The 115,343-nt window shown below is 43.7% G+C and carries 99 protein-coding genes and 13 pseudogenes (2 of these 112 only partly in view); 69 read left to right on the forward strand and 43 right to left on the reverse strand.

The annotated features are described in order from the left end of the window. A pseudogene (locus tag J5O05_RS20590) lies at window positions 1-291 on the reverse strand (replication protein A) (it extends 917 nt beyond the left edge of the window). A gap of 733 nt (window positions 292-1,024) precedes the next feature. On the opposite strand from J5O05_RS20590, the pseudogene J5O05_RS20595 reads away from it, so the two are divergent. The 6 genes and pseudogenes from J5O05_RS20595 to J5O05_RS20620 all read left to right on the forward strand — a co-directional run bounded on the left by J5O05_RS20595 (window position 1,025) and on the right by J5O05_RS20620 (window position 9,263). Then, window positions 1,025-2,264 (forward strand): annotated as a pseudogene (locus J5O05_RS20595) (AAA family ATPase). 12 nt (window positions 2,265-2,276) lie between these two features. Then, complete coding sequence (locus J5O05_RS20600) at window positions 2,277-3,239, forward strand: transcriptional regulator (RefSeq protein ID WP_208844813.1); 963 nt, start codon at window positions 2,277-2,279, stop codon at window positions 3,237-3,239. A gap of 134 nt (window positions 3,240-3,373) precedes the next feature. After that, the gene (locus J5O05_RS20605; RefSeq protein ID WP_208844814.1) at window positions 3,374-6,499 is read left to right on the forward strand and encodes a DEAD/DEAH box helicase; all 3,126 of its coding nucleotides are present in this window, start codon (window positions 3,374-3,376) and stop codon (window positions 6,497-6,499) included. A 344-nt stretch (window positions 6,500-6,843) separates the two neighbouring features. Further along, window positions 6,844-7,050: a hypothetical protein gene (locus J5O05_RS20610; RefSeq protein ID WP_208844815.1), complete on the forward strand. Its 207-nt coding sequence runs from the start codon at window positions 6,844-6,846 to the stop codon at window positions 7,048-7,050. A 14-nt stretch (window positions 7,051-7,064) separates the two neighbouring features. Next, window positions 7,065-7,751, forward strand: coding sequence for a response regulator (locus tag J5O05_RS20615; RefSeq protein WP_208844816.1), 687 nt, complete (start codon window positions 7,065-7,067; stop codon window positions 7,749-7,751). Window positions 7,752-7,834: 83 nt separating this feature from the next. Further along, window positions 7,835-9,263 (forward strand): annotated as a pseudogene (locus tag J5O05_RS20620) (DNA recombination protein RmuC). A 99-nt stretch (window positions 9,264-9,362) separates the two neighbouring features. Here J5O05_RS20620 and J5O05_RS20625 read toward each other — a convergent pair. Next, on the reverse strand, window positions 9,363-10,037 hold the full coding sequence (locus tag J5O05_RS20625; protein ID WP_208844817.1) for an ArsR/SmtB family transcription factor: 675 nt from the start codon (window positions 10,035-10,037) through the stop codon (window positions 9,363-9,365). A 71-nt stretch (window positions 10,038-10,108) separates the two neighbouring features. Here J5O05_RS20625 and J5O05_RS20630 point away from each other — a divergent pair, with 71 nt between their 5' ends. The 5 genes from J5O05_RS20630 to J5O05_RS20650 all read left to right on the forward strand — a co-directional run bounded on the left by J5O05_RS20630 (window position 10,109) and on the right by J5O05_RS20650 (window position 14,645). Then, entirely contained in the window at window positions 10,109-10,465 is a 357-nt protein-coding gene (locus J5O05_RS20630; RefSeq protein WP_208844818.1) for an NIPSNAP family protein, read from the forward strand. Then, window positions 10,462-10,791 carry an antibiotic biosynthesis monooxygenase family protein gene (locus J5O05_RS20635; RefSeq protein WP_208844819.1) on the forward strand — a complete coding sequence of 110 codons (330 nt, stop codon included), beginning with the start codon at window positions 10,462-10,464 and terminating at the stop codon, window positions 10,789-10,791. Before J5O05_RS20630 ends, J5O05_RS20635 begins: the two co-directional genes overlap by 4 nt. Further along, on the forward strand, window positions 10,792-11,424 hold the full coding sequence (locus tag J5O05_RS20640) for a LysE family translocator (RefSeq protein ID WP_208844820.1): 633 nt from the start codon (window positions 10,792-10,794) through the stop codon (window positions 11,422-11,424). It begins immediately after the preceding gene. Window positions 11,425-11,697: 273 nt separating this feature from the next. Beyond that, window positions 11,698-12,648, forward strand: coding sequence for an MBL fold metallo-hydrolase (locus J5O05_RS20645; protein ID WP_244370117.1), 951 nt, complete (start codon window positions 11,698-11,700; stop codon window positions 12,646-12,648). A gap of 350 nt (window positions 12,649-12,998) precedes the next feature. Continuing rightward, window positions 12,999-14,645, forward strand: a complete 1,647-nt coding sequence (locus J5O05_RS20650) for an SUMF1/EgtB/PvdO family nonheme iron enzyme (protein WP_208844821.1) — start codon at window positions 12,999-13,001, stop codon at window positions 14,643-14,645. Between the two features lie 213 nt (window positions 14,646-14,858). Here J5O05_RS20650 and J5O05_RS20655 read toward each other — a convergent pair whose 3' ends face one another. Together J5O05_RS20655 and J5O05_RS20660 are read right to left on the reverse strand one after the other, a co-directional pair. Beyond that, window positions 14,859-16,637: a winged helix-turn-helix domain-containing protein gene (locus J5O05_RS20655; protein ID WP_208844822.1), complete on the reverse strand. Its 1,779-nt coding sequence runs from the start codon at window positions 16,635-16,637 to the stop codon at window positions 14,859-14,861. A gap of 82 nt (window positions 16,638-16,719) precedes the next feature. After that, a complete protein-coding gene (locus tag J5O05_RS20660) occupies window positions 16,720-17,286 on the reverse strand; it encodes a TetR/AcrR family transcriptional regulator (RefSeq protein WP_208844823.1) in 567 nt (188 codons plus the stop codon). Window positions 17,287-17,409: 123 nt separating this feature from the next. Between J5O05_RS20660 and J5O05_RS20665 the strand changes: the two genes are divergently transcribed. Next, on the forward strand, window positions 17,410-17,859 hold the full coding sequence (locus J5O05_RS20665; RefSeq protein WP_208844824.1) for an HPP family protein: 450 nt from the start codon (window positions 17,410-17,412) through the stop codon (window positions 17,857-17,859). 247 nt (window positions 17,860-18,106) lie between these two features. Then, window positions 18,107-18,397 (forward strand): hypothetical protein, encoded by a 291-nt coding sequence (locus J5O05_RS20670; RefSeq protein ID WP_208844825.1) that lies wholly within the window; start codon window positions 18,107-18,109, stop codon window positions 18,395-18,397. A 58-nt stretch (window positions 18,398-18,455) separates the two neighbouring features. Here the strand turns inward: J5O05_RS20670 and J5O05_RS20675 are convergent, their stop codons facing one another. Then, the gene (locus tag J5O05_RS20675; RefSeq protein WP_208844826.1) at window positions 18,456-19,370 is read right to left on the reverse strand and encodes an MBL fold metallo-hydrolase; all 915 of its coding nucleotides are present in this window, start codon (window positions 19,368-19,370) and stop codon (window positions 18,456-18,458) included. Between the two features lie 103 nt (window positions 19,371-19,473). Between J5O05_RS20675 and J5O05_RS20680 the strand changes: the two genes are divergently transcribed. The 3 genes from J5O05_RS20680 to J5O05_RS20690 all read left to right on the forward strand — a co-directional run bounded on the left by J5O05_RS20680 (window position 19,474) and on the right by J5O05_RS20690 (window position 22,665). Continuing rightward, a complete protein-coding gene (locus tag J5O05_RS20680) occupies window positions 19,474-20,382 on the forward strand; it encodes a LysR family transcriptional regulator (protein ID WP_244370118.1) in 909 nt (302 codons plus the stop codon). Between the two features lie 86 nt (window positions 20,383-20,468). Continuing rightward, window positions 20,469-21,431, forward strand: coding sequence for a GlxA family transcriptional regulator (locus tag J5O05_RS20685; RefSeq protein WP_208844827.1), 963 nt, complete (start codon window positions 20,469-20,471; stop codon window positions 21,429-21,431). Continuing rightward, entirely contained in the window at window positions 21,424-22,665 is a 1,242-nt protein-coding gene (locus tag J5O05_RS20690; RefSeq protein WP_208844828.1) for a S41 family peptidase, read from the forward strand. The genes J5O05_RS20685 and J5O05_RS20690 overlap by 8 nt, the downstream gene beginning before the upstream one ends. Here the strand turns inward: J5O05_RS20690 and J5O05_RS20695 are convergent. Next, window positions 22,649-23,560 carry a LysR family transcriptional regulator gene (locus J5O05_RS20695; RefSeq protein ID WP_208844829.1) on the reverse strand — a complete coding sequence of 304 codons (912 nt, stop codon included), beginning with the start codon at window positions 23,558-23,560 and terminating at the stop codon, window positions 22,649-22,651. The genes J5O05_RS20690 and J5O05_RS20695 overlap by 17 nt on opposite strands. Window positions 23,561-23,696: 136 nt before the next feature. On the opposite strand from J5O05_RS20695, the gene J5O05_RS20700 reads away from it, so the two are divergent. Then, window positions 23,697-24,404: an NAD(P)H-dependent oxidoreductase gene (locus J5O05_RS20700; RefSeq protein ID WP_377100781.1), complete on the forward strand. Its 708-nt coding sequence runs from the start codon at window positions 23,697-23,699 to the stop codon at window positions 24,402-24,404. A gap of 24 nt (window positions 24,405-24,428) precedes the next feature. On the opposite strand, the gene J5O05_RS20705 is transcribed toward J5O05_RS20700, so the two are convergent. Further along, window positions 24,429-25,892, reverse strand: a complete 1,464-nt coding sequence (locus J5O05_RS20705) for a cryptochrome/deoxyribodipyrimidine photo-lyase family protein (protein ID WP_208844830.1) — start codon at window positions 25,890-25,892, stop codon at window positions 24,429-24,431. A gap of 243 nt (window positions 25,893-26,135) precedes the next feature. Here J5O05_RS20705 and J5O05_RS20710 point away from each other — a divergent pair, with 243 nt between their 5' ends. Then, the gene (locus J5O05_RS20710; RefSeq protein ID WP_244370119.1) at window positions 26,136-26,297 is read left to right on the forward strand and encodes a hypothetical protein; all 162 of its coding nucleotides are present in this window, start codon (window positions 26,136-26,138) and stop codon (window positions 26,295-26,297) included. A 32-nt stretch (window positions 26,298-26,329) separates the two neighbouring features. Here J5O05_RS20710 and J5O05_RS20715 read toward each other — a convergent pair whose 3' ends face one another. The 8 genes and pseudogenes from J5O05_RS20715 to J5O05_RS20750 all read right to left on the reverse strand — a co-directional run bounded on the left by J5O05_RS20715 (window position 26,330) and on the right by J5O05_RS20750 (window position 33,281). Continuing rightward, a complete protein-coding gene (locus tag J5O05_RS20715; RefSeq protein ID WP_208844831.1) occupies window positions 26,330-26,755 on the reverse strand; it encodes a hypothetical protein in 426 nt (141 codons plus the stop codon). A 285-nt stretch (window positions 26,756-27,040) separates the two neighbouring features. Further along, entirely contained in the window at window positions 27,041-27,466 is a 426-nt protein-coding gene (locus J5O05_RS20720; RefSeq protein ID WP_208844832.1) for a hypothetical protein, read from the reverse strand. Window positions 27,467-27,648: 182 nt separating this feature from the next. Then, window positions 27,649-28,034, reverse strand: a pseudogene (locus J5O05_RS20725) (carboxymuconolactone decarboxylase family protein). Window positions 28,035-28,091: 57 nt separating this feature from the next. After that, the gene (locus tag J5O05_RS20730) at window positions 28,092-28,448 is read right to left on the reverse strand and encodes a MerR family transcriptional regulator (protein WP_208844833.1); all 357 of its coding nucleotides are present in this window, start codon (window positions 28,446-28,448) and stop codon (window positions 28,092-28,094) included. Between the two features lie 231 nt (window positions 28,449-28,679). Beyond that, a complete protein-coding gene (locus J5O05_RS20735) occupies window positions 28,680-29,174 on the reverse strand; it encodes a hypothetical protein (protein ID WP_208844834.1) in 495 nt (164 codons plus the stop codon). Window positions 29,175-29,253: 79 nt separating this feature from the next. Continuing rightward, the gene (locus J5O05_RS20740) at window positions 29,254-30,879 is read right to left on the reverse strand and encodes an ATP-binding protein (RefSeq protein WP_208844835.1); all 1,626 of its coding nucleotides are present in this window, start codon (window positions 30,877-30,879) and stop codon (window positions 29,254-29,256) included. Beyond that, a complete protein-coding gene (locus tag J5O05_RS20745; RefSeq protein WP_208844836.1) occupies window positions 30,863-31,291 on the reverse strand; it encodes a hypothetical protein in 429 nt (142 codons plus the stop codon). The genes J5O05_RS20740 and J5O05_RS20745 overlap by 17 nt, the downstream gene beginning before the upstream one ends. A 385-nt stretch (window positions 31,292-31,676) precedes the next feature. Next, a complete protein-coding gene (locus J5O05_RS20750) occupies window positions 31,677-33,281 on the reverse strand; it encodes an isocitrate lyase (RefSeq protein WP_208844837.1) in 1,605 nt (534 codons plus the stop codon). Between the two features lie 235 nt (window positions 33,282-33,516). Here J5O05_RS20750 and J5O05_RS20755 point away from each other — a divergent pair. From J5O05_RS20755 to J5O05_RS20815, 14 genes and pseudogenes are all read left to right on the forward strand, one after another. After that, window positions 33,517-35,689: pseudogene (locus tag J5O05_RS20755) on the forward strand (malate synthase G). A 758-nt stretch (window positions 35,690-36,447) separates the two neighbouring features. Continuing rightward, on the forward strand, window positions 36,448-37,602 hold the full coding sequence (pigA, locus tag J5O05_RS20760) for a prodigiosin MBC biosynthesis dehydrogenase PigA (protein WP_208844838.1): 1,155 nt from the start codon (window positions 36,448-36,450) through the stop codon (window positions 37,600-37,602). Window position 37,603: 1 nt separating this feature from the next. After that, the gene (gene pigB, locus J5O05_RS20765) at window positions 37,604-39,631 is read left to right on the forward strand and encodes a prodigiosin MAP biosynthesis oxidoreductase PigB (RefSeq protein ID WP_208844839.1); all 2,028 of its coding nucleotides are present in this window, start codon (window positions 37,604-37,606) and stop codon (window positions 39,629-39,631) included. Continuing rightward, entirely contained in the window at window positions 39,628-42,276 is a 2,649-nt protein-coding gene (gene pigC, locus J5O05_RS20770; RefSeq protein WP_208844840.1) for a prodigiosin ligase PigC, read from the forward strand. Before pigB ends, pigC begins: the two co-directional genes overlap by 4 nt. A 168-nt stretch (window positions 42,277-42,444) precedes the next feature. Continuing rightward, entirely contained in the window at window positions 42,445-45,039 is a 2,595-nt protein-coding gene (gene pigD / locus J5O05_RS20775) for a prodigiosin MAP biosynthesis protein PigD (RefSeq protein WP_208844841.1), read from the forward strand. After that, a pseudogene (gene pigE, locus J5O05_RS20780) lies at window positions 45,036-47,586 on the forward strand (prodigiosin MAP biosynthesis aminotransferase PigE). The gene pigD and the pseudogene pigE overlap by 4 nt, the downstream one beginning before the upstream one ends. 10 nt (window positions 47,587-47,596) lie before the next feature. Continuing rightward, window positions 47,597-48,634: an acetylserotonin O-methyltransferase gene (locus J5O05_RS20785; RefSeq protein WP_244370120.1), complete on the forward strand. Its 1,038-nt coding sequence runs from the start codon at window positions 47,597-47,599 to the stop codon at window positions 48,632-48,634. Beyond that, window positions 48,628-48,891, forward strand: a complete 264-nt coding sequence (locus J5O05_RS20790) for an acyl carrier protein (RefSeq protein WP_208844842.1) — start codon at window positions 48,628-48,630, stop codon at window positions 48,889-48,891. The genes J5O05_RS20785 and J5O05_RS20790 overlap by 7 nt, the downstream gene beginning before the upstream one ends. Continuing rightward, window positions 48,888-50,807 carry an aminotransferase class I/II-fold pyridoxal phosphate-dependent enzyme gene (locus J5O05_RS20795; RefSeq protein WP_208844843.1) on the forward strand — a complete coding sequence of 640 codons (1,920 nt, stop codon included), beginning with the start codon at window positions 48,888-48,890 and terminating at the stop codon, window positions 50,805-50,807. The genes J5O05_RS20790 and J5O05_RS20795 overlap by 4 nt, the downstream gene beginning before the upstream one ends. Before the next feature lie 18 nt (window positions 50,808-50,825). Continuing rightward, window positions 50,826-52,088, forward strand: coding sequence for an AMP-binding protein (locus J5O05_RS20800; RefSeq protein ID WP_244370121.1), 1,263 nt, complete (start codon window positions 50,826-50,828; stop codon window positions 52,086-52,088). Between the two features lies 1 nt (window position 52,089). Then, window positions 52,090-52,287 carry a hypothetical protein gene (locus tag J5O05_RS22190; RefSeq protein ID WP_244370122.1) on the forward strand — a complete coding sequence of 66 codons (198 nt, stop codon included), beginning with the start codon at window positions 52,090-52,092 and terminating at the stop codon, window positions 52,285-52,287. A gap of 84 nt (window positions 52,288-52,371) precedes the next feature. Further along, window positions 52,372-54,579: a prodigiosin MBC biosynthesis protein PigJ gene (gene pigJ / locus J5O05_RS20805; protein ID WP_208844844.1), complete on the forward strand. Its 2,208-nt coding sequence runs from the start codon at window positions 52,372-52,374 to the stop codon at window positions 54,577-54,579. Next, a complete protein-coding gene (locus tag J5O05_RS20810; RefSeq protein WP_208844845.1) occupies window positions 54,576-54,896 on the forward strand; it encodes a RedY in 321 nt (106 codons plus the stop codon). Before pigJ ends, J5O05_RS20810 begins: the two co-directional genes overlap by 4 nt. 20 nt (window positions 54,897-54,916) lie before the next feature. Continuing rightward, entirely contained in the window at window positions 54,917-55,924 is a 1,008-nt protein-coding gene (locus tag J5O05_RS20815) for a hypothetical protein (protein WP_208844846.1), read from the forward strand. A gap of 85 nt (window positions 55,925-56,009) precedes the next feature. On the opposite strand, the gene J5O05_RS20820 is transcribed toward J5O05_RS20815, so the two are convergent. The 4 genes from J5O05_RS20820 to J5O05_RS20835 form a co-directional block, all read right to left on the reverse strand. Next, on the reverse strand, window positions 56,010-56,738 hold the full coding sequence (locus J5O05_RS20820; RefSeq protein ID WP_208844847.1) for a YebC/PmpR family DNA-binding transcriptional regulator: 729 nt from the start codon (window positions 56,736-56,738) through the stop codon (window positions 56,010-56,012). Between the two features lie 133 nt (window positions 56,739-56,871). Then, window positions 56,872-57,462: an HAD family hydrolase gene (locus J5O05_RS20825; protein ID WP_244370123.1), complete on the reverse strand. Its 591-nt coding sequence runs from the start codon at window positions 57,460-57,462 to the stop codon at window positions 56,872-56,874. Window positions 57,463-57,668: 206 nt separating this feature from the next. Next, on the reverse strand, window positions 57,669-58,157 hold the full coding sequence (locus tag J5O05_RS20830; RefSeq protein ID WP_208844849.1) for a DUF6702 family protein: 489 nt from the start codon (window positions 58,155-58,157) through the stop codon (window positions 57,669-57,671). Beyond that, complete coding sequence (locus J5O05_RS20835; protein ID WP_208844850.1) at window positions 58,157-60,601, reverse strand: M1 family metallopeptidase; 2,445 nt, start codon at window positions 60,599-60,601, stop codon at window positions 58,157-58,159. The genes J5O05_RS20830 and J5O05_RS20835 overlap by 1 nt, the downstream gene beginning before the upstream one ends. Before the next feature lie 355 nt (window positions 60,602-60,956). Here J5O05_RS20835 and J5O05_RS20840 point away from each other — a divergent pair, with 355 nt between their 5' ends. From J5O05_RS20840 to J5O05_RS20860, 6 genes and pseudogenes are all read left to right on the forward strand, one after another. Next, a complete protein-coding gene (locus tag J5O05_RS20840; RefSeq protein ID WP_208844851.1) occupies window positions 60,957-61,196 on the forward strand; it encodes a hypothetical protein in 240 nt (79 codons plus the stop codon). 57 nt (window positions 61,197-61,253) lie between these two features. Further along, on the forward strand, window positions 61,254-61,805 hold the full coding sequence (locus J5O05_RS22195; protein WP_244370124.1) for a metallophosphoesterase family protein: 552 nt from the start codon (window positions 61,254-61,256) through the stop codon (window positions 61,803-61,805). After that, window positions 61,732-62,469 (forward strand): hypothetical protein, encoded by a 738-nt coding sequence (locus tag J5O05_RS22200; protein WP_244370125.1) that lies wholly within the window; start codon window positions 61,732-61,734, stop codon window positions 62,467-62,469. Before J5O05_RS22195 ends, J5O05_RS22200 begins: the two co-directional genes overlap by 74 nt. Continuing rightward, complete coding sequence (locus J5O05_RS20850) at window positions 62,466-64,019, forward strand: AAA family ATPase (RefSeq protein ID WP_208844852.1); 1,554 nt, start codon at window positions 62,466-62,468, stop codon at window positions 64,017-64,019. The genes J5O05_RS22200 and J5O05_RS20850 overlap by 4 nt, the downstream gene beginning before the upstream one ends. Window positions 64,020-65,628: 1,609 nt before the next feature. Further along, window positions 65,629-66,126: pseudogene (locus J5O05_RS22955) on the forward strand (SbcC/MukB-like Walker B domain-containing protein); the annotation flags it as partial. A gap of 16 nt (window positions 66,127-66,142) precedes the next feature. Continuing rightward, window positions 66,143-66,811, forward strand: a complete 669-nt coding sequence (locus J5O05_RS20860; protein ID WP_208844854.1) for a class I SAM-dependent methyltransferase — start codon at window positions 66,143-66,145, stop codon at window positions 66,809-66,811. Here J5O05_RS20860 and J5O05_RS20865 read toward each other — a convergent pair. Beyond that, complete coding sequence (locus J5O05_RS20865) at window positions 66,753-67,163, reverse strand: response regulator (protein WP_208844855.1); 411 nt, start codon at window positions 67,161-67,163, stop codon at window positions 66,753-66,755. The two genes, J5O05_RS20860 and J5O05_RS20865, sit on opposite strands and share 59 nt — an antisense overlap. Window positions 67,164-67,469: 306 nt before the next feature. On the opposite strand from J5O05_RS20865, the gene J5O05_RS20870 reads away from it, so the two are divergent. Next, window positions 67,470-68,078, forward strand: coding sequence for a MarC family protein (locus J5O05_RS20870; protein ID WP_208844856.1), 609 nt, complete (start codon window positions 67,470-67,472; stop codon window positions 68,076-68,078). Between the two features lie 75 nt (window positions 68,079-68,153). On the opposite strand, the gene J5O05_RS20875 is transcribed toward J5O05_RS20870, so the two are convergent. Further along, complete coding sequence (locus tag J5O05_RS20875; RefSeq protein ID WP_208844857.1) at window positions 68,154-68,672, reverse strand: DUF6942 family protein; 519 nt, start codon at window positions 68,670-68,672, stop codon at window positions 68,154-68,156. A gap of 56 nt (window positions 68,673-68,728) precedes the next feature. Between J5O05_RS20875 and J5O05_RS20880 the strand changes: the two genes are divergently transcribed. The 3 genes from J5O05_RS20880 to J5O05_RS20890 all read left to right on the forward strand — a co-directional run bounded on the left by J5O05_RS20880 (window position 68,729) and on the right by J5O05_RS20890 (window position 73,016). Further along, window positions 68,729-69,250: a lipocalin family protein gene (locus J5O05_RS20880; protein ID WP_208844858.1), complete on the forward strand. Its 522-nt coding sequence runs from the start codon at window positions 68,729-68,731 to the stop codon at window positions 69,248-69,250. 143 nt (window positions 69,251-69,393) lie between these two features. Beyond that, window positions 69,394-71,283, forward strand: coding sequence for an alkaline phosphatase PhoX (locus tag J5O05_RS20885; RefSeq protein ID WP_208844859.1), 1,890 nt, complete (start codon window positions 69,394-69,396; stop codon window positions 71,281-71,283). A gap of 131 nt (window positions 71,284-71,414) precedes the next feature. Further along, window positions 71,415-73,016, forward strand: a complete 1,602-nt coding sequence (locus J5O05_RS20890) for a hypothetical protein (protein WP_244370126.1) — start codon at window positions 71,415-71,417, stop codon at window positions 73,014-73,016. Window positions 73,017-73,539: 523 nt separating this feature from the next. Here J5O05_RS20890 and J5O05_RS20895 read toward each other — a convergent pair. From J5O05_RS20895 to J5O05_RS20905, 3 genes are read right to left on the reverse strand one after another with little or no spacing between them, the layout of a single operon-like run. Beyond that, a complete protein-coding gene (locus tag J5O05_RS20895) occupies window positions 73,540-73,860 on the reverse strand; it encodes a hypothetical protein (RefSeq protein ID WP_208844860.1) in 321 nt (106 codons plus the stop codon). Then, window positions 73,857-75,425, reverse strand: a complete 1,569-nt coding sequence (locus J5O05_RS20900) for a PepSY-associated TM helix domain-containing protein (protein ID WP_208844861.1) — start codon at window positions 75,423-75,425, stop codon at window positions 73,857-73,859. Before J5O05_RS20900 ends, J5O05_RS20895 begins: the two co-directional genes overlap by 4 nt. Next, a complete protein-coding gene (locus J5O05_RS20905) occupies window positions 75,422-75,721 on the reverse strand; it encodes a hypothetical protein (RefSeq protein ID WP_208844862.1) in 300 nt (99 codons plus the stop codon). The genes J5O05_RS20900 and J5O05_RS20905 overlap by 4 nt, the downstream gene beginning before the upstream one ends. 114 nt (window positions 75,722-75,835) lie before the next feature. On the opposite strand from J5O05_RS20905, the gene J5O05_RS20910 reads away from it, so the two are divergent. The 5 genes from J5O05_RS20910 (at window position 75,836) to J5O05_RS20930 (ending at window position 78,499) form a co-directional block, all read left to right on the forward strand. Continuing rightward, window positions 75,836-76,402 carry a uracil-DNA glycosylase family protein gene (locus J5O05_RS20910; RefSeq protein ID WP_208844863.1) on the forward strand — a complete coding sequence of 189 codons (567 nt, stop codon included), beginning with the start codon at window positions 75,836-75,838 and terminating at the stop codon, window positions 76,400-76,402. A 116-nt stretch (window positions 76,403-76,518) separates the two neighbouring features. Next, on the forward strand, window positions 76,519-76,869 hold the full coding sequence (locus J5O05_RS20915; protein WP_208844864.1) for a hypothetical protein: 351 nt from the start codon (window positions 76,519-76,521) through the stop codon (window positions 76,867-76,869). Window positions 76,870-77,113: 244 nt separating this feature from the next. Then, window positions 77,114-77,638 (forward strand): chalcone isomerase family protein, encoded by a 525-nt coding sequence (locus J5O05_RS20920; RefSeq protein ID WP_208844865.1) that lies wholly within the window; start codon window positions 77,114-77,116, stop codon window positions 77,636-77,638. Further along, on the forward strand, window positions 77,635-78,204 hold the full coding sequence (locus J5O05_RS20925) for a DUF3833 domain-containing protein (RefSeq protein WP_208844866.1): 570 nt from the start codon (window positions 77,635-77,637) through the stop codon (window positions 78,202-78,204). The genes J5O05_RS20920 and J5O05_RS20925 overlap by 4 nt, the downstream gene beginning before the upstream one ends. 49 nt (window positions 78,205-78,253) lie before the next feature. Continuing rightward, a complete protein-coding gene (locus J5O05_RS20930; protein WP_208844867.1) occupies window positions 78,254-78,499 on the forward strand; it encodes a Rho-binding antiterminator in 246 nt (81 codons plus the stop codon). A gap of 67 nt (window positions 78,500-78,566) precedes the next feature. On the opposite strand, the gene J5O05_RS20935 is transcribed toward J5O05_RS20930, so the two are convergent. Beyond that, entirely contained in the window at window positions 78,567-79,034 is a 468-nt protein-coding gene (locus J5O05_RS20935) for a GNAT family N-acetyltransferase (RefSeq protein WP_208844868.1), read from the reverse strand. Between the two features lie 194 nt (window positions 79,035-79,228). Next, window positions 79,229-79,351 (reverse strand): hypothetical protein, encoded by a 123-nt coding sequence (locus J5O05_RS22650; protein WP_280117704.1) that lies wholly within the window; start codon window positions 79,349-79,351, stop codon window positions 79,229-79,231. A 470-nt stretch (window positions 79,352-79,821) separates the two neighbouring features. On the opposite strand from J5O05_RS22650, the gene J5O05_RS20940 reads away from it, so the two are divergent. From J5O05_RS20940 to J5O05_RS20955, 4 genes and pseudogenes are all read left to right on the forward strand, one after another. Next, window positions 79,822-80,166 carry a PadR family transcriptional regulator gene (locus J5O05_RS20940; RefSeq protein WP_208844869.1) on the forward strand — a complete coding sequence of 115 codons (345 nt, stop codon included), beginning with the start codon at window positions 79,822-79,824 and terminating at the stop codon, window positions 80,164-80,166. Between the two features lie 96 nt (window positions 80,167-80,262). Further along, window positions 80,263-81,096 carry a hypothetical protein gene (locus J5O05_RS20945; protein ID WP_208844870.1) on the forward strand — a complete coding sequence of 278 codons (834 nt, stop codon included), beginning with the start codon at window positions 80,263-80,265 and terminating at the stop codon, window positions 81,094-81,096. Window positions 81,097-81,113: 17 nt separating this feature from the next. Next, a complete protein-coding gene (locus J5O05_RS20950; RefSeq protein ID WP_208844871.1) occupies window positions 81,114-81,470 on the forward strand; it encodes a GFA family protein in 357 nt (118 codons plus the stop codon). An 86-nt stretch (window positions 81,471-81,556) separates the two neighbouring features. After that, a pseudogene (locus J5O05_RS20955) lies at window positions 81,557-82,019 on the forward strand (DinB family protein). Window positions 82,020-82,093: 74 nt separating this feature from the next. On the opposite strand, the gene J5O05_RS20960 reads toward J5O05_RS20955, so the two are convergent. Beyond that, window positions 82,094-82,465, reverse strand: coding sequence for a glutaredoxin family protein (locus J5O05_RS20960; RefSeq protein ID WP_208844872.1), 372 nt, complete (start codon window positions 82,463-82,465; stop codon window positions 82,094-82,096). A gap of 377 nt (window positions 82,466-82,842) precedes the next feature. Between J5O05_RS20960 and J5O05_RS20965 the strand changes: the two genes are divergently transcribed. Beyond that, a complete protein-coding gene (locus tag J5O05_RS20965) occupies window positions 82,843-84,195 on the forward strand; it encodes a cytochrome ubiquinol oxidase subunit I (protein ID WP_208844873.1) in 1,353 nt (450 codons plus the stop codon). Further along, window positions 84,188-85,186: a cytochrome d ubiquinol oxidase subunit II gene (locus J5O05_RS20970; RefSeq protein ID WP_208844874.1), complete on the forward strand. Its 999-nt coding sequence runs from the start codon at window positions 84,188-84,190 to the stop codon at window positions 85,184-85,186. The genes J5O05_RS20965 and J5O05_RS20970 overlap by 8 nt, the downstream gene beginning before the upstream one ends. A gap of 78 nt (window positions 85,187-85,264) precedes the next feature. Here the strand turns inward: J5O05_RS20970 and J5O05_RS20975 are convergent, their stop codons facing one another. Further along, window positions 85,265-85,861 (reverse strand): hypothetical protein, encoded by a 597-nt coding sequence (locus J5O05_RS20975; RefSeq protein WP_208844875.1) that lies wholly within the window; start codon window positions 85,859-85,861, stop codon window positions 85,265-85,267. A gap of 221 nt (window positions 85,862-86,082) precedes the next feature. On the opposite strand from J5O05_RS20975, the gene J5O05_RS20980 reads away from it, so the two are divergent. The 12 genes and pseudogenes from J5O05_RS20980 to J5O05_RS21025 all read left to right on the forward strand — a co-directional run bounded on the left by J5O05_RS20980 (window position 86,083) and on the right by J5O05_RS21025 (window position 97,893). Beyond that, window positions 86,083-86,634, forward strand: a complete 552-nt coding sequence (locus J5O05_RS20980) for an isochorismatase family protein (protein ID WP_208844876.1) — start codon at window positions 86,083-86,085, stop codon at window positions 86,632-86,634. Continuing rightward, window positions 86,618-87,496, forward strand: a complete 879-nt coding sequence (locus J5O05_RS20985) for a GlxA family transcriptional regulator (protein ID WP_208844877.1) — start codon at window positions 86,618-86,620, stop codon at window positions 87,494-87,496. Before J5O05_RS20980 ends, J5O05_RS20985 begins: the two co-directional genes overlap by 17 nt. A gap of 250 nt (window positions 87,497-87,746) precedes the next feature. Beyond that, the gene (locus J5O05_RS20990; RefSeq protein WP_208844878.1) at window positions 87,747-88,292 is read left to right on the forward strand and encodes a hypothetical protein; all 546 of its coding nucleotides are present in this window, start codon (window positions 87,747-87,749) and stop codon (window positions 88,290-88,292) included. A 229-nt stretch (window positions 88,293-88,521) separates the two neighbouring features. Beyond that, window positions 88,522-91,111 (forward strand): annotated as a pseudogene (locus tag J5O05_RS20995) (TonB-dependent receptor). Between the two features lie 239 nt (window positions 91,112-91,350). Further along, the gene (locus J5O05_RS21000; RefSeq protein WP_208844879.1) at window positions 91,351-92,382 is read left to right on the forward strand and encodes a S41 family peptidase; all 1,032 of its coding nucleotides are present in this window, start codon (window positions 91,351-91,353) and stop codon (window positions 92,380-92,382) included. A 156-nt stretch (window positions 92,383-92,538) separates the two neighbouring features. Then, window positions 92,539-92,931, forward strand: a complete 393-nt coding sequence (locus tag J5O05_RS21005; protein WP_208844880.1) for a hypothetical protein — start codon at window positions 92,539-92,541, stop codon at window positions 92,929-92,931. 416 nt (window positions 92,932-93,347) lie between these two features. Beyond that, window positions 93,348-93,725, forward strand: coding sequence for an efflux RND transporter periplasmic adaptor subunit (locus J5O05_RS22205; RefSeq protein ID WP_244370127.1), 378 nt, complete (start codon window positions 93,348-93,350; stop codon window positions 93,723-93,725). Next, window positions 93,700-93,843, forward strand: coding sequence for a hypothetical protein (locus tag J5O05_RS22210; RefSeq protein ID WP_244370128.1), 144 nt, complete (start codon window positions 93,700-93,702; stop codon window positions 93,841-93,843). Before J5O05_RS22205 ends, J5O05_RS22210 begins: the two co-directional genes overlap by 26 nt. Before the next feature lies 1 nt (window position 93,844). Then, window positions 93,845-94,618, forward strand: coding sequence for an efflux RND transporter periplasmic adaptor subunit (locus J5O05_RS22215; RefSeq protein ID WP_244370129.1), 774 nt, complete (start codon window positions 93,845-93,847; stop codon window positions 94,616-94,618). A 14-nt stretch (window positions 94,619-94,632) separates the two neighbouring features. Then, the gene (locus tag J5O05_RS21015) at window positions 94,633-95,334 is read left to right on the forward strand and encodes an ABC transporter ATP-binding protein (protein WP_208844881.1); all 702 of its coding nucleotides are present in this window, start codon (window positions 94,633-94,635) and stop codon (window positions 95,332-95,334) included. 13 nt (window positions 95,335-95,347) lie between these two features. After that, window positions 95,348-96,679 carry an ABC transporter permease gene (locus J5O05_RS21020; protein ID WP_208844882.1) on the forward strand — a complete coding sequence of 444 codons (1,332 nt, stop codon included), beginning with the start codon at window positions 95,348-95,350 and terminating at the stop codon, window positions 96,677-96,679. Between the two features lie 8 nt (window positions 96,680-96,687). Beyond that, complete coding sequence (locus tag J5O05_RS21025) at window positions 96,688-97,893, forward strand: ABC transporter permease (protein ID WP_208844883.1); 1,206 nt, start codon at window positions 96,688-96,690, stop codon at window positions 97,891-97,893. Window positions 97,894-97,948: 55 nt separating this feature from the next. On the opposite strand, the gene J5O05_RS21030 is transcribed toward J5O05_RS21025, so the two are convergent. From J5O05_RS21030 to J5O05_RS21050, 5 genes are read right to left on the reverse strand one after another with little or no spacing between them, the layout of a single operon-like run. Further along, on the reverse strand, window positions 97,949-99,208 hold the full coding sequence (locus J5O05_RS21030) for a sensor histidine kinase (RefSeq protein WP_208844884.1): 1,260 nt from the start codon (window positions 99,206-99,208) through the stop codon (window positions 97,949-97,951). Next, entirely contained in the window at window positions 99,205-100,650 is a 1,446-nt protein-coding gene (locus J5O05_RS21035) for a sigma-54-dependent transcriptional regulator (protein WP_341874730.1), read from the reverse strand. Before J5O05_RS21035 ends, J5O05_RS21030 begins: the two co-directional genes overlap by 4 nt. 7 nt (window positions 100,651-100,657) lie before the next feature. Next, window positions 100,658-103,075: an ABC transporter permease gene (locus tag J5O05_RS21040; RefSeq protein ID WP_208844885.1), complete on the reverse strand. Its 2,418-nt coding sequence runs from the start codon at window positions 103,073-103,075 to the stop codon at window positions 100,658-100,660. Next, complete coding sequence (locus J5O05_RS21045) at window positions 103,072-103,779, reverse strand: ABC transporter ATP-binding protein (protein ID WP_208844886.1); 708 nt, start codon at window positions 103,777-103,779, stop codon at window positions 103,072-103,074. Before J5O05_RS21045 ends, J5O05_RS21040 begins: the two co-directional genes overlap by 4 nt. A 16-nt stretch (window positions 103,780-103,795) precedes the next feature. Further along, window positions 103,796-105,034 (reverse strand): HlyD family secretion protein, encoded by a 1,239-nt coding sequence (locus tag J5O05_RS21050; RefSeq protein WP_208844887.1) that lies wholly within the window; start codon window positions 105,032-105,034, stop codon window positions 103,796-103,798. Between the two features lie 271 nt (window positions 105,035-105,305). On the opposite strand from J5O05_RS21050, the gene J5O05_RS21055 reads away from it, so the two are divergent. Beyond that, complete coding sequence (locus tag J5O05_RS21055) at window positions 105,306-106,028, forward strand: alpha/beta hydrolase (RefSeq protein WP_208844888.1); 723 nt, start codon at window positions 105,306-105,308, stop codon at window positions 106,026-106,028. A gap of 64 nt (window positions 106,029-106,092) precedes the next feature. Here the strand turns inward: J5O05_RS21055 and J5O05_RS22220 are convergent, their stop codons facing one another. The 8 genes and pseudogenes from J5O05_RS22220 to J5O05_RS22230 all read right to left on the reverse strand — a co-directional run. After that, window positions 106,093-106,374 (reverse strand): primase C-terminal domain-containing protein, encoded by a 282-nt coding sequence (locus tag J5O05_RS22220; protein ID WP_341874743.1) that lies wholly within the window; start codon window positions 106,372-106,374, stop codon window positions 106,093-106,095. A gap of 12 nt (window positions 106,375-106,386) precedes the next feature. After that, a complete protein-coding gene (locus J5O05_RS22225; RefSeq protein WP_244370131.1) occupies window positions 106,387-106,851 on the reverse strand; it encodes a replication initiation protein in 465 nt (154 codons plus the stop codon). Window positions 106,852-107,223: 372 nt separating this feature from the next. Further along, a protein-coding gene (locus J5O05_RS21065) for an IS3 family transposase (protein WP_208844889.1) occupies window positions 107,224-108,371 on the reverse strand; the annotation gives its coding sequence in 2 pieces (ribosomal slippage) (window positions 107,224-108,134 and window positions 108,134-108,371; 1,149 coding nt in all). Window positions 108,372-108,462: 91 nt separating this feature from the next. After that, window positions 108,463-108,831, reverse strand: a complete 369-nt coding sequence (locus J5O05_RS21070; RefSeq protein WP_208844890.1) for a hypothetical protein — start codon at window positions 108,829-108,831, stop codon at window positions 108,463-108,465. A 288-nt stretch (window positions 108,832-109,119) separates the two neighbouring features. Further along, window positions 109,120-109,427, reverse strand: a pseudogene (locus tag J5O05_RS21075) (type II toxin-antitoxin system RelE family toxin). Then, a pseudogene (locus J5O05_RS21080) lies at window positions 109,417-109,659 on the reverse strand (type II toxin-antitoxin system RelB/DinJ family antitoxin). Before J5O05_RS21080 ends, J5O05_RS21075 begins: the two co-directional pseudogenes overlap by 11 nt. 90 nt (window positions 109,660-109,749) lie before the next feature. After that, window positions 109,750-110,016, reverse strand: coding sequence for a helix-turn-helix domain-containing protein (locus J5O05_RS21085; protein WP_208844891.1), 267 nt, complete (start codon window positions 110,014-110,016; stop codon window positions 109,750-109,752). Window positions 110,017-110,198: 182 nt separating this feature from the next. Then, window positions 110,199-110,327 (reverse strand): annotated as a pseudogene (locus J5O05_RS22230) (hypothetical protein); the annotation flags it as partial. Between J5O05_RS22230 and J5O05_RS21090 the strand changes: the two are divergent. The 3 genes and pseudogenes from J5O05_RS21090 to J5O05_RS21100 form a co-directional block, all read left to right on the forward strand. Beyond that, window positions 110,324-110,986 (forward strand): annotated as a pseudogene (locus J5O05_RS21090) (IS3 family transposase); the annotation flags it as partial. The pseudogenes J5O05_RS22230 and J5O05_RS21090 sit on opposite strands and share 4 nt — an antisense overlap. A gap of 440 nt (window positions 110,987-111,426) precedes the next feature. Further along, window positions 111,427-111,717: a hypothetical protein gene (locus J5O05_RS21095; RefSeq protein WP_208844892.1), complete on the forward strand. Its 291-nt coding sequence runs from the start codon at window positions 111,427-111,429 to the stop codon at window positions 111,715-111,717. After that, the gene (locus J5O05_RS21100; protein ID WP_208844893.1) at window positions 111,659-112,051 is read left to right on the forward strand and encodes a hypothetical protein; all 393 of its coding nucleotides are present in this window, start codon (window positions 111,659-111,661) and stop codon (window positions 112,049-112,051) included. Before J5O05_RS21095 ends, J5O05_RS21100 begins: the two co-directional genes overlap by 59 nt. 339 nt (window positions 112,052-112,390) lie before the next feature. On the opposite strand, the gene J5O05_RS21105 is transcribed toward J5O05_RS21100, so the two are convergent. Beyond that, entirely contained in the window at window positions 112,391-115,189 is a 2,799-nt protein-coding gene (locus tag J5O05_RS21105) for a serine/threonine-protein kinase (RefSeq protein ID WP_244370196.1), read from the reverse strand. After that, a protein-coding gene (locus J5O05_RS21110; RefSeq protein WP_208844895.1) for an ECF-type sigma factor crosses the window boundary here: on the reverse strand, window positions 115,182-115,343 show its 3' portion. 378 nt of this gene lie beyond the right edge of the window; the window shows 162 of its 540 coding nt (coding positions 379-540); the start codon falls outside the window, past its right edge; the stop codon is at window positions 115,182-115,184. The genes J5O05_RS21105 and J5O05_RS21110 overlap by 8 nt, the downstream gene beginning before the upstream one ends.

A 115,343-nucleotide genomic window follows, 5' to 3' on the forward strand; every position in this document is an offset into this window, starting at 1 on the left:
TCCATCTACCTTTTCAGATATACGTCTAGTGACGATGGTTTTCTTTGGTGCTTCTTCAAGTGGCAACTTTTTGTGACCTGAGCGGACAAATCTACCCCAAAGATCATAATGGTTAAAGGTATTCGAGTAAGCTCTAAGACTTTGTTTCGAATTTTCTAATGTCACTCTGACATCTTTGTTGTCAGTGAACAACGCCAGACTTTCATTATCAATAGCGCTTTCCACCCCGTGGATCTGCCCGCGAAGTGTATCAGGCAAATTTTCAACCGAGATGTTAACCTTACGGCTCATTGTTCCACTTCCTTAAAATATTTGACAGCTAATAACACCACAATCAGCGACAAAAGTTAATGTCTTAAGTTAGTAAAAAACTGATCCGAGCTAAACATATTTTCGAGATCACATTTTTACTAAGTGCAGCTGTTTTCGAGATCAATATTTTACTAAGTAATACGAGTAAGATCTAATTTTTACTAACTTAATGCGCTTATTGAAGTGCATTGCCACCTTTGAATCCCTCAAAATAAGGGGTTTACAAGCCCAGCTGTGGATAACTACGTGTTGAGCTGGTATGGATCGGATCTATACTTAGTGCAGATCCGATCTATATCTACTCTACGTTATCAATTTCAATGGTTCTGTGGATTAAACTTCTGTTTTAGTTAGTAAAATTTGGATCTCAACTTCCTATTTTGTGAGTAATTCTGTGTGTAAATTGTGCACATCTAGTCTCGCATAAATAGGGCTTAGTAATATTCCGATCTGTTTGTATGTAAAGATCTGATCTTTACTTGGTAATTTTACGATCCAACAATTATATACTAAATTCAATAAAAACAATAAGATAAATGCTATTTTCCGTTCTCTAGCCTTTAGTACCTTATATATTAACCATTCTTAAACTAACTTATTATTCTTAAAGTAAGGAAACAATCAAAACTTTTTGTAATGTCCATTAATTTATAGTTTTACAACAAAAGAGATGGACAATATAATAATAGACACTACATCGAGGATATTGTGTATGTCTATCAATAATAAAGCGCTGGCAACGTATCGCCTGTTAAAAGCCACGGCGGAAGTCGCCGAAAAGTCACTTGAAGGAAGAATTCAACATTATCGAGTCTCACTTAAAAACAGAAGATAAAGAGCTTAGAACATACACACAGAAAGCAGCTGCAGACCTACTGGGTTGTAACAACCGAACGTTAAAACGCAGACACGATCAAGGTGACTTTGATGCAATAGACATTAAGAAAGGTGCTAATGGTCATTATGCTTATACGTTAAGTAATATTTTCGAAATGGCTGAAGTTTTGGGTATAAAGCCAGATCACAGGCAACCTTCGGATAAATTGCAAGTGATTGTGATCAACTCTTTGAAAGGTGGCTGTGGTAAAACAACGAGTCTAGTAAATATTGCAGCAGCGCTGGCGACGACAAACATCAAACGTTATCGCATTGGCATTATTGACCTCGATCCTCAAGGTTCTTCGTCTAGTTTTTTCCCAAGCAGTGAGCCTGATCCGATCACCGTTGGCGATCTTATGCGTGATTGCATAGAACTTGATGACGGTGAAACATGGGAATCAGTAGTGAGTCAATCGTTTAGACCTACCCATATTCCAAACATTCGCGTATTACCCTCAGGAATGGATGACTTTTACTTTGAGCATGAAACCGCGACTTTGTTAAAGGAAAGCTCAGGTTATGCTCAAACTCGTCACTACCATAAGCTACTAGAGAAAGTTATTGAACCTATTGAACATGAGTTTGATCTGATCTTAATAGACACTGCTCCGTCATTAAACTTCATGTTTTACAATGCTTTAATGGCTTCAACGGCGATGCTTATTCCCGTTCATCCTGAAGCCGTTGATTTCGATGCAAACAATAAGTATTTAAAGCGATTAGGCGAGATCTACCATACCGTTGCTGCACTCGGCCATCAGGGTTGGGATTTCATGCAATTCGTGGTGACCAATTATGTCAAAGGAAATCACTCTCAACGCGACATAGTAAAGGACGTGAGAAGCGCCTTTGGTCGTCAAGTCATGAGTTATCCGATTAATCATAGCGCTGCAATTACAGCAAGCTCGTCGTCGTTTAACACTATTTTTGACCAAAAAACGTCTGACAGTTTAGCGAGTCGCGAATCATTGATAAAATCACAAGAAAACATTAAAGACGTCGTCGATGAATTAGAAATGTTGATCCGTGCAAACTGGGGTTCAACACAATCTCAACTAGATGAAACGGCGTAAAGGAAGTAGCACGTGGTTAAAAAAAGAAAAAATGACACTAGTATCGATCCTTTTGCGTCTCCTGTTGAAGCGGGTTCGTTAGACGCGTTATTAGAAAAAGTGAATGTTGGCGATGTTATCACGATGCCCTCACCGAGTGACTCAAGCCGTGTCATTCGTTTAAAGTGTGTTGTTATCCCGCATGATCTAATCGAAGCATCAACGACGGTTTATGGCAAAAATAGACGTGTTCAAGCACTTTTGAACGAAAAAGCGGTCTCAGATATTCTTCCTGCAATCAAAGCGGATGGACGTAACTTACACCCAGCTCTTTGTTGGATTAAAGAAGATCAGTGCCTTGTACTTGCAGGGACTCGTCGAAGAAAAGCCTGCCTCATGGCAGGTGCTGATTATGTTGTATTACAGTCGACGGATTTTACTGAAGCGGATGCCGAAGCCTTGGCAGTCTCATCAGATCAATATATCGCACCTAGTTTGTGGGAATTGGGCCAAGCTTATTGCGCTACGCGAGATGCATTAATCGAACAAGGTAAAAAGGGTTCATACCGCGAAATAGCAGCGATTGAAGGTGTATCTCATACTGCTGTCGCTGATTCAATTAAAGCGTATGAAGCCATTCCACAACAAGTATTGGAACTGTATCCAACGGCAAACCACTTAGGTCGAGAAGCTGCTAAAAAGCTCATTGCGGCAATCCAAGAAGACAAAGAAATGTTTGACTTGCTCGTTAATGAAGTAAAAAGCCAATCTTTCTTTAATGAAGACTTGTCTGATGACAAGAAAGCTGTGCTTATTACCAAATATTTGACGACGTTTGATGAAAAAGCAACACGTACAGAGATGTTAGTGAGTAGTGATTTTGTTAAATTACAGCGCAACTTAAAAAGTGGCGATGTTACAATCAAGATAGATAATCGGGTAATGACCGACAAACGCTTGGAACAATTGCAACGTTTGTTAGCTGGTTACAATTAATTTAAGGGGAACTCGTAATGAGTCCTTTTCATGTCCAACCAGTATGAAAAGCCCAGAAAATGCGATAATTTCCCTTTAGCTCAACTCAACAAAGTCATATACTGGCTGGATATTTCATTCGTTACCTCGGGTCAATGTCATCTCAGCTGTCTAAAGAGCAATTATTCGCGTTATTTGCTGAAATTAAGGAAGAACAGGCACAGCAGTTTCCGCTTTCTGAGCGGTTTTTAAAGCAGTTTTTTAATGCTGCACTGCTGACAAAAGCTAAAGAATATCTGAATGACGGTCAGATTAGCTTTCTAGAACATTCTAGTTCGTTTTCAACAATAGACGCCCAAATATTAGGGAACCATGGCAACACGTTCACTCAGCACATTCGTATTCGAATGGTGAAAGGTGAGCCTTCCGTGGAAGCGCAGTGTACTTGCTCTCGAAATTCAAAATGTCGCCACATCGCGGCAGTGTTACTAAAGCTGAAGATAGACAACTCGGGTGGTTTTGGGGAAGAGTTTCTAGTCAACGATTGGTTGAATGAACTCGAAACCATTAGCCTAAACAACACGATCATCGAAGATCAAGTCCTCCTCTTTATTCTTGAAGCTAAGGGCAAAGAGCTTGTTTTACAACCCAAAATGAGTCCTTATCGTCCGGATGGACATTATCCGCTAGGTAGAGCTCTGACTGAGCAACAGCTAAACAGTCAAGTCGTACCCAAAGGATTGCTTGAATCTGATTTCCGTTTGCTCAGTTGGGTTCGTTCACAAAATACACCAGGTAATCTTATTATCAGTGGTGAATGGGGTGTGCATGCCCTCATGCAAATGGCGAGAACAAAACGACTTTTCTTTTCAAGCTCGCGAAATCCCGTCACCGTGAGTCAGGCGAAAAAACTCGATTTAAACTGGCAAGCCTCGAAATCAGATTGGCAACTGGCTTTTACATTAGGTTCTGAACATGCGTGGCAATTGGTGCAAACTGAACCACCTATGTATTTGGACACTCAATTGTCCCAAATAGGCTATGTACAAACCGCGCTGTCTGGAAAACAGCTTGCCCACATGATGAATATGCCGGCGATACCTGACGCGCGCTTAGAGCAAGTTGTCTCGCGATTTCAAAGTATTTTAGGACCGCAAATCGTGCCTGCCCCTAAACATTTGAAAAAGTCTTCTTCGATTGTAAAAGCCACTGATCCTCTCGCTCCAACTTTGATGTTGGACGTAAGCGACGATGAACAGCTTGTGATGACGCTGTCTGTTGCAAAGGCAAAGCAAGTTTTGAAAGACGATTTACAGGCAAAACTCAGCAAATCGGCCGCGCAACTTAAGAGTTTTGGTTTAGTTTTAAGCGACCCCGAAAAGTGGTTGTTTACGCTACCGTTGACAGGGTATACCGCAAGCCATTGGTTTGAGTACGAAGTTAAGCCTCAACTCATCCAACTAGGCTGGAGCATTTTAGGCTCAGGGCCTGAATACAAAGTAAATACCCCTAAAGTTACGCTTGAGCTAAAACGAGACAGTCATCACCATATTCTCGGTAAGGTGAGGTTCGACGGCCAGCTTATTTCTTTACATTGGGATAAGAGTGCTGAGTTGGAAGCGAATCAGTTCGCAAATAAATTCCACTACGTATCACTTGGCGACAAGATCTACGCCATCGCAATGGAAGCGTACAGTGCGTTGCTCGAGCTACAGGACCGATTTAGCTATTACGCCTCAAGTTCTCAGTTCAAGTTCCCGTTATCTTTTGCTCGTTCGCTGATGAATTATTCGGCGGTGAATCCAGATTGCAAAGACAAAGCGCTGCAACGTTATTTAGAGGAATTGAACACACCTCAAAGTGCAGAGCAAGTCGTGCAGAATCTTGGCGAACAAACCTTTAAATTACGTGACTATCAGCAGCAAGGCTTGCATTGGTTAAGTTTCCTCAACCGTCATAAGTTAGGCGGTATTCTTGCCGATGACATGGGCCTTGGTAAAACACTGCAAGTTATCGCGTACTTTATTTCGCAGCACAATATTCTGACAACGAAACCGAGTTTAATCGTGTGCCCAACGAGCTTAGTTGGCAACTGGCAGAGTGAATTTGCGCGTTTCGCTCCTCATCTACCGCTGTTGACCATTCACGGTTCTCAGCGTGAAAAGTATTTCCCTGAACTGGCAAAAGCTCGTTTTATTTTAACAACTTACCCGTTGCTAAAGCGTGACTTAACCCATTATAAAGGGCTGGATTTCGATTCTATTGTACTAGATGAAGCGCAATACATTAAAAATGAGTCAGCGCAAATTTCAAAATGCGTAAAACAGCTGTCCGCGGGTTTTAAACTGTGTTTGAGCGGCACGCCGGTTGAAAACAACTTGCTCGAGCTTAAGTCACTGCTTGATTTTGTTATGCCAGATGTTCTTGGTACCAAACAACAATTCAAACAGTATTTCCAGCTGCCTATTGAACGCGACAACGACCGTGAGCGTGCATCCGAGCTGAAGCAATTGTTAGCACCGTTTATTTTGCGTCGAACGAAAGCTGACGTGGTAAAAGAATTACCAAGTAAGACTGAGTTGGTTAAAGAATTGGAGTTCTCGACAGCGCAATCGGCACTGTACCAAGCTGTGCTGTCGAATCTTGAACTTAAATTGTTGGATCTATTCAGAGAGCAAGGGGTTGAACGCAGTAAACTGGCATTCCTAGACGCCCTGTTGAAATTGCGTCAAATCTGTTGCCACCCAAGTCTTGTCGATGCGAACTCGACTGCCTTGAGTGCGAAATTTGAGTGGCTGGGTCATCACCTACCTATCATGTTGGCTGAAGGCCGTAAGGTTATTATTTTCAGCCAGTTTACGAGTGTTTTGGATCTAATTGCAGCGCAATGCACTAAACAAGGGATCCGCTTTGCTATGCTGACGGGTCAAACCCGTCATCGAGACAAGGTGATCAGTGAATTCACTCAAGGTCACAGTGATGTATTCTTGATAAGCTTAAAAGCTGGCGGTACGGGGTTGAATTTAACTCAAGCAGATACAGTCATTCATTTTGACCCTTGGTGGAATCCAGCGGTCGAAGCGCAAGCTACAGACAGAGCTTATCGAATTGGGCAAGACAAACCCGTGTTTGTCTATAAGCTTATTATGAACAACTCGATAGAACAAAAAGTGTATCAAATGCAAAAGGATAAGCAGGCTTTGGTCGATGCATTGTTCGAGGATAAAAGCATTAGTTTGAGTAAATTCGACGAAAAACAAATGCTTGAGTTATTAAAGTAAGCTGTGAACACAGAGGCGCATTTCGCCTTTTAGTGGCAAGTGGTGCACTTGAATTGATAGTTAAACTGACTGATTTCTGTACGTAATCGAAATAAGTTACAAATTTCTAAAAATAGTTGGAACTTTTCGAACAAAGCCGAAGTCTATAATTATGCTTGTTGAGCAATTGTCAGTAAGCATATGTTGATTTCCCCCTTTTTGATTACGTATTTGTAATGAAGCCGACCAATGTGTCGGCTTTTTATTTGGCTCTTTGTGAATGTTTTTTCAACAAATAAATCCTTTCCATATTTGATCCATATTTATGAATTTAAATTACATCATTGAAATGGAGGAGCGCCATCATGTTACAAATCGAAGCACAAAGGAAAACTACGGAACTGACGTTTATTGAGACAGAATCGTACTTAGATAAACTATTAGTTGAAGAAGTGGCGAATAGTGACGATCTCAAAAGTATCTTAGGTATGTTATTATTTGATGATACGTTATCGTCTCAATTAAAGCGTCAAGTTGAGCGCCAATTAAAACAACTGAAAGGTTGTAATTAAGGTTTAGAAACATCATGAGTCACGTCTTAATTGTGGAAGACGATTTTGATATCGCTGCGCAAGTTAAGTTATTTTTTGAAGCAAGCGGATTTAAAACTACCCATATAGCTGATGGTGCGTTGGTGATTGAGAGTGTTAAGACTCACTCACCGGATGTAGTGCTCCTCGACATCATGTTACCTAATAAAAATGGGGTAGACTGTTTACGCGAAATCCGCACATTCTCGCATGTGCCTGTCGTGATGTTAACTGCCAAAGCAGAAGAGGCAGATCGATTAAAAGGGCTGGAAGTGGGCGCAGATGACTATGTCTGTAAGCCATTTAGTGCCGCTGAGCTTGTCATGCGAGTTAAAGCGATTTTGCGTCGTTGTATGCCTGTTGCGGCTGAATCGACGTCCGTAAATCAAATTGAAGTAGACGAACACGCGTTGACTGTGAATTTATTCGGTAAATCGCTTGGTTTAACAAAAGTTGAATTTGAAGTCTTTGCTTTGCTCTACAAGGCACCGAACAGGGTGTTTTCTCGTCAGCAAATATTGGATTACATTCAGCCGGATAACTTTGATATTTCTGATCGCGTTATCGATAGCCATATCAAAAATATCCGTAAAAAAATCAAGCAACTCGATTGCTGTCCAAAACTTGTCGAGTCGGTCTATGGAGCGGGATACCGTTATAACGCCCAACAGCTGACAGACTAATTCAAAGACACGGGCAATCTCTAGGTCATTTCTCTGAGCTGATGTATTATTCTTAAAAAAGAACAATACATTGGCTGCATTCCATGGAATTTATCACTCTGAATTGGTTATCCATTCTTCTCGGTTCCGGTGTGGGTTTACTCGCCACCTTGCCTTTGTATTTTTCTGTCCGCTCTAATGCAATTTTACTTGGTAAAGAGTTAAAGGTTAGTAAGGATGCACTTACTGAATCTGACGCATTGAATAAAGCACTCTCAGAGCAACTTGGTCAAAGCAAAGAACTTGCCCAGCATTTCAAAACCAAAGCAGAACAACTCGAACAACAAAATCACCAATTGAATGCATATTGGCGCCAATCACAAACAGAAACCAAAGAATCTCAAGCGCTTGCCCAAGAATTAGAGATAGAACTGCACGGCATCCGCAATACCCTCGAAATGAAAGAACAATCTTTCAAAGAACAGCTCGCACAACTTGAAGCGGCGAAAGAGCACTTGAAAAAAGAATTCAGCATACTTGCGAATCAAATCTTTGAAGAGAAATCCGCCAAGTTTACAAACATGAGCCAGCAAAGCATTGAGCAATTATTAAAGCCCGTACAAGGTGAGCTAAAAGGATTTCGCGATAAAATGGAGGCTATCCATAGCGAAGACCTCAAACAACGTGCAGCGCTCAAACAAGAACTGTTGCATTTACAAGCAAACAGTCAAGCAATTACCGAGCAAGCTCATCGACTTACAACAGCACTACAAGGTCAAAAGAAAACCCAAGGAAATTGGGGGGAATTGATGTTGGAAAATGTGTTAGACAGCGCGGGATTACGACTTGGTCAGGATTATGAGCGTGAAGTTCATTTCAATACGGTAGAAGGTAAATATCGTCCAGATGTGATTGTTCACTTACCGCAAGAGCGTCATTTAGTCATTGATGCGAAAACCTCATTTAACGCTTATACACGTTACGTGAATGCAGAAACCGAGGTAGAAGCAAAGCAGGCATTACAGGAACACGTGAATGCGGTTGCGGCTCGGATAAACGAGTTAGCGGATAAAATGTATCAAAGTTTACCCGGGTTAAATTCTCCAGAAGTCGTTATTTTGTTTATGCCTATCGAGTCTGCATTTGTTGAAGCCTTGAAATGCGAACCTACGCTTTACCAGCAAGCGTTAGAGCGCAATATCTTAGTGGCGACCCCCACTACCCTACTCACCAGTTTGAACATTGTTAAACAGCTTTGGCGATTTGAGGCACAAAGCCATTATGCACGTGAGTCTCGCTCAGCGTGCCGAACGTTTTTACAGTAAATTAAATAGTTTCCTGAACAGTATGGAAGGGGTTGGAAAACAGTTGGATAAAGCCAAAGAGAGCTATGAACGCGCATTTTCTCAGCTTTATATGGGGAAAGGTAATCTCATCAAACAGGCTTCCGAATTTAAAGAATTAGGCGTTTCTGTCACCAAAGAGCTACCCGCAGAGAGTCTGGAGAGAGCAAAACTAGAACTCGAGCCATAACTCGGTATTAAGGTCAACGTAATAGACCTCGTTTTGATGATTGGCCGCTTTACACTGATTTTGTGTGACTAAACCTAAACGACCCTTTAGTGAGTCAATTTAGATTCCATACTTGTTTGTAAAGGCTTTAAGGCCCTCTGGCGTGAACTGGATCACTCTAGAGTCCAAATCTTGATTTGCCCACTTGCGATTTAGCACATCATTTAATACCCATTCGCCGAGGCTGCCCGCTAAATGGCTTCGTCTTTCACTCCAATCTAAACACGCCTTGCAAATTGGCCGACGGCTAATTTTAAAGACACTAAAATCAACGCCAATCTTGCTAAAAAACGCCTGTCCTGAAGTTGTTAATGCAAGTTCGGTATTGTTTTCAATGAGCCAGCCGTTGTCTAGCAAAGCATCAAATAGTTTGACGCCTAACTCCCCTGCGAGATGGTCGTAACAAATTCGGGCTTTTCTCAACCTTTCATTTTTAGGGCCTGTGGAAATTCGCGAGGGCGATACCAAAGCGCTGAGATTCAGCATTTGCTCAATAAGTTCAGCGACCTCTGCACTCTTTAACTGAAAATATTTATGACGACCCTGCTTTCGAACGATTAACAGTTCACCTTCAACCAGTTTCATTAGGTGGCTGCTCGCTGTTTGAGGCGTGATGTCTGCTTCAAGGGATAGCTCTGTTGCGGTTAACGCTTTACCACTCATGAGGGCGGTAAGCATTTTTGAGCGGGCTGTATCGCCAAGCAAGTTTCCGATGTAGGCAATGTTTGGTTCCATATATCCCCTCATAGTTCGGTGGCCATCGAAGCATCACACTTGATTGGCACGTAGACTGCCAAAAAACCGAAATGGAGACAACCCGTTTGAAAATAACCTGCTTTATTGAATACCAAATCGACCCGTTCAAATTAGATTGTTTTGAACAATACGCCGATAACTGGAGCAAAATTATTCCCCAATGTGGAGGCGAGTTACTTGGGTATTTTTTACCTCACGAAGGCACTAATAACAAAGCATTCGGCTTAATCAGCTTCGATTCTTTAGCAAATTATGAAAGTTACAGACGCCGATTACATGTGTCTGAACAAGGTCAATGCAATTTTAACTTTGCTCAAACTGAAAGGTTTATTGTGTCTGAAAGGCGCACGTTTTTGCGACCTGTTTTGTCAACGTACCTACAAAGCCCTAAAGGAGAAAACATATGATAGCGGTAATCTTTGAAGTTACGCTCAACGCTGAGGGAAAGACACGCTATTTTGAAATGGCTCAGGCACTTAAAGGAGCGCTCAGTCAGGTTGACGGATTTATTTCTGTAGAACGCTTTCAAAGCCTCTCGGACGCAGATTCGTTTTTGTCTCTATCATTTTGGCAAACCGAAGCGGCTATTTTGCAGTGGAAAGCGCATTTTGAGCACCAACTCGCTCAAGAAAAAGGGAAAAGTGAGCTTTTCAGCAATTACAGGATACGTGTAAGCAATGTTCTTCGTGATTATGGCTATGGCTGTAACGTCACTAATAAAGAAGGAAGTTAAATGAATATCGATCAATACATAACTTACGCAGTGGTTATTGCCGTTCTTTTTCTATCACCTGGGCCATCCGTGTTACTTGCAGTACATAATGGCATGAACCATAGCAAGAAAGTGACCGGATTAGGCGTGCTCGGTAACGTTGCTGCATTTCAACTTTTGTTGATCATAAGTGCGACTGGTTTAGGAACCGTTATGTTGGCACTGAGTGAACTACTCATACTTATTAAAGTGATAGGCGCCACTTATCTATGTTATTTAGGCATAAAGTTATACCGCGCGCCCGTTACTCAGACTAATGCAGATAGCATGCAGTCCTCATTGCATCATCAACCATGGCCGATTTTCAAACAGGCATTTTGGGTTACATTGTTAAATCCAAAAGCATTAATTTTTGTATCAGCGCTTTTGCCTCAATTTATTAGCCCAACTTTAGCGTTAATACCGCAAGTGGTTACGCTATGTGTTGTCAGTGCAGTTATCCATTTTATGATCTATTTTGGCTATGCTGCACTTGCCAGTCAGCTCAAGCAACTCGTAGAGAATGACGAAAAACGTCAACGATTCAATAAAATGAGCGGTTTCACGTTTCTAATATTTGGTGTGGCGATGTTGGGATCTGTTTACATGACTTAGGTGACTGTGATATCGCGTTTAAATACATAGGCGTAGGAGTGGCAGCATAGTTCAAGGTCTCGAATATTGCTGCTGCAACGTTTATTAATCATGGTCTATGAGCACAAAACGGGATTTGAAGCCTTGGCTCTAACACATATCTATTCATGCTTGCTTACACTTTCTCTGCTTTGTTAACTTGAGTTTATTTTGAGCAAAGTGGTAGTTTTGCAGGGACCAAAAAGCTTTTGATACATCCGACTAATAACGACAATAAAAAGGTAGGACTTACGTATGTTAAAACTTTTTCAGTGTATGAGTTTTTTTGTATTTTTGAGCAGTACATTCGTATCGGCGAGCACTTCCCCCACACCACTTAAGTTCTCTGCGACTAAAGTGAGTGACAACGTATACAGTATCGTCGCCCCTTCTTATGGTCGTCCAACAGCGGAAAACCAAGGTTGGAACTCCAATAGCCATTTTATCGTTACAGACAATGGCGTGCTTGTGATTGACACAGGATCGTCTGAGCCAATTGGTCAGGCAATCAAAAGTGCAATTCAAGATGTGACCGATAGACCGATCCGATGGGTAGTGAACTCTCATAGTCATGCGGATCATTGGCTTGGCAATGGTGCATTTAAATCGCCAGATGTGGAGTTTATTTCAACTTCACTCGCGTCACAGACAATGGCACTGGATGGGCCGATTGATGTAAAAGCATTTAAAAAAATGACGAAAGGCGCAACCGGGGAAAGTACGTTGGTATACCCAACATCTATGATTGATAAAACGCATAAACGACAGTTCGGTAATGTGGACGTTGAATTCTACCTTGCTCAAAATGGACATTCGCCAGGCGATATTTATCTGTGGCTGCCGAAACAACGCATTGCATTCAGTGGTGATTTACTGAGCAAAAATTACTTGCCAATTATGACGCCTCGCGGCGACGTGCCGAATCTTATTACTACGTTAAAAGAAATCGAACAGTTAGCACCAGTATCGCTACTTGCAGGGCATGGCGAACGAGTACCGAAACGTGCACTTTCCCGAGACATTGCTTTTTTGACAGCGGCTTGGAAAGGGGTAAAAAATGGTCTTTCGCAGGCTGAAAGTGTAGAAAGCATCGTTAAACGTTTGCAATCCAGTCTTGGGCCTAAGTATCGAGCTGAATATCAAGACTTTGATTCTAGCATTCAATACCTTGTTGAGATGATGGTTGAAAAACAACACCGCGCTTAATTTACTCCTGTTAGATAAGTCGATGCTCTAAAAGTAGGAGCATCGCATTATCGAAATTTGAACATAAAGGCGTATACGCGTCGCCCAGTTGCTAAGTTTGTCTTGGCGTGATCCATGCGTTAATTCATCGTTTTACTCTTCCCTTTCCTACGGGGCTGCCCGACGAGGGAAAGAACCAATTCTTTTTTTATTTATAATAATCAATCGCTTGAATTATAAGTTAACTTTACTCATCCCTTGTTTTTCTATCATTTTTCTATTCAGGAGAAAAAATAACTCTTTCCTAAGACGTTATGCATCTCGTTCGTCACACTCGCTTCGACTAATAAAACTACGTTAAGGAACGCGAGATGACATACTCTCAATTAGCATTGGTAACGGGCGCATGCCTACTGAGTTCAACGCTCTACGCTGGTGAATCAATTCGTCCTATAGAACCCATCATGGTAACTATTCCTGCGGGTTCCTTTGAGATGGGCACGTTAAAAAGACAAAGTGCGCAACCTGTGCATCCTGTTTCTCTCAATTCATTTAGCTTGGGGAAATATGAGGTGACGGTGAAAGAATTTGCACGATTTGTAGAAGCGACGAACTACCCAATGCCTACACAATGTCGGCACGAGCTGGATGGATGGTTCAAACCCGCAACGAAAGGTAACTGGCAACAGAATGCACTGACTACAAGTGAATTTCAGCCTGTCGTGTGTATCGGCTGGCGCGCAGCAAAAGCTTATGTCGATTGGTTGGCAAAAGAAACGGGTAAACCCTATCGTTTGCCTACCGAAGCCGAATGGGAATATGCAGCTAGGGCTGGAACTTCAACCGACTATTTTTTTGGTGATGATGAGTCACGTACCACTGTATGTGAATACGCGAATACGGCCGATTTGTATGGTGAAAGTCGCTTACAGCGTGATGTGAATACGAGTTATAAAAATTGGGATACTGGCATGGCAAACTGCTCTGACGGTTCGGCGTATGCAAGCATTGTAGGAATGTATAAACCGAATCCTTTTGGCGTGCATGATATTGTCAGTAACGTATTGGAATTCATGGCCGATTGTTACGCAGAGAATTATGACAATGCGTCGCCGACGGGGGCTGCATATCAACAAGCGAACTGTGAAGAGCGCTCAACGCGCGGAGGAAGTTGGCATTGGAATAACTGGCCGCACAGTTTTCGTACCAGTATTCCAGACGACTTCGCTGGCGGTGTGGACGGGTTTCGTGTCGCGATGGATGGACAAAGCGGCACAAAGAATAAAGAGACTCAACTGTTTGAAGCTTCGCTACATGAGGCGCAGATACGTGAAAAACTCAATCGAGTCGATCGCTTTAACTTCGCTGAGCCTGTCGTAAATCTCACTCTTACTGAAAGCAATGGACTTGTTTCGCTCGCATGGGACAAGCACCCAGACCCTCTTGTGACGGAGTATCGGGTTTACCGCAATAAAGTACGAGAAGGTATGTTTCGTTTAATTGCGGCCAATATCAACGAACCTATGTTTAAAGAACCGACTCCAGCACACCAAGTGGAATATACGGTGGTGGCAATTAAAGGGCAGACACAAAGCCCTTACAGTGAAGCGGTGTTGTCTCCTCTTGGTTTTACGCAAGTACCTGGGAAAATAGAAGCTGAACACGTGAAATCTTTAACTGGAGCCAGTATTGCAATGAGCACCGATGGTCGAGGCGATTTCAATTTATCAGGTCGCAACGGTATCGAAGCGAGTGCCGAATTTAGCTATCAATTGAATGTCAGTAAAGCAGGCTACTATCAGCTGAGTTATCGCGTTGCAGCGCCAAAAGATGTTGAAGGTTTCTCGGTCTATTTGGATGACAAACCGATTGCGAAAGCCACCATTAAAAACACGGGAGGTTACCATCAATGGCAAACTCAGACTGGTGAGAAAGTGTACCTTCCAGAGGGGAAGTTGATGCTTACTCTTAAATCAAAATCAACAAATTGGAAACTCAATTGGTTTCAATTAATGTAGTTAGCGACAACTAAAACGGATGTTTAAGGCAAGTACATACTTGCCTTACGTCGTGTTAACCAGCCCTTGTGAATGGTTGTCCATCCGTTATTTACTGGTTCAGGTTGCTGGACACGCTTTATTTTTAAACCTGTAAAATCCTAGATGTGGGCCTTGTAGGTTGCGATATTTGCACTTTGCTAGGGTAGAACCCGTTTTGTAAAACCATCCCTATCAAATCATATTTAATGCGTTGAGCTTAAGTTTGTTTTGCTCAGACCAGTTTGGTGTTGCATGTTCACTAATGTAGTTCGTATAGAAGTCGTAGTTCGTTTGAAGTTCTGGCGCACTACATAGGAGCAAAGCGATGTCTAGGCTCAGGCTCACCTGCCCTGTTCTTCGAGCTTGCTCAAATGCTTTGGTCGCAAGGGTCGAAAACTCATGAACATTGGATTTCGAAAAAGCCAGACGCGCGCGTAGCAAGTTGTTTTCAGCGTTGTCGTTGGCAAGAGACGCGACGAGTTGCTCCGCCTTATCGAAACGCGTTGATTCTAGGTAATAGTCCATCAATTGTTTTCGGCTGGATTGTGCTACCCAGTGATCGGGTGTTAGCTCGGTAAGTTCGAGCACGCGCAGTAGATGAGGCTCTTTTTGTGCAGCTGTTTTCGCATAAATCGCGTAATGGAAAGGTATTTTTGCATATTGATATTGCGGTAGCGCGTAAGTGTCCATTTGCGCCTTAGCTTGTTGCAAGTAGAAGTAGGCGTCTTCATCTTGATGGTGCTTATGGGCCATCACAGACAGATAGGTCAATGCATGGAGTTCGCGTTCAATATCTTTTGATGTCTGCGCGAAACGGGCTGATTTGAGCAGACTGTCTTTGAGCGCAGAATAATCCTGTTTTTTGTGAAGCAACCACGATTGGGCTGCATAAGCATCTGCAAGACGTTTGTAGTCGTTGTGCTTCTTAAACAAATCTATGGCACGAGTAAGTTTATACTCACTCAGCTCATAAAGTCCTTTTTCAGTTAAAATGGTGCTTTGAAGTAACAGCGCATTGGCATTTTGTTGAGGCTCATTGAGGGCAAGTGCAAGACGCTCTAGTTTGTCAGCAAGCGTCATGGCAATGTCGAGTTGCTTCGTGTTGACGTAAGCCGACACCAGTTGATTTAAGACCACTAAATCATGTTCATGTTGCTGGTGGAGGAGTAACAGTTTTGCGACTCGGATATCAGCACTCATGGGGCTGTTAACCAGTTCGATTATCTCCGTTTTAGTGAGATGCGCCTCGAGTTGTGCGTTTAATTGTTCAATGGAACGACCAAGTAGTTGACCATTCCATGTCGATGCGCCGCCGGTGAGCGTAAAATCGAGTAAGTATTGAGAATCACTTGTTGTTATATCTCCCACTAAAATAAGAGGATGCTCTGTTTTTAACTTCTTGTAGTTAAGTGCTTCCGCACCTTGGAATTGAGACGCCGAGAGCGATTCGATAGGCTGTGTTGAAATGGTCGCTGGACGCCAAGCTACAGAGGTGTTGTCATTGCCATCAAGCGCAAATGGAATGGTTGATATACTTGGAAATGTCGATTGCTCGTTTGACGTCAGCCTGATAAAAAGCCCGACGATCAGCAAGAAAGTGAACGCAGAGGCAACCCACAAAGACGTCCTTGGTGTTTTTTTAGCAACATGAACGGTTGTGGGAATTACCTCCTGCTGCCCTATTTCAAAGGCAAGTTGCCATTGATAACCGCGTTTAGCAAAGGTCTTAATGGCGTCGTTACCGAATAGTGCGCGCAGATGACTGATATTCTGAAATATGGCCTGCTCAGACACAATTTTGTTTTGCCAGACCAGTTCAAGTAACAGCTCTTTACTCACAACCATGGCGGAGTGTTCTAACAATACTTTGAGCACCTGTGCTTCGTTATGGCGGATGGCGACAGATGTTTTACCTTGCATCAGCACAAGCGATTGACTGTCAAATACAAAGTCATTGAAGTAATAAAGCATAGCGGTGATTATTATTGTTCTTGCTAATGAGGTGTTTATACCACGTCCCCATGACAATACCAATCACAGCTATACGGAGGCGTTACGCTTGATTTTGAACATTGCAAAGACGCGTAAGCATTGCTGCACTTCTCTGGCACAGAAGTTCGCCCTGATGGGTCATCTGAGCGGTAACGATAGCCCCCTCCATCATCACAAAAATAGCTTCAAGCAAAGGTTCATTTTGTTCGGGCAAGTGCCGTGCTATTTCATCACGTACGGCTTCCTTATGTGCACGGCAGTACGCCGTAATGAGTTCATCGACTTCGCTAAATTCTGCGGAGGTATTTATAAAAAAGCACCCTCGAAATGGGCCTAATGTGTCATCTTCGCTGTTAAACCACGTTGCTAAGCCTTTGAATAGCCGCTCAATAAGCTGTTGACTTGTTTGCGTATTGTCTAGCGTTTGTGACAACCATGTCATAAAACGTTCGTGGCGTACCTCAAGGGCTGCCATCAACAGTGCATTCTTGCTTTCAAAGTGGCTATATAAGGTTTTTTTGGCAATGCCAGACATTGCCAAAATCTCGTTTACACCAACAGCATGAATACCTTTGTGGTAAAACAAGCCGAGCGCCGTATCAATTAAAAGTTGTCTCTTTGAACTCATTCGCTTTCCTTTTCTGTCTTTACAACCTTCTCGATTAATCACGTAAACATTGACAGATGTAGACCGATTTGTCTACTCTAGCTCCGGTAGACAAATCGGTCTACTTTAAAAAACGAGGGAATAATGAAAAACGTAATGCTTTCACTTTTTGCAGGCTTCGGTGCGTTCGTTGCCATTGCTTTTCTGTCTATTTTTGATGCGTCTTTTCAAGACGTGGTGTTACTTATGGCGCCGTTTGGGGCGACAACGGTGTTAGTGTTTGGTGTGCCTCAAAGTCCGCTGGCACAACCTAAAAATGTCATTATTGGCCATCTTATTACGGCATTTATCGGTGTTTTGTTCGTGCAGTTTTTTACGGTGACGCCCGTTTCGATGGCGTTAGCGACAGGACTTGCCGTAAGTGCAATGTTGATTACCAAAACTACGCATCCGCCAGCGGGGGCAAATCCGTTATTAATCATGTTGTCTGGGCAAAGTTGGATGTTTTTACTGACACCGGTGTTAACTGGCGCGATTGCCATTGTATTAATCGGGCGATTAATGATGAATATCCAACGCAAATGGGCAGACTAAAGGCTTTACTTTAGCCGTATTCAGCGTGATTTAGATTATTTACTCAAATGCAAAAATAATACCTTTGTATATTATTACTCCTATGGATAATAAAAAAGAATGTATTATTTTTTGCATTCAGGTGTTGTCTCAGCAAAATTCTTAAATTAGTATCGGTTCAAGAGACGAATAACAAGAGGTTATTCTCCGGTCTCAAACGCTCAGAGAAGAGCGACTCTCACGATTTGATTGAAAAGGATGTACCGCAATGAACGAAGGCATTATTGGATTATTTGTGTTACTGGGAATTGGTATCATTGTCTCGACTGTTGCGCATGCGTTCATTAGAAAATTTCCTGTCGCAACGATTGCATCCAGCGTTGTCGGATCCGTTATTTTCCAATTTAGTTCATACTCGAGCTTGAACTATCTCGACCCATTTTTTATTTTTGCTGCGATTGTTAACTTCACTCTAATGACGTTGATCTCACTCTCTGTGGGCGTTCCGTTCTTATATCGTCGTAGAAATCGAGATGACAATCGTCTACTTGCAGATTAGTGATCTTAAAATAAGGTGAGAGAAACGCGGGTGTCGTTCCTCTCTATCTTGTCGTTGGTTATTTCGCGGTTTCGTCAGGATGCCACGGAAATGGTACCATAAATTCATCCGCTAAGATTCGCCACACATTCATTGGCAACCACTCTTTGTAGCCCACCCAGTTTTCATACTTAGGTAGTTTCAAGGTGCTTGGAATGAGCATTGGGTTTGTGCCTTCCTTTAGCGCTTGGTAAAACGCTTGGCGTAGGTCGCGCAAATAATCAAGTTGTGCTTGAACGTCGTCGCGGTTACCCGCTGCGAGGTAGTTTTTATATTCGTTGTGTGAAAACACCGCTTTAGTGAAATTGAGCGCTAACACATCGTGCAAGCTGCGCTCCCACTCTCTCAAATTAAAGTCAGGTACAACGGAGAAAATCACTCGATTTGGCGTAACGATATCGGCCAAGTAAACCAATTTTTGTTTAGGGAGAAAAAACACCGTCATCCCTAACCCGTGGTTCATGCCGAAGTAATGCAACTCGATATCCAGTTCATCAACCTCAAAGTGCGCCAATTTACCTTGCCACGTCATGGAAGGCATTACCATGTCGGGATATGGATTTGCCGTCATCCAACGAGCAGCTTCTGCATGAGCAATCGTTTGAGCTCCATTGTCTAAAAACACTTGGCCGCCACTTGCGTGATCCCAATGATTGTGGCTTTGAAAGGCATATTTAATTGGCTTATCCGTTAATGAACGAATTGTCGCAAGCATGCCTTTTGCGTGCGTTGAATTCATGGTCTCAAACACAACGACTTGTTTCGCGGTAATGGCGAACATGGCAATGTAGCCACCATCAGTACTGTACGAATAAATGTTTTCAGCGATTTCTTGATATGGTTTTGTCTCAGTGGCCAAGGTCGGCAAACTAAGAGACAACACGCTGGCAACAAACAATAAGGCTGTTTGTGCAAAGTGTAAAAAACGAGTCATGGCGTTCTCCATTGTTTGGTTAAAGTCAGTTGAGTCTTAGCTCAATGGAGTCAGTTTATTTATTGCTGTATTTGTAATGAATGCCTAAAATTGCAAAACCTAAATGTCATTTATGCAATTAGCTATGTTAAGTTCAGAAGCCCTATTTGTCCGAGTGGTTGAAGTGGGCAGCCTTAAAAAAGCAGCGGAAGAATTGAATATTGAGCCGTCTACGGTGAGTCGTAAGATTGCTAAATTAGAAGCGCGACTGAACACCAAACTGTTTCATCGTTCGACCGTTAGAACCATTCCCACAGAATCTGGATTGGCGTATTACGAAGGACTGAGGCATCTTTTAAATGCACAAGAAACTCTAGAAGCCGAGCTCTTTTGTAATCAAACTCAAATTGGCGGTTTGTTACGTATCGCAACTACCGTTGATTTAGGTGACTATTTCATCGCACCTATCCTGACCAAAATGCTCAAACAACATCCTCAATTGCGAGTTGAAATGCTGACGGGGTCTAATTTAGCCGATTTACCCAAATACAACATTGACGTCGCAATCCGAATCGGTAAACCAGCAAATTCAGATCTTTATGCTAAGCATTTAGGAACGATCCCTAGGGTGTTGGTGAGCAGTCCAGCCTACCTCGCGAATACCGGAGTGCCTAAAGACATTGACGATTTAAAGCACCATCAGTTTGTTTTTTACTCCAAAGAACAAACAAAAATGCCTATCCAGTTTGAGTCCGGTTATACGTTTGAATTTTCACTTGCGCAAGGTAACGTGATGGCTAACAGCCTGCGGTCTATTCAACAATTCGTGTTGGCGGATTTAGGCATTAATTGGGGACCTCGTTGGCTTTATGAAGATGCGATAGCCTCAGGCGAACTTGTCGAAGTGTTACCTCAATGTCCGGTTAAAGGTTTTGAGATCAATGCTCTTTACACCATGAGTCAATACTTACCTCGAAAGGTAAGGTGGTTTCTTGAGGCGCTTGAATCTGAACTCGCTCTCGTGAAGTCTTAGCTGAGTCAATAAATGTCTGTTTTTGTCGTGAAAATGAATTAAACGACACCGTGAGCTTTGTTATTGTTATGTCAGGAGGACATAACATGACTCAAAAACTGACTTTTTTTATTGCCGATGGATTTCAAGCACTCGATTTATTTGGCCCGCTTGATGCCTTTATGGAAACCAACACACTGGTTCAGAATGCGTATCAAACTCAGCTTTTGAGTCTGCATCCTGGGTTGATTGCGACTGCGTATGGACAACAGGTTCATGCCGAAGCTGGATTAAATGATAACGTGCGCTGTGACACCCTCATATTATGCGGTGGCATGGGTATGCGAACGTTAAAGTTAACGGTGCAGCAAGCGACACAGCTGCGAGCTATCGCTGATAATGCGAGTCGCGTGATTAGTATTTGCACCGGTTCGTTTTTACTCCCACAAATCTACCCTGAAAAATCGTTAACGATTACGACGCATTGGCGCCATTGTCAGCAACTCGCTGAGCAATTTCCGCAGTGTCATGTGAAACTCGACCCGCTATTTATTAACGATGGCACGGTGTGGTCGTCTGCAGGGGTCTTGTCTGGGGTGGATCTGGCGCTTGCGTTGATTGGTGAGGATTTTGGTAAAGCGATGGCGGCCAAAGTGGCGAAAGAACTCGTTGTGTATTTGCAGCGTAGTGGTCAACAAACACAATATTCCGATCTGTTAGCAATACAAACGGGTGAAAGCCAGCGTTTATCAACACTGATTGAATGGCTGCCATCGCAACTGCATCACTCGACAACCGTTGCACAAATGGCAGAAAAAGCCTGTTTAAGTGAACGCCAACTTACCCGTTTGTTCAAGTCGCACCTCGGCAGTAGCCCGAGCCAATATGTTCGAAAGCTTCGTTTAGAGCGTGCAAGAGATCTACTTTCTCAATCTCAAGCAAGTCTTACAAACGTCGCGACGAAAGTGGGTTTTAACAACTACGACAGTTTCAGACGTGCTTTTTCCCAATACTTCGGTGTTTCACCGTCTGTATTTGTTCAACACCAAGGGAGAGAAGAACATGCATAAGTGGTATTTACTCAGTTTAATGTTGTTTAGCCTTAGCAAGGCATATAGCTTATCTGGTACACAACTGGATAACTGGCGAGAAGACATTCACTATTTACAAGAGCAAGTGAAAACGCATCACTTAAATGCTTTTCATAGCCAGCCAGAGTCCGATTTTGATAACCAAGTTAACGCGATTCTTGCGCATTTACCTAAGCTCTCTGAAGCGGAAGTGGAATCGCAATTGATGAAACTTATGGCGAGCATCAAAGATGGCCATTCAAATTATTACCCGATGTCTGGTCCACATCAGCATTTTCCATTTCAGTTTTTATACATTGATGAAGCACTGCGAATTGTTGGGGCAACACCGAAGTATGAGGCCTTGATTGGTAGCGAAGTAGTGGCTATCGATGGGGTGACTATTCCGCAGGTCTTTGAGCAGTTGCAGCCTTATTTGTACGGTGTTGACAATCGTTACAGTGCACAAGACCGATTTGCGTTTCAAGTAACATTAGCAAAAGTACTGTTTGCTGTTGGTATAACCAAATCTCCATCATCAGCGACGTTCACCTTCAATGTGAGTGGAAAGCCCCAATCTCAAGCCGTTGATGTTGTTGAAATGAGTAAGTTTGCCAGCATACAGACGGCACTGCCAAAACAACAGGAATGGGCAAAAGAGAATGATATCGGCATGCCCGGTATTCAAATGCGCTATTTTGACGCGACGAAAACAGCCTATTTTGATTTTGACACTTACCCCACTTTTGACGAGGTCATTGATTCGTGTACTTCCTTGATTAAACAACTGACAAAACGACAAACACAGCACCTTATTATCGATCTTCGTGACAATGGCGGTGGTAGTTTTTACACCGGACTTGCATTTTCTTCGTGTTTATCTCATCTCGATACGGTGAATTGGCAACGAGGTGTCGTTGTTTTAATCAATGGTGGGACGTTTTCTGCGGCCATGAGCAATGCTGCGCAATATCATCAAATTTTAAATGCGACGTTGATCGGTTCGCCAACGGGTGGCGATCCTAATCACTACGGAGAACTTTTGATGTTCACTTTGCCTCGTTCTGAACGTCGTTTTAGTGTATCTGAGCGGTATTATGCTTTTGTTGAAACACCAACAGACGCGCTGTATCCCGCTATTACAGTTACGCCGAGTTGGCAAGACATACTCAACAACACGGATGTAGTATTGAATAAAGCGTTTGACTATTTAAGTGTTAAACCAAAGCACTGAGTTCAGATTCCCAATATGGCGTATCACCAAACCAAGTACTGAGAAAGTCGATGAAAACGCGTAATTTGGGCGGCACAAGGCGAGAGCTTGGGTAAACCGCCCAGATTGCAACATCAATATCCAAAGGATATTCGTCAAGTACTTGTACAAGCTCGCCGCGTTGGAGGTGCTTATAAATATTCCACGTAGAGCTAATGGCCAGCCCCAATCCTTCAAGGCTTGCATCTCGCATCGATTCACCATTGTCGGTGCGAATTTTGGTGTTGGTTTTTATCGCAATTTTCCCTTCCGCGGTTTTAAAGGTCCAAATATCTCTGTCTCTGAAGTTAACGCACTGATGGTGTTTCACATCGTTGGGGTGCATTGGTATCCCGAATTGTTCTAAGTAACTTGGGGATGCGCACACGATACGCCTATCGTTCGCTAATTTTCGCGCAATGAGGTTGGAGTCTTTCAGCGGCGCACTGCGAATAGCCACATCAAATCCCCCTTCCACTAAATCGACCATAGCATCCGAAAAGCTCATGTCTATTTGGATATCTGGGTATTTTTTTAAAAACGACCCAATGGCTGGAACTAAATGTTGTCGCCCAAATGAAGCAGAAGCGGTCATGCGTAGAATTCCTTTGGGATTTGTATTGCCCGAGCCAACCGCAGCTCTTGCCGCTTCAACCGCCGAGAGCACACTTTCAGCATGAGGCAGAAAAATACGACCTTCTTCAGTTAGGGAGATTTGCCGAGTAGTACGATAGATCAGCTTGACCCCCAACGACTTTTCCAGCTTATTGAGATGCGTGCTTGCCACCGCTGCGGACAACCCCAATTCTTGACCAGCTTGGCTAATGTTTAACGTATTCGCAACGCGAATAAAGAGTTGTAAGTGTTCAATGTTCATTTTCAATAAAATCTAAAAAGTGTTTATCGATTAATCGGTATTATCAACAAATAGTTTATTTCATAGAATGCAACTCCACAAGCTAAGGTACCTTGCGTAAAGCAGGTGTTGTTGAAGAAATAACTATTGAGGATCAATGATGGGATCAACTATCGATAACCAAGCGATGCATCAGGCATTGCAAACCGCATTTGAATTTCGTCATGCGACCAAAGTGTTTGACGACACGAAAAAGGTAGCAGATGCCGATTTTAATCGTATTTTAGAAGCCGCTCGATTATCACCGAGTTCATTCGGTATGGAACCATGGAATCTCTTGGTCGTTCAGTCACCTGAAAAACGTGAATTATTTCGAGAGTTTAGTTGGGGTGCGAATGGTGCATTTAATGGCTCTAAGGGTCAATTAGGCACGGCGAGTCACTTTGTGATCTTTTTGGCGCATACCGATGTTAACATGCGACACAACAGTGAATATTTACAAAATCACATGAAAAACGTAAAGCAGTTGCCAAGTGAGGTCATTGACTTTATGAATACGGCGTATCAAAAATTCCAAGAACATGATTTTGGTATTGAAGGCCGTCGCCAGATTACGGATTGGTCTGCTAAGCAAGCTTATATCGCGTTGGGTAACATGATGACGTCAGCGGCGCTACTGGGCATTGATTCTTGCCCTATTGAAGGGTTTGAATTAGACAAAGCAACCGACGTATTAAAGACGCATTTTGGTATCGATACTGAGCGTTATGTACCGTGTGTAATGGCGGCATTTGGTTACCGTCTCGAAGACCCATCACGTGATAAAACGCGTCGTACTTTAGAACAAATGGTGACGTGGTTTTAAACTCACCGGCGGCGTCAGGCCTGCCTATGCGGATGGCCTGACATGCCTTGCTAAAATACGGGTATTTTCTTGTCTCACTTCGACACGTTTTTGATATGACCAAAGACGTTCTCTTGCTGCGGCCGACGCTTTATTCACATCGATAATAGGATGCAGATAACGAGAATCCTCACTCACGCCATACATGATCGCTTCCATTTGCGTGAGCTGACTAGGATCATGAGCTAGTGTGGCTGGCAGTTCTGCAAATTCGGGTAACCATTTTTTGATGAATACACCATCGGGATCATGTTCTTGGGCTTGTTTGATCGGATTGTAAATGCGGATTGTGTTCATCCCTGTGACACCCGCTTGCATTTGAAACTGGGGATAATGGATCCCTGGTTCAAAATCTAAAAACAGTCGAGCTAGGTGAGTAACACCGAGTCGCCAATCAATGTTCAAATGATGGGTTAGTACACTCACTAGCATCGCACGCATTCTAAAATTTAAATACCCAGTGTGTATCAAGCAGCGCATGCAGGCATCCACTAGAGGTATACCCGTTTTTCCTGACTTCCAAGCTTCCAAATCGTCGTTGATTTCTGGAAAGGTGCGGTAGGGGAATTGTGCGTAACCTTGATTAACTGGTCGAAACTCCATATCGCATTCCGATTCAAATTTTTGTATGAAATGACAATGCCAATGCAGCCGTGACACAAGGGCGACTAAGCTGCGACGAAATCCTTTATCTTGCCAGTGTGTTAGTACGGTTTGATAGGTTTCACGTAGTGACAGGTTTCCCCACGCTAGATAAGGAGAGAGGCGTGAGCAGGCTGCCCGACTCGCGTGGGGTTTTGAAATGTTGTACGCGTAGCTTTTTCCGCGTCCGAGAAAAAAGTCATTCAACGTCGCCCAGCCAAGTGTCGGACCGCCCGTCTGCATACCTCTATGTTTGTTTACCCACGTGTCTATGGGGTTTATCACAAAGCAATCCAAACAGTCAGTATTTAACCACATAGCTTGCTCAAAATTGGGCGTATCGAGTGGAGAACGCATAAAATCAATCCATTTTTTATCCCAGTCCACTCGGGACGATAAACCTCGGATCACAGCTCCGCTTTGGTATTCAAGCCAAGGAATATTCAACTGGGTGAGCTGCTGGTGGATGTCTTTGTCGCGTTGAAAGGTATTGTGTAATCCAATTTCTTGATGAGAGTACACGCACGAGATTGAGAAATGTTGTGCCAAGGTATCAAAGATACGCTGTGCATCAGCGTTCAGAACATAAATGCGAGTCTGATAAGGGGCTAACTGTGAGTTTAGGTCTTGCAAGGATTGCCAAACAAAACGCCAATGCCGTTCATCGTAATGAGGATCTGCAAGTAAAAACGGCTCAAAGAGGTATAGTAATAATACCGGCTTACCCCGGTTGATAGCCTCTTTTAAAGGCTTGTGATCTGTTATACGAAGGTCTCGTTTAAACCAAACCACGCTGATGTCTATCAATGATTACCCCAAATTGACTGTTTGACTCAAGCTGGGTTGTACGTAGTAACTTGATGGAGCGATTTATTTGTTTCGAATAAAAAGAAAGTAGCGCTTGTTTTCATGGCAACCAACCCAATATCCACAACATTCTTGTGATGGAAACATGATAAGCGCATGGACGTTAACGAACTCGTTTTTTTTGCGATGTTTTTGCTAATCCCACTTATTTTTGGCCGACGACTTATTCGCTGGGCCAAAAAAATGCCTAAAGGTGCTTATTTATTAATCGCACTCTTGCCGCTCATCACATTATTTCCAATCCCACCTCCAGCGTTTAAAAATGTGGAAAAGGCGAAACAGGAACAACGTAAACCCAAAAAGCAAAATGATGATCCCTTCTTAAAGAACATCAAAAAGCATTAAGTTCAGAGGAGTGGGAGGAAAAACATCCATTACTACAGTGATAGACTTACCCACTGCAGCTTGAGACCAATGCAGTGAAGAAGTCCTATAACTAAGCAAATGGTTGAGCTCCAAATCCAAAATTCGACGGAGCGACCCATGGGGGACAGGATAAAGAAAAACCCAGCTATACCTCTTGTTGTGTAGACCAAGCAGATAGCGATTAGAACTAAACGGGTAAAAGGGAGTTTTTGGATGATGCCTGCGCCAGAAAAGGCGTATAACGCCCAAACACTGAGTACGAGAGCCACCCCACACGTTATCCATGTAGGCTTAGGACTACCTTGCTCAGCGAGTCTTGCCATTTGTTCGCCAGCGCCAAAAAAGCGATACCAAGGCGCGCCAAAGTAAATACATCCTAAATGCATCACCGCTGCGATGGCACTGAGAAAACCCGCAATCGTAAGATAGATGTTCATGCTTTTTGACGTCCTTGTTATGCCATTTTTTGTGAATAGATCCGAAAGTGGAAAAGGTCAACTTAAACGGTCAGATCCAATAGTTTGGCGGTAACCGATTCTATCAGACGTTTTGTGCAAGATGGACTATGAACCGCCTCATCATGCAAGGCGCAAAATCAGCCCCCTAGCCGCTTGCTTCCCTATTACTAAACATTGTTATAAAAAGTACCTAAAACCCACTATTGGGAAGAATTACGTGGGCAAAATTCGATCGAAGCAAATTAGCCCACAGTATTACTGTCTCTAGGAGCATTTGACCGAGTCATCGCGTTTTTTTAAATTTGAATCAAAAAATTGTATAAGTTGCTTCATTCCTTCCCAGTCAACTTCGCTTAAATGACGTTGCATTAAACTTACCGCTTTTGCTTTGTAATCGGATGCTTTTAAGTTGTCTCCCGAATTTTCGTAGACTAACCCCAGTCGAGCATAGGTAAAAGCCAGATTATCAGGTCCAATCTTATCGAGCAGCGCTAAAGATTGGTCTGACTCCAGCAACCGAGCAAGCGTTTGAAGCGCGGATTTTGCGGCCTCTGGCGAATCACACATATAATGCTTTTGAGCAACATCAATTTCATTGAGCACAAACTCAGGAGTGAGTTGATTGGCTAAGGAAGATGTTGAAATTGTTGATAATATTAACGCGGAAAATAAAGTGTTAATGTATTTCATCTCGAGTCCTTGTTACTAATTTCCAATACAAAGCGACAGTGCCACACTGTTGACTTATTAACAATACGTTACCAGTTCGCCAGAGTGGGTACAAGCAATACTATCTTTCGCATCAGGCCCTAACATGTCACCGTCGCCGTATATGACTGTCGTGGCCTGAGGTTACTTTGTATGAATTAACCTTATTGCTTTAACTTTCTTTGTTCCAGCACATCTTTAAACGCAAACATGCCATTGAGCGTCATGCGGGAAACCCGGCGTAAACGGACATCTGAAGAAGGATTTCTTTGATTTCATCTTCTGTGCATCCAACATTAAGTGCTGCATTTAAATGAACCTTTAGTTGTGGTGTACAGTGACCGAGTGCGGTTAACGCGGCGACAGTCGCTATCTCTCTCGATTTTAAATCCAAACCCGAACGGGCATAGATATCGCCAAAGGGATACTCAATAGTGTACTTGGCTAAATCAGGGCAAATATCCTGCAAGCTTTCAATGACGTTTTTACCCGCCTCGCCATCAATTTGCTCAAGCAGTTTAAGTCCGATATTGAAACGTGAATTTTCCATGAGAATGCTCCTACTTGTAAAATTAGGAGCAGCATAAAAGTTAGAGTTCACTCTAAGTCAACGAACTTTATTGGCTTTATACAGATTGATTTTCTCTTCAAGCGCGGCAAGATGCATTTTTTGTTGAGAGATATGTTGTTTTAGGTGTTTTTGGTGGTGTTCAAGTAGTCTTTGGCGCTCAAGTGCCGTTTGTGGCCCAGTTTCTCTCAGCGTAGCGTATGCTAAAATGTCGTCCAGCGGCATGGCTGTTTCTTTCAAGCGTTTAATAAATGCGACCCATTGTACGTCTTTAGAAGAGTAAACGCGGTGACCAATGCTATTTCTTTGGATATTTTTAAGCAATCCGATTTTTTCATAATATCGGAGTGTGTAAGAGGATAAGCCAACTAAACTCGCAAATTCCTTCATATTCATTTTGGTGTCGCCTATTAAAATCTATCGCAATATGATGAGTAATCGTGATTGATAGTGCCACCTTTTGTAGCTTTCCTTCCAGAATAAAAATGACGAATGCCGCAGAGTTCGTTTGCTTTTAGATTTCATTACGCTCTTCAAATAAAGCTTGAAACGTGTCAACGCTCTTTAGGATGGTCTGCTGAAAACAAAAAAGCGCCTTAACGGCGCTCATAAATTTCTTTTTCTTTATCAGGCTCTTAGGCACTGTGCGTACTGACTGTTGCGCAAATTATTGGTGAACAAATGAATGAACAAGCCATGTTGACCAATGCTTTGCCAAATGTAGTCGTCACCTGATGGGCAAAGCGATTGCTGAATATAACGCTTTTGATCTTCAGCCGATAAGGCAAGCTCATTTGGAATTTGGACGTAAACGCCAATTTCGCTGTCGCCAAATTTTACGCGGCTGAGTTGCCAGCTTCCCATCATAAATTGTTTAGAAAAGTGGCGTTCAATTACTTGCTTTGTGTTTGCAGATAATGTGTTAACGCTTACTTGTGTTTCTTTATCCATCATGCGGTAGCCAAAAATGCAGGCTAAGGTGATAAAGAAAATCATCAGCCAAACATGGGTAGAAGGTCGCTTCCTTGCGACTGCTTTACTCTGCTTTCGGCCCGTTTTTTTATTCGCTCGAGAGTCTACAATTCTAAGCCATTCTTCATGCTTTATAGTGCGATTTTCCATAAAATTGCTCCTGTTCTCTATATTTAGAATTTAAGCAAAGCAATGTGGATGAAAAATGGATGAATTGGGGAGATTCCCGCTAATTTGCCTTATATTCGTATGGTAGGAGGAGTTTGACACATAAACCTCCATACTTGCCTTGCTTCAAGTCGATTTTTCCTTGCATAACTTGAGCCAAACTTTGGCAAATTGAGAGTCCAAGACCCGAACCGCCTGACGCACGGCTGCGTGACGTGTCCACTCGATACAATCGTTCAAACAACTTTGACAGTTGATCATTGGTTACGCCTGGTGATGAATCATCGATTTGAATAAAGACATATTGTGGATTTAATCGAACTTTAAAGCGCACAAGACCTGGAGAATCAGTGTACAAACACGCATTTTTGGTCAGGTTGTTGATGATCCTATCCAACTTGGGTTTGTCAACGTACATGCTGATGTCTCGAGCCACCGCAATATCACAGACAAAACGTAAATTGTGTTTGCTTATCATGCGCTGCATGTCGTAGCTGTAACTGGTCATTAACTGGTGCACATTGTATTTCTCATTGTATACCGTCAATGCATTGTTTTCGGCTTGTGATAATTGATACACATCCGAAATAAGGTGATTCAATTGACTGATTTTGTCGTTGATTTTTTCATAAGCAACGGTTTTATCATCAATCAAGTTATGTTCCATTGCTTCTATATGCAGCTTCAATACGCTGAGCGGTGTGCGCAGTTCATGAGAGATATCAGCAAGAAGTTGGTCTTTCTGCCTGATGTTTGCTTCATACAATTGCGCTCTAAGTTCTGCAGAGCGGCGTTTATGAACATACAAATAGATAAACGTACATACAAAAATAAAAGTAAGGCCAAATGCCAACAACCATCTTTGTTGCTGCAACTTCGCATTTTCAAGTTGAGAGATGGTTAGCTTGCGGTCTCTATCAAGCTCAACAACTTGTTGTTGCTTTGACAGCATGTCCAAAGAGGATTTGTGATTCTGCGACTGTGTTTTCAGCTTTTCTTCGAATGTTTGATACTGCGTATCCAAAAGGGTTTTGTATGTAAGCGTGGCGGCTTCAAACCTGCCCTCGAGTTCAGCAATTTGGGCATTCACTTTCATTAACATGTATTGGTGATGCGGAGATTTTGTTTCTTTCACCAAATGTTCATAAGGCTTTAAGTAGCCCTTTGCCGCATCAACATTGTTCGCTTCAAGTTCACTTTCGATGACCGCGAGATAGCCGTGAGATTGTTGAATTCGAGACTGGGTTAACAGAGCGAACTCAAGCGAGTGGAGCGCCGCATCTCTGCGCTCCGTGTTTAAATTTAGCTTTTTGTATACGTCGGCTAACGCATAATATGCACGAGAAACTAACTCATTGGCTTGGATTTGTTTGAGTTCTTCGATTGCTTTCGTCAGCTCGATTAACCCTTCACTCGGTTCACCTTGTCTCGCAACCATCACGGCAAGTTTGAGTGTCGTGAATCCCACGTTGGTTAAATTGCCAGAGCGTCGGTCATACTCTAAAGCCCTCGTTAAATACGCTTTCGCTTGTTCAAAATCACCCATGCGTTCGTTAATCGCGGCAATATTGAATTCAAGAGAACCTTTTAAAGCCCAGTTTGTGCTGTTTTGGAGATAGGTTTTTGCCTGCTCGTAATACCCCATCGACGTAGATAAATTGGTCGAGTTCTCACTGAGTACGCCCAAATTGATGTACGTTTTTGCTATGAGTCTCGTCGTCTCTAAGCGTTTTTGCGATTTCTAGGGCTTCTTTATATGCGTCTAAGGCAACTAAGTTTTTCGAAATATTTCGCGCACTGATGCCTTTTTCTGTCGCGATTTCAAAAGCAAGTTCAAGTGGAATATTGGGGCGATGAGAGAGAGAGTCGAGAATATCGAGGGCATCTTGATAGCGTGATTGTAGACGGTAGATTTTCGCAATGGTCGTATCGACGTCTATTTTTGACGCGTAAGTGACGACAGGTTCCTGTTTCAAAGCGTCAAGTGCTTGAGTAAGGTGACCCTGATTAATTTGCTCTTGTATCGATTCCGGTATTGCTTTAGATTGCGCGCAAAATACTAATGCAGAACTCAATAAGAAAGCGCGTATTGATTTCATTCGATTTTTTATCCCCATTGACCTACTTTTACTCTACTTTCTAAATGTGTTCAAAATATGGAGAGAAATTGTAAACCCCCTTTACAGTTGGTCTTTTATACTCTGCTGTTATGTAGACAATGATTCAATGTGATACTGAGATAGTCAGCGCGTTATGTCAGTACGTAAAAAATCGTTCTGAACTCAACCTATTCAACTAATACCGTTACAACCTTGTTTTTATAACAGACTGATAAATATAAGAAATATAAATTCTTGGCGTTCATTCAAACTCGGTGATGCTATGGTTGGTAAAAAGTTGATCTTACGTGTTATGGGTAAAATAAAAGTACTGAAAGTACCTTTGAAAGGGAACTGATTATAACATCCTAGGAGAACACTCCCCTTAGAATTGGTTCATGGTGTTGGCTTCACCGCCTGCTTTAAGCGCATTTTCGCCAGAGAAGTATTCCTTATGCGTGTCACCTATATTTGAACCTGCTAGGTCTTGGTGTTTAACGGATGCTTGTTCGCGACGGATTTCTTGACGCTGAACATCTCGTACGTACGCTAACATCCCTAAGTCACCAAAGTAGCCTTCCGACAGAATATCTGTGCTCAGAGCCGCTGTGTGATACGTTGGTAATGTAATAAGGTGATGGAAAATACCCGCTTCACGAGCGCCATCACGTTGGAACTGTTGTACTAACTCGTCTGCTGCAGCGGCCAACTCTGTTCCATCCATCTCTTTTGCCATTAGAGCTTTGGCATCGGTTGCAGGATTTGGATACGCGCTTAAATCTTTACCTGCCGCTTTCCAGTCAGAATAAACTTGCTCGCGGAATTTCAGTGTCCAGTTAAAGCTTGGAGAATTGTTGTAGACCAATTTAGCGTTTGGCACTTGCTCGCGCACTCGATTCACAAGTTCTGCAATTTGTTTCACGTTTGGCTTTTCAGTTTCAATCCATAACAGATCTGCGCCAGCCTGTAAGCTTGTAACGCAATCTAGTACTACGCGGTCTTTTTCTGTACCTTCTCGGAATTGATATAGCCCATTGTCTAAACGCACAGGTTTGCACAGTTCGCCGTTCAATTTAATGGCCATATCGCCTTCTTCTAAATCAGCAATATTCGTGATTGGTGTCGTGTCTAAAAACGCGGTGTATTGACTTGCTAAATCACCTGGGCGACGTGATACCGGTACTTTCTGAGTCAGGCTTGCCCCTAGAGAATCAGTACGCGCAACAATTACACCGTCTTCTACGCCAAGCTCCAAGAACGCGTAGCGTACGGCGTTAATTTTCGCCAAGAAGTCTTCGTGTGGCACTGTAACTTTACCCGCTTGGTGTCCACACTGTTTTGCATCAGACACTTGGTTTTCAATTTGGATAGCACATGCGCCGGCTTCAATCATCTTCTTCGCGAGTAAATAGGTTGCTTCCTCATTCCCAAAACCTGCGTCGATGTCTGCAATAATTGGTACAACATGCGTTTCGAAGTTGTCGATTTTAGCAAGTACTGCATCAACATCACCACCGGTTGCACGCGCCAAATCAAGCTCTTTGTAAAGATGGTCTAGCTCTCGAGCGTCAGCCTGTTTCAAGAAGGTATAAATCTCTTCGATGAGCGCTGGAACAGAGGTTTTCTCGTGCATACTTTGATCCGGAAGTGGTCCAAATTCTGAACGAAGCGCAGCGACCATCCAACCACTTAAATATACGTAAGCGCGCTTAGTTGTTTTTCTGTGACGCTTTACGGCCATCAACATTTGTTGTGCAACGAAACCATGCCAGCAACCAAGCGACTGAGTGTACTGAGCCGAATCTAAGTCATAGGCTGCCATATCTTCGCGCATGATTTTCGCTGTATATTTTGCGATGTCTAAACCCGTTTTAAAGCGGTTTTGTAAATTCATGCGGTTTGCAAATTCTGGGTCGATAGATTTCCACGTGTTGCCTTGACGTTCACAAAGCGTAGCAAACGTATCTAGTTGTGTTTGGTAGCGAGTCATAATCGGTATCCTTTGAACGGGTAAACAGTAATTTCAAACTTAAACCTTGCGCTAACTGGGTAGAGTGAGAGGTCCCGTAGCGCTTAATTACAACCTAGGCCTGTTTTAATGATTTTTTAAATTTATAGTTGTTATTCTGGCTATATCTTTTGTGAATGGCGAAGGTGATTTGTTTTTGGGCATTTTCGGGTATGGTTTTTAATAACCCGTTCAAAATTACGTGAAGGAATTGCTCATGACTAACATGGTGCAACATGCAGGACTCTCAATCCACCCTGCGCTTTATCAGTTTATTAACCAAGAAGCTTTGCCTGGCTCGGGCATTGCTGTTGATGTATTTTGGTCTAAGTTCGCATCGCTTATCACCTCACTTTCGCCGACTAATCGAGTCTCTGTTAGCTAAACGAGACGACTTACAGAACAAAATTGATGAATTTCATCGTGCAAATTCGAGTTATAGCACGGATGAATATCGGACATTTTTAGAGTCTATCGGTTATTTGGTGAGCGAACCTGCCCCTTTTGCGATTCAAACTGAGCACGTCGAACCTGAAATTGCGCTCACTGCAGCACCCCAGCTGGTTGTGCCGGTGAGTAACGCTCGATTCGCCTTAAATGCAGCAAACGCGCGTTGGGGCAGCTTGTATGACGCGCTATATGGCACGGATGTACTCAGTGAAGACGATGGTGCTGAGCGTACGCAAAGTTATAACCCTGTGCGTGGTTTTAAGGTAATGGCTTACGCTAGGCAATTTCTAGACAAAGTCTTGCCGCTGGTCAGTGGATCACACATCGAAAGTACGAATTATGCGCTCATTAATGAAGAGTTGGTCGTGACGTTGCGTGACTCAACGCAAGTGAAACTAGCGAATCCAGCGCAGTTCATCGGCTATCAAGGCCAAATTAACGCACCAACGTGTTTGTTGTTTAAACACAATGGACTGCATATAGAAATACAGTTTGATCCGTTTCACCCTGTCGGAGCAGCAGACAAAGCGGGTATTAAAGACGTTGTTTTAGAAGCCGCAGCAACCACGATAATGGATTGTGAAGACTCCGTTGCTGCTGTGGATGCCGAAGACAAAGTTGGTGTCTACCGTAACTGGCTCGGCTTAATGAAAGGCACGTTAAGTGAAACGTTTGTCAAACAAGGTGCAGCACAAACGCGGACGTTGGCTGCGGACAGGCAATACTATGGTAAATCGCAAGAGCGGATCACGCTAAAAGGTCGCAGTATGATGTTCGTGCGTAACGTCGGACATTTGATGAGTAATGATGCCATTTTAGATGAACAGGGCGAGCCGATATTTGAAGGGATCATGGACGCGATGATCACTTCGTTGTGTGCGCTGCATGATTTACAAGGGAATAGTCCATTTAAGAACTCGAGTGCGGCGAGTATAAACATCGTAAAACCTAAAATGCATGGCCCTGAAGAGGTTGCATACACAAATCAAATCTTTGCAGCGGTTGAAGATGCGCTTTCGCTTCCTCGTTTTACCCTCAAAATGGGAATAATGGATGAAGAGCGTCGCACATCTGCAAATTTAAAAGCCTGTATTTTTGAAGCTAAGCATCGTGTTGTGTTTATCAATACTGGTTTTTTGGATAGAACGGGTGATGAAATTCACACATCGATGTTAGCCGGACCTGTATTGCCTAAGGGCAAGATCAAAGGTGAACCTTGGATCACGGCATATGAAGATAGAAATGTGGACATCGGTTTATCGTGTGGATTCCAGCATAAGGCTCAGATAGGTAAAGGAATGTGGCCTATTCCAGATAAAATGGCGATGATGATGGAGCAAAAAATAGGGCATCCTCAATCCGGTGCAAATACGGCTTGGGTTCCCTCTCCAACTGCAGCGACACTGCATGCATTGCATTACCATCAGGTTGACGTATTTGACGTGCAGAACCAGCTAAAAACACGCCAAGAAGCTTCTTTAGCTACTTTGTTGACTCCGCCGTTGATGCATTCTGTTTCATTAAGTAAAGAAGATATTCAAGCCGAGTTAGACAACAACGCTCAAGGTATTTTGGGCTACGTGGTTCGTTGGATAGACCAAGGCGTTGGCTGTTCTAAAGTACCGGATATTAATCACGTGGGCTTAATGGAAGACAGAGCGACACTGCGTATATCAAGCCAGCACATTGCAAATTGGTTGTTTCATGGTATTTGCACCAGAGCTCAAGTGGAATCAACGTTTGCAAAAATGGCAGGGGTCGTCGATGGGCAAAATGAACACGATGCTGCCTATCAGCCGATGGCAAAAACAGAAGAAGGCCTACTTACTAACTTAGCCTACCAAGCGGCGCTGGCGCTTGTCTTCGAAGGTACGCAGCAACCGAATGGTTATACTGAACCGCTGTTACATGCGTTCCGTAAACGGTATAAAGCACACTAAAACCTCTAACATTAAACAAGGCCTCGGAAGAGGCTTTTTTATTCCTTATTAGCGGGAATGAGTGTAAATCGTCCCTGCTGTTGCTTGCTTTTATTTACAATATGTCCTGTTCTGCGTCTTTTGTTTGACTGACAATTTCCTATAAGCCCAATCTTAAACAAACGCTATCGTTCGGCACATAAAGCCTAGTACTGCCCCTCTGTATGTAAAATATGCGTAAAATTTATTCAAGTTAAAAATCGGTCATGCAAGTACAGCAGTGAGCAATTATTGGCTAAGTCTGCAAGTTGTCATTTTTTTGTTAACGAGGCTATTGCGATTTTGGTAAAAACAATATTGGCCAATAATTTATTTTTTTCCCTAAATTACAAACAACTAGAAAATCACAGAGTTGCATAAAACGAAATAATGGGTTTTGGAGGTAGTGATAAAGTATTGGGTTTTTATGTTGTTGCGAAGGTTATAAAGTCAGAAAATGCCGATTTTTAACGTCTTTACTCTGTGTTTTCAATCACTTTAATAATTTCGTTTAACATTATCAAATGACGATTTCGTGACGAATGCTTTTAATAAATATTATAAAATACAGAAGGTTGTCTTGATACAGGACAAATGTGAAACAAATATGGATAAATCAAATATTACAAAATAAAAACAATTAAAAAACACAGTTAACATTATTGACACAAGTGCAGCGGAATCCTCATAATACGTCCTCATTGAAAGGATTGATTTATTAATTTCAAAAGTGGACTGCTATGGATTTTGCTATTACTAGCTATCAACAATCGCTCTACGATTCAGCCTTGCGCTTTTCACAAGAAGTCTTGGATAAAGGTGCTGCAACAAGGCTGTCAAAACATGCCTTTGACAAACAACTTTGGCAAAAAGCTGCTGAGTTTGGATTCGCGGGACTTCCTATTGACGAAATGTATTGTGGTTCTGGGTTGAACGTACAAAACACCATGTTAATGGTTGAAGCGCTCGGTAAGGGCAGTCGAGATCTCGGTTTGGCGTTTTCTATGTGCGCGCACCTGTTCGCGTGTGTTATGCCATTGGCTCGATTCGGCTCTACGTATTTAAAACAAACGTACCTTGAGGCATTAAGCACTGGCGGCATGATAGCGGCCAATGCGGCAACAGAGCCAACGGCTGGTTCTGATATCTATGCGATGGCTGCTACCGCAAAGAAAGTGGATGGTGGTTACCTCTTAAATGGTCAAAAGACATTTATCACAAATGCCCCTGTCGCTGACGTCTTTATTGTCTACGCCAAAACTGCACCTGAATTTGGCTTTATGGGGGTGTCTTGCTTTTTGGTTGAGAAAAGTGCGGCAGGTCTAAGTGTGGGGGCGAATCATCCTAAAGATTGTTTAAGTACCTGTCCTTGGAGTGATGTGTTTTTTGATGATGTGTTTGTGCCGGAGACTCACCTCATTGGTAGCGAAGGTGCGGGCGGCGCGATATTTCATGACTCAATGATTTGGGAAAAAGGCTGCTTGTTTGCGTTGTTTGCAGGTGCGCTTGAGCGAATTGTCGAAAGTACCATCGAATACGCGAAAGAGCGTAAACAATTCAAAAAACGCATAGGTCATTTTCAATCAGTGTCCAATCGCATCATCGACATGAAACTCCGTCTTGAGCAGTGCAAATTGATGCTTTATCGCGCAGGTTGGAAGTATGACCAAGGTTTAGACGCGGAAATGGACATTGCAATGAGCAAAATGTTGATTTCTGACTACGCCGTACAATCGGCGCTCGATGCCATACAAACCTTTGGCGGCAGTGCGATGGACAGAGAAATGGGCATTATCCGCCAACTACTTGATGTACTGCCGAGTAGAACTTTTTCAGGAACTAATGATATTCAGCGCGAAATTATCGCGCGTAAGCTTGGGCTAAGGAGTGCATAGCATGGTTATTCAACGTATTTTTGCGGTTCTATATATGTTAGCTGGGATTGGCAAAGCGTTTCCTGCGCTTGAAAATGTTCCGGAGATACTCGCGCGTGCGGCAAAAGCAAATGAAGGAACTTGGTATTATGCACCAAGTCTATGGTTTGCTGAGCATGGCATGTTTATGTCTACACTTGTCGGCATCTGTTTGTTCGGTTCTGGTTTAGCGCTTTGGCTTAATCCTCGTTGGGTAAAGCGAGTGATATATGCGCAGTTAGCGATGATGGTGGTCTTTATGACAATCCTGCACCGTGCCGAACCGAAAGTTCTATTTTTAGATAGTATTTTTATCCTTGCATCGCTTTATTTCTTGCGTATACAGCACCAGCGTTTGCCAAAGCTTAAGGCGCTTCTGAGCAAAAAATTCTCAGAGCCAAAAAGCTTGAAACGACCAGAGTCAAATGTGTTTGATAGCCAGTACGATGTTGTCATTGTGGGTGGTGGTGTATCGGGGTTGACCGCGGCGAGTGAATTTGAAGACGCGAGAGTGTTAGTGCTTGAAAAGAGTCCAACATTTGGGGGCAATGCGCGCTTTCACTTGCATGATAACTTAAAGTACCCAACCGCAGGGGTTTGTTTTCAGGAACCACAACCTGGCTCGCAAATGGCTGCATTGTTGAAAAAGCTTGGATTAGCCGATGCATACAAGAACAGTGCTGCAGCCACGTTAGTGTTTTTTGACACGAAGTTGTTATTAAGTTCAATCCTTGAGGTCACTGTTGGCTTCTTAAAATTTCCGAGTTATCTGATTAAACCTTCGGTGTGGGCTTTGACGGGGCAATTGTTGAAAAACGCCTTGATTGGTAAGCCTTATGTGGTTTCACCGAAGCAATTGGGCGACCCTATCTTTGCTGACCTTTATCAATTCTTAGACAATTTTCATCCGAGTAAACCGCTTTATCCAGCTGTACCATTTGTTGAGAACGACGCATGGTCTCAAACCGATATGGCTGTCATGGACAAAATGTCTTTGTATACCTACTTGTTTGATGAAGCAAATCGACCAGAACTACCAGATCACCTAGTGCCACCTAAAAAATTGGGCAAATTGGTTGAAAATGCCGTTGAGACAACGCTTCGTGTTGAGTGCTTAGATATCCACCAAGTGTCCGCGTATGTTGGCTTGCATTTTTTGGTTGGTTATCTGCGAGGCAATTTAGTCACCTTAGCTGGCGGTAATGGCAACATTAGTAGTGCATTGAACAATTATTTGAGCACGAAGAAAAATGTCACGCTGGCGAATGAGGCGAAGGTGACTGCGCTTGAGAACATCAATGAGGGTGTGCAGATTGCGTTTGAACGAGGAGAACAGGCGTTCACTATTGTGGCCAAACAACTTATTTGGGCTGCACCGAAGCCTGCGTTTACCGCGCTTTTCGACGATATTCCAAAAGCACAACTGGACGCAATTCAAGCAATCCGACACGAAGATTATTATCTCGCTAACGCATTACTGACCAAACCAGTAATGACCTCTTCATTCGGTGGTTACATGATTGAGCCGGCACCGAAAAATTCACCTTTCTCGTGGTGCCGAGCTGGTACGTGTTTAGTGGCGAACTGGATGGATGACACCACGAAAAGCAATGTCGGGGTATTAACAATGCTCAAGCCGACGACTCGAGATGAGCGCCAAGGACAGACAGCGAAAGAGGATTTCTTTGGTCTACAACAACAAAGTTACTTTGAGATTGCTCGAGTGCTTGAGAACCAAGGTATTAATCCGAACATCGTTGAAGACATTCAAATTTGGTATTGGCCACAAGGTACCGTTACATCCGTGATGGGTCAGCAAGCGCAGCAACTATTTGAAACGGCAAGTCAGTCAATCGGTCACATTCATTTTGCCAACCAAGACAGTATTGGCGTTGGTAACATCGAAAGTGCTATTGCGGCTGCACATATTGCGGTTAAGCGTGTTCGTGACGCGGTTCAACCTCACCTATCTAATCAAGACAAGCGCGACACTTCGGAGGTAGTTTTATGAGTTCTTCATACGTCGTAGAAATTACGGGTAATAACACGCTAGAAAGGACGAGTCTCGGTGGTAAAGCACACTCGCTAAATCACTTAGTACAGGCTGGTTTACCAGTACCGCCAGCGTTTTGTGTGACTGCACACGCCTATGAACAGTTTATCGGTGACGCAGTGCCAAGCGAAGTGATGAATAGCGGTGATCTTGAGCAAATTCGCAGCGCGATTCTTGAGGCTAATTTACCGGATGCTATTCGTGATGCAATTGTCTCAGCGTATGAGCATTTGGGGTCAAGTAGCGATGTTGCCGTGCGCTCGTCAGCTCTGGATGAAGATGGTCAAAGTCAGTCTTTTGCGGGTCAATATGAAACGTACCTACACATCAATGGGCAAGAAGCGGTATTGAATAAAGTGCAAGCGTGTTGGGCTTCGCTTTGGGCTGAACGCGTCGCGGGTTATCGCAACGCAGATGCCTCACAAACGGCCATTGCCGTTGTACTGCAAACGATGGTGGCAGCTGATTGTGCAGGCGTTTTGTTTACACGCGATCCAATCTCAAACCGCGAAGATCGATTGGTTATTGATGGTTGTTGGGGATTAGGAGAAGGCGTCGTCTCTGGGCAGGTTTCTACGGATACCTTCACGTTAGACAAAGTGAGCGGAGAATGTGTTGAAAAACAATTGCGTCACAAATCTCATTATTGTGTACGCCAAGAAAATGGTCACATTGCACTGGTTGAAACACCAACAGAGAAGCGCGACAGTGCCTGTTTGACGGCGCACCATTTAGAGCAATTGTGGACACTTGCAAAGCAAGCTGAAACGCTTTATGGCTGTGCATTGGACATCGAGTGGGCAGTAAAAGACGACAAAGTTTGGTTGCTGCAAGCGCGTCCTGTAACGACCACCAATCAAGCGTCGGGTGTTGTCTATGCAAACCCATGGGAAGCGTCTCAGTCAATCAAAGATGGTGCGTTCTTCTCTCGTATGGACACGGGGGAAATCGTTACAGGATTGATGACGCCGCTTGGTCTGTCATTTTGTGAGTTTTACCAAAAACACATTCATGGCCCAGCGGTCAAAACGATGGGGTTAGCTGATATTGGTGATTGGTCTATTTACATGGGCTACATCCAAGGTCAGGTTTATCTCAATATTTCTGGTTCTGCGATGTTGCTACGTCAATGTCCTCCAACACGCGATCAGATGAAATTCACCACGCGTTACGCAACGTCAGATATCGACTTTACGAATTACAAAAACCCGTATGGCGAAGGTGTCGATGGATGGGCATACACGAAAAGTGCATGGCATTGGTTAAAACAACAAGTCCACAACATGCGTACAGCAGGGAAAACCGTTGAAAACATGATTTCGCTTCGCGAAAGAGAAACCAAACGCTTCCTTGCTATGGACTTAGCGAGTCTTTCTTTGGCGGAATTGAATACGGAATTAAAACGTATTGATGGCTACTTCTTGGAAAGTTGTGCTGCGTACATGCCGTTCTTTTTACAATCGTTTGCCCTTTATGACGCACTTGCTGAAACCTGTCAGCATTATTTGCCAAACGAAGGTAATGGATTACAGAACCGCATTAAAGCATCGATGAACAACCTTCGTACCATTGAAGTGACGCGCGGTATCCTCGACTTAGTGGATGTTGTTGCGCCAAACGCAGAACTACGTTCGCTGTTCATGGCCACAGAAGCGGATGAGTTAGTAAAAATTCTACCCGAACACCCATTAGGTAAGGTGTTCTGGAACAATGAATTTGAAGCCTTTTTAGCTGAGTTTGGCTCGCGTGGTCGCCAAGAGTTTGAATTGAGCTTGCCTCGTTGGCGCGATGACCCAACTTATTTGCTTCAAGTAATGAAAATGTATTTAGAGCATCCGGTTGATTTAGAAGCTAAATTGGCACAAACCGAAGCACTTCGACAAGCCGACAGCGATGCTCTACTAAATGCAATGCCTTGGCTTGGACGCTTCAAACTTAAAAACATCATTAAGTTATACGGTGTGATGGCTGAACGACGTGAGGCGACGCGTCCAACGTTTATCACCGAAACATGGTTCTATCGCAAAATCATTCTTGAAGTCCTTGGTCGTCTAGAGAATCAAGGGATCGTGTCAAAAGATGATTTGCCGTACATCGACTTTAACCAATTCCGTGCATACGTTGCCGGCGAAATTGCGCCGCAAGAGGCATTTTCTCAAAAATTGCTGGACGCGAATCGCCACGCTCACTTATTGAATGTACATGCTGAAGAACCTCCAATGTGCATCATCGGTGGCTATACACCAAAGGTCAAAGCTTCAGTGGCCGAGGGCCAAAATTCATTTAATGGACTTGCCGCAAGTCCTGGAAAAATTGTAGCTAAGGCCCGTGTCATTACAGATTTACAAACGCAAGCCAAAGAGCTGAAACCAGGCGAAATTCTCGTGGCGAAATACACAGATGCGAGTTGGACACCACTTTTTGCCTTGGCGGCGGGTGTTATCACAGACATTGGTTCGACACTTTCTCATAGCTGTATTGTCGCGAGGGAATTCGGTATTCCCGCGGTGGTCAATTTACACCATGCAACAACGGCGATTGAAAGCGGCGATACCTTAATCCTCGACGGTGATGAGGGCGTGGTCATTATTCAACGCGAGTAACTTACATCTTGAGTCCTGTGGGGGTGTAAACCCCCTTTACAAGATAGCCAATTTCAACAAGCAACAAACGGATGGCGGGCATAGGTATGCCAAGCCACTGTAGGCTTTGTCGTGCCTAAAAAGCCGTCAACGCCGACGAAACCTAGATGGCAGCATAAGGAATTCATCATGACAACCATGATAGGAAAAACAACGTCAGCATCACACCTCTATGAGCAAGTGTGGCATGCCAACGAAGCCACAACGACGAATTCAAAGAAAGACACCATTACGGTGGGCGTAGTTGTTGTAACGAAAGATCCTGCATTTTTTCAAACGGGTCTGGGTGTGTTGAATGACATTCGAGATTATGTGTTCAAACGTGTTCAAATTTCAGCTGAGATCCCATTAAAGCTTTCAGCACTTGCACAGAGCGAGCTGTATTCTGAAGCAAAAGAAAAAGCGATCCATTTTCTTCGCAACCAAAAGAAAACCATCAATATTGAAGTGATCCAATGTGCCAGTTTAGCGGAAGCGACGGGTCGCATCATTCATGCTAACGCGTTAGCCGAGCACCCTGAATTTCAAGTAGGCATGGTGTTTTATGATCAAACATCATTGGGGTATACCGACGATAAAATTGATCAAATAGACCGCGACCTTGATGCGTTTTACCGCGCAATGCACAAAGTAGGTATACCAGCGTTCTATTCTACCTTCTCAACTGTCACATTTATCCGTGACCTACGCACACCAATTCGCTACTTACCACAGCAATATCGTGAAATTGTGCGTTCAGAAGACCCTGGTACCTTCCAAACGGAGCTGCTGTGTTTGTGGATGGATTTCTTTGAAATGAATTACACGAACCGTCGAGTGAAACCTACAGGTTGTGCCGAGCCTCACAATACATTAGGCGAAGAGCTTATTAAGTTTTTTGGTCGTACGGCACCGGGTAATTGGCTTGTGTCCTATTTCACGGGATCCGTTGTGTCAAACTTGATAGGTCACTTAGACCGACATGCTTCAACACAAGGCGGCCTTGTACTGCGTGGTCAGAATGAACATGCAATTGCATGTGGTGCAATTGCGAACTGGCAGCTCTACCGTAAACCGTTTTTAGCCGTGGTGACATCGGGTATGTTGGACGAGTTTAAGGGGACATTAATCAACTTAAAAGAAACGGCTGCACAAGGGATTATCGTTGCTGCAGAGAACCGATTAAGCCAGTGGTACAGTTTCCAAGGCACGATCACGGCAACAGAAGATACCCGCCAAGTATTTGAAGCACGTGGGATCCCTTACGTATACATGGATGAAGTTGAAAACATGACCGCGGATTTGGCGCGTGCATTTGAATTGTTCCATCAAGGCAAAGGGCCGGTTGTAATCCTAGCTACTCAAAACGTGCTTGAGTCCTCATTGCCACTGGATAAAGCCATTGAAGAATTCATCCCTGAAGTGATTGAAAATGAGCAAGTTGCTCTTCAATCTGATGCGCTCAAGCAGGCAATTGATTTGGTCAACAACGGACCCGAGAAATTGGTGTGGCAGTTAGGTCCAGTGACGGAAGATGAATATGCGCTAGTTCATGAAATTGCTGAACAAGCGGGTATCGCGTTAGTTGACACCTTAGCGCACCCAGGTTCTGTACCGAAATATTACCAAGGAAAGCGCAATCCGCATTTCTTGGGAACGTTGGCGATTTACGGCTATACGCCAAAGGTCTATCACTTCTTCCATACCAACGACAAACTCAATGAGCTGTCTGAGCAAAGCTTATTTATGATTAAAAGTCGTGTGGCACAAGTGGCGACGCCATTCTCTGATGCGCGTTTAGAACGTAAAGTTCACGTGGTTCAAGTAACGCATAACGAACGCCATTTGTCGCCTTATGCAGACGTTCAAGTAAATATGAATTGCTTGGCGTTTTTGCAGGCTATCAAAGATAACTTAAACGTCTCTGACGAGTTGAAAGCAAAACGCGTTGCGAACATTCACAGCTACGTGGATTCACAATCGGATGTGATCAGTAAGCTCCCTACCCTTCCGATGTCGCCTAACTACTTCTTTAGTCAACTGAACGGCGTCGTAGAGTCGCTCATTGAACAAGAAGGTTTCGATTACACGGGGGTATATGATGTGGGTCGCTGCGGTATTTCAGCCGTTCGTAACGTTGCGAAAACACGTCGAGGTTTCTCGGGCTGGTACGGGCGTGCACTGATGGGCGATGCTCTACTTGCATCTACCTACCTCGCGTTCACGAGTAACACGAACGTAATCGCGTTTATCGGCGATGGCGCAAAAGGTATTGTGCCTGACATTTTACCTAGCTTTATCGACAACATTTTAAGCCACCCTGAACTTTTGGATAAAAGCATCACGGTATTTTACTTCTGTAATGGTGGCTTGTCGGTGATCAACACTTACCAAGAACGCATTTTGTTTAACCGTACTTCTCGCCAAATGCGTTTGGTGAATATTGACCAACCTGAGTATTCACTCGATGTTGGTGATTTCACGGTTCAAAACAAAACGCTGACTCGATTCGATGAAACGTCTATTCGTGAAGCGCTCACCTCAAAACGCCGACTGAATTTATTCTCTGTTGTGCTTGGCCACAACAACGAAGGCGATGGCATGTCATTGGCGACAGCGAAGGGCTGGCAACGCGATCCTGGCGATTTGGCTGAGCTAGAAGCCCGTCGTGCACAGGCTCAATTATCAGAGACTCAACACAGCCCGACATTTGAAGATAGTACCCAACAAGGAGTGTCACTATGAAGTTTGGATTTATTGCACACCCGACGTCCGTAGGGCTGAAACGCTACGTAAAAATGCTTGATTTGTTGCAGCGTCATACTAATGAGCAACACAACGGATATAAGCGCGACGAGTGGTCAAAGTCGAATCTTGTTTCATTCATGAATTTTGCCAAAATCACCTCAGCCAGTGGAGCTACGTGTGAAGGCTTGGTGAAATACATGCCATTGACAGCAGAAGAGATGCTGGCAGATCCTCGGGCAATAGCGAATCGAGTCCTCGCTGGGATAGAAGAATTGCATTCGGATGGCGCTGAACTCGTGGGCCTTGGTGGATTTACGTCTATCGTTGGTCGTCGTGGTGAGGCCACGGCTGCCAAAGCCCCTGTACCGGTAACTTCAGGGAATTCACTGACCACGTATGCAGGTTATAAAGCGATGATGCAAATCACCTCATGGCTTGATGTGAACCCTGAGATGCAGACCATAGGGGTTGTTGGCTACCCTGGCTCAATTTGTTTGGCATTGAGTCGCTTGCTTCTTGCAGAAGGGTTTAACCTCGCATTACTTCACCGGGCATCACACACGGATAAAGCGGAACTGCTATCACATTTACCTGAAAAATATCACCATCGCGTGACGCTCACTGGTAACCCTGAAGACCTTTACTCTGAGTGCAAATTGTTTGTCGGCGCGACTTCGGCAGGTGGCATTATAGATGTAGAAGCACTTCAGCCCGGCTCTATTTTTATCGATGTAGCATTGCCTCGCGATGTGAATGTGAATGAACGTCCTGCACGTGACGATTTTCTAATTATCGATGGTGGCTGTGTGACTGCAACAGATGCGGTGAAACTGGGTGGTGAATCGTTAAATGTCACTATTAAGCAACAGCTCAATGGTTGTATGGCCGAAACTATCGTGCTTGCGCTCGAAGGTCGTGCAGAAACTTTCTCGCTTGGCCGTTATTTGCCTCCAGAGCAAGTACTTGAAATTGGTGAACTTGCCGAGAAACACGGTTTTTACGCCTACCCATTGGCATCGTTTGGTGAAAAAATTGATGCCCAGCACGTGACGAATTTAAAGCGTTACTACCATCAAGATATTTATGGGCAATCGAATAGCGAGACAAAAACGCTCGAATTCATCGATGCGGTGATCCACGCCTCACCTTCTCGCGAAGATACACTAGACCGTCACCACCAATTCGTGAACCCGATGTTGGTTGAATTTTTAAAGCAGCAGCGTTGCGATCACGTTTTCAATCAAGCCCATGGCACTTCGCTAAGTACGGTCAATGGTGAAACGTACATGGATATGGTTGCAGGGTATGGCTGTTTGAACTTAGGTCATAATCCGACAGCAGTGACGAAGGCTGTAAGTGATTACTTGCAATCACAGAGTACTCAACTTTATTCAATACATCTCTATCCCAGAACAAACGGCAAAACTCGCGGAAGTATTGTGCCACGTAGCACCAGGTAACATGGGGAAAGTCTTTTTCAGTAACTCAGGGACTGAAGCAGTCGAAGCGGCAATCAAACTGGCAAAAGCCGCAACGGGTAAAGCAGGGATTGCTTATCTGAAAAACAGCTACCATGGAAAAACATTAGGTGCATTGTCCCTTACCGGACGAGAAAAACATCGTAAGTTTTTCCAGCCGTTATTAAGTGACATGGTCGAAGTACCATTTGCTGATTTAGACGCGCTGCGTGTTGCGTTGTCACGTGAGGATGTCGGTGCCTTTATTCTTGAGCCTATCCAAGGTGAAGGCGGCGTACATGTGCCACCGGAAGGTTACTTACAAGCCGTACAAGCGTTGTGTAAGGAAACGGGCACATTATTGATGGTCGATGAAATTCAAACGGGGCTTGGCCGCACGGGTAAGCTGTTCGCCTGTGAGTGGGAAGGTATTGAACCAGATGTGATCATGCTTTCTAAGTCACTCTCCGGCGGCATAATTCCTATTGGTGCCACATTATGTAAAAACAACGTTTGGCAAGCGGCTTACGGCACATCTGACCGCTTTTTACTTCATACATCAACCTTTGGCGGCGGTAATATTGCCTCTGTTGCTGCCCTTGCGGCGATTCGTGAAATTATTGCCACAGACTTACCAAAACGCTCTGAAGAGCTTGGTGGGTATTTCAAAGCACAATTGCAAGCGGTTGCGGATAAGTACCCGTTTGTTTCTGAAGTTCGTGGTCGCGGTCTCATGTTGGGAATTCAATTTGAGCAAACGTTCGATGGTGCTGTTGCAGCCTCTGCTCGAGAGTTCGCTACCCGCTTACCGGGTGATTGGCACACCACATGGAAATTCTTGCCAGATCCTGTTCGCGAACATTTACAAGCGGCCATGACGCGCATGGAACAATCATTAGGTGAAATGTTCTGTCTGAAATTTGTGACCAAGTTCTGTATTGATCATCAAATTTTAACGTTCGTTACCGCGAACAGTTCAACGGTTATCCGTATTCAACCCCCACTGATTATCTCAAAGGACGAAATCGATCGCTTCGTCAGTGCTTTTGCCACTGTTTGTGAAGAAATGTCCACATTTTTAGACTAAGGAAGTTTTTATGACACTCAACAAACAAGACGTAGTAAACCACATGATGGGCTTTTTTCAGGCAAAAGCCGTCACTTCTGCGCTTTCATTAAAAGTATTTGACCACTTTAAAAAAGGTGGCCTAAACGCGCAGCAAGTTGCAGCGAAAATTGCAAGCCCAGTGCGTTCCACCGAACAATTGCTTATCGCATTGCATGCGATGGGGTATTTGCAAAAGGACGGCGATATGTACGTATTGCCAGAAGAACATCACGCGTTTTTGTTAAGCGACCAGCCGTTATGGTTGGGTTGGCTGGGACGCCATATTGATACATTCCTTTACCCGCTTTGGGAGCAATTACCAGAAGCAGTAAAAACCGACTCTAATCAACGTGAAGCGGTCTTTGGTGACAATCGCAGTTGGTTTGACATTTTGTATCAAAACCCAGATGACGTTGCTGACTTCCAAGAGTTTCTTGGCAAATTCGCTCAGCCTTTCATTGAAGGGTTTGTTAATCAGTACGATTTCTCTCAGCATCGCGCCTTTCTCGACATTGGCAGTGGTATCGGTTCGCTACCAATCGCCGTTGCGAATGCTTTCCCTGACGTAAAACTCGCGATTTGTGAATTGCCACAGGCGTCGGCGTTCCTACGCGATAAATTGGGTTCACAAGGCTACGGCGAGCGTATCGATGTAGTCGAAGGCGATGTGATCAAAGGCTATTTACCGATTGGCGATTTTGATCTCATCCATTTGGGTTGGATGTTGCACGATTATGCGCCGGATACGCAAGTGACCATTTTACGCAATATCTATAATGCGATGCCGGAGGGCGGCCGTTTTATCGCGTCAGAAACCCCGTTGAATGATGACAAATCTGGTCCTGAATTCACCGCACTGCTTTCATTGAACATGTTGGTATCGACGGATGGTGGTATTGAAAGTAGCACTTCTGAATACCTTGAACGATTCAAACAGGCTGGATTTAGCAACGCACGTATTTTGGAAATCCCGAGCCTCGTATGCTCATTGTGGGCGAAAAAACAGCGTAAGGAAGCACTATGTTGAAAGAAAAATTAACGGACTTTATCGCCACGCAGTTTCTTGATGGTGAACGCGACGGGCTTGAATTAGATACGCCTTTGTTTGAACTAAACATTGTTGATTCAGCGGCTATTTTCGATCTTGTCGATTTTCTTAAAGCTCAGACCAATTTAAACATTGGCATGCAGGATATTCACCCTGGGAATTTCGCAACAATTGCTGCAATGGTCTCGCTATGTGATTCCCTACAACACAACCAGACACAAGGAGCGACGGCATGAGTGAACAAGCACAATCGCACCACGCTATTACAAACGTGACCATCAAGACTTTTGCAACGTTAACGGAATACGCCCCCGAGCAATTGGATACAACCAGTCACTTAGAAAATGATTTTGGTATCGATTCAATCGCGCTTGCTGAAGTCATGGCGGCACTAACCAAGGAATTTGCGTTAGAAACGCCTCTGACAACGCAAGGTGTAGAAACAATTTCAGATGTCATTGGTAAGCTAAGTGCATTGGGTGTCCAGATCGCGGCACAAAATGCAAAAGAAACGTCGTTTGTTGACGTTGATTGGCTTAAGTCGCAAGTTTACGAGGTTGTTTCTGAATTTAGCGGATATGCTACGTCGGATTTGAATGATCATGCTGAAATTGAAAGTGATCTTGGTATTGATTCAATTACTATCGTGTCTGCTCAAGGCGAGTTATTGAAGCGTTTGAATTTACCAGAATCAACGACGCTTGCTACGGCGAAAACCTTGGCTGAGCTTCACGCTACACTCGATGCGTTGGTGAAATCACACCATGGTGACGCTTGGCAATTTGAAGGCGGCGCTCACGCGAATAATGCACAAGCGACAACCGAGGAATCAAACGAAGAAAAAGTACACACTATCGAAGTGGGCGATGGTGACACGCGCACGATGCGAGATTTTGTTGGTCTCCAACATCCTGATTTGTTCCACAAAGCACGTGAATTCAAGACGTTCTATGAGCGTAAGAAAGAACAACAATTGTTCTGGTACGGCATGCCACTTGAAACACCGTGTAAGAATCGTGCGGTGATCTTTGACGAAACAACGGGTCAAAGCCGTGAGTTTTTGATGTTCGGTTCTAACAGCTATTTAGGTTTATCAAACCATCCTGAAGTCATTGCGGCTATCCAAGACGCGGCGGGAAGTTTTGGTGCGACCAATACCGGTTGTCGCATTATTGCTGGCAGTAACGTTTTGCACTTAGAGCTTGAGCGCAAATTGGCGAAACTTAAAGGTCGTGAAGGCTGTATCGTTTACCCTTCAGGTTATTCTGCAAACCTTGGCTGTATTTCCGCGCTAACGGGGAAAAACGACATCGTGTTTACGGATGCTATCAACCACATGAGTATTCAAGATGGCATTAAACTCTCTGGTGCTCAGCGTAAAATCTACAACCATTCACTGACCAGTTTAGAGAAATCGCTCGCGAAATACGCCGATCATCCGGGTGGTAAACTCATCGTCACAGATGGTGTGTTTAGTATGCATGGTGATGTGGTTGATCTTCCTCGTCTAATGAAGCTTGCGGAGCGTTATGGTGCACGGGTTTTGGTTGATGATGCACACTCGACAGGGGTATTGGGGAAAACGGGGTCGGGTACGACTGAGCACTTCAATATGAAAGGTCAGGTCGACATCGAACTGGGCACAATGAGTAAAGCGTTGTCAGGACTTGGCGGATTTGTGTGTGCTGACGGTGATGTCGTCGACTTCTTACGTTTCTATTCAAATTCGTATGTGTTTGCTGCAACAATCCCTGCGCACGTGGCGGCGGGTGTAATTGCATCTATTGACATTATGCTAAGAGAACCTGAGCGCTTAACGCAGCTTTGGGACAACATTTATTATTTCCGTACGATGTTGCTGCAAGCAGGTTTCGACCTTGAAAACTCTGACTCGGCGATTGTTCCTATTGTGGTTGGTGATGATGCGAAGACGTTGGCCTTCGGCCGCGCGGTTCGTGCACGAGGTATGTATTGTCAGACGGTTGTTTTCCCGGGAGTCAGTGTGGGTGATGCACGCTTACGTATCAGTATTACCAGCGAACACACGAAACAAGACTTGGATGAAGCCTACGCGATTCTAGTCGAAGCGGCACTTGAGGTTGGTGTACCAATCAGCTTTGGAAGTGCAAACAGCCATCAGTTAAAAGCTTAACCACAGGAGGCCGAGAGTATGTTTATACAGCGCCTCCTTCAATTTGCAGCGCAGTCGCCAACGGCGACTGCACTCATTTGTGGCGATAGACACTATTCTTATGAACAACTCGCAATGCGCGCTGTTCAAATTCACCGCGCTATCTCAGCGCTAAACCTTGCAGAGTCTCAAGCCGTATTAATTGATTTACCAAAGTCGTTCGATGCGGTTGCGGCAATTTATGCCTCTTGGATGTCAGGTCTTTACTACGTACCACTTGACTACAGTCAGCCTGATGAGCGTAAAACGAAAATTCGAATCGCAGCAAAACCAAGCTTGGTCATTGACGATGTATGGCTGACGTTAAATTGTAGTCAAGAACTCAACTTAGATGAGCAATTTGACCTAAGCGGGTTAGTCGAGTCTAAGCTGGCTTGTGTGCTGTACACGTCAGGTTCTACTGGCACCCCAAAAGGCGTGCAAATAACCCATGCAATGCTGTCATTTTTTGTCGATTGGGCGGTGCAAGACACGCACTTAAGTGCCAGTGATGTGTTGTCGAACCATGCAAGCTTCGCGTTTGACTTAAGTACCTTCGACTTATTTGCCGCCGTGTCTGTCGGGGCAAGTGTCTGGGTTATTCAAGAGCACGAGCAAAAAGACCCCAGTCTTCTCATTGAAGGTATTGCACGCCATCAAGTCTCCGTTTGGTATAGCGTGCCCTCAATGTTGGTCATGCTGGAAAAATCAGGACAATTTAATGTCGATTCATCAAAGACCTTACGTGAAGTTATTTTTGCAGGAGAACCATATCCTGTGGGACTTTTGCAACGTTTGATCCCTTGCCTTACTGAAACCTGTCGTTTGAGCAATTGGTATGGACCGACAGAAACGAACGTGTGCACAGCGTACGAAGTACCTAAAGCGCAACTAGAGACTTTCGCCCATTTACCCATTGGGATGCCTCTACCTGGTCTTAAAGGCTATATCGAGGATGAATATGGTGAGCGCTACCCTGTGTCCACTGAACTGCGTGTTCAAGGTGAACTATTAATTGAAGGACCTTGCGTTACGCCTGGATACCGCAATATCACCTTACCGCGTGTATCGAAACTGCACAAAGAACATGTTCACCCTACTGGAGATTTAGTTGAGCAGACGGAAGAAGGTTTGGTTTATCGTGGTCGAATAGACCAAATGGTTAAAATCAACGGCTATCGCGTTGAACTCGGCGAAATCGAAGCTGCTCTTCATCGTCATGCGGACATTTTACATGCGGCGGTTTACGTTGAGACTCGGTGAAATGCAGCAGAAATTAGTGGCGGTGATAGAACAAGCACCCGACACCGCTAAGTTATCCTTGCTGAGCTTAAAACGCTTTCTATCCGAACATTTACCGCCGTACATGCTTATTCATAAAGTGATTGTGACGTCACAACTCCCTTTGAACGCCAATGGTAAAGTCGAACGTAAGCGCCTTTCGGAGGTTGAGCCTGCATGACAGAACATCATGATTTGCCCTTAGCGGTTATTGCCGTAGGTACGGCGTTTTCGTTTGATTACGGATTAGATGGATTGCCGTTTGATGCTAACTTACCAGCACCACAAGACTACCCATTTAAAGCGGCAGGAGAAACAATTAAAGGGGACTCCTCACTTTGCCGTGAACTTCGATTACAAAAAGTTTTCTATCCCTCCTTTGTTCCGTAAAGCGGTAAGTCGAGAGACAAGACTTGCGCTTTTGGCGGCGGACAATGCGTTGAAAGGTCTTGCTTTAGGTGAATCGTTGCGCGATTTTACGGATCAATATTGTGCAATTCATCTTGGAAGTGATGCGGCGTATCGAAATGCGACCAAAATTACGGCGATTAAACGTTACGCGGAGCAATTACGAGAACAACAGTTGTCAGATGAGGCTATCAAATCACGAATTGATGACTTTAAATTGGAGTTAGCCTCGCAATTTGGTGCGTCATCCCATGATCGTGTTGGTGAAATGGCGTCAAGCATTCCCTCTCGGATTGCGCACTTTGCAAAAACGCGAGGTAAGTGTCAGACCATTGATGCTGCGGACTTAGGAGGCCTTCGATTAGTTGAAATTGCAAAGGATGCGTTGCGACACAGCGATTCAAAAGTTGCTGTACTTACGTCAGTTCAATGTTTCCATCAACCCGCGCAAATCGACCTTTTACACAGCATTGGTGTAAAAACACGATATTGGTTAGAAGGTGCGGTGACGTTGGTGGTATGTACGCTTGAAACCGCTAAACAGAATGATTTTAAAATCATCGCTGAACTCGGCGACGTCACATCCCAAAAAACGTCACACGCACTAGCCCAACAAGCCTACTTTAGTGGCGCAAATCAGGTCTTTTGTTCTCTGCTCAGTATGTTTAGCGAACGTAAAGCAGCGGTGATGGGGCAAAGCGCGCGTGGTATAACGTGGCAGGCTAACGCAGAATCAACGGCCGATGCGATGTCGTATCATCAGCCTGTTTATGTCACTGACGCAGTACCAATTACGGCCCAAGGTTATCAGCAAGCTGACTTTTGGGACACGTTGGCAAACGGTCGTGACACCTTAAAACCACATAGTAAAGCGCAACTGGACCGAACGGCATTTTTCCGTAGTAGTCCACAAAAACTGAGTACCTACATTGAAAATACAATGGGATTTGCGTCTCATGAAGCGATGCAAACAGTACTTGAAAAGCCCATGATGCCAGCGAAACGTCAGCGTTTAGATGTGACTCAGTTGCATTTACTCAATGCGGTGGACCATTTAGCGCTGCCGTCATTAGACACAAAGAAAGTCGCCATTATCGTTGCGACTAATTTATCTTTACAAAGTGACCGACTTCTCGGTGCTAACGCGTTATGGCCGTCATTGCCGAATGTGTCTGTGCAACTGCCGAAATCAAACTTGGCGGACATTGCTCGTTGGAGCTGGCATGGTGCATGCGGAGTCGGCAGTGCTGAGTTACTAGCGGAGAAATTAGGTGTCGAGGCAGATTGTTATGCCGTAGAAGCCGCTTGTGCAAGTTCAATGGCTGCATTTCACAACGCCATTCGCGCGTTGCAATCTGGTCGCTATGATGTCGTGATCACAGGTGGCATTGAGTGCGCTACGCTTGAACGCGATTTAGTGCTTTGTGGCGCTCAAATGATGCTGTCTGCTACACGGATTCGGCCATTCGCTTTGCATGCAGATGGTTTTACCCCTGGGGATGGAGGCGGACTCTTTATTTTTTCTAAAGAGCCAATGTTAAACGAACCAACGTGTCAGGTTATGGCTATTTCAGGATCTTGCGACAGTCGTTCAATGACCGCCCCAGACCCTGAAGGCCAAGCGTTAGCGATGCAAAAAACCATCACACAACGCAATGATATTACGCCAGATGCCATTCAGTACATTGAAACTCATGGCACCGGCACTGATCTCGGCGACAAAGCTGAAGCGATATCTATTGCGCAACACTACCATCGAACGGAGCAGGAGCCTCTAGTCCTTGGTTCAGCAAAATACAATTTTGGCCATTGTTTTGCGGGTGCGGCATCCATTAGCTTAGCAAAAGTTTGGGCTGCGTTTGCGGCCAAGCAGTTACCACCGACGCCAATTCTTGGCGAACTAAATACGGGGCTTGCGCTTGAAGCGATCCCCGCGACCGTACTTCAGCAGAGTGAGCGGTGGCCAATCCATTCAGCAACTCAATCTCGACATGCTGCGATTAATGCTTTCGGTACTGGCGGTATCAACTATCACCTCATTTTGACTTATAAGGAACATTCATGAAAACCATCGTACATAAAATACGCCTAAAAGATGTGTCACAACGACTTGCTTTTCGGGACTGGGTTGAAACGACCGATTATCGGGCATGTGAGTCGTTAGACTCAGTTGTGGCGTTCGATGTCGTTGAAGTATCTGATTCAGCCGATGCACCGTTTCATTTTATTGAAATCATCCGCTTAAGTAGTGTTGAGGCGTTCAATGTAGACATGCAAACACCTTTGTTTCAAAGCCTTGTAAGTCGTTTCTCGGAAATGGCAGACGTAGTTGAAGAAATTGAAGGTGAACGAATTGGATTGGGCTACACCAATTTAAAGTAAATGAGCGTAAGGACACGTTGATGGATGGATTTTACGACGCGCTAGAGCGCGCAATCGAAACGGCAAGGCTTGCTCCTTCTTCACATAACTGCCAGCCATGGCGGGTAGATTACAGTTTACTGTCCCAAGAAGTCAGTATCGGTTTTGATAATCATCGAGTGTTACGCGGACTAGAAAGTTTAGAGCGTGAGATGTTTATCAGTGCCGGCGTATTTACCCATTTTCTCACGGCGTTGTTGGCATACCAAGGCTATCAATTGAATTGGCAATGGCAAAGCGAGTATGGAGATCATCGTGTGTTAGCGACCAGTGGCGTTACTCAATTGAATAGCGGCTCTGATGCAGAAGAATATCAAGCTCTTAGTCAGCGCATCCGTGAACGCCATACCATTCGCAGTCGGTTTAAGACAACAGCAGTTGATATTCATTCGTTGGAAACGATAGTTCAGCACGCGTCTTGCCATTTTTATTCCGCTGACCATGTGGGGACCACCTTAGGTAATTTAACTAAGCAATACGCTGCATTGGATTTTACTAATAAGTCGGCATGGGAAGAAACGTACAATTACATTCGCTTCGATGAGGATGAATTTGCTGAAGATGGATTTTACTTACGTAATCTATTTGGTCCAGTTAGTAAGCCGTTTCGTCTGTTGTTTCGGTATGGGTTTCATCCAACAATGATGCCAATTAACAAGCGTTTAGGGCTTGCAAAAAAAATGGCGGCAGGACTTGGAGAACTGGTTGAAAGTGGACCTTATTACCTGGCGTTAAGTCCAAAAGAAAACTCTCAAGAAGCCCTATTTGAGTGCGGTTATGAATTAGGCGCACTTTGGTTGTATATGCAAAGGCAAGGGATTGGGCTTCATCCAATCAGTGTTTTGGTACAACATGAAACAGCGCGAAAAGCTTTAGCGCAGAGTCTTCAATGCCCTCCTCCAGTTTTCTTTGCTCGACTTGGGCACATTGAACAAAGCGGATTGGACGCACCAAGGCGTAGTGTTGAAAGCATTTTGAACTGTGTTTAGGGTAAAGGTGTAAAGGGGCTTTACAGTCTTTTCATGACAACAAAAAAGGAGCTACTTAGCTCCTTTTTTATCGAGTAGTTATCGCTTAGTCACGGATAACAACCGCGTTATGGTAAACGTTTTGAACGTCATCACAATCTTCAAGCATCGCGATGAACTTATCAAAGTTTGCAATTACTTCTGGATCTGAAATCTCAACACTGGTCTGTGGTAGGAACGTGATTTCATCTACATCAAAGTTCACGCCTTCAAACGCTTCAGTTAACGCAGTCTTTGTTTTGAAGTATTCAGTGTGCGGTGCAAAAACAGAAACTTTACCGTCTTCCACTTCGACATCTGTTACATCAACATCGGCCATCATTAAGGCTTCAAGTACAGCTTCATCGTCATCACCTTCGAAACCTAGAATCGCTAGGTGATCAAACATGTGCGCAACACAGCCTGGGCTGCCGATTTTTGAATCGGTTTTCGTGAATGGCAAACGAACATCTTTAATGGTACGGTTAGGATTGTCCGTAAGACAGTCAACAATAACCATACAGTTACCTGGTCCATATCCTTCGTAACGTGCTGGAGAGTAATCTTCACCTGCACCGCCCGCTGCTTTTTCAATCGCTTTTTCGATTACGTGCGCAGGAACTTGGTCTTTTTTCGCTTTATCAATTAAGCGACGAAGAGAAAGGTTAGTTTCTGGGTCTGGGCCGCCGTTTTTCGCCACAACGTAAATTTCTTTTCCGTATTTTGAGTTTACTTTGGTTTTCACCGCTGCCGTTTTTGCCATGGCATTTTTGCGGACTTCAAATGCTCTGCCCATCTTAAATCTCTATATGCAATTTAGTTTAATTTGACGAGATTTTAACAAGACAAACGGATTTGGGCTATACCCAAAATCAAAGGAAAGGCGACTAATTCAATATTTAGAGGCCGAGTGCCTACCCTAGTGCTTGTTATCCGCCGCAAACAATCTCAATCAGCGTTGAGAAATCTTGTATTACGCAGGTAGCTTGCTGATGATAATGAGGAAGCCCGTTTGGTGCATACAAGCAACTCGCCATACCTGCATTGTGCGTCGCGAGCAAATCATATAGGTAGTCCCCAACATATAGACATTGTTGCGGCTGCAATCCCCAGTCGTTGGCGATAAGAAGGAGGGCTTCTGGATCAGGTTTTGCCGTCGCGTCTTCACGACTCAGAATTATGTCAATCGGCAATTTGCCACTTTGTACTTTGATGTGACTTGCTTGTCTACAATTGCGCGTTACGATAGCGAGCGGCAAGTTGTGCGATTTGAAATGATGTAAGGTGTCCAAAACGCCGTCGATGACTTTGGCTTCTTGCGCGTCTTGAAGTTCAAAAGCGATGATGGCATCAATCGCAAATTGCTGAGTTTCAATACAGGTCATGGCATCAATATAGGCCAAAATATCTTGTTCTGGTGGACAGTTAATCGCTGCACGCATTGCTTGAAAATCGAGGGATGACGACATCAATGTGCCATCGAGATCAAAAATAACGCCTTGATAGACCGTGGATTTCAACAGATGTACTCTCTTCAGTAGCCAAGTGTGTGGATACATACTCGTGTAAGTATTACTGGGATCAAACCAGTGCGTATTTAAATAGTTTAGCGAGAAAATAGCCAGTGTAACACCGCATCGAGGCATAAATTGCGGGGCATGAAAAAACGCGTATCACTTTGATTTTCGTTGCTTTGTAAATACGCGTTGGTTGGGGGAAAAACGGTTTATTTTATAACGACTTCAAGCCAATCATCTTGTCCATCAAAATGCATGCTTCGCACGCTTCCTAATCCTTCTATATTCACTAGATTCATCTGCTCTGCCCAAATATCACGTAGCACATTATTACGCATACGAATGGACGTGACATTGGCCACTAAAGGCGTTTCTTGATACACCCATAAAAATTTACCATCAACCTCAAAGCCGACGTTTTCCAGTTTGAGCGATTTGTGGTTAATTTCTAACTGAATGCGATCAAATGCGTAATCTGCGAAAGAAGCCTGATCGGCTTTGTTTTGCAAAATGTCCGCGTGTTTGCCAATTAGCTCGCCGACAGCGTGTTCGGTATCGTGCAAATAATAGCGGTGCATAAGCTCAATATGACCACTGTTTTTGTTAAACAATACGGTTGTAACAGCAGCTTTTAGTTGATGTGCACTGGCATTAAATGCCGTGCACATCAAAACCGCTAAACTAATGAGGAGTCTCATTAATTATTTTTCTCCAGCGATTTTTTTTGGTTGTCATCTTCTACTGGCTTTAGCTCAGTGGTGATGTTGTGCATCGTATCGCGTTTCAATCGTTCATCCCCTTTCTTGTGCTTATAGCTTTCAAGACGAGATTCAATAATTCGACGTGGGTAGTGATTATTTTCTACATCCACATCCGCCGTTTCCCAGCGAGGGTCGACGGTAATAGATTGCAGTTCACGGTCTTTATCCGTCACAATCAGTTTACTCACCTTATGAGGTGAACGTCGCCAAATTTCCGCCGGTAGCACTCGCTCTTCTTTCGTACCGTCTTGGTATGTAAGCTCAAGCAAAATCGGCATGACTAAACCACCCAAATTGCTGAACTCAAGTACATAGTAGTTCTTTTGTTCAGTAATCGCACGGTCTAGCGCTTTTCTCTCCCAACCTTCTAAGTTGCTTAAGAATTCTTGGTAGTCGTTACGCTCTTTATTTGTAACGGTAAATTGGTCATGTTCGTCGTAGAAATCTTTTACGTCTTGATTGCGCTCAATCCACAGCTTTTTGCCTTCCTCTTGATTACGTTTTACGAATAAAGGCATTGGCTTATCCTGTTCGATGCTTCTCATACGACCATAATCAACATCTGGATTGTGTGTATCAAGAGACAAACGATAGACACGGTCAATCGAGATATCAACGTGGTCAGTGGTGTAGAACCAGCCTCGCCAGAACCAGTCTAAGTCGACGCCAGAGGCTTCTTCCATCGTTCTAAAGAAATCAGCAGGCGTAGGACGCTTATACTTCCAACGTGTTGCGTATTCTTTAAACGCAAAATCAAACAGCTCACGACCTAAGATCACTTCACGGAGAATATTAAGTGCGGCCGCAGGTTTGGTATACGCATTGGGGCCAAGGTGCAGTACACTGTCAGACTGGGTCATAATCGGTACTTGGCTTTCCGATTTCATGTAAGAAACAACATCTCTTGGTTCAACACCCCAAGGAATATTTGGATCCCATTCACGTCCCGCTATACCATCTAAAAAGCTGTTTAGGCCTTCGTCCATCCAAGTCCATTGACGTTCATCGGAGTTAACGACCATCGGGAAATAAATGTGCCCTACTTCGTGAATAACCACACCGAGCAAGAAACGCTTTTCAGCAAGCGAATAGGTGCGAGATCCATCGTCCTGTAATTCTGTGCGAGGGCCGTTAAACGTGATCATTGGGTATTCCATGCCACCGACCGGCCCGTTGACTGACTGAGCTACAGGGTAAGGGTAATCAAATGAAAAGCGAGAATACACTTCCATCGTGTGTACGACAGCTTCTGTTGAATACTTTTTCCAAAGGTCTCCACCTTCTTTAGGGTAAAAACTCATCGCCATAACCAATGGCTGGTCTTTTCCACCTTGATGGTACCCTTTAGCATCCCACATGAATTTACGTGACGAAGCCCAAGCAAAATCGCGTACATTGTCGGCCTTGAAATGCCATGTCTTGGTGTCGCTTGTGCCCTCTTTCTCGTTTTCAAGGGCTTCTTCTTCAGTCACAATAAATACAGGTCGTTTCGCGTTTTCTGCGTCCTTTAGGCGCTTCTGCTGCGTTTTAGACAGTACTTTGTTGGCGTTCGTCAATTCCCCCGTAGCGGACACAATGTGATCAGCAGGAACGGTGATATCGACGTTGTAGTTACCAAACTCCAACGTAAATTCGCCTCGTCCTAGAAACGCTTTGTTTGTCCAAGCTTCATAGTCTGTGTAGGCGGCTAAACGAGGAAACCACTGCGCCAATAGGAAAATGTCATTACCATCTTTTTCAAAATGTTCATAGCCAGAACGAGCGCCAACCGCATCTTCTTCGACGATGTTAAACGCAAAGTCCATCGTGAACTCCGTGCTTTTACCCGGTTTAAGAGGTTCATTAAGATCAACGCGCATTAAGGTATCGACAATGGTAATACGCAGGGGGTTGCCTTTATTGTCTTTAACATTTGCTATTTCGTAACCCAGCTCGTTATCCGACATAAATTGTAAACGACGCAGATTATTAAAGCTTATCTGCGCAGGTTTTGCGTCGGGCATCGGCTTTAGTGCGTTATCAAACGTTGCACTTCGTTCAGCAAGTGAATCCGATTTGAAAATGTTTTGGTCCAATTGCAGCCAAAGGTATTTCAAGGTGTGTGGTGAATTATTCTTATAATCAATTTTTTGCGAACCACTTAGACGTTTCGCTTTCTCATCGAGTGCAACATCAATGTCGTAGTCAACGTGTTGTTGCCAGTATTGTTCTCCAGGTTCACCTGCTGCACTGCGGTACACGTTCGGTGTCGGCAAAATTTCGTCCAACTGACGGAATTTGTCAACGAAGTCCCCTTTGGTTTGTTCAACCGCTGTGGCGGATACCGTACTGCTAAATGCAATAGGTAAACACAGCGAAAGCGCTGAAATAAATTTATTCATATCTTTAGTACTACCCATGACTAAAATGACAGTTGTATGAAGGTGGGAGCGTCGCAAAATGTAAGCGGTGTAGCAACCAATACACGACCAAGTGACAACAGTAAGGGATAATTGAGAGTCCTAAAATCGCATCAATAATCGACCTTGTAACAACCACTATCACAATACTTCTATGGTCAATATTTCGTCAGGTTATAGTCCCTATTTTAAAAATAAATCCATTTAAAGGACATTTACTGTTGTAATTCGAACTATTTTGTCTTTAAAATCTCGCACTTTTTTATTTCCGGGCAAAACTGGCGTTGGTTTTGCTGTGTAATTGATACCCCGTTTAGCAAGAAATGTGGTGAGCAGTATGGATTTCTACATACTAAAAAAGAAAGAAGAGATCATTGCTATCCCTGCGGATGAGCAAAATTGTAAGCAGTACTTAGACGAAGGCTATTTTTATATTGATAAAATAGCAGCGTGTAACGAGCAATCGGCGTTAAAGTCTTTGCAAGGCAGACAAACGAAGGTGTTGAAAACACCAGCAATGCTATTGCTACTGGCGATTCCATTGATCATTTTGGTTTGGATGCAACTGATCCGTTAACCTAAAACAATAATCGGTGTACACTGAGCGTTCTGTTATTTCAAGGAAACGCTCTGAATGAAGGTGTTGCACACGTCAGATTGGCATTTAGGACAACAGTTTTACGACCACAGTCGATTAGAAGAACAGCAAGCGTTTTTAGCTTGGTTAGTTGAAACGCTTGAGGGTGAGCAAATTGATTTGCTCCTAGTGAGTGGTGATGTATTTCATACGGCGACGCCCTCCGCGCAAGCCGAACAGATGCTATATGATTTCATAAAATCAGTAAAAGCGACCTGCCCACAAACACATTTAATTTTTATCGCTGGAAACCACGACTCCCCTGCCCGTATTGAAACGGCAAAACCGTTATTAGAGCGTTTTGATTCGCATGTCATCGGTCGCTTCGACCGAAAAGATCCTTCTCGTGTCGTTGTGTCATTAAAAATCCACTCGGAAAATGTGTTTGTTGTTGCGATGCCATTCCTTCGACCCAGCGACATTAATGCCTCTCAAGATGAACTCTCACGTTACGAAAATGCAGTTCGAATGGCCTATGAACAAGCTTGTGCAACCATCGAGTGTAATGGTTCTCTATACACTTATCTGTATGGGCCATCTTCATGCTAAAGGCGGCGATATTAGCCAAGATTCAGAGCGTAATTTATGTATTGGAGGGTTTGATTCGGTCAGCGCTTCAATTTTTCCTTCTGATGCAAATTACGTTGCTTTAGGGCACCTCCATAAAGCGCAAATGGTCGCTGGCAGCGAAGCTATACGTTATTGTGGCACGCCAATGCCTATGTCTTTTGCGGAAAAAAATTACAAGCATCAAGCGCTTGTGCTGACGTTTTCAAACAGTCAGTTGGAAAGTGTAAAGCCCCTTTACATTCCAAGATACAAAGAATTGATTCAAGTGCCAGCGAAAGGCGCATTGATGATCGATGCGCTTTGCGAAGAATTAAAAGCACTGCAGATTGACGCTGCTTCACCAACCCCTTTTCTACGTTTACGTATGGACGCCAAAGAGACAGATAGTCAATTTCGCGCGAAAATTGATGAAGCAATGAAACATTTAGACGTCCACTTCTGCGGAATTGAACGTGTTTCAACGAGTGAACAAAGCCCTGTGGAAAGCGCCATGTTCGATATTGAACAGGCTAAAGAAGTGACGGTAAGGCAACTTTTGGAGTTTGCTTATCACAGCCAAATCGATAGCGAAGCGGAGATTCCAGAACAGTTGGGAAGCTTACTCGAACAATTGGTCATGGAATTAGACGAGAACGAACAATGAAGTTAACCAGCATTAAAATTCAAAATCTTGCTTCAATAAATGAAGCGTTTATTGATTTTACCGTATCCCCATTGGCTGAAACCGGTTTATTTGCGATTACCGGAGATACAGGGGCTGGTAAAAGCACTCTGCTGGACGCAATTTGTGTCGCGCTCTATGGCAAAACAGCACGTCTTCGAAATGACCAGAAGAATAAGGTGGATTTTAATGGCGATGACATCAAGTTAAATGATCCACGGCATTTGCTGCGTCGAGGCACTACACAAGGTCAAGCCGAGGCTTGTTTTATTGGCAATGACGGCAAACTGTATAGAGCTGTGTGGGAAGTGAAGCGGGCAAGAGGTAAAGTTGATGGACGGTTGCAACCTGCGACACATCAACTTTTTGATGGCGATGATGAGCTACTTGCTGAAAAGAGTCTGGCTCCAGAGTATATTGAGCGTGCGCTTGGTCTGAGTTTTGAACAGTTCACCCGAGCCGTTTTACTTGCACAACATGAATTTTCTGCTTTTTTGAAGGCATCTGCCGATGAGCGGGCACAGCTGCTTGAACGGCTAACAGGGAGTGATAAGTTTAGCCGTATTGGACAGCGTATTTACGAGGTCTATCAACAAAAGAAGCAGGCACTTGAAACTCAGCAAGCAAGACTTGGGGATATACACATTCTACCTGATGAGCAAGTTGAACAGCTTAAGGTAGAGCAAGCCACTCATCAACAACAACTCAATGAGCTTCGTCGCCAAAGTGAGCAAGTGAATCTCGATGTATTGTGGTATGAGCAATTCGAGCGGTTAAATAATAAACTTGCTGAGTACAAGCAAACCATCACAGAAAAAGAGCGTGTTTGGACAGAAAATAGTGCGCTATTTGATAGAGCCAAACAAAGTCTTGCAGCGCAAGAAATAGCAGACAACCGAGCGACCTATAAAAAATTGCTTATGACGCAAGCGGACTTGAAGACGCAGCTCGACGTACTTTCGGCGCAAAACTGGCAGCCTCAGGTCGAATTCCAGCAGGCCGAGGTTGATAAAGCAATAGCCGCACACGAAGCCGCTAAAGGGCAATTGGATTGGGCTAAACCGGTCGCAAGGGAAGCCGCATCGTTAGATGCTCGAAGTACACTACTCAGCGCGCAGCTGAATGAACTCGAAAAACAATTAAACGAACTTTCACAGCAGCAAAGCACTTTGTTGGCGCAACAAGGCGAGGTCGAAAAGCAGCTTCAGCAGAAGTTTGAGCAATCACAGGCTACGTTAGCCGAGTTGGATAATCGAGTCGAGTTGAGTTCGTTAACACCCATGTGGTCTTCAATCGCTCAGGATTTATCAGCACTGGACGAAATACGTAGTCAGGCTACACCACTTACTCACAAATTCGCCCAGATTTCGTTGGAACGGCAACGCATTGATGAAACGCAAGTGTCGATTAAACAACAAACGGATACTTTCTACGTTCAGAAAGAAGCACTGGCTAAACAGTTAGATACGTTGTCGCTAGAGCTTAAGAATCAAGACACGCAGCTGGGGACAATCTCGTTTATCCAGTCTTGACCGGTTGAGTGAAAAGGCGCTGCAATTTGAAGCCTTGTCGACGCATCAATTACAGCAGCAAAGTGAAGAGCGGCAGTTAGGTTTGCAGCTCAGTACTATAGAGCAGCAACTGGCGGATACGGCGTCTCAGGTCAATTTGTCCAATCAACGTGCTGTGATGTCACGAGAAAATCTGCAACAAGTGCAATTCAGAAGTAGCGAACACGTAAGCCATTTGCGTTCGCAGCTTAGACCGGGTCAAGAATGTATGGTGTGTGGTTCTACGCATCACCCATACGGTGTCGAGAATATCGACGACCACTGGCTAAACTTACTTCAAGACTTCCAACTCCAAGTTAAGAAGGCTGAGGGCGCGTTGGAGCAAAGTCAGCAACGTTACCAAGAACAGCTTGCTAAAAAAGAGCAAACAGTCACGAGATTGCAATTACTGTCTCAACAAATCAACCAAACCAAAGATCAACGTGCCGCCTTAGAAATCGAACTGACGCAAAGTGCAGCGGAGCTTGCGTTGGTTTGGCCTCTAAGCTGGACGCAAATTGATGACGAAAAACAGGCATTAACTCGCTTACTGTCACGACATCACGAGCTATTAAATCGTCAGCAAGCGCTTTCTGATGAACTGAAGCGGGTAACGCAATTGCATCAAGAAAAACATGACGCGCTTCAGCAAATAATCAATCAAACGACGGGACTTGCAGCTGAACAAAAAAGTATAGAAGAACAACAGTCTTTACTCGCTGTAAAGTCAGAAAATTTACTTCAAAAGCTCAATGTACATGCCCCAATTCTTACTAAATTTGGCAGTCTTGAGCACTCGCCTTGTGACGTGCTCAAGGCTGGAGATCGAGCTATCAACGATCTCGCGGCATTGCAGCAAACGTACGCAACATTGCAGCATGATCAAATGCTGCTCAAGCAGCAGCAAAAAACCTTGCAGGAATCCGTGGAGCAGAACAAGGCTACATGTCAGCGTTTAGAAGTCGAATGCCAAGCAATAATCAAAGAAAAAGACGCGGTAATTACGGCTCGAAACCAATTAATTGCAGCCACGACTAGCACGCAGGAATGGCTTGAATCTTATGAAAAAAAATGGCTTTTAGCGCAAGAGCATGGGCAATCAGCCACTAATGAATTGCAGAAACGGATAAAACAACGCGACGAACACGTCATGACGTTGAAACACCTTGATGTATCGCTTGCAAAAAATACAGAAGAGTTAGAAGCAAATCGTGTTCGTTTTACGACTTGGCTCGAAGGATTTGTCTTGCAATATCGCATTGACGAAGCTGCGCTGGATGCGTTGTTGGCTATGCCAAAGGAGCAACGAGAGGCGCTTCTTGAGCAGTCAGAGCATTTGAAAGATGTGCTTTCACAAACCAAAGCCAGTGTTATCGAGCTTTCTAAGCAGATTGAAGAGCACATGCTTACGCAACCAGAACCAAGTAAAGCAATGCTTCTTGAACTCAAACCCACGCTTTTAGAAAGACTGGATGTCGTGCAAAGTAAACTGGTTGAGCTATCCACACAGTTAGCGACTCAAGCCCAAAATGTTGCGCTGTTGGCAGATAATAAAGAAAAACTGAATGTGTATCTGCAAGAGCATGAACATTGGCAGCTACTGAACCGATTACTAGGCGACGCAACGGGCAAGAAGCTGAGAAATCTCGCCCAAGTACAGTCGCTTAAATTGCTATTAATGTATGCAAATCAACATTTAGTTAGCCTTTCAAAGCGTTATCGGATCACCTCAATTGGCCAAACGTTGGACATTGCGATTATTGATAAAGACATGGCTGACGAACAACGCTCAATCAGTACGCTTTCGGGCGGTGAATCTTTCTTAGTGTCGCTGGCTTTGGCGTTAGGATTGGCATCATTGTCGTCGAATCAAGTATCTATTGGTTCATTATTCATTGATGAAGGGTTTGGTACGTTGGACCCTGAAACCTTGAGTGTCGCATTAGACGCCCTTGACGCGCTGCAAGCACAAGGTCGTAAAGTGGGGGTTATTTCCCACGTAAGTCAAATGAGCGAGCGCATTGGTACACAAATAAAAGTCACAAAAGGCGCTGGAGGCCAGTCTCGCGTTGAAGTAGTACAACCGTAATTGAAAGGAGTTAATTATGCCGACGTTTAAAGGCGATGAAGCGACTAACTACGATAGCCGAATTCAACGGCTGATACCAGGCTATGAACTGCTGCATGATTTAACTTTGGCTCAGTTGCATACACTTTTCCCTGAAAGTGCACGCATTCTGGTTGTAGGCGCAGGAACGGGGTTCGAAGTTGTAAGGCTTGCCATGCATAACCCGAAGTGGCAACTGGTCGCTCAGGATGTCTCTGAGGATATGTTAGAGATAGCAAAATCTCGTTGTCTGGAAGCTGGAATTCAGGACCGGGTTTCTTTCCTCGCCGAACCTTTGGCGCATGGCAAAAAGGAGTATGACGCGGTTGTGTGCTTATTGGTGTTACATTTCTTGCCAGACGACGGAGAAAAATCACACTTGCTAAGAGCGATACAGAGTCATTTGCAAGTTGGGAAACCAATTTTTCTTGCGGATTTGATGAAGCCACACACGCCTTTTGAACGAGAAGCACAACTCTTCGCATGCGAAAACTTAGGACTAACAAGCATTGGCGTTGAGCGAATGCGACATAATTTGACTCATGAGTTTTTTCCGCTCGATAGAATGCGGTTGGCCGACTTATTGGATGAGTGTGGATTTGACAGTGCTAAGCCTTACTTTCAAGCACTTGGCTTTGTTGCTGTGACGAGTTTTGCTTTGCCATAATGTATTTAAGTTGTTTTTCTAACGTCGTTAGGCAAAATGGTTTTACAATAAAGCCATCAATGCGCTCTTTAATAAGCTCATGAATTTTCTCTTTATTGTCTTCGCATGTAACGATCATAACGGGAATTGACTTGAGCTTGTTGTCGTTGTGCATGGTCGAAACCAAGTCTTTACCGCTCATTTTTGGCATGTGCAAATCGGAAATCACAAGGTCAAAATGACGTGATTGCAGCAGCTCTAACGCTTGTTTGCCATCAGTAGCCTCAACAATATCTGAATACTCGAGTTTCCTGAGCATGTTGATTAGCACATGACGCATGAGTGGCATGTCATCAACAACTAAAATCCTCATATCGTTCTCAACCCTCTTTCCCTTCTCGTTTAAAGTTAGTGCAAGGACTAAGAATTGTCAGTGTTTTAGGCATTTATTTGTGTGAAATTGAGGATCTATCAGAGAATATCTTGCCTAATACCACGACACTGAATTCGGCGAACAAGCTGGTAAATTAAGGTCTGGGTCAGCATAGTACCGTTATCGTTGCGCCTTTTTACTTTAAAAGCAGCCAGATAAATGTCGTTTTTGGTTTTAAGTAAGCAATACGAATATTTGTCACGGCATCGAAGTAAGTCTATCGTGGAGTGAATATTAGGAGGTCGAATGATTGATTTTGTCGCAGTTTTTATATTCTTTTTTGCAGTAATAGACCCTGTCGGAACCGTGCCCGTGTTTTTAGCCGTGACCAATGGTTTTGATGCGAAAGCAAAGCGAAAAATAGCGTTGCAAGCAGCTTTTGTCGCCGCTTTGGTACTGGTGTTTTTCGTCGCGGTCGGTGAGATAATCTTAACCGCATTGAACATTCCATTGTTAGCTTTTCAGATTGCAGGTGGCATCGTTTTGTTTGTTTTTGCTATGTCGATGATTTTTGGCGAAAGTAAGCCAGATGAAGAACTGCGGTTGATTGGCAAAGAAAGTGAAACAGCGATTTTCCCGCTTGCAGTACCTTCACTGGCAAGCCCCGGCGCTATGTTAGCCGCCGTTTTATTGACTGAAAATCACCGTTACAATCTGTGGGAACAAGCCCAAACCACGTTGGTGATGTTGAGCGTCGTCATTATAGCGATGATACTGATGTTGGCAGCGAGTTGGATCCATCGATTCATTGGTAACGGCGGAGCGAGTGTGATCAGCCGTGTAATGGGATTGATTTTGGCGTCAGTTGCGGTATCAAATGTTTTAGCTGGTATCAAAGAATATTTCGCACTCTAAACGCAGCATCCTACCAAATAAGCGATGTTAGTTTTAACACATCGCTTTTTAACCTCTCCACCACGTTCATTCTGATTAATATAGCGTTCTTATCAACTCACAAAGTCGTTCAATTTTAATGTTGCTCAATTGACGGTAGTCGAAAAACGGGCAGACGATGACGCGGTGTTCCGTGTCAATGGCGAATTCGTCATCAAGCCATATTAACGTAAGCGAAACTAATTGTTGCTCGAGCAACTTTTTAGCATAGGCGCGCCCTGCAATAAGGTGAATTGTCGGTTCTTCATTGAGAACAGGAGGGCTGAATAAATAAGCTTCTTTGCCTGTTGCTTGCAGCAGGTGCTGATCTCGATATGATTGCCATGGTTTAAGTTGATGTTGTGTGTAGGCTGGATGATTTAACGCGTTGAGGAGCTTAGCAAACACGTTAAATTGCTTGCGCCAACCATTTCCCGCTTCTTGGCCAATCCACTGTATTTCCCCTGGTTCTAAAGCCCGATGGATGCCGAAATCAATATACCCTGCTATTTTAGGTTTGTGCTCGACGTAAACAGCGATTTTTGGATGTTCTATACCAAATCCAATTCGATCCATTGTTTTTGTATGTTCGTAAATATGCGAATGACTAATAGTAACAAGGACCAGCAAAGATGAAAAATAGGATGATGGCGTTAAGCTTAACTTTGTTGACTGCATGTACGTCTATACCCGAAGGCATTGAACCTATCAGTGGCTTTGAGTTAAACCGCTATATGGGGAAATGGTATGAAATTGCGCGAATAGATAACGAATTCGAAGTAGGTTTGGACAACGTCACGGCAGAATATTCGTTAAGACAAGATGGTTCAGTCGAAGTCATCAACCGAGGTTTAGATGTTGACAATGAACAGTTGAAACAGGCCTTCGGCGTAGCGAAGTTTGTGGGTGATCCCAATCTAGCGCATTTAAAAGTATCCTTTTTTGGCCCCTTCTACGCCAGCTATATCGTGTTTGGACTAGACAAGGCAGATTATCAATACGCTTATGTTAGTGGTTATAACAAAGACTATCTGTGGCTATTGTCGCGAACCCCAACTCTAAATAAAAGCCAAATTGATCATTTTAAAAAGCAAGCAGAGCGCTTTGGCTTTGATGTGTCTAAACTGGTTTTTCCTTCTCACACAAAATTGTAAAGGGGGTTTACAGTCATAAATATGCCCCTAAATTGACTTTTATTTAAACTAAAACCTTAATTTCGTTGTAAGTTTTCTGTCATTAAAGATAGCCAGACTATTCCGCGCTTTAGAATAATTACATTACCTAATTGGAGACTCTCATGAAGCGTGTAGCACTATCTTTATTGGCATCGGCAATTGCCTTGTCACTTTCTGGCTGTAACGGCGACGACGGCGCACAAGGTCTACAAGGACCACAAGGCGAGCAAGGCGTTGCTGGTCAAAATGGTGTTGATGGCACCAATGGTTCGAACGGAACGAATGGCTCAAATGGAACGAATGGGTCAGACGGTACAGATGGTAAAGATGGTGCAAATGGAGCAGGTTTAGTTCGTATCGCTACAGTTCCTGCTGGCGCGGAAGTAACGGGATTATTTCTGACCGAAGGTGGTGATTTATTCTTCAACGTACAACATCCTTCAGATACAAATGCGGCAACAGAAAATTATAATAATCGCACCTATAATACAGGCACTGTTGGTGTGCTAACTGGTGTTAATTTCAATGAACTGCCACGCAACATCATTAATTCACCTGTTCCTTCGTCTGATACGGAAAAACAAATTGTGATGAGTGCAGTTGGCCAATATCAAATTCTTGGTCAAACAGGTGATACGTTCGCCTCTCTTGGAGCAAAAGGTCTAGCAGGTGGTTTAGGTGTTCATTACGGTATTAACACCAAAACAGAAATTATTAAAAACGACAACCCAGACTTCAATGGATTCATTTCAACAGGAGCAAATTCGGGCTTTTTATATACTAACTGGGAATCGTATCCAGGTGGTATGAGCCGTTTAAAAATGAGCAAAAATGAGTTCGGTAAATGGTCTATTGAAGAAGCAATGATGGTGAACTTTGATTTGGTTCACGGAACTGCTGCGAACTGTTTTGGTTCAGTGTCACCTTGGGGTACTCCTTTAACGTCTGAAGAGTGGATCGTTGATTCAGCGGTTGATACAACGACAAACCCAAATTGGAACAACCCAGACGACCACGCGACAGATACGATTGAAGCGCTAACAGCGCCAGCCTTCCCTAACCCATATCGTTATGGTTATATCGCGGAAGTGCAAAATCCAACAACAGACACACCTGACGTGGTTAAGCATTTCACAATTGGTCGCTATGAACATGAAAACTCAATCGTTATGCCAGACCGTCGCACGGTATATTCATCACAAGATGACACAGGTGGTGTGCTCTTTAAGTTTATTGCAGACCAACCAGAAGACCTAAGTTCAGGTACTTTATATGCTGCAAAACTGACTCAAGATGCAGGTTTAACTGACCCTGCTGTCACTGGTTTTGATATTCAATGGGTTGAACTGGCGTCAGGCGCTAATGCAACAATTGAATCGTGGATTGCACAATATGATGACATCAATACTTCAGATTATGTTGATGGTAAAACAAGCTATATCTCAATGGCGGATGTGCAAGCTTGGGTCGATGGTAAAGCGACTTATCCAACAGAAGCTGAAGGCGGCAGCCCTATCACGGCTGGTAAGCCGATGGATAACCGTGTTGCTTTCCTTGAATCTCGTCAGGCAGCTCGATTAAAAGGTGCAACGGCAGAATGGCGCAAGCTAGAAGGCCTTTCTATCAACCAAGACCGTGTAATCGAAGCTGTAACAGGCCAAGACCGCGTACCAGGTGAAATCGTTGAAAAAGCATATATGTACATCGGCATTTCAGACATTGATAACACAATGATCGATGGTCAAGGCGATATGCAGCTTTCTGCTCGAGTGAAAGACTGTGGCGGTGTATACCGTGCGCACATTGACAATAATTATAACTTAACGCGCATCGAGCCTGTTGTGATGGGTGGAACTTACCGTTCTAGCTTAAGTGGTGCAGAACGTTGTGACGTAAATCAACTCTCTCAACCTGATAATGTCATCGTAATGAAAGATGGACGCATTATCATTGGTGAAGATGGTTTCCAAGGTAACAACACACTTTGGTTGTACGATCCAAAAGCAAAATAAGCTTGTTTTAGGAATGCGGTACGGATGTGCCGCATTTTTTTAGCCAAAAAATGGAGTCATAAAAGTGCAATCCCTACGTCTTATTCCTCTCGCACTGTTCGCTATTTTGACTGGTTGTACCGAGCCTGTTGTTGAGTCTCGCCTCTGCCCAGTCTTTAAATCTAGATGAGCATTCCCCTCAATTTACTGCAAAAGCTTATATTGAACATAATGAGGTTTATAATGCGGAATCTGTTATTCCGCCGCAGTGTTACACCAAAACAGAGGGTGTCCATAATCCTTGTTATGCTTGCCACCAAACGTATTCGAAAGATACCGAGCGTCCAAATCAAATGCGAGATGGTGATCTTCAAGGCACTTACGAATTTTCTGATTTAGGTATAAAAAACCACTGGCGGAATCTTTTTATTGATCGCACAGAGTTGATTTCCTCCATAACAGATCAAGATATTACTAACTGGGTTAATACCGACAATTACACGCCATTCATCCAAAAACTAAAATCAAATTCAGATTGGCACGGTGAAATTACTCCTATTGAGAATTTGGCCTACCCTACTCTTGCCTTCAATACGGACGGTTTTGCTAAAGATGGCTCAGGCTGGGTTGCGTTTAACTACAAGCCATTTCCAAGTACCTTTTGGCCAACGAATGGTTCAACAGGGGATGTGATGATCCGCCTGCCGATGGATTTTCAAACACGTGGTGGCGTGTACAAAAAAGAAGTGTATCTGGCCAACCTAAGCTTGGTTGAGCTGACTTTGAAAGGTTTACCACGTATTTCCACCCCTGAAATTGATGAAAATGAAGTGGGCGTAGATTTAAATCAAGATGGTTCATTAACGCGTGTTACTGAGATTTTGGCGACTGACCATTACGTCGGCGATACGAAAGCGGCATTAGCTTACCAATTGTATCCGGAAGGGACAGAGTTTTTGCATACCGTGCGTTATATTGGTGTGGATGAGCACGGTAATATCTTCAATGCACCTCGCATGAAAGAAGTGCGCTACATGAAAAAACACGCCTTTAAATCTAAACAGCACCTTGCCTCTTCGTATTACCGAGAAGCAAAAGAAAAAGCCTTTGAGAATTTACCTCAAACACTGTACCTCGGAGACAAAGGGATAAACAACACCTTTGGCTGGACCATTAATGGTTACATCGAAGATGAAAAAGGTGAGTTAAGACAACAACATGAACAAGAACTTGCCTTTTGTAACGGATGTCACAAAACCATAGGTTCTACGTATGACCAAACATTCTCTTTTGCACGGAAAGTGACGGGCAAAAAAGGATGGGGATACATCAATCTGAAATCGATGAGCGATGTGCCTAATAAAGGACAAACACAAGGTGAGTTTTTAACCTATATGCAGCGAGTTGGTGGTGGCGATGAGTTTCGTCAAAACCAAGAAATGTTAGCTCGATGGTTTAAGCCAGATGGAAAGCTGGACGCAGATAAAGTAAGGCGTAGTCAGTCGCTTTACGAGTTGATCACGCCCTCTCCTGCTCGCGCACAATCGCTCAATAAGGCTTATTTGACTATCGTTAAAGAACAAAGCTATTTATTCGGACGTGATGCAACACTTGTGAAAGCGCACAATGTTTTGACAGAAGTGGATGAAACTCAACAACCTTTAGAACCTGAACATCGCTATGTTTGGGATTTGCAGTTAGATTGGAACGCAGATCAAAATATTACTAACTCAAATGTAAAAATGAGCAAGTAATAACTCAGATCATGATTTTACTAACTGAGCGTTTTTGACTAGTTAGTAAAATCATGTTTTCACGTTAAATCAGTCGATTAAAACCAAAGATCCTATTTTTACCAACTGACACCTAACTTTCTCCCGCTTCACAATGCTGCGTTAAGATCACTTTTTTGAATTAGGATAAGTTGTCGAAAATTGGCTGCAACTTACTTAAATACTGCTGAATTGGGTACATATCGTGTCCTATTCGCCACTGAAAAGGAAAATAACGTAAGGAATTCCCTGCTGTTTCTCGGATCAGTAATTTACTAACTTAATCGTCTTGTTGAGCCTAGTTTGGTGCTAGAGATCAGATTTTTACTAACAAATGAGACATAGAATTCAGCTCAGTCAGTAAAGATCAGTTTTTTACTACGTATAATTTGGTTTTGTGGTTTCTAAAGGTCAGTAAGTGAGCTTTTCGGTAAGGATTACGAGAGTTACTTAGTAAAATTATGATCTGGGCACGTTCTCGGGTAAATCGTGCCCAGCTGCAGACCTAAATAGAAGTAATCAAATAGAGTAATGGTATAGATAAGACGATACTAAAATAACGCAGGGGAGCCTTTTTTGAGTACTGCACACTAACAACAGTCACGAGCAGAAGCGGAACACTCCATCCAATGAAACTGAGCGCACCGTAAGCAGCCTCGTGGTAGACAAAAAGTGAAGCACTTAGTAAAAAAGTGATCCATGCACCGAACAACACTATTCGTTCTCGCGCACTTGAGAATCCCGAGCCAAACACTGACTTGGCAATGGCTGGCTTAGTCAAAGCAAAGAGAGCACAGCTCACGCTGAGCATGAACACTTCTGTCATCGCTGAATTACCTTTGGTTGTGGTGAAAACGCGGCAGAATGCTTTCTGTGCAATTTAGCCGCAACGAATCCAAACGCCAAAGCAACACTTAGAAAAACAAGATCAAACGCCCATGCTAGGGTATTACCTTCGATAAATGCTGTGTAAGTCGGGTATTTTATGGCAATAGCACTGCATATTGGCAGAGCAGCCCAGGCAAAAACGTTTAGCTTCGCAAAATAAGCCCATTGCTGCTTGTCTCTGCGTATTGCAGAAACTAGTAAACTCAGGCCCAAAATGGTGAAGAAGATGGCGATTTCTACATTCGCGCGTTGCGCAATCTGCGCGCTTAAAAGGCGGTTAGCATAGAAAAATCCTGCGGTTGCCAAAGGTAGGCCCATGATCATAGTTAGGTTTAGCGTATCCACTAGTTGAACGCCAAAATGCGGCTTTTTATGTTTAGCTTTGATACGAAGCGACCACATCAATGCGCCAGTCACCAGCATTGCGAGTCCAAGCATACCACCCAAGAAGTACAACCACCGTAGTGGCAAGTTAGCGAGCCGTCCTGTATGCAACGCGGTCATGCTGTCGTAAAAGGTTTCGCTTGTGCTTAATGATTCATTGCCCCTCGCGATAATCTGACCGTTGTGTGCATCTAGCAAAAGTGTAGGGCGCTCGTCTTGCACGGTATTTTGTGTATTGGCATAGACTTTCACCGTGGCATGTTGGTCAAATGGGTGATCAACTATCACTCTCGCAATTCGAACATTCAGCCAGTTAGTATAAACCTGATCTAACCATACTTGAGGTGGTGCAATTGGTACTATGTTTCCTGTGCTTTTTGTTGAAACCCGTGTTGGGTTCTGTGCTTCAAAGAATGCTTTCATATTCCCATCGAACTGTGTGAGTGCAGGGTAGGGGAACAACATAAAAATAAGGGTTATTAAGCCTGTATAGGTGATCATTAAATGGAACGGTAGGGCGATGACTGAACTGAGGTTATGGCTATCAAGCCAAGTTCTCAGCCCTTTGCCATTTCGAAAGGTAAATAAGTCTTTGAAAATACGCTTATGGATGATAATGCCGGATATTAGGGCTATTAGCATGAATAAGCTTGCAAAGCACACAATCCAACGTGCAGTAATTGGACTCATGTAATGTAAATCGAAATGTAGGCGATAGAAGAAACTACCTCCCTTCGTCTCAATAAACTCAATTTCCTTATTCGCATCGTTTGCAGAATAATAGTGGCTAGTGAACGGAGTGCGCTTCCCTTGTTGTGGTGCATCTCTATACGCGACCTCAAAATAGGGTTTTCTGTCAGTCGCAGGGGTAATATACCAGCTACTTGCGTTTGGTGCCTTTTGCTTAAGGACTTCAATTCCATGTTCTATTTGAGCTTCTTGGCTTAATAAAATGGAATGTGGAACGTTTTTTAGTGCATTAGGTTGAGACCAAAGAGTGATTTCTTCTTTGAAAAAGCTTAACGTGCCTGCAAAAAAGACCGTGATAAGCAGCCAAATAGTTAATAAGCCGACCCAAGTGTGTAGCCAGCCCATGGTTCTAAAAAATGACTCTTTCATAGCCAGCCTTTAATGAGTGAGAGGAAAGTAATTTGTACTCCCCCTAAGACGAGAAACAACACGGCTGCTTTTTTAATGGATGATATAGCAAATGCTGCAATGAAAAAAATGGCATAGATAGCGATACTGATGGTTGTTGACACAAGAACGGCATCTACTTGCGATAACGGGAACACAATAGTCAAAGCGCTAATTGTAATCGCTGTAAGGACATAACCACCAAGAATTGCCAAAATAAATCGTGTAACCACCTGAATTGAATAATGGTATTGTTTTAACACGGAGAAATACCGCATCGTATGCTTATTCCTTTTACGATTGGTTATTAACTAAAATAGCATTATCTCTTAAATACAATCTAAATAGTAGTAATTATCAATTGTATTTGTTTGAGTTAGGGAGAGGAAAATTTGGACTTGTTACTTAAACAAATTCGCGGATGCCAAATATGTGAAGGAAAATTTGAAGGGATTGTTTCTCCGATTATCCAAGCTTCTGTTGACAGTAAAATATTGATCATTGGTCAAGCGCCCGGGGCTAAGACTCTTGAATCTGGACGGCCTTTTAACGATGTGAGTGGCGAACGTTTACGAGCTTGGCTGGGGATAGAACCAAGTCAGTTTTATGATTCGCGCATGTTCGCCATTATGCCTATGGCGTTTTGTTATCCGGGGAAAGGACGAAGTGGCGATTTACCGCCCCCTAAAATTTGCGCTCAGACTTGGCACAAACGACTAATTCAACAAATGCCAAATGTGGAACTCACCATCTTCTTAGGGCAATACGCGGTTCACGAATACCTCAATCCCGCTTGGAACGTGACAGAAGCTGTTGAGCACTTTTCGACGTTATTACCTAACCAGATAGCCTTGCCACATCCAAGTCCACGAAATCGCTTTTGGTTAACTTCAAACCCATGGTTTGAGAAAGAAGTCGTACCTATTTTACAAAATATAATAAAAAAATTAACCCAATAACAAATTGCTAACTTTTTAACCGCTCCGACTTGTATTTATACAATAACTGCTACATACTTTCGTCTTAATAATCCCTTAACGACATGATGTCTCTGAAAAATTATCAAGGAAAAGATATGTTTTATAAAAGTCTCGGTGTCATTGCCGTACTCGCTTCGTTAGCCTCAGTACCACTAAGCACGCAACTCGGTGCAAATTCTATCATCGCTTTCTATTTGGTCTTGTGCGCAATGCTTATTGCTTCACTAGCAAGCGCGACATCCGGTAAAAATTTCTTTTTCCCTTCGTTTATTTTAGCCTGCATTAATATCCTAGTATTAAACGATGGTACTAAAATTCAACATGTTGCGAGTGGCAGTGATTGGCTTTATGTATTGAGTATGTATGGCATTTTTGTAGTAGTTTCGGTATTGAGTTTTTTGTTTTCTAAACGTGAAAGTAACCCAAATATTTCGGTTACACGCTAGTTTCTGTAAACCCCCTTTACAGTTTTAAAAGTTAGTTCATTAATCATCACGGCTTAAGTTTATGGCAAACACGCTGTGATAATCCTAAAGTCAGATAAAATCGATAGATTTTGTCTGACAAGCTCGCGATGCCATCTTTTATCTCAATCCTAACCTGACACTAAACTAATCCAATTCAGCCTGACAGACGTATACCTTGTTTGTATTTTGCTCATGTAATTTTGACACGACAAAGGAAGGCGCAATGCATAGGTTTATCTCGCTGTTTATATTTTTTAGTATCTGTGTGGTGCATTCTGCTAAGGCTCATAGTACTGGTTATGAGTCGTTTAAACCCGTTGCGGGCGAAACAACGTATCGATATCTATTTTGGGATGTCTATTCAGCCCAATTATTCACGCCAACGGGTCAATACAATCCTGAAGATCCTTTAGCTCTCCTATTAACATACAAAATGACGTTAAAAGGAAAAGACATAGCCGAAAGGTCCATTAAGGAAATGAGACTTCAAGGGCTAAAAGATAAATCAAAGCAGGTAGCGTGGGGTAATACGCTGAAAACAATATTTCCAGATGTGGGAGATGGAGATGTTTTACTAGGCCAAAAAAATGCCGATGGCAGTACGAGCTTCTACTACAACAACAATCAAATTGGTTTCATTGATGATGCGGATTTTACATCTTGGTTCTTCAATATCTGGTTAGGCCAGAAAACATCAGAACCCGCATTACGTGCAGAATTACTAGGCTTGGAGGGGAATAAAAAGTGAGACAGTGGCTAATTATAGGCTTGGTTTTGTTGTTGAATGGCTGTGGTATATCGATACAGGGGAGCCAATATGAGCAGCAATCGCCGAAGTTTAACTTGATGGAATTTTTTAATGGAGAGATGAAAGGATGGGGTATTGTTCAGGATAGAAGCGGTAACGTGATTCAGCAGTTTACCTTAGACCTCTCAGGTGAAATGTCGGATGACAGTACGTTAATGCTGTCTGAAACATTCCGTTATCAGCTCGGGCAAGGCGTACAGAGAAGACAATGGGTAATCACCAAGCAATTGGATAATTCGTTTCAGGGAAATGCTGATGACATCATTGGGAACGCAAATGGTAAGGTATTCGGCTCGGCAGCAACTTGGCAATATGAAATGAATTTGCCTGTCGCAGGGTCTACTTATCACGTTACATTTGACGACTGGATGTGGCAATTTGATGATGGCGCTGTGATCAATCGCTCCTACATTAAAAAGTTTGGGCTTGTGTTTGCTGAAGTCACTCTCTTCTTTCAGAAAAACAATGATTGTACCAAAGCGAAGGGAGCGGGGGAGTCCTGCTAGGCTTGAATAGGTTGTGTGCTGAACATATTTACATATTGTGGAGAAAATCATGCTGAGTTGTGAACAACATGACTATTTAGAAGTTGCTTGTGTTTATCACTTCGAATTAGAGGTGACAACAACGGATGGCCATTCGTATTTAGGGCTTGCCAAAGATGTTCGTTACGAGAATAAAACTCAGTGCCTTGTGCTTGAATCCGGCTCTGTACAAAACGCAGTGTCGATTGCACAAATTACGTCATTGGTAGCACTAACAGATAATCCGTATTTTCAAAGAGTTGATGCAGGGTTTTAACGATGTCGTTTTCTTTGCGGTGACCTTGAGTCCTGTTGGTCAAGGTCGAATATACACAGAGAGAATGTTAGTTGTTATTGAGTTTGAGTTCCATAAACACGCTCAGTGGATTGTCACGATATAAACCAAAACACGGGCAACGGTCGAAACCTAAACTTTCATAGAGCGCGATTGATTCTGTTTGTTGGATACCGGTTTCTAATCTAATTAATGGGATTTGTGCTTCGCCAGCATAATGAAGCAGCGTTTGCATTATACGTCGTGAAAGGCCTTTTCCTCGATAATTTGGTTTGACGTACAGGCGTTTTATTTCGCCGTATAATGTGCTCTTTTCAAACTTCTTAACAATAGCACCACACGCAACGATACCATCTTCATTTGCAAGCCCGATTGCTTTCACATTGGGTTGTTTTAATTCTTCCAGTGATAGAGATTGGTCACTCGCGATAGGGTAGAGAGAATTCATTAGGCGGTCTATTTCCAAGTACAGAGCTTGTACTTTGGGATCTTCAGGCTGCAATGCGATTAGCTGCATAGTCTGTCCTAATACAACGAATGGAGATCATTGTTTTTATTTTTCGTGGCAGAAACTATACAGCGCAAATGGCGGAATACAAAATTTTTCGACGGAAAGAGCGAAGCGATTTGTAACGCTTGTCTTTGGTGATGGAACAATTATTAGGGGGTAAGTCCAGGCTTTTCAACCAGAGTCGAACGAAAAGCGTTAACTTACATACCCGTGGCATGCGATAGAGGAGTAAATACCGTTAAAACAAACAGTGCAACGGTGAGCAGTGTTACCCATACAAGATTTGCTTGAGACTTTGTGTCAGTGTCATTCAAAAAACGCATATTCAATACTCCTAAAGATTCTGCTCTACAAACTAATCCTTTTTGGCAGTATCGCTATTCCAGTTGCGATTTTAGTATTAGTAGTTATATATCAAGTTAGTAAAAAGTGCTAGATAAAAAACAAAAAATATACAAAAAGTATGAATTTCAAACTTTGGCCTACGTATTTTATTGAATGTTTAGTGCTCTAATTACACAGCTTATCTTCACTATATGAGTCAATAGTGGGTTAGGCGATAGCGCAAAACGTTGTTGTGCTGCACCAGCTCTTCTATTTCTTCCTTAAAGTAAATTAAATTAATACAAATACATACGCTAAGTTTCGATAGCGCTCTATGAATTGATGACTAAAAAATAATCTTTTTCACTTGCGAAATTAGCGAGTGATCTATACTGTGTATCACACACTGTGTGAGAAATAGTATTTGTCGCACAGTAAATTAAATTAATAACAGAAGATGGAACGCGCTATGAGTGAGAAACGCGTCGATAAAATGCGAGGAGAGCTAAGACGAGGAGTTTTGGTTTTAGCTGTTCTCGCTTCATTAAGGACTCCGCATTATGGTTATTCATTACGAAAACAGCTTAGTGAAGCGGGGTTGGATATCGATGAGGGTACGCTATATCCGCTTGTTCGACGCCTAGCTGACCAAGGATTGCTTGAGAGCGAATGGCAGCAAGCAGAAGGGCGAGAGAGGCGTTATTACACGCTGTCGAAAGCAGGTATAGAGCAGTTAGCGCAGCTTTCACATGAATGGCAATTGATGAATGATGCGCTTGGGACAATATTGGAGAACGATCATGGAATTAGTTGAACGCTATGTTGAAGCGGTAAAACAGTATTTACCAGATGAAAAAAAGACGAAATTTCGCGAGAAATTAGAGCCACGTTATTAGATGAAGTTGATGCTATGGGGCCGACCTGTTCTACTGCGCAGGTTAATCAATTGCTTGCTTCATGGGGGACTCCTCGTAAGGTGGCAACTCAATTTGCTCCACCCGTGCCTTTAGTTGCACAAGAACTTATGCCTATTTACTGGGTCATTTTAAAATCGGCGTTGAGTGTGTTTTTTGCAATTCACGCGGTGGTTACGGGGTTGTCGTTACTCTCAGCAGAAGGCGTGGGGGTTATTTCATTTGTGTTGAAACTGGGACTAGGTTTTGTTGATACAGCCCTTTGGATATTTGCTGTTGTGACGTTGGTGTTTTTCGCTATTTCAAATGACTCCCCCTTGAAAGCAACGCTATCGCAAATGGAGTGGAGCGTGGATAAGCTTCCGGTACAAAATGCCAAGTGGCAGCATATCAAAGGCGGTGACATCGCCACCGATTTGGCCACCGCGATTTTTTTAATTGCACTGGTGCAACCTTCACTGTGGATGAGTCAAAAGATGATGGAATCGATGCACATCGCTTTCTTGCCAGTAGTACAAGAGTGGTTCATGCCCGCCACAATGTTATTCGCTGTGTCTATTGTGTTTTCACTGTGGCAAGCGCTTACGCCGTTTTGGTCGAAGTCTAAATTGATAGCAAACATCGCGATTAATCTTGCTTATGTTGCGATGTTCACTGGATTGGCGTGGTTACCAGAAGTGTTTAGTGTGACAGGAGAATCGTTGCCGTTTTATCTCTCAGATGAAATCGTGAATCGCAACGCGAAGATTGTCAGCATGGTCTTTATTGCACTGAATGGCTTTTTAATCATACGGGATTTAAGACGTATTCGTAGTCTCAAAGTTGGATAACAAAGGTAAGGTTTGGTATGAATGGAAGTTGTCATTGTGGCAATGTCACTTTGGTGCTCAAACAGAAAATCGAACTGGTAACACGCTGCAACTGTTCAGTGTGTTACCGATACGGCGCTATTTGGGCCTATTTTTCACCGAAGGATGTTTTCATCGATTCGAAAGTGGAGACGCGTACCTATTGCTATGGAGACAAACACATTGATTTTCATCATTGTGTCGTTTGCGGTTGCCTTACCCATTACACCCCTACAGCGATTGGTAATGTGGACAGGATGGCGGTCAATTTAACCATGTTTGCACCGGAGGTGATGGAACAAGTGCATGTACGGTATTTCGATGGCGCTAAGTCTTGGACTTTTTATGAAAAGTAGTCGGTCTGAAGCTGACTCGTTTATTACAAGGAGTGATAAAGTTGCTGGTAAACGCATTTAAATACAAGCAATGGGCAAATCAGGAAATGGTGAACTTTGGACTGAAGCAAATTGATAAGCTGTCTCCAAACGATGCCACTTTTTTTATACGGATCTTAAATCACACCGCGGTTGTCGACAGTTTGTTTATAAGCCGCATTAAAGGCGTGTCTGAATATTTTTCTGCTGACAACACCCTTGAAACGCCTCCCTTAACTGAGTCTCAGTCAGTTTATGTCTGAAAACGATGCATGGTTGGTAGACTATTGCACCTCTGCAACGTATCAAGAATTAGCTCGTGAGATTGTTTTTCAGTTCACTGACGGTGAGGTAGGACGTTTAACCGTAGAAGAGATTTTACTGCATTTACTTACCCACGGCAGTAATCATCGCGGTATGGCTTCGCGCGTTTTGCTCGAAAATGGTCTTGAAAGACCTAAAGACACGTTCACGCGTTTTTTGCATCAAGTTGAACCGAATCGACGAATGAACATTGGGACTGGGTGTTAATCAAATTTTTTGCAAACGTAGCGCTTCGTAAAAATGTAAATACGCGCTTAATGTGATCATTAAGCGCCCGACCGTTAAGCTGCGTTACTCGCTACTTCTTTTTCTAAAAACGCAATAATGTCATTAGACTCATATAACCAAGTTACTTTGTCACCTTGAACAATTCGTAGACAAGGTACTTTTACCTTTCCACCTTGTTCAAGCAGCTCTTGACGGTGAATACCGTCGACTTTGGCATCTCGTAGCTCGATGTTTAAGCTGTTGCGTTTCATGGTTCTTCGTACCTTTACGCAAAAAGGGCAGGCATGGAATTGATATAGGCTTAAGCTTGCCGCTTTTTCGTCAATTTGAGCTTGTAATTTTGGATCGCGCTTCACGCCTTTCGGTGTTGTGACAAAGTCGATAAGTAAAATAATACGGCCTAAAAACCAGCGGATAAACTTCATAATTCCCCCTAAAAAATTGCCGGCATCATACCCAATTGTGTCACTTTTAGAAAGTGAATAACCGAATCGACTAGATAAAGTGGGCAAGTTAATAGGTTTGTTTTTCGGGTAAAGTGCGTGCTTTCCCAAGCCAATTTTCTATAAAAACCAGTCACTAAATTTTGAACAAATAAAGATTGATCTAAATCAAAGAACCAAATATATTTAACTTTCAGAAATTACTGAAAGTTCGCAACGGCTCTGGTATGCCTTTATTGAGTCAATAAAATCAAATGGCTTGACCGTTCGAATCCTTCAAACACTGAAGTAGAAAGAATTGCTGCGGAGAAGCATGCCGTGGCGCTATTTGATAGAAAACAGACCTTGGTAGGTGCGTTATGCTTGATACCTTATTGCTATCGCGGATGCAGTTTGCAGCCAACATCAGCTTCCATATTCTCTTTCCCACAATATCTATTGCCCTCGGGTGGTTTTTAGTTTTTTTTAAATTACGATTTGATAAAACGGGTCATCCTGTTTGGCTAAGAGCTTACCGTTTTTGGGTTAAAATATTTGCTCTTACGTTCGCGCTTGGTGTGGTTAGTGGGATCACGATGTCTTTTCAGTTTGGTACAAATTGGCCCGGATTTATGGAGCGAGTCGGTAACATCGCTGGCCCCTTGCTCGGCTACGAGGTACTAACCGCCTTTTTCATGGAAGCCACCTTTTTGGGGATCATGCTATTTGGTATGAATAAAGTGCCCAATCGAATCCACACCTTAGCATGCTTGATTGTGGCCATCGGTACTACTATTTCCGCCTTTTGGATATTAAGTTTAAACAGTTGGATGCAAACACCAGCAGGATTTGAGCTTCGTGACGGTGTGGCCTATCCAACAGATTGGTTCGCTATTATTTTTAACCCTTCTTTCCCTTATCGATTCTTCCATATGTTGCTTGCAAGTGGCTTGACGGCATCGTTTCTCATTGCTGGCGTGAGTGCGTATCGATTGCTGCAAGGAGATCAAAAGGCAGCACCCAAACTTACATTAAAAGTAGCTTTAACGGTTGCAGCAGTTTTAGCGCCAACACAAGCATTTGTGGGGGATTTACATGGTTTAAATACCCTTGAACATCAACCACAAAAAGTGGCAGCAATGGAAGGGATTTGGCATACCGAAAAAGGCGCACCGTTGTTGCTGTTTGCAGTGCCCAACGAAAAAACGAAACAGAATGACTTCGAAATTGGCATTCCCAATGGTGCAAGTTTAATCCTTACGCATCACTTAGATGGAGAGCTAAAAGGGCTAAATGAATTTGAAGGCGCACACCCACCAGTTAAACCGGTATTCTTTGGTTTTCGGATCATGGTGGGTATGGGTGTGTTAATGTTGTTGGTTGCGGTTTGGTTTAGATTGACAATGGCACGCCGTAAACAACTCGCGTCTTGGCAATTAAAAACGTTAGTAGCGATGAGTTTTTCAGGCTGGTTGGCAACGCTTGCAGGTTGGTACGTAACGGAAATTGGCCGCCAACCCTTTCTTGTTAGTGGCGTTCTGCGTGTTGAAGAAGCGGTTACTCATCTTCCTCGTGAAAACGTGGCCATCACCTTTTCATTGTACTTGATACTTTATGTTGTGCTGTTGACGGTGTATGTCCGTACTTTGTTCTTCACTGCGAAGAAATCAGTGCGTGTCGATGAGTTTGAAAGTCCAGAATCACAAGTTATCGCTGGAGGTCGCTATGCTTAATGCAGAACAACTTGCTTTACTGTTTGGCGCACTGACTGCGCTTGCTGTGCTCGTCTACGCCATTTTAGACGGCTACGATTTGGGTGTTGGAATGTTGTTGCCGCGTAATCAACAACAAAAAGCAGATACGATGATTGCTTCTATCGGTCCATTTTGGGACGCTAATGAAACATGGCTGGTGCTTGCGGTGGGCTTGGTTTTAATCGCTTTTCCTAAAGCGCACAGTGAAATCCTGCAAGCGCTCTATTTACCAGCGTCTTTTATGTTGATAGGGCTGATTCTGCGCGGTGTTGCGTTTGACTTTCGTGCAAAAGCTAAAAGCAAACGCAAAGATCTTTGGGATAGCGTTTTCAAAGCAGGTTCCTACATTACCAGCTTTTTCCAAGGCTACATGCTTGGTAGCTATGTAATGGGTTTTGAACATTCTGCTGCAGCGATAGGCTTCTGCACGCTCAGCGGGATCGGGGTTGTGGCTGCTTATCAATTTATTGGCGCTGCATGGCTTATTATGAAAACCGAAGGTGAACTGCAACAAGATGCTATCCAATGGTGCCAAAGAACACTCCGAATCTGTGCTATCGGGGTAGCTTTGGTATCTGTCGTGAATCCTATAATTCACCCACAGGTGATGGCGCTTTGGTTTGAATTGCCTATGGCCCTTGTATTGTTGCCTTTGCCCATTATCTGCTTTGGACTGATGTTCTTGCTTGGTGTGACCTTGCCAAAATTAGCGCTAAAACCAGAAAAAGGAGTTTGGTTACCCTTTGCAATCGCAGCGATGGTCTTTTGTTTGTGCTTCTTCGGGTTAGCTTACAGTTTCTACCCGTACATTGTGCCGGGAAAACTTACGTTAATTGATACGTTAGCTGCGCCTGAATCGTTGAATTTCTTAATGTTTGGCGTGTTGTTTGTCGTGCCAACTATCATCTTATACACAGCGTATAGCTATCGAGTATTTTGGGGGAAAGTGACTCCACTAAGTTACTATTAAACAAATATCGTGAAGGCGAGGACATCGTTTCTCGCCTTATCTCTCAGCGAATTTCGTCACCTATTAAGGTGGCGTACGTTATTGCGCTTCATCCGATTGTTCAGTTACCCATTCCATTACCCCATTGAACGACGTGCAGTCGGTAATGCTATCTTTAGCATTGGCAACATAAACTTGTTGGGCACTCGATACCGAGTACGTGAGGTATTCAGAACACATTGCGCTTTGGCCGTTTCCGACGACAACTTTCGTACCTTGTTTTAATGTGCACCGGCTCATTTTATCGAGAGGCGACCATTGATAACAAATCTCAAACTGAGAACGATACTCTGAAATGAGACCTGCTGGCCTGTTAAACGCCCACCATTGTCCAAACTGGCTCCCTGGATTTGTGCTATTCCAAGCTCGGAAAACAACGACATCTTGCTTTGCCTCGTACACTTTGCCTTGGCAGAGTTTGCCGTTATTGGGGTCGCCAAGTGACGATTGCAACAACGCAGAGTCTTCAGTTTCAATAAAACTCGACTGGAGTGGTTGAGGAGGTGTGGTTGAGCCTAGACATGCCTGTATTTCGGGTGATTTAGAGTTCGCGAGCAGCGGTTGGTTGTTATGTTGAGCGCATCCAAACATACCAGACAGCAGCGTCGCACAAACGAGTTTATTGTAAATGTTCATCGTTATCCTTGTTGAACGTTTGATGTTAATTATTTGTATCTTGTTAAGTGAGTGTAGAGGGATCTTTGTGCCAATACAACGGATCTCAAAAAGAGTTTATTTGAAGTCTGAAAAAGTCCTATCTGTGTCGTAAGTGAGGCTCGTCAAAATTGTGTGGTCGGATAAAGTAGAGGTCAGTTCAAACAAAGTTGAATAACTTTCTACACCATTAAGGAATTAGCATGACCACAGCTTTAATTATCATCGACACACAAGATTCTTTCTTTCATACGCCCTATTGGGAGACAAGTCACTTCGAATCATTTAAGCAAAATATGAGTGATTTGGTGAATTACTTTCAGGCGAACAACTTACCAATTGTGAAAGTGTTACATGTTGACGATGTTGACCAAAATAGTCCTTTTTGTTTATTGAACGGTTTTGTGAAGCCGATGGATTTTTTACCGAGCAAGTATGATAGAGTCGTACACAAGACAGTACACAATGCATTCACTGATACGGGATTATTACGTTGGTTGACTCGCAATGGTATTCGTAAGTTAGTGATAAGTGGTATTCGAACTGAGCAATGTTGTGAAACAACGACACGCGTTGCTAGTGATCTAGGCTTTGCGGTGGAATTTGTGTTGGATGCCACGCTCACGTTTGCAATGACAAGTCCGTTTACTTCGAAAGTACATTCAGTCGAGGAAATTCAAGCTCACACCGCACTCGTACTGAATAAGCGTTTTGCAACGATAACTTCTGCTCAAGATTATGGAATTTCAGAATAACGTTATAAAAAATATCTATTTTGTGATCTCTAAGGCCGTCCTCCCGCTTGATCTGGGCGGTCCATTGCAAGTGTTTTTAGAAGCCCAGCGCGCTGTGACTCCTATTGCTTTGCACTACGTAAGTCCGACGAGTGAACAAGTATTGGGGGGCGGGTTGACCTTAGCCAACTTGAGTCCTTTACCTCAAACGTTGCTTTGCCATGATGTGGTTGTGTTGCCTGGGAGTTATGGCTCGTTTGACTATTGCTTAAGTGAAGAAGGCGAAGTAGTCGCCGATTGGCTTAAGCACACTGTGCGTCAGCAACTCGTGTTCACCATTTGCAGTGGTGCATTTATGGCCGCGAAGGCAGGTTTATTGGCCAATAAAAAGTGTACAACTCACCATGAGTTAACTGAGCGATTGAAATTGGCTTATCCAGAGCTAAACGTGTTAGAAACATGTCTTTTCGTCGAAGATGGCAATATGTTGACGAGTGCAGGTATTAGTTCGGGGATTGATGCAGCATTGCATTTTGTTGCCAAACAATTTGGCGACGAGCTGTCAATGAAAGTGGCACGTGAGATGTTAGTGTACTTTCGCAGAGACGGACGAGATAGCCAACAGAGTGTTTGGTTGAATGGACGAAATCATTTACATCGTGCCGTACATAGAGCACAAGATTTGATCTGCGCTCGCTTGCATCAAGACATTCGTGTCGCGTCTATTGCCTCTGACGTGGGGATCTCCGAGCGGCAACTCAGTCGCTTATTTAAACAAGCAATCGGTATTGGTGTTCAGCAATACATCAATTCACTTAAAATCGTTAGAGCTAAACAGCTCCTACAGACCCGCCATATTGATATCGAGTCTCGTCGCTACTGAATGTGGTTTCTCGAGTAGCCGTCATTTCCGCCGTATTTGGCAGCAATTTGAAACTAGTTCACCTAGAACGTTTAAATTAAGAAATTAATTTTTAAATAAATGTTTACATTTTGTCTGGGGTCGGTGAATAATCTTTGAGTCTTTTAGTTTAAAAGGCTCTTTTATAAGGAAATTTAAATGAATAAACAAATAAAAATAATTAGTTCTCTGACACTTGCACTATTGTCTTTCACTAGTGCAGCTGATCCATTTGGCGGTTCCCGTTGAATGTAAAAATGTTGTAACTTCAATTCCTATTTACAGTGGATTTGCAAGTTGTGAAGTTCGGAACAATGACAAATCGACTACAATACAAGCATACTATCCTGACACAACGAATAGTTTTGTGATTCTCACGCAAGAATTGACTCTGGGTGGTGAAACAAAAGTTTTTAGTTGTAATGCAAGACTTGACCAGACAGGAACTAGAGAATCTTCTCACACAGTTTGTAAATATAAACCTGTAGCTGGCATTTCAGTTTCACCGCGTCCGGATGATTTTCATATAGTTAGTTCAGCAAGGGATTATGATGGTTCTATTGCAAACTACACGTGGAAAGTAAATGGTAGTTTTAAATCTAACGTCGCGAGTTTTACACTACCGCAGATACAATCTATTTATAGAAATGGTAAATGGTATTCACAATATTTTATCGAATTGGAAGTAACGGATAACGATGGTTACAAAGATTCACATAGCATTTCAATTACTGAACTCAATGATGAATGCAGAACTGCTGCATGCAGAAATAGATGATTGACATAAATTAATGTTCTTAATAGCGCCAGAGCTGAGACGTAAAGAGGGTTCTGGCGTTTTCTGAAATTAAACAGTTATCTATATGCAGCAATAATTTACCACACCTTACAGATGTAGGTTGAAATACTCAGAAAATCACAGAGTTGTATTTTTCTTGTTTCAGTGTTAACAATGTTTTGGCTTGAGTTTACATTAAGCGATGTTTGGTTAACGAAAAGGAACAATAATGACTAAAAAATACTCTCAACTAACAGCTCTTAGTCTTGCAATCGCGGCAGTTTGTGCGACGTCTGCGCCGGCATTTGCAGCTGATGAAGGTGCGGATAAAGTAGAAAAAATTGAAGTAACAGGTTCACGTATCAAACGCACGGATATGGAAGGGCCATCACCAATCCAGACTATCGGTAAAGAAGAAATCTCTTCGTTTGGTTATGATAACCTGCAACAACTTTTAGAGAAAATGCCAGTTGCAGGTAACGGTACATTCTCAACTCGTGGTAACAACCAAGATTCTACAGCTAATGGCGGCGCTGCCGTTAGTTTACGTGGTCTTGGCCCAGATGCGACATTGGTGTTGATTAATGGTCGTCGCGTAGCTATCAGTGCGTTCGCGGAAAGCATTACGAATTCATTTGTCGACATTAACAGTATTCCAGTGTCTGCTATTGAACGAATCGATATTCTAAAAGATGGCGCGTCTGCTATTTATGGTTCTGATGCTGTTGCGGGTGTAGTTAACGTTATCCTGAAAAAGGACTTTGATGGTCTCGAGCTTAACTTAGGGTTTGGTGGTACTGACGGTCCAAGTTATGAAGAAAAAACAGCGAGCTTATTGTGGGGTAGCAGCACGAATGACAGCAATGTGACGATCATTCTTGACTACTTTAACAACTCATCGTTTTCTGCGGATGAAGCTGGGCGTATGGGAACGGCAAATCAGTCACCATACGGTGGTGAAGATTTCCGTTCTAGCCGTGGTTTTCCTGGATACTTCATCGTAGATGGTGAAAAAACAATTGACCCAAGCTGCCCTGCAGATAGAGCAACACCAGACGGATATTGCGCTTTCGATTACGGTCCTTTTGGGTACATTATCCCAGCCGCTGAGCGTGTTGGTGCAATTGTTCAAGCAGAGCAAAACTTTGGTAATGATATCACCGGTTTCATCGAGTTTGCTGTACAGCACAATACATCACAAGCAGGCGGAGCGCCTACGCCTCTAGATGAAGATGCAGGTCTCACAGTGCCAGCTTCGCACCCAAATAACCCGTTTGGCATGGACATTGATATTGGCCGTTATCGTACAGTAGATGCAGGTCCTCGCCGTTGGGATATTAGTTCTGACACCATGCGCATCGTTGCGGGTTTCCGTGGTACGTTAAATGACTGGGATTGGGAACTTGCAGCGCAAAAAGGCCGCAGCAAATCTGAGCAAACGGGCTTCTAAAGGCCAGGGCTGGGTACGTGTTGATTATTTACAAGCTGAAATTGATGCGGGTAACTACAATCCATTCGGTGGAACGTACAACTCACCTGAAGTAATTGACCGCATTACGACAAGCCTTGTGCGCCGTGGTGAGTCTCATATGACGTCATTCGATGGTAGCATCACAGGCGAAGCGTTTACGTTCAATGATATGCCTGTACTTATGGCGGCAGGTTTTGAATACCGTGAAGAAGACGTTGAAGATATTCCAGATGATCAATTCGTGCGTGGTTTGATATTCGGAACTGAATCAGTTTCGGCTGCTGCTGAGCGCGATCAGTGGGCTGCTTATGTTGAATTCTCAATTCCGCTTGCGGACAGCTTCGAATTACAATTAGCAGGTCGTTACGATGATTACAGTGACTTTGGTTCAACAACGAACCCAAAAGTCGCGTTCCGCTGGACACCAAGCGATGACATGACGGTACGTGGTTCATGGACTCAAGGTTTCCGTGCGCCATCACTTGCGCAAATCGGTTTAGGCCCATCAGAAGAAAGCCAATTCTTTACCGATACATACCGTTGCCAGGCAACAGGCAAAGATTGCCGTGTTCTTGATTACAATATTCAATTTGCGGGTAACCCAAATCTAAAAGCGGAAGAATCTGAGTCAATGAATTTGGGTATTGTGTGGACTCCTACGCATGAAATTGGTTTAGGGATCGACTTCTGGTCAATCACACAAGACAACAAGATTGATGAAGAACCATTCGGACCACTTTATGATGCTGAATGTAATAACCAAAACAGCACAGTGTGTGAGCGTCTAGCGCCACAACCTGGTGAATCACTTGGTGTACTCCGTAAACTACACAGCACGTTCAAAAACGTGACTTCTCAAGAAGTATCAGGTGTGGATTTCTCAGCAAGCTACCTATACAGCTTAGGCGAAAGTGGCGACCTTAAATTTAATTTAGAATACAGCTTCTTGAATAAATTCGAGAAAGACGATCTAGATTACACAGGTGAGTATGGTTACCCAGAGCACCGTTGGGTACTTACAAACTCTTGGGTACAAGATAATTTATCTGCTAATTTAAACATTAGTTATATTGGTGAGTTTGAAGATACGCCAGACATCGATTTTGACGGTACGCTTGATTTCGAAGAAAACACATCTCGTATGGTAGATTCGCAAATTCTACTCGACCTTCAAGGTTCATATCGCTTTAGCGATGGCATCAAGGTATCTCTTGGTGTGAACAACCTACTTGATGAAGAGCCACCATTTGCGATTGGTGATGGTGATGCTGACCTGTATGGTTACGTAGGTAAAACCCATAACCCTCGCGGTCGTTACATCTACACCAAAGTGACGTTTAATTTCTAATTGAATATCACTGCATAAGATTCAAAGCCTCCAACCTTGGGGGCTTTTTACTTTTAGGCGATATTGTTTTGCGAAACCTATTTGAGTTTTAAAACACCATATTGCTTGAGTATTTAAAACATACTTAGTTACATTTTACAGCAACTAATAAAGGAACTAATCACGTCAAACTAGGGCCATACACCATGATAACCAAGTACCTCGAAATTCATTAATAATAACAATACCGAGCGGCCAATATGAAAACGACATCTCTGTTTCTCTGTTCTTCTTTCCTTATTGCGTTTGCAGGGCAAAGTTTTGCGCTGACCCAAAGTGATAAACTCACTATCCAACATGCCGTGGAATCGTCAATTACCAGCCATTATGTCGAAACATCCAAGATCCCTAAAATTATGGCCTTGTTGGAAACATTAAACTCATCATCAGAATGGCAACTAGCAGAGACAGAAGAGCAAGTAGCTCACTTATTAACGGACACACTTCAGCAAGTAGATAAGCACTTTGCGGTGAATCAAATTCCCACAACGACAACGACTGAAAAGAAAGAACCATGGTTTCATAAACTTGCTAGGAAAAACTATGGCTTCACCGACGTCGTCGTTCTCGATGGCAATATCGGCTATCTAAGTTTCTGGGGGTTTGCGGATGTTACACCCAGTTTACGTGCTAAGCTCGCGAGCGTTATGAAGGTGTTGGAAGACGTTGATGCACTCATTATTGATTTACGTGAAAATGGCGGTGGGAGCGCTCAAATGGTTCAGTTGTTAAGTGGGTACTTTTTGCCAGAAAAAACTCACTTAAATAGCTTTTACAATCGTCAAACGGATGCCACTACGGAATTCTGGAGTGAAACAAACATTGCTGGGAAAGTGAGAGCAGATGTTCCCTTGTATATTTTAACTGGGCCGAATACGTTTTCAGCCGCGGAAGAATTTAGTTACAACATGAAACACCTAAAACGTGGTGTGATTGTGGGTGAGAAGACAAAAGGAGGTGCAAACCCTTGGCAATATTTTCCTCTTGAACACACGTCGCGCATTGCTTTGCCTGTTTCTAAGGCAATTAATCCGATTACCAAAACGAATTGGGAGAATGTCGGTGTTTTACCGGATGTCGCGGTTGCGGCCAAAAACGCTAAAACAGAAGCGTATTATCAAGCGATTCAATTGTTGTTAAAAACAAGCGCCGATCAGGATGCTTTTTTGGTACGTGAACGGGAAAGCGTTGCGGCGACGTTTAATCGAGAATTAACGTCTCGTAATGACTGAGTTAAAAAGTCTTAAGGACACTTGAGCCTGATCACTGTAAAGCCCCTTTACATGCTGCTGGCTCAAAATTGACACGCTTTGTTACGACTGAACACTTGGCAAGGTCCTGTATCTGAAGTAAGTTGTTTTAGTGTGTAATAATGGTGCAAATTGAACATGAAACGCTGGGTGTATTGGGTTTACGCGAGTACGTTGATTCTCTTAGGATTTGAGCGTTTCTACGAGAAATCCGTGCTGTTGTCTGGCGGTTCAAAAATTAACCTTATTCCCGCTTTTGTTATGCTCATTCTGGCGGTTGCCTTACTTAATCATCAACGGAAAAAGGCAATGCTTAATGCGTTGTTTTGGCAGTGTTGTTTTTGGCTTTGTGCTGGTTTTTCAGGACTGCTTTTGTTTGCGGCTATTCCTTTCGCCGTTTGGTTGGGGCAAGCAAGTTACCAATATATCCTGTTTTTTGCAGCGCTAATCCTTTTTACTGTCCCTGCACAAATTGTGTTATTCCAATATAGCTATGATGACGAGTTATGGTCAGAGCGCCTTGTACACTAGTCATTGAAGTCATTTCTCATACATTAAAATAAGCTCTGTTAACACGAGTCTTAGAGCTTCATGCCTTCTTTATTGTTGCGACTTGGACATACTATTTCGCATGCGCTCCATTCCGTTTAGTTCCAACACTGGATATACCTATCATGTTTTATTACGGCATTAGCTGCGCATGTAATCGTTTCGTTTAATTAGAAAATGCAAATAATGATTCACACAATGTAGCATTTGGGTTAACTTTTGGTTTGTGCACAAACCATTACCTAAGCATGACTTATCTGTAGTTTGTTGACATATAAAGAACAAGTTGATTGATATTTTATGTTTCGAACCACAAAAACTTGATGCTATTTATTTACATAAAAGTTACTATTTTGAATTATGTCGAATCGGTACAAATTTTTAGATAAGGATATCTCGTGAGTTATATTCCAGATACTAGCGCTCAAGACACCAAGATTGTAAGTAAAAAGCCTACATGGAAAAAGTGGCTGTTGCTTGGCAGTGTTATTGCTGCTGGCTATTTTGTAGCGCCGAATGTTTATGGGTGGTTTAACAATGAAAGAGCAATTGATGTCAATCAATTGAAAATGGCGACAGTGAAACAAGGCCAATTTGTAAGAGACATCTCTGTACAAGGCAAAGTTGTTGCGGCCAAGCGGCCAACACTCTATAGCCCATCGTCGGGTACGGTTACCTATTTGGTTAAAGCAGGTGATACGGTTGTTATAGACCAACCGATTGCAATAATTGACAGTCCCGAGTTAACGAGTGAGACTCACTCAGCAGCAGGCTGAAAGAGATAGATTATTTTCTTCATTGGAACGAGAAAAAATTAATGCAAAACAGCAAGCACTTGACCATGAAAACAAGATAGGTCGTGCTGAAGTTGCATTAAACGCAGACGAAACGTGAAATGCGCCGTGCACAAGAAGGTCACGAGAAACAGGTAGTCAGTGATATTGATTATCAAAAAGCAAAAGATGATTTGCAAAACGCAGAGCGAGAATACACGTTAACGTTGAAAGCGGTTGAACTGTTGAAAGAGAGTCTCAAGTTTGAAGTGAAAAACCGCGAACTGGAGTTCAACCGACAAAACGTCTTTGTAGAAGAGTTACAAAGACAGGTCAATGCGTTAGAAATTAAATCACCAGTCGCTGGGTTGGTCGGTAACTTGACCGTTCAAGAAAAGACCAATGTAGAAAAAAACCAACCTTTGTTGAGTGTGGTTGATTTGACTCAATACGAGATTGAAGTACAGATCCCTGAGCAATATGGTGATGATCTTGCCCTAGGTATGGCCGCAGAAATCAACCTCAATTCTCAAATGTTGTCAGGTGAACTCATTGCAATTTCACCCGAAATTGTCAAAGGAACTATTGCCAGTAAGATCCGTTTGTCAGGCGAATACACGATTTCTCTTAAACAAAATCAGCGCCTCACCAGCCGAATCATTTTGGAGCAAAAAGACAATGTGCGCTATTTGCCACGAGGTCAGTTTATGCAAAACAGTGCAGGTCAATATATTTATAAAGTGGCTAATGGGGTGGCGACCCGTACACCAATTCGTCTGGGGTCAGAGAGTCTAAGCCAAATAGAAGTGTTATCTGGATTGTTACCGGGAGATACCGTTGTGGTTTCAGATTTGCGTGTGTTTAACGATGCTGAACAAGCTCGAATAGTAGAATAAGAAAGGAATCTACCATGTTAAAAATGACTAATTTAGGCAAGACCTACATTACAGATAGTGTCAAAACAGAGGCCCTTCGCCCATTTGACCTATCCATTTCTCAAGGCGAGTTTGTTGCAGTCACTGGGCCATCAGGGTCGGGTAAAACAACCTTCCTTAATATTACCGGACTGCTCGAAAACTATTCGAGTGGTCAATACGTTTTAGATGGTCAAGATATTACCTCGCTTTCAGATAAAGCCCGTTCAAAGATTAGAAACGAAAAAATAGGCTTTATTTTCCAAAGCTTCAATTTGATACCTGAATTGAACTTATATGACAATATTGATATGCCTTTACGTTATCGCTCTTTCTCTAGTAAAGAACGTGATAGTCGAATTATGCAAGTGCTTGAACAAGTTGGTTTAGCAGGACGCAAAAACCATTATCCACATCAGCTCTCTGGTGGACAACAGCAGCGCGTAGCGATTGCTCGTGCGCTTGCAGGTACGCCGTCATTTTTATTGGCGGATGAACCAACAGGGAATCTCGACTCCCAAATGGCGGCTGGCATTATGTCGTTATTAAAAGATATTCATCAGCAGGGCACGAGTATCATCATGGTCACCCATGATCCGAATCAAGCCGCGCAAGCTCAACGCGTAATTGAAGTTCGTGATGGTGTCTTACGAGATGCAAGGCCTATAAAAGTAGCCGCTGAAGCGGCAATCGCATAAGGATATTGCGAAGATGTTTGGTTATTACCTAAAAATCGCTTGGGTTAGTATTCGCAAAACCCCATTGCTAAGTTTACTTATTGTGTTGACCGTTGCGGTAGGTATTGCAGCCTCAATGACGACTTATACGGTTCAATATATGATGTCTAAAGACCCTTTACCAGGGTTGAGCGACCGCACCTTTCAGATCCAGTTAAACAGTTGGGGACCTGAAAAGCCCTATGGCTATGAAGGGGATGAAGAGCGTACGACTCGTCACATTACCCTTCAAGATGCCAAAAACCTACTTGCAGCGAAGCAAGCTCCGTTGCAAACAGCGATTGGTGAATTTGCTGAATTTGTGTATTCAGAAGATCAGTCTTTCTCTGATGGTATCGGAACGGATATTCGAACGGTGACGATTGACTTCTTTGCTATGATGCGCGCGCCATTTTTATATGGAACCGCTTGGTCAGCCGAAGACGATGAAGCGGGTACGGATGTAACCATCATTTCTAAAAAGCTCAATGACAAGTTGTTTGGCGGTGTGAATTCCATTGGCAAAAGTATCGTTATTGGTGAACGACAATATCGTATTGTCGGTGTTATGGATGACTGGCCTATGTTGCCAAAGTTCTACGGTGCGCCTTTTGAAGCTTATCAACCCACTCGAGATGTGTTTGTGCCTTTTTTCAATCAAATTCGGCATGAGCTGTTAACGCGTTCTGAGCTTGCTTTCAATTGCTGGACGGCGCCTGCTGATGATTCCATTCGGGCGTTTTTCAACTCGGAATGTGTTTGGATCATGTTTTGGGTTCAATTGGATACACCATCCGATCGTAAACGGTATTTAGATTTCATATTTGATTATGCGAAAGACCAACGACAATTCGGCCGTTTTCAACGTGATGGCTTCCATAAAATGTACAGCGTTGAAGAATTCTTGCTGAATGAAGAAGTGGTGTCTAAAGACACGAGAATTGGCGTGTGGTTGGCGTTTTTATTCTTGATCGTGTGTCTTCTTAACTGCATGAGTCTCATGACCGCTAAATTTCACAGTAAGGCGGCGGAAGTGGGATTACGACGTGCGGTTGGCGCGAGTAAACAAAATCTTTTTGCTCAATTTAGTTGCGAAATTTTGCTTTTGGCATTATTTGCTTCGGTTTTAGGGATGTTGATGACGTTGGCTGGATTGCACTTTACAAAAAGCGCCTACAGCTATCTGTCTGCGGAATTAATGACGATGGACGTGAATATGGTCTTGGCGACGTTAGGACTTGCGATTGTTGCAACCATGGCGTTTGGTCTGCTCCCTATTATCAAAGCGATCCAAGTTCAGCCAGCTAGCCAGCTTAAAAGTCAGTAGGTAGTCGTATGCGTGATTTAAAACCAATACTTAAAACCATAAAAGTGCGCTTGATGGGGCCTGCCTTACTCGCGCTACAAATTGCCGTAACGTTTACGATTTTGGTCAATGCCTTTTTCATGATTGAACAAAAAGAAGCAATGATTTCAAAGCCAAGCGGCGTTGATGAAGCGAATATCTTTCGTGTGCTCTCTAATCAACCTTTTCCAAAAGAAGAGTATGAAGCACGCCTCGATGAGACTATTGAAGCAATTCGCAGTATTCCCGGAGTGCAAGCAGTGTCTATGCTGAATACGCTGCCGCTCGCCGGATTTGGCACTTACGATGAGCTTACTCGAACACCTGAAGGGCGTCGCGAAACGTGGACGGCTACCTTCATGGGGAGCACAGACGCCTACCAAACACTTGGCTTAGAGCTAGTTGCAGGCCAAGGATTTACTAAACAAGACGAAATAACTGTCGCATTTGAAGCGCAGTCTCACCCAAGCGATGTATTGGTAACCAGAGCGCTGGCTGAAAAACTTTATCCAGACAACTGGGAAGAGGCGCTTGGAAAAACCATCTACTTGACGATGATTCCTCATCAAATCAAAGGAATTTTAGCTGAAATGAATGGTCCTTGGGGAACGTGGTTTGCGGCCAAGATTAGTGTTCTTAAGCCTGTGCGAGACGCGAACGAAGTACTTCCATTAGCGGTAAGAGCTGAACCTGGCGAGATTGATGTAGTGATGGAGCGTGTCAAAGAATATTTATTGAAAACACCTAGAAGACAAATTACCTATTTGGATAAATTCGTTGATATCAAAGCAAAGAATTACCAAAGGGAGAGTGCCGCGTTAAACACATTGTGGATAGTGTTATTGGGTCTAACGTTTGTTACAGCGCTGGGTATTTTTGGTCAATCACGTTTTGCCATCATGAAACGCCGTAAACAAATCGGTGTTCGTCGTGCGCTCGGTGCGAGTCAATGGCATGTATTGCGTTATTTTTTGACAGAAAATGCGATAGTTACGTCTATAGGCATTTTATTCGGTTGTGTTTTCGCGATTGTTTTAAACCAGTACACGGTGAGTCATTTCGAGTTCAACCTTATTCCGGCAGGCTATTTTGTGTTTGGCGCGGCGTTTTGTTTGGTACTGGGCCAAGTTGGCGTGCTCGTGCCTGCACTGCAAGCCAGCCGTTTGTCCCCAGCAATCGCAACCCGTACCGTCTAGTAAGGCTTTTTGCTGTGGAATCAAAAAGGGCATCGTGAATGCCCTTTTTACTTTTTCATTGTTGTACTGGCAGTCTAATCTCAGCGACCGTTCTCTCTTGCGTCTGATACAAGTTAAGTTTTCCATTGTGGTTTTCGATAACTCGCTTACACCAGACTAAACCGATCCCTTGACCCTCTTTTTTAGTGGTGAAAAATGGTACAAACAAATTATCCAGATTGCTCAAGCCAATGCCGTTATCTTGAACGGTGATCGTCGTAAAGGTGTTAGACTGCTTGATATGCAATTCGACCATCGGGTCGGTTTTCTCTGAGTCACAGGCTTCAAAGGCATTTTTGATAAGATTAATAAGTACTTGCTCGAGTAACGCTTTGTCAGCATAAATAGATTCAGTGTCAAACGACACGGTAAGCGAGGGGTACAGTGTCGTCAAATTGAGGCACAGCAATTGAGTATCAATTGTCGAGGGGCTGAGGGTGATTGGCTTTTCCAAATCCGCAAAGTTTGCGACAAATTGATGGAGCTGCGCACTTCGTTCTACGATGACGCCGAGCATTTGCTTTTGTGTATCGTCATTCGAAAATTCAGCAAGGGTTTGCGCAAGCGATTTAATGGGCGTTAATGAGTTTTTGATTTCGTGGCTCATGACGCGCACGATTTGCTGCCAACTCTGCTGTTGTTTGGCCGACAAGGCATCTTGTATGTCCGTAATGAGAATAAGCGTATGTAATTTACCATCCAATAATATTTGGCTTGTACGTAACTGCTCACTTTCATTGTTGCTTACTAAATTCCATTGATCATTGAAAGTAAATCCAAGGGTGTCGAGACGCTTTAGGCGAACCGAATGCCAGCCATAGCCCAGCCAATTTGAAAGTGCCCCATTGCCCATAATGACACGGTTATCTTCGTTAATTACCACAATTGGGCTGTTCATGGATTGCAATAGTTCATTCACAAGCAATGCGTGATGCTGATTATCGACTTGCCACCGAGACGCTTGTTCCGCAAGTTTCAATACGTCATCATGTAAGGACTTGGCCACACCGGTCTGAAATCCAATTTGGCTACGCACATGAGTTTCCCCATTTTGGATTGCGTCGAGCTGTGTTTGAATATTTCGATAAGGCGTAAAAAGCGCCTGTTTGAAACGTGTGTATCCCAAGTAACAAATAGGTAATAGACATACCCACAACGTGATGAGAAAAAGTGGCCGCGCTTGATACTGCCACACGAGTATACTGGCAAGCAATACAATGACGAGCGTCACGCTGAGCGCGACGATGCGCGTCAGATCCTCTTGTGACTTAATCAAAGAATACCTGCTTTTTGCTGAAAATCTTTGGCCACAATTTGGTACTTTTCCAATCGTCGGTAAATGGCACTTTTGCTCAGCCCAAGGATCGTTGCTGCATTTTCAGTGTTTCCGTTGGTGTTTGTGAGTGCTAACTTTAAAAGTTGCTGCTCCGCTTCATCAATGGTCATCAAGGGCAATTCTGCATGGGCAGATTTGCAAAGCGGAGCCGCTGCTGAATTCGGATTTTGGACTTGCGCTATCATGTCAGGCGTAACGTGAATGTCACTCGTTAGAATAACGAGGCGTTCCATTAGTTGGCTTAATTCACGCAAATTGCCTGCAAAATTCTGCGCGCTCAAATAGCGTTCGGCATCACTGGAAAGTTGTTTTTTCGGCACGCCATGGGTTTGGCCATGTTTTGCTAAAAATTGCTTCGCCAGCATAGGAATATCCTCTCTCCGCTCGCGAAGTGCGGGTACTTTAAGAGTGACGGTATTTAGACGGAAAAACAGGTCTTGGCGAAACACGCCTTGTTTAATAAGCGTTTCAAATGCTTCATTGCTGGCACTGACAATTCGCGGTTTCGCGGTCATCGTATGACTACTGCCTACTTTTTCAAATTCACCACTTTCCAACACACGCAATAACTTAGCTTGTTGAGAGATGGGGGTTGCTGCCACTTCATCTAAAAACAGAGTCCCTTCTCTGGCAAGTTCAAAGCGGCCGATACGCGCCTTATCTGCACCCGTAAATGCCCCTTTTACATGACCAAACATTTCGCTTTCGAATAGAGTTTCCGTGATGGCAGCCATATTTACCGAAACAAACGCGCCATGTGATGAACTCTGTTGATGTAAATATTGCGCGAATGAAGATTTGCCCGTGCCATTTTCGCCTATCAATAAAACGTTTGCTTGCGTCTTCGCAACGCGCTCTAATTGCGATAAAAAGGCTTGCATGACAGGGGATTGGGAGTTGAGCCATACCTCATCTTGCGCATCTTGAAGTTGCTGTTCCAGCGCCAAGTTACTTCGTTTTAATTTGGACACTTTGGTTGTATTGTCGATGATTTGGACAAGTCGCTTGTTGTCCCAAGGCTTTTCAATAAAATCGCTCGCACCTTTATGAAGCGCTTGAACAATAAGTTCAGTATTTGCCCATGCCGTCATCGCAATGGCGGCAATGCATGTACCATTTGATTCATTAAATGCAGCAAGTTTATCGAGGAAATAAAGGCCTTCAGCACCTGATGTCGTATCCAATGCGAAATTCATGTCGAGCAGAACGAGATCAACGGACTTTTGCGCAAGCCGCGCTAATCCAATGGCTGGAGAATCCGCTTCTTCGATTTGATAGCCGTAATTGCTTAACAAGAATCGCGCAGAGAGGCGCACATCCGGTTTGTCATCAATGATTAAAATGGTTGCAGTCATTGCCGTTGTTTGCGTGGCCGAAGCCACGCACTCCTTACTCGTTTCTTAATGCCGAAATAGGATCTGCTTTAATTATTTGTTTTACAGGGATCACGCATGCAAGATAGCAAAATCCAAATAAAACGGCTACGGCGACGGCAACTTGGGCAAGTTGAGGTTTGGCGTATAGAGCAAACAAATCGTTAAACAAGCTGTAGCTTCCAATGCTGAGCACGAACGCGACAACGATGCCAGTGAAAAGCGGTTTCAGCGCTTCACGTACTACCATTGCTAAAATACGCTTTGGTTTTGCACCCAGAGCCATACGAACACCCAGTTCAAAACGGCGCATCTGAGTACCGTAAGACACGACCCCGAATATCCCCGCGCAAGCCAATCCCAAAGCGAGTATGCTGAGACCTGAACTTAATGCCGCCGCCAATTTATGGTGAAACACTAAATCTTCGCTCGCTTGTGTCACGTCAAGGAATTCAAGTACCGTCGAATTGGCGTTAACTTGATTGACGATATCGATCACTTCTTTACGCGACAATGTTTGTCCTTCTTTAGTACGGATCATCAGGTTCAATCGCAATGTGGAGTACGGCCAATACACGTAGCCGGTAAACTGACTATGCGTAAACGCGTTATAATGGTCATCGACTACACCTACGATCTCAAACAGATTTTCCGTTCTGAAGCCTAATCGTTTACCAATTACTTCCGTCGTGCCAAACACCTGCATAGCAAGAGCTCTGCTTACGATGATCACCTTGGCTTTATCTACAATTTCGTCAGGGGCGAAATTTCTGCCTGAAATAACGGCTTGTTTTAGCATAGGAAAGTAATTTTCATCTACGGCGTTGAAGCCGAAAACTCCCTGATGTTGGCCATCTTCGGTGACGAGTGGACTTGAGAAGTTGCCTCGACGAATGGGTGAGACAAAGCTTCGCGCGGTTTGTGCTATTTTTGGGTGGTTGTTCAGCGTTTGTTGTACTTCGTTAATTAGCGCCATTTTCCCATCTTTAGATAAGTCTTCCCCTGCCGTGACAATTTGGGCGCTGTATGTGTTCGTCACATCGACCCCGAGAGGGTGATTAGCTAAGGAAAGTGCAGAATGTAGTACGGAAGAACTGGCAATTAGCATCACCCCTGTTAAGGCGACTTGTGACGCGATTAAGCCATTGCGAAGTTGTGCTGAAATCTGCTTCTGAGTGCCTTTACCACTGCCGCTCAAATGCGATTTGAGTTCATGATAGCGAATGGTTTTCTTTGCAAAAAATGCGAGTATCAGCGCCAGCAACAAGGCACAAAATAACGCAACAAGCGAGACTTGCCAATTGAGGCCAAGCTCCACGAGTCGATGTACTGATTCCTTTGCAAGTGACTTTGTAAGCTCTAAAAGCCATGCCGCGACGAGTAATCCCAACGCGCTCGCTGTAACGGTGAGCACTGATGCTTCGAGGAAGATACGTGTAAATAATTGGTTAGGTTTAGCACCAATGCTGGCACAAATAGCCAGAGTTTGCTGTTGTTTAATGAGATGAGAAAGATATAAATTGATGATGTTCGCAAGGGCAATAACCAACAAGGTGGTCGCACCAGCAAAAACGGCAATGGTGATCCTAGCACTGTCCCCTCGAATCGCTTCTTCAAGAGGCGTAAAATGCGCAAGTAATTGGTAACCATCAAAGGTTTTCGCGATGTCACTATGGTTTGCCAGCGTTTGCTGCATGACATTTGTGAATTGTGCTTGGGTAGATTGAACGAGACTCGGTGTGTCAATGCGTTGAATAGTGGTTAAACTCTTCGAGGCATTCGTCCATTTTTGGTCATTTAACACTTGATTGCTCATTGGCAAATAAAGTGCCGCCGGACCATACGGGGCTGAAGGGGCTGGGTCTTCAACTTTATCCGCCATCACGCCAATGATGCGGTATGCTATTTTGTTGAACTCTAATGTTTGCCCAATGACCGCGGGCGAACCTGCATATTGGCGTTGCCAATACTCGTAAGACAATACAACTTCAGGCAATGCCTCGGTATACCAAGCTGACGGGCTAAAATCATTTCCTAAATGAAGCGGCAGTCCCAGCAAACTAAAGTATTCAGACGTTACATACAGGGCTGACTCCACCGGCTGACTTGCATCACTTGTCACTTGGCCTTGCTGCTGTTTAATCATGGCAGCTGATTGATTCGATTCTTTAGCTTGTTTGTACATGGCCACTTGCGGGGCTTCAAGTTGACCACCAATATTATTTTTCCCCTCCGACTGCAAATTCTGTTGCAACAAATACAGTTGTTCTGGCGATTTATATGGCAATGGCTTGAACAGCACGACTTGGTTTAAGTTAATGGCCGCCAGTAACGCGCCAAGTGTCAGTGCAAGTGTGAGAATCATTGTTACGCTAAATGTCGGGTTTTTGCGAAGTCCCGCAACAACCTGTTTTAGGATGGGATAAAAGCTCATGATGCCGCCCTTAACGTTGGCTGAGACACGATTTTTCCATCCAACAAATGATACTGCTTGTTGGCAAAATCGGCGTAACGAGGATCATGCGTAACCATACAAATGGTGGTGCCTTGCATGTTTAACTCGCGCAGTAACATCATGACGGCGTCACCGTTTTTCGAGTCTAAGTTTCCAGTTGGCTCATCGACAAGTAAGACGGTTGGGGCACCAACTAAGGCACGTGCAATCGCTACTCGTTGTTGCTGTCCACCTGAAAGTTGATTGGGTTTATGCTGCTGACGATGCGACATTTCAACTTTTTTAAGTGCATCTTGTACTGCGGATCTAATGTCTGTTTCTGAAACCGCGAGCTCGCGATAACGTAGAACGAGGGCAACGTTTTCAAATACCGTGAGTTCATCAATTAAATTAAAGGATTGAAAGACAAAGCCAATTTTTTGGTTACGAAACTCTGCGCGGCGATTCTCATCCAACTGACTGACTTCTTCACCCTCAATGAAGTAATGCCCTGATGAACTGCTATCTAGAAGGCCTAAAATGCTCAACAGTGTTGACTTTCCACAGCCTGAAGGGCCAGAAATTGACACGAACTCACCTTGCTCAATTGTGAGGTTGACCCCTTGAAGTGCATGGGTTTCTAGACTGTCGGTTAAATATACTTTGGTTAAATCCGTTAGTTGAATAGCGGGTTGCGACGTCATATTCATTCTCTCTTTGTTATTTTAATTCGATGTTGGTTTGTTGATATTGATTGCCGATATCCGACAAGATGAATTCATCTCCACGTACTGCGCCATTTAACACTTCAATGCGCTGACCGCTTTTTTTACCAAGCTCAACCCACACAAGTTCAGCACTGTGTTGGTCATCCGACAGCTTATAAAGTGGTATGCGAGAGTTTGCTTTAGCGTTAACGGGGACCGGCAGAGTCAATACGTTCGCAACCCTGCCTAACTCTATCACAGCCGAAACGTTAAGTGCAGGACGTGCATTACTGGGTAAATCTCCAGTCAGTTCAAGTTCGACCTCAACGTGTCCGTCTTGTACGACTGGGTCGATACGCACTACGTTTGCATGAGCGGAACCTCCTCGTGTATCAACCATTGCCGAATGGCCAATAGCGAGATTCTGGAGTTCTTGTTGCGGCACTTTGATTAATGCGATTAACGAGTCGGTGTTGCCAACAAGCGCAATTTGACTGCCTATGCTTAAGCTTTGTCCTAGCTCAATGGGTAAAGCTTGTAACACTCCATCAATACCCGCGGTGACGTTCAAACGTGCTTGCTGATTGAGCGCGAGCGAGAGCAGGCTTTGTTTCTCTTCTAGTTTTTGTGATTCGATCTGATGTTTCTGTTCAAATAACGCTTGGCCTTTTTTATCTCTTTTACGTAGGTGTGATAGCCGTGCTTCCAGTTTTGCAACGTTAGCTTCGCTATTTAATAAATCTAAGCTTGAGACGACTCCGTCTTTTGCCAAGTTTTTTTCTGCGTTTAAACGTGTTTTCGCAACGTTCAAATCTAAAGTGACTTCCTGAATATCTTGTTGAACGCTAAGCTGCTCTTTTTCAAAGTTTAGTTGGAACTCCGCAATCACCGCTTTTTGTGCATTCACCGCCATTTGGGCTGTTGTTACATTTTGGTCTATTTCGGGGTTACTCAACCGTACGATGACGGAGTTTGAGTTGACGAGGGCACCTGGTTTTAAACGTATTTCTTCAACCACCGCTGAAAAAGGTGCAGTTAGAAAGCGTTGAGCTTTAGACTGCAAGACTCCAAAACCAGAGGCTTGGAGAGACAAATCCCCTTGAGTGACAGACGCCAGCCAGAGTTTTTCTTTTGAAATTTGTGTGGTTGCTTGGCCCGTCAATAGCCACAGCGCAGCAACTGCAGTAATCGTAATGAGGGGCCATTTCAACCATGTTCTAGAAGTTGAAGGGCGTGTACGTAGTTTGTCCATTGTAAAGCTCCATGTTTGCCGTTATGTTGACTGGAGCAACTGAAATGCCAAATTTAAAGTTTTTTTAAAACAGTGTGTTGTATCTATTTCTTTAGACTGCGTATGGAAAATTATCGAAAATGGGAAATCGATTTTTTGCGAAAATGGGAATTTTCAACTGAATGATGCTTAACTAAGCACGTTGAGTTTATGACTGTGAATAGGCCCAATTAATTGCTAAACTCACCGCATCAAAGACCAAAATTCTATAATAAAAATAAGGATATAGCAGATGTTTTTTACTATGCTCGCGGCGCTAACCCTCAGCGCAACATCCCATCCAGAATCGTTGGTGGATGCAGCTCGACATCGGACTGTCCCCATCGAAATTCAACTTCCGGAAAAGCAAGAGCGTTGTACGTTGCAACAACGGTGTAAAGTCGCTTTCATTAGTTCTGGTTATGGTATACCACATGACAAGTACCAGTTTATGGTGCGCACGTTGACTCAGCATGGCTTTATGACGGTGTCGATAGCCCACGAACTCGAGCAAGACCCTGATTTATCGCGTATACCTCCGTTTCTTGCAACACGCGCTGAAAATTGGCAACGGGGTGCACAGACGCTCGCTTTTGTGCGCGAAACATTAAGCCCCTCTTTTGAGGCATATGATTTTGATCATTTGTGGTTGCTTGGTCACTCGAATGGTGGTGACATTTCGGCGTGGTACGCCAATGCAACGCCAACGTTTGTTGAAGCGGTGGTGACCATTGATAGCCGTCGTGTTTTGCTACCGAGGAACAAAGACATTCGTGTTTTGTCTATTCGCGGAAGCGATTTTCCGGCGGATGATAACGTGCTTTACACGGACAGCGAACGTTTAAGTTATCCCGTGTGTGTTATGCAAATTCCAAATGCTCGTCATAATGACATGTCGGATTTTGGTCCTGAATGGTTAACAAACAAAATGACGAGTGCAATCACGTCGTTTCTTGAAAATCAATCCTGCAAATAGGGGCTGGTGGCGCAATTGTTGTTACAAAAGAAGTGTGAATGTCACCGCACTTCTTCCCCATTAATCATTTCAAAATATAACCCTCTGGGCTAAAGTGCTTAAAGACAAATTGAGCAACGCTTTTGCTTGTATGCCTAATTTCACTTTCTGGTATCGGGTGTTCAAACTTTTGGATGTTGTAACCGTTTGCGCGAGTTAAAACAGCCTCAAACCAACGCTCATAGTCAGGCCATCCCTGACGAATGGAATGATACGCCCATTTTCTCAAGTCTTCGAACAGGTTGCAGTTACGGCCTAACCCGTAATCAGGCAGCCGCTGACGGCCACCGTAAGCGCTTAAATCCAGATAATCGGCTAATCAATCGAGGTCATACAGGTTTTGCTCCCACGTAGACACCTGCCAATGCGGGTGTAGCGGGTTTTTGCAGATAAGCCCTGCATAACCAATGTCCGCACCGAGCATTTCTCTTAGCGCGTTTTCTACGGCCGCGGCGTAACGCAAAGGCACACTGCGCCCGTTTGGTGCCGTTCGGATCGATACCTCAAGGCCATAAATCAAATGCGCGTGGCCGTTCTCTCGATTGGTGGCAACAATATTGGGGGCGGGTGCGCCTAAGTCATACCACCCTAAAGCCGCATCAGGCGAATCTACATCGAAGATCAGCCAGTATTTATGGGTTGGACCATTGGCTTGTATGTAACGGGATTTGAGGGCGTTCTGGGCGCGTGCAATGGCAAGGCCAGTCGCAAACTCGTCTGTATGGTACGGTTTTTTGGGTAAACGCTGTTCAAACAGTGCAAGCTGTACTGCGTTGTTACTCAAAATCCACCGCGCTTATGGCGGTTTTGTCTTGTGAAGTGTGATCCATGTGTTATTAATTCTCTCTGAGAAATATTCTCGAACCCTGATTACTCAAGCCTCCCGCCAAATGACACGCTTATACCCAGCAAAACACACACTTATACACCGTTTCTGTGGATTATTTAACGAAGATCTAAAAACGACTTAGAACTCGCTTTGGGAGCCAACAAGCGTAGCGCGTTAGCCAATAAAAGGGCGTGATTCTTGCTTATAAATCTGGGTTAAAACGAAAGGAGCTCTCTTATGAATATATCAAATACCCAAGCTATTTATGGTAACTATAAAGCTATCGAAGTAGTGAAAAAGCAAGATGTTTGAATCGCCACCAATAAACTAGACACTTCCCAGCCGTTCTTGGTAACGGTTTTCATACTCTACCGGTGACAGCAGATTATTGGAACCATGTTTTCGTTTGCTGTTATAAAACATTTCTATGTAATCAAACACATCGCTTCTGGCTTCATCCCGTGTTGAGTAGATCTTGCGTTTGATCCGTTCACGCTTCAGCAGCTGGAAAAAGCTTTCGGCTACAGCGTTATCATGGCAATTTCCGCGTCGGCTCATACTGCCTTGCAAGCCATGAGTTTTAAGGAATGCTTGCCAATCGTGGCTGGTGTATTGGCTTCCTTGATCGGAATGCACCATCACCTGCTTTTTCGGCTGACGTCGCCAAACCGCCATCAGTAATGCGTTTAATACGATGTCTTTGCTGATTTGGGAATGCATCGACCAACCAACAACTTTGCGGGAAAACAGATCCACCACGACGGCCAGATACAACCAACCTTCGTGTGTGCGGATATAGGTGATATCAGTTACCCACACCTCATCAGGCGTTACTGGATTAAACTGGCGCTGTAAACGGTTAGGCACAACGATATGGCTATCACCCTTGCGATACCTCGGTCTGCGGTAACCAACCTGTGCTTTTAGCCCCTCAGATTGCATCAATCGATACACCCGGTTAATACCGCAGCGTTCGCCCGTATCACGTAAATCAGAATGGATCTTACGGTAACCATACACGCAACCAGATTCCAGCCAGAACTGCTTGATTAACCCTGTCAGCCGACGGTTTGTCTTGTCACGTTTTGAAGACGGCTGCTTGCTCCATGCATAAAAACCACTGGGGTGAACATCCAGCATGTTACACAGCCAGCGTACCGGCCACCGATCATTGTGCTCCTTAATAAAGGCGTACCTCAGTCGGACAGCTTTGCGAAGTACGCCGCGGCTTTTTTTAGAATGTCGCGCTCTTCAGTGGCCCGTTTTAGTTCTTTTTGCAGGCGTTTAATCTCTGCCTGCGCCTCAGATAAGTCGTTGTGTTGTTTGTTATCAGGGCCATACTTCTTCACCCAAGCATATAGGCTGTGTGTGGTGATATCTAGTCGCTTAGCAACATCAGCGATGGAATGACCGCGATCAACAACTTGTTTAACCGCTTCGATTTTGAATTCTTCAGGATAGCGTTTGCCGCTCATAAGCACCTCTCTTTGAGTTAGTTTATCTAACTAAGAGGTGTCTAGGAAACTAGTGGCGATTCAAATATCTTTTTAAACATGAACTAATCCTTTATATTTTGTTGTGATAGTAACTTCCTGATTCATAAGAAGTCATAAAAGATAGTACACCACCACCATTCTTTTTAATAGCTAAATTAGGTACAGAATTGTGATCTTTATCTATTTCTATCACCTGCCCTATCTGGCCTGAATTTAATCCTAATTGCTTCCCTAGTTGCTCCATTTCCTGCTGCATTTTAGGCAGAATTTCTGTTTTTAACTGCTCAACTGCTTTAGCATATCGTTCTCTTTCTTCTGGAGATTCAGCGTTTTTAGCTCGTTGCTCAAACTCTGCAATACCTTCTTTTGCTCCCTTAACATCGCCAACTCTACCGTTATAACCAAAAAATACATCCATAAAATTATTAGATATCTGCATATGTTCTCTCTCCTTTGAGAATAAAAAATAGTTTAAGCAAGTTAGATACCATTAAATTAGAAGCAATACCTAGCGCCACCCGTTACACCTTTAAATCTAAAAGGCTGCGGGAAACCCGCTAAGAGATCTATTCGCCCCCGCCAAGGGCTGTTATCAGATAAGGCTTGTTTTCGATCACTCTGTACTTGCTTCAAATAGCGACTCACCAAAGCCGAGCCAATAGCAAGATCCTCACCAATATCGAGGTTTGAATAGCCCAGTTCCTTCAGCAATAAGTGAGCCTGTTAGCTAAACTCGGTTTCCAGCATCTTTATAAGCTTCTGATTTATCTCTTTTACCTATGGCAACAACAAGAACTGACACTTTTTCATCCCGCACTTGATATATCAGCCGATACCCAGCTTGGCGAAGCTTTATCTTGTAACAGTCTGGCAATTCTCTTAGGCGGTTCGCTTCAACTCTCGGTTGTTTTAAAACTTCTGCCAGTTTCTTTTAAAACTTCTGCCAGTTTCTTTTTAAACTGCTCTTTCACTGTCGCACCTAACTTGTGCCATTCTTTTGAGCGCTCGGGGATCAAATTCTAACTCATAGGTCATCTAGCGAGACCTTCACACCAGTTTTCGGCTCCGCTAAACGAGCCTTAGCAACGGCAATCAATGCTTAATCTTCGCTGGTTAACAACACAGATTTAAACGGCAACGCTTCTCTTTGCGCCACATATTCCAAAGTTTGTCTTAACAATTCAGACGGAGTTACACCAAGCTTCTCTAATGCAGCAAAAGAACGTGCTTTTAATTCATCATCAACTCGAATATTAATCGTACCCATAATGCACCGGTAATTACAAACGTATTTACACCAATTGTAACTCACCGATATTAAACCGTAAGGGCTATTATCTGATAAGGCTTGTTTGGATCACTCTGACACTTGTTTTAAATATCGACTGACAGAAGCCGAACCAATGCCAAGATCTTCAGCTATATCGCGGTTTGAACAGCCCTGAGCCTTTAGCTCCAAAACCGCCTGTAGATGCTCTTTCGCCTTGGACGGCCTACCACCGCCTTTAGATACTTTACCATCTAAAGCCCCCACGCGAGCCTGACGTTCACTGAACCCCGCTGCACTAAAGTTCTTGTGCGTCCACCGCGCTACGCTCTTGGCCGTGACTTTCACTTCGCTCATTGGCGTTAGCGTGTGACGGGTGTCAGTTTCTGCAAAGACGGGGAAATATTATCGGTAGCAGAGGATGCGTATCCTGCATTCTGCTTTTTTGACTAACGCCTCTTGAAAATCCAAATAGGCAAATCGAGCGGTGTTTGCTCAATCAAGTAAGCTTCAACCGCTTTATCTTGTCCACTTCCCCGTTAGTGAGACACCTGTAAACTAAAGTTTTCCAACTTTGCTCGGTAAGCTGAGGGCGGCAGATCACCAAGGCTTTCATGTGTGCGTTCTTCGTTGTAATCCAACCGCCAGAACCACACCATTTCTTTTACGTGATGTTGGTAAGAAATGCGGAGTCAATCGTGTTTATCGGCTGATGCGAGATGAAGGACTCAAGGCTCAAGTTGGATACAGAGAGCCTCGTCATCGCAGCGGTGATAGTCATATTGTCGTGCCTAATCGATTACAACGCCAATTCAACCCTGAGTCGCCAGATGAGTCATGGGTAATCGATATTACCCATATCCGTACTCATGAGGGCTGGCTTTGCTTGGCTGTGGTTGTCGATTTGTTCTCACGCAAAGTCATTGGTTGGTCAATGCAATCACGGATCACGAAGGAAATCGTATTAGATGCCTTGTTCATGGCTGTATGGCGACGAAACCCTAAGAAAATGGTGACAGTCCATTCCGATCAAGGTAGTCAATACACAAGCCATGATTGGCAACACTTCCTTAAAGTAAATGGTCTTGAAGGCTGCATGAGCCGACGAGGTAACTGTCATGATAATGCGGTGGCTGAAAGCTTCTTCCAATTGCTCAAACGTGAACGAGTTAAGCGAAAAGTCTATTCAACAAGGGACGATGCTAGAAGTGATATCTTCGATTACATAGAAATGTTTTATAACAATAAACGGAAACATGGTTCCAATGATCTACTTTCGCCAGTAGAGTATGAAAAGCGATATCAAGAACGGCTGAGAAGTGTCTAGATTATTGGTTATAACTTCTTAAAAAACAGAAAATTTAACAGGTGAATACCTTCTCGTTCACGCAGTTTATCTGGTCAAATGGGATCTGAATCCTTACTCAGCCTTATCCCCATCCACCCCATTTAGTTTTATCCCCATATTTGTGTTTTGGTGACGAGCAAAAAGGTGACTTCCACACGGTCAAACCGCCTATGAAATGACCTGATACATCCTGAATGTCACATAAGTCATGGGGGTTGAAGTCCTACGAATTTAAGCAATGCCTCCGACATCGTTTACCAAAATGACGCATAACAACTTTGTCGGGAAAATTATTTTTAATTTATTTAACTTGGTTTGGCGGTTCTTTTTACCGAAATGCGTATTTAACTACACAGCCCTAGTTGATGTTGCCGTCAATGCGGGCCATTTCCATTACGCAGCACAGGTAGGGACTGAGAATGCAAGAAAAGACCATCGCCGATACAGTGAATTTGACTTTAGACTTTAATGACGTCGAAGAAGGCCAGTTTGCCGATATGATGGAAAGAATCCGTGCTGAGCGCCGGGCTTTGTTGCGAGCAACTCAAGAAAAATACGCAAAGAGCAGAGCCTCAAAAGGCGATTTTAGAGCAGCAACGGCAGAGAATGAGACTCCAGTTACAATGTCTATATGGCGCGGTTCTCGCGATTATGATCACGCTGTGTTGGGTATTCTACGACTCATCGGGTTCGGCACATCGTGTCGATAAGACTGACGGTACGCGTCATGCGAGTGAGAGATTCTCGGCTCACCAATTTAATGAAGCGCAGTTGAGTGAAATTGAGCGTTACTTCATGGCCAAGTTTTTCGTAGGCGATTGGCGTTTTCGCGGTGCCGCTATTGAAGACAATGGGATATCGGTGTTTATTGAAACACCGCAACCTCTGGCGCTCGAACCCCATTATCAGAGAGAGTATATCCGTAGTTCATTATGCCCAAAAGCAGACAGTGACATTTGGCTGTACATCAAACCGGAAGACTTAAACATTCATCTGTATTCTGAGAATCTAAGCCGAGGATTGTCAGCCTACTGCGCCAGTTAAAATGGGTTTGGGTCAATGTGCTTGTATACTTTTAACCTTACACCATGAACCGAGACATATTGCTTACGCTAAGAATACACACTTCGCTTTAGCCAAAAGTAAAACGCCGCGATGCGCGGCGTCTTACTTAACCTCGGGTTTGTATAAGAAATAGTGCAAAATTTAATAAGACAATAACTTAGCAATCTTTTTATATTTCTAGCTTGATATTTTTGTCTAAATTCAAGGCATTTTTGGAGCTGGAATAGCGAGCTATTTCGCTCCAAAATAACGTAGAAGTCAGTAAAAATAGCACCTAGAAACGCATTACTTATGCGAAGCTGAGGTTACTTAGGTCTGCTAGTTCAGTCGGTTAGCTCTGTCCTGCATTTGAAGATAGAGTCCAGAATCTTCCGGTACTTCACCTTTTACTTCGCTCAGGCTGCTGCGCATCAGCTCGATTCCTGAGGTGTCACCCGTCATAAATCTTGCTTCACCAAGTTCGGACTCGATGTAGGCGAGGATTGGTACCCGCTCAGGATAAATTTCCGACATACGGGCATGGTATGCCTCGAGTTTATTGAGAGCATCGGGCCAATCTTGCTTAGCAAAAGCAAGGTCGATTTCGACTTGATCCAAACTGAGTTGAGTTCCTTCACTGCGCTTAAAGAAGCGATCGAAAATGGCTCTTGCCTTGAATATATTTTCTTTTGCGTCATCAAAACGACGTTCTTTGACCGCGATTTTTGCGAGTCGTTCATACGCGCCACCAACGCCGTAATCATCCTCGCCATATTGCTGTGCATTCATGCTACGAATTTTTTCAATGAGTGCCATTCCTTCCTCTTTGCGGCCTTGGTAAACGAGCAATTCACCGTAGAGGCTACGTGCCCAAAAGGCGATAGAAGAAGTGTCCGGGAGATTTGCAGTAAACAGTGGAGCCGCTTGGTTGAGATCCTCAAAGGCTTTGTCTGTCATACCGACAATATGGTAAAGATAACCGCGGTCGCTGAGCAAGCGTGCGCTTGATACAGCTTCTTGAGATCCTGCATTAATGGCTTCAGTCATGATGTCAATGGCACGGCTGTAATGGCCCATACGTCTAAGTAGGCTACTGTACAAGCGCGCAGTAAATTGATATTCAGGATGTTGCAGTGAATAAATGCGCTTTGAGAGTTGGTATGTCTTTTCTAGGACGTCCCTCGCATCTTGCATTTTACTCAGACGCATCAGCCCTTGACCAAGATCTTTATAACTATTGAGTGTACTTGGATGCTGTTCACCGAAATAGGCGAGTTTTTGTTTGACGATTTCGCGGTTCAAGTTAACCGCCGCGTCGAAATTGGCTTGGTCGTAATAGGAAATCGCGAGCCTACTTTGAATTCGAATGCCTTGCTCAATATCCTTGTTTTCCAAAAGCCGCCAGTTGTTAAAGGCCTTTTGGAAATATTCTGCCGCTTCAACTGGTTTGCCATATGCAAGTTTGATCTGCCCCTTGCGGAAAGTAATATCAATCGCAAGTTCGCTATTTTCATTCGGTCTTAGTTGCAGTTCGGCTTGTTCAATTGTTTGCCATGCATTATCCAAAGATCCAGCTCTATCGTAATACTTGGCTAAATCAGCCAGGGCGCGCGTGCCTTGTTCTGGGTTTGGGTCACCTAGACGCTCATCAAGTGCAATCGCCTCGAGTTGCAACTCATAGGCATCTTTGGGTTTACCTATTAGGCCGCTAACTTTGGCCAGGGAGCTAAGTAGTTGTGCTTTTACTTTAGGCTCTTCATGGAGTGAATTGCGCGTTGTCTCTATTGCCTGTGCTAACAGGTCATCGACATTGATGGTTCGACCCTTTGCATTTTCAGGAGAAGCACCGGAGAACACGTCCATCAGCAATTTAGTGACACGCATCGCGGCATTGGCCTGACGTTTCGCTTCTTGGCCGGAAATCACCAAGTCATTACGTTGTTGAGTCAACGTTTGGTTCAGCCGATTCGTTACCACGAGTCCTGTTGTCATAGAGATGGCAAGGGCTGAGGTCAATACGGCGGCAAGGGGGTGACGTTTAAGTAATTTACCAAGCAGATACAATGGGGTTGCCTGAGTCGCCGATACAGCTTGTCCCCTCAGGTAACGTTTAATGTCTCGGGCAAGGTCTGCAGCGCTTTGGTATCTGTCTAGAGGCAGTTTTTCTAGTGCTTTAAGCGTAATGTTGTCGAGATCTTTACTTATGCGTCTTTGGTAATCGCTAGGTGCTCTGGGTTTATCTCGGCAAATGGATTCGAGAGTGGCGGCCATCATGTCTCGGTCAACGGCGTGTGGCGAGCGCTCTGTAAGCAGTTGATACAACAGCGCTCCAAGGCCATAGACATCAGTGGCGGTTGTTGTTGGCTCGCCGAGGATTTGCTCGGGGCTGGCACAGGACAGTGTCATGGCCATGATTCGAGCAACGTCCGTATCATCTTGGCCGTGTTGCAACACTCTGCTCGTACCAAAATCGAGCAGTTTGACGACACCTTCTCGATTTACCAAAATGTTTTCAGCTTTGAGGTCACAGTGGATTATCAAGCGTTGATGTGCGTAGCTGACTGCATCACACACACGCAAAAACAGCTCTAGTTTTTGATCCTGTGATAGTTGGTTCGATGCGCAATAGTCAGTTAAATTCTGGCCTTCGACGTACTCCATGACGAGGTAAGGTCTCTGGTCGTCGGTTATCCCACCGTCGAGCAACATGGCGATATGGGGATGCTGTAGTTTGGCTAATAGTTGTCGTTCAGTTGAAAAATGCTGCAGATCGTCTGCGGCGGAAAAACCGGGTGCAAGTTTGATAGCGACAGTTTGTTCGTATTGTCCGTCGGCACGTTCAGCCAAAAACACTACACCCATGCCTCCGGCGCCAATTTCTTTAATTATGCGGTAGGGGCCGAGTAGTTGCCCCGGTTGCAATTGTTGACCTAGTTCGCGAATGTGTTGGCCGATGACTTGTTGTGCATGGCCCGCAAGATGGATTGTTTTAGTCGAGTCTAAGTGGGCCAGCAAACGTAAGACTTCGTGTTGTTCTTCCTCGCTACAGCCACTTTGTTTTAGGTAGGTTTGTCGTTCCTCAACGGCGAGGTCAATACAGTCATCGAACAATGCTTTAACACGTTTGAGATCAAGCATAATCTGCACTATTACCTCTACTTAGACGGTCATATAAAAACGCGCGAGCAAACGTAAGTTCCCGTTCGACGGTCCGTAAACTTAGGCTGAGTGTGTCAGCGACCTTTTGCTGAGGAAAGCCTGCAAAATAATGAAGTTCAACTATCGACTCCAT

The organism is Pseudoalteromonas xiamenensis (genome assembly GCF_017638925.1).
Classification (GTDB): domain Bacteria; phylum Pseudomonadota; class Gammaproteobacteria; order Enterobacterales; family Alteromonadaceae; genus Pseudoalteromonas; species Pseudoalteromonas xiamenensis.

What these genes read in the sequence shown, in the direction of transcription:
- J5O05_RS20605 (WP_208844814.1), top strand. Translation starts at nt 3,374, where the DNA reads ATGTCATCTCAGCTGTCTAAAGAGCAATTATTCGCGTTATTTGCTGAA.
- J5O05_RS20610 (WP_208844815.1), top strand. Translation starts at nt 6,844, where the DNA reads ATGTTACAAATCGAAGCACAAAGGAAAACTACGGAACTGACGTTTATT.
- J5O05_RS20615 (WP_208844816.1), top strand. Translation starts at nt 7,065, where the DNA reads ATGAGTCACGTCTTAATTGTGGAAGACGATTTTGATATCGCTGCGCAA.
- J5O05_RS20625 (WP_208844817.1), bottom strand. Translation starts at nt 10,037, where the DNA reads ATGGAACCAAACATTGCCTACATCGGAAACTTGCTTGGCGATACAGCC.
- J5O05_RS20630 (WP_208844818.1), top strand. Translation starts at nt 10,109, where the DNA reads ATGGAGACAACCCGTTTGAAAATAACCTGCTTTATTGAATACCAAATC.
- J5O05_RS20635 (WP_208844819.1), top strand. Translation starts at nt 10,462, where the DNA reads ATGATAGCGGTAATCTTTGAAGTTACGCTCAACGCTGAGGGAAAGACA.
- J5O05_RS20640 (WP_208844820.1), top strand. Translation starts at nt 10,792, where the DNA reads ATGAATATCGATCAATACATAACTTACGCAGTGGTTATTGCCGTTCTT.
- J5O05_RS20645 (WP_244370117.1), top strand. Translation starts at nt 11,698, where the DNA reads ATGTTAAAACTTTTTCAGTGTATGAGTTTTTTTGTATTTTTGAGCAGT.
- J5O05_RS20650 (WP_208844821.1), top strand. Translation starts at nt 12,999, where the DNA reads ATGACATACTCTCAATTAGCATTGGTAACGGGCGCATGCCTACTGAGT.
- J5O05_RS20655 (WP_208844822.1), bottom strand. Translation starts at nt 16,637, where the DNA reads ATGCTTTATTACTTCAATGACTTTGTATTTGACAGTCAATCGCTTGTG.
- J5O05_RS20660 (WP_208844823.1), bottom strand. Translation starts at nt 17,286, where the DNA reads ATGAGTTCAAAGAGACAACTTTTAATTGATACGGCGCTCGGCTTGTTT.
- J5O05_RS20665 (WP_208844824.1), top strand. Translation starts at nt 17,410, where the DNA reads ATGAAAAACGTAATGCTTTCACTTTTTGCAGGCTTCGGTGCGTTCGTT.
- J5O05_RS20670 (WP_208844825.1), top strand. Translation starts at nt 18,107, where the DNA reads ATGAACGAAGGCATTATTGGATTATTTGTGTTACTGGGAATTGGTATC.
- J5O05_RS20675 (WP_208844826.1), bottom strand. Translation starts at nt 19,370, where the DNA reads ATGACTCGTTTTTTACACTTTGCACAAACAGCCTTATTGTTTGTTGCC.
- J5O05_RS20680 (WP_244370118.1), top strand. Translation starts at nt 19,474, where the DNA reads ATGTCATTTATGCAATTAGCTATGTTAAGTTCAGAAGCCCTATTTGTC.
- J5O05_RS20685 (WP_208844827.1), top strand. Translation starts at nt 20,469, where the DNA reads ATGACTCAAAAACTGACTTTTTTTATTGCCGATGGATTTCAAGCACTC.
- J5O05_RS20690 (WP_208844828.1), top strand. Translation starts at nt 21,424, where the DNA reads ATGCATAAGTGGTATTTACTCAGTTTAATGTTGTTTAGCCTTAGCAAG.
- J5O05_RS20695 (WP_208844829.1), bottom strand. Translation starts at nt 23,560, where the DNA reads ATGAACATTGAACACTTACAACTCTTTATTCGCGTTGCGAATACGTTA.
- J5O05_RS20700 (WP_377100781.1), top strand. Translation starts at nt 23,697, where the DNA reads ATGATGGGATCAACTATCGATAACCAAGCGATGCATCAGGCATTGCAA.
- J5O05_RS20710 (WP_244370119.1), top strand. Translation starts at nt 26,136, where the DNA reads ATGCCTAAAGGTGCTTATTTATTAATCGCACTCTTGCCGCTCATCACA.
- J5O05_RS20715 (WP_208844831.1), bottom strand. Translation starts at nt 26,755, where the DNA reads ATGAACATCTATCTTACGATTGCGGGTTTTCTCAGTGCCATCGCAGCG.
- J5O05_RS20720 (WP_208844832.1), bottom strand. Translation starts at nt 27,466, where the DNA reads ATGAAATACATTAACACTTTATTTTCCGCGTTAATATTATCAACAATT.
- J5O05_RS20730 (WP_208844833.1), bottom strand. Translation starts at nt 28,448, where the DNA reads ATGAATATGAAGGAATTTGCGAGTTTAGTTGGCTTATCCTCTTACACA.
- J5O05_RS20735 (WP_208844834.1), bottom strand. Translation starts at nt 29,174, where the DNA reads ATGGAAAATCGCACTATAAAGCATGAAGAATGGCTTAGAATTGTAGAC.
- J5O05_RS20745 (WP_208844836.1), bottom strand. Translation starts at nt 31,291, where the DNA reads ATGAAATCAATACGCGCTTTCTTATTGAGTTCTGCATTAGTATTTTGC.
- J5O05_RS20750 (WP_208844837.1), bottom strand. Translation starts at nt 33,281, where the DNA reads ATGACTCGCTACCAAACACAACTAGATACGTTTGCTACGCTTTGTGAA.
- pigA (WP_208844838.1), top strand. Translation starts at nt 36,448, where the DNA reads ATGGATTTTGCTATTACTAGCTATCAACAATCGCTCTACGATTCAGCC.
- pigB (WP_208844839.1), top strand. Translation starts at nt 37,604, where the DNA reads ATGGTTATTCAACGTATTTTTGCGGTTCTATATATGTTAGCTGGGATT.
- pigC (WP_208844840.1), top strand. Translation starts at nt 39,628, where the DNA reads ATGAGTTCTTCATACGTCGTAGAAATTACGGGTAATAACACGCTAGAA.
- pigD (WP_208844841.1), top strand. Translation starts at nt 42,445, where the DNA reads ATGACAACCATGATAGGAAAAACAACGTCAGCATCACACCTCTATGAG.
- J5O05_RS20785 (WP_244370120.1), top strand. Translation starts at nt 47,597, where the DNA reads ATGACACTCAACAAACAAGACGTAGTAAACCACATGATGGGCTTTTTT.
- J5O05_RS20790 (WP_208844842.1), top strand. Translation starts at nt 48,628, where the DNA reads ATGTTGAAAGAAAAATTAACGGACTTTATCGCCACGCAGTTTCTTGAT.
- J5O05_RS20795 (WP_208844843.1), top strand. Translation starts at nt 48,888, where the DNA reads ATGAGTGAACAAGCACAATCGCACCACGCTATTACAAACGTGACCATC.
- J5O05_RS20800 (WP_244370121.1), top strand. Translation starts at nt 50,826, where the DNA reads ATGTTTATACAGCGCCTCCTTCAATTTGCAGCGCAGTCGCCAACGGCG.
- J5O05_RS22190 (WP_244370122.1), top strand. Translation starts at nt 52,090, where the DNA reads ATGCAGCAGAAATTAGTGGCGGTGATAGAACAAGCACCCGACACCGCT.
- pigJ (WP_208844844.1), top strand. Translation starts at nt 52,372, where the DNA reads ATGCTAACTTACCAGCACCACAAGACTACCCATTTAAAGCGGCAGGAG.
- J5O05_RS20810 (WP_208844845.1), top strand. Translation starts at nt 54,576, where the DNA reads ATGAAAACCATCGTACATAAAATACGCCTAAAAGATGTGTCACAACGA.
- J5O05_RS20815 (WP_208844846.1), top strand. Translation starts at nt 54,917, where the DNA reads ATGGATGGATTTTACGACGCGCTAGAGCGCGCAATCGAAACGGCAAGG.
- J5O05_RS20820 (WP_208844847.1), bottom strand. Translation starts at nt 56,738, where the DNA reads ATGGGCAGAGCATTTGAAGTCCGCAAAAATGCCATGGCAAAAACGGCA.
- J5O05_RS20830 (WP_208844849.1), bottom strand. Translation starts at nt 58,157, where the DNA reads ATGAGACTCCTCATTAGTTTAGCGGTTTTGATGTGCACGGCATTTAAT.
- J5O05_RS20835 (WP_208844850.1), bottom strand. Translation starts at nt 60,601, where the DNA reads ATGAATAAATTTATTTCAGCGCTTTCGCTGTGTTTACCTATTGCATTT.
- J5O05_RS20840 (WP_208844851.1), top strand. Translation starts at nt 60,957, where the DNA reads ATGGATTTCTACATACTAAAAAAGAAAGAAGAGATCATTGCTATCCCT.
- J5O05_RS22195 (WP_244370124.1), top strand. Translation starts at nt 61,254, where the DNA reads ATGAAGGTGTTGCACACGTCAGATTGGCATTTAGGACAACAGTTTTAC.
- J5O05_RS22200 (WP_244370125.1), top strand. Translation starts at nt 61,732, where the DNA reads ATGAACAAGCTTGTGCAACCATCGAGTGTAATGGTTCTCTATACACTT.
- J5O05_RS20850 (WP_208844852.1), top strand. Translation starts at nt 62,466, where the DNA reads ATGAAGTTAACCAGCATTAAAATTCAAAATCTTGCTTCAATAAATGAA.
- J5O05_RS20860 (WP_208844854.1), top strand. Translation starts at nt 66,143, where the DNA reads ATGCCGACGTTTAAAGGCGATGAAGCGACTAACTACGATAGCCGAATT.
- J5O05_RS20865 (WP_208844855.1), bottom strand. Translation starts at nt 67,163, where the DNA reads ATGAGGATTTTAGTTGTTGATGACATGCCACTCATGCGTCATGTGCTA.
- J5O05_RS20870 (WP_208844856.1), top strand. Translation starts at nt 67,470, where the DNA reads ATGATTGATTTTGTCGCAGTTTTTATATTCTTTTTTGCAGTAATAGAC.
- J5O05_RS20875 (WP_208844857.1), bottom strand. Translation starts at nt 68,672, where the DNA reads ATGGATCGAATTGGATTTGGTATAGAACATCCAAAAATCGCTGTTTAC.
- J5O05_RS20880 (WP_208844858.1), top strand. Translation starts at nt 68,729, where the DNA reads ATGAAAAATAGGATGATGGCGTTAAGCTTAACTTTGTTGACTGCATGT.
- J5O05_RS20885 (WP_208844859.1), top strand. Translation starts at nt 69,394, where the DNA reads ATGAAGCGTGTAGCACTATCTTTATTGGCATCGGCAATTGCCTTGTCA.
- J5O05_RS20895 (WP_208844860.1), bottom strand. Translation starts at nt 73,860, where the DNA reads ATGACAGAAGTGTTCATGCTCAGCGTGAGCTGTGCTCTCTTTGCTTTG.
- J5O05_RS20900 (WP_208844861.1), bottom strand. Translation starts at nt 75,425, where the DNA reads ATGAAAGAGTCATTTTTTAGAACCATGGGCTGGCTACACACTTGGGTC.
- J5O05_RS20905 (WP_208844862.1), bottom strand. Translation starts at nt 75,721, where the DNA reads ATGCGGTATTTCTCCGTGTTAAAACAATACCATTATTCAATTCAGGTG.
- J5O05_RS20915 (WP_208844864.1), top strand. Translation starts at nt 76,519, where the DNA reads ATGTTTTATAAAAGTCTCGGTGTCATTGCCGTACTCGCTTCGTTAGCC.
- J5O05_RS20920 (WP_208844865.1), top strand. Translation starts at nt 77,114, where the DNA reads ATGCATAGGTTTATCTCGCTGTTTATATTTTTTAGTATCTGTGTGGTG.
- J5O05_RS20930 (WP_208844867.1), top strand. Translation starts at nt 78,254, where the DNA reads ATGCTGAGTTGTGAACAACATGACTATTTAGAAGTTGCTTGTGTTTAT.
- J5O05_RS20935 (WP_208844868.1), bottom strand. Translation starts at nt 79,034, where the DNA reads ATGCAGCTAATCGCATTGCAGCCTGAAGATCCCAAAGTACAAGCTCTG.
- J5O05_RS22650 (WP_280117704.1), bottom strand. Translation starts at nt 79,351, where the DNA reads ATGCGTTTTTTGAATGACACTGACACAAAGTCTCAAGCAAATCTTGTA.
- J5O05_RS20940 (WP_208844869.1), top strand. Translation starts at nt 79,822, where the DNA reads ATGAGTGAGAAACGCGTCGATAAAATGCGAGGAGAGCTAAGACGAGGA.
- J5O05_RS20945 (WP_208844870.1), top strand. Translation starts at nt 80,263, where the DNA reads ATGGGGCCGACCTGTTCTACTGCGCAGGTTAATCAATTGCTTGCTTCA.
- J5O05_RS20950 (WP_208844871.1), top strand. Translation starts at nt 81,114, where the DNA reads ATGAATGGAAGTTGTCATTGTGGCAATGTCACTTTGGTGCTCAAACAG.
- J5O05_RS20960 (WP_208844872.1), bottom strand. Translation starts at nt 82,465, where the DNA reads ATGAAGTTTATCCGCTGGTTTTTAGGCCGTATTATTTTACTTATCGAC.
- J5O05_RS20965 (WP_208844873.1), top strand. Translation starts at nt 82,843, where the DNA reads ATGCTTGATACCTTATTGCTATCGCGGATGCAGTTTGCAGCCAACATC.
- J5O05_RS20970 (WP_208844874.1), top strand. Translation starts at nt 84,188, where the DNA reads ATGCTTAATGCAGAACAACTTGCTTTACTGTTTGGCGCACTGACTGCG.
- J5O05_RS20975 (WP_208844875.1), bottom strand. Translation starts at nt 85,861, where the DNA reads ATGAACATTTACAATAAACTCGTTTGTGCGACGCTGCTGTCTGGTATG.
- J5O05_RS20980 (WP_208844876.1), top strand. Translation starts at nt 86,083, where the DNA reads ATGACCACAGCTTTAATTATCATCGACACACAAGATTCTTTCTTTCAT.
- J5O05_RS20985 (WP_208844877.1), top strand. Translation starts at nt 86,618, where the DNA reads ATGGAATTTCAGAATAACGTTATAAAAAATATCTATTTTGTGATCTCT.
- J5O05_RS21000 (WP_208844879.1), top strand. Translation starts at nt 91,351, where the DNA reads ATGAAAACGACATCTCTGTTTCTCTGTTCTTCTTTCCTTATTGCGTTT.
- J5O05_RS21005 (WP_208844880.1), top strand. Translation starts at nt 92,539, where the DNA reads ATGAAACGCTGGGTGTATTGGGTTTACGCGAGTACGTTGATTCTCTTA.
- J5O05_RS22215 (WP_244370129.1), top strand. Translation starts at nt 93,845, where the DNA reads ATGCGCCGTGCACAAGAAGGTCACGAGAAACAGGTAGTCAGTGATATT.
- J5O05_RS21015 (WP_208844881.1), top strand. Translation starts at nt 94,633, where the DNA reads ATGTTAAAAATGACTAATTTAGGCAAGACCTACATTACAGATAGTGTC.
- J5O05_RS21020 (WP_208844882.1), top strand. Translation starts at nt 95,348, where the DNA reads ATGTTTGGTTATTACCTAAAAATCGCTTGGGTTAGTATTCGCAAAACC.
- J5O05_RS21025 (WP_208844883.1), top strand. Translation starts at nt 96,688, where the DNA reads ATGCGTGATTTAAAACCAATACTTAAAACCATAAAAGTGCGCTTGATG.
- J5O05_RS21040 (WP_208844885.1), bottom strand. Translation starts at nt 103,075, where the DNA reads ATGAGCTTTTATCCCATCCTAAAACAGGTTGTTGCGGGACTTCGCAAA.
- J5O05_RS21045 (WP_208844886.1), bottom strand. Translation starts at nt 103,779, where the DNA reads ATGACGTCGCAACCCGCTATTCAACTAACGGATTTAACCAAAGTATAT.
- J5O05_RS21050 (WP_208844887.1), bottom strand. Translation starts at nt 105,034, where the DNA reads ATGGACAAACTACGTACACGCCCTTCAACTTCTAGAACATGGTTGAAA.
- J5O05_RS21055 (WP_208844888.1), top strand. Translation starts at nt 105,306, where the DNA reads ATGTTTTTTACTATGCTCGCGGCGCTAACCCTCAGCGCAACATCCCAT.
- J5O05_RS21070 (WP_208844890.1), bottom strand. Translation starts at nt 108,831, where the DNA reads ATGCAGATATCTAATAATTTTATGGATGTATTTTTTGGTTATAACGGT.
- J5O05_RS21085 (WP_208844891.1), bottom strand. Translation starts at nt 110,016, where the DNA reads ATGAGCGAAGTGAAAGTCACGGCCAAGAGCGTAGCGCGGTGGACGCAC.
- J5O05_RS21095 (WP_208844892.1), top strand. Translation starts at nt 111,427, where the DNA reads ATGCAAGAAAAGACCATCGCCGATACAGTGAATTTGACTTTAGACTTT.
- J5O05_RS21100 (WP_208844893.1), top strand. Translation starts at nt 111,659, where the DNA reads ATGATCACGCTGTGTTGGGTATTCTACGACTCATCGGGTTCGGCACAT.
- J5O05_RS21105 (WP_244370196.1), bottom strand. Translation starts at nt 115,189, where the DNA reads ATGCTTGATCTCAAACGTGTTAAAGCATTGTTCGATGACTGTATTGAC.